106 protein-coding genes and 2 riboswitches (2 of these 108 running past the window's edge) are annotated in these 113,451 nt (G+C 61.7%); of the genes, 40 read left to right on the top strand and 66 right to left on the bottom strand.

Annotated elements, in window-relative coordinates:
- Positions 1-495, top strand: partial view of a Yip1 family protein gene (locus tag ETC27_RS02485; RefSeq protein WP_136253378.1) — the 3' portion only. 117 nt of this gene lie to the left of the window's left edge; only the last 495 of its 612 coding nucleotides appear in the window; its start codon lies off the left edge, out of view; the stop codon is at positions 493-495.
- 358 nt (positions 496-853) lie between these two features.
- Complete coding sequence (locus ETC27_RS02480; protein ID WP_136253377.1) at positions 854-1,537, top strand: CBS domain-containing protein; 684 nt, start codon at positions 854-856, stop codon at positions 1,535-1,537.
- Positions 1,538-1,621: 84 nt separating this feature from the next.
- Here the strand turns inward: ETC27_RS02480 and thiC are convergent, their stop codons facing one another.
- Positions 1,622-3,526, bottom strand: a complete 1,905-nt coding sequence (gene thiC, locus ETC27_RS02475; RefSeq protein ID WP_136253376.1) for a phosphomethylpyrimidine synthase ThiC — start codon at positions 3,524-3,526, stop codon at positions 1,622-1,624.
- 67 nt (positions 3,527-3,593) lie between these two features.
- A riboswitch (TPP riboswitch) is annotated at positions 3,594-3,735 on the bottom strand.
- Positions 3,736-3,813: 78 nt separating this feature from the next.
- Positions 3,814-4,482, bottom strand: a complete 669-nt coding sequence (tenA, locus tag ETC27_RS02470; RefSeq protein ID WP_136253375.1) for a thiaminase II — start codon at positions 4,480-4,482, stop codon at positions 3,814-3,816.
- 90 nt (positions 4,483-4,572) lie between these two features.
- Positions 4,573-4,700, bottom strand: a riboswitch (TPP riboswitch).
- Between the two features lie 89 nt (positions 4,701-4,789).
- Here tenA and ETC27_RS02465 point away from each other — a divergent pair.
- Entirely contained in the window at positions 4,790-5,878 is a 1,089-nt protein-coding gene (locus ETC27_RS02465; protein WP_240724767.1) for a glycosyltransferase family 4 protein, read from the top strand.
- Positions 5,879-5,899: 21 nt separating this feature from the next.
- On the opposite strand, the gene ETC27_RS02460 is transcribed toward ETC27_RS02465, so the two are convergent.
- The 6 genes from ETC27_RS02460 to ETC27_RS02430 all read right to left on the bottom strand — a co-directional run bounded on the left by ETC27_RS02460 (position 5,900) and on the right by ETC27_RS02430 (position 12,392).
- The gene (locus tag ETC27_RS02460) at positions 5,900-7,663 is read right to left on the bottom strand and encodes an OpgD/OpgG family glucan biosynthesis protein (protein ID WP_240724766.1); all 1,764 of its coding nucleotides are present in this window, start codon (positions 7,661-7,663) and stop codon (positions 5,900-5,902) included.
- A 138-nt stretch (positions 7,664-7,801) separates the two neighbouring features.
- Entirely contained in the window at positions 7,802-9,724 is a 1,923-nt protein-coding gene (gene mdoH / locus ETC27_RS02455) for a glucans biosynthesis glucosyltransferase MdoH (protein WP_306462155.1), read from the bottom strand.
- Between the two features lie 501 nt (positions 9,725-10,225).
- Complete coding sequence (locus tag ETC27_RS02445; protein ID WP_136253373.1) at positions 10,226-10,576, bottom strand: DUF4870 family protein; 351 nt, start codon at positions 10,574-10,576, stop codon at positions 10,226-10,228.
- 14 nt (positions 10,577-10,590) lie between these two features.
- Positions 10,591-11,520, bottom strand: a complete 930-nt coding sequence (locus tag ETC27_RS02440) for a lysophospholipid acyltransferase family protein (protein ID WP_136253372.1) — start codon at positions 11,518-11,520, stop codon at positions 10,591-10,593.
- 6 nt (positions 11,521-11,526) lie between these two features.
- On the bottom strand, positions 11,527-11,919 hold the full coding sequence (locus ETC27_RS02435; RefSeq protein WP_136253371.1) for a DUF4870 family protein: 393 nt from the start codon (positions 11,917-11,919) through the stop codon (positions 11,527-11,529).
- Between the two features lie 92 nt (positions 11,920-12,011).
- Positions 12,012-12,392: a VOC family protein gene (locus ETC27_RS02430; RefSeq protein ID WP_136253370.1), complete on the bottom strand. Its 381-nt coding sequence runs from the start codon at positions 12,390-12,392 to the stop codon at positions 12,012-12,014.
- 71 nt (positions 12,393-12,463) lie between these two features.
- Here ETC27_RS02430 and ETC27_RS02425 point away from each other — a divergent pair, with 71 nt between their 5' ends.
- Both ETC27_RS02425 and ETC27_RS02420 read left to right on the top strand, forming a co-directional pair.
- A complete protein-coding gene (locus ETC27_RS02425) occupies positions 12,464-13,114 on the top strand; it encodes a class I SAM-dependent methyltransferase (protein ID WP_136253369.1) in 651 nt (216 codons plus the stop codon).
- Between the two features lie 228 nt (positions 13,115-13,342).
- Complete coding sequence (locus tag ETC27_RS02420) at positions 13,343-14,713, top strand: MFS transporter (RefSeq protein ID WP_136253368.1); 1,371 nt, start codon at positions 13,343-13,345, stop codon at positions 14,711-14,713.
- Positions 14,714-14,881: 168 nt separating this feature from the next.
- Here ETC27_RS02420 and ETC27_RS02415 read toward each other — a convergent pair whose 3' ends face one another.
- Positions 14,882-18,055 (bottom strand): efflux RND transporter permease subunit, encoded by a 3,174-nt coding sequence (locus ETC27_RS02415; protein ID WP_136253367.1) that lies wholly within the window; start codon positions 18,053-18,055, stop codon positions 14,882-14,884.
- A gap of 24 nt (positions 18,056-18,079) precedes the next feature.
- A complete protein-coding gene (locus ETC27_RS02410; RefSeq protein WP_240724765.1) occupies positions 18,080-19,141 on the bottom strand; it encodes an efflux RND transporter periplasmic adaptor subunit in 1,062 nt (353 codons plus the stop codon).
- Positions 19,142-19,586: 445 nt separating this feature from the next.
- Between ETC27_RS02410 and ETC27_RS02405 the strand changes: the two genes are divergently transcribed.
- The 3 genes from ETC27_RS02405 to ETC27_RS02395 all read left to right on the top strand — a co-directional run bounded on the left by ETC27_RS02405 (position 19,587) and on the right by ETC27_RS02395 (position 23,276).
- Positions 19,587-21,386, top strand: a complete 1,800-nt coding sequence (locus ETC27_RS02405; RefSeq protein WP_136253366.1) for an acyl-CoA dehydrogenase — start codon at positions 19,587-19,589, stop codon at positions 21,384-21,386.
- Positions 21,387-21,544: 158 nt separating this feature from the next.
- A complete protein-coding gene (locus ETC27_RS02400) occupies positions 21,545-22,393 on the top strand; it encodes a 3-hydroxybutyryl-CoA dehydrogenase (RefSeq protein ID WP_136253365.1) in 849 nt (282 codons plus the stop codon).
- A 109-nt stretch (positions 22,394-22,502) separates the two neighbouring features.
- Entirely contained in the window at positions 22,503-23,276 is a 774-nt protein-coding gene (locus ETC27_RS02395; protein ID WP_136253364.1) for an enoyl-CoA hydratase-related protein, read from the top strand.
- Between the two features lie 84 nt (positions 23,277-23,360).
- Here the strand turns inward: ETC27_RS02395 and thpD are convergent, their stop codons facing one another.
- The 5 genes from thpD to ETC27_RS02370 form a co-directional block, all read right to left on the bottom strand.
- A complete protein-coding gene (gene thpD, locus ETC27_RS02390) occupies positions 23,361-24,311 on the bottom strand; it encodes an ectoine hydroxylase (RefSeq protein WP_168709011.1) in 951 nt (316 codons plus the stop codon).
- Between the two features lie 280 nt (positions 24,312-24,591).
- Positions 24,592-25,473, bottom strand: coding sequence for a DMT family transporter (locus tag ETC27_RS02385; protein ID WP_136253363.1), 882 nt, complete (start codon positions 25,471-25,473; stop codon positions 24,592-24,594).
- Between the two features lie 266 nt (positions 25,474-25,739).
- Positions 25,740-26,321, bottom strand: coding sequence for an SCO family protein (locus tag ETC27_RS02380; RefSeq protein ID WP_306462154.1), 582 nt, complete (start codon positions 26,319-26,321; stop codon positions 25,740-25,742).
- 18 nt (positions 26,322-26,339) lie between these two features.
- Positions 26,340-26,810 carry a copper chaperone PCu(A)C gene (locus ETC27_RS02375; RefSeq protein ID WP_136253362.1) on the bottom strand — a complete coding sequence of 157 codons (471 nt, stop codon included), beginning with the start codon at positions 26,808-26,810 and terminating at the stop codon, positions 26,340-26,342.
- A 71-nt stretch (positions 26,811-26,881) separates the two neighbouring features.
- Entirely contained in the window at positions 26,882-27,217 is a 336-nt protein-coding gene (locus tag ETC27_RS02370) for a hypothetical protein (protein ID WP_136253361.1), read from the bottom strand.
- Between the two features lie 226 nt (positions 27,218-27,443).
- Between ETC27_RS02370 and ETC27_RS02365 the strand changes: the two genes are divergently transcribed.
- Both ETC27_RS02365 and ETC27_RS02360 read left to right on the top strand, forming a co-directional pair.
- On the top strand, positions 27,444-27,785 hold the full coding sequence (locus ETC27_RS02365; protein WP_136253360.1) for a TraR/DksA family transcriptional regulator: 342 nt from the start codon (positions 27,444-27,446) through the stop codon (positions 27,783-27,785).
- Between the two features lie 212 nt (positions 27,786-27,997).
- Entirely contained in the window at positions 27,998-28,411 is a 414-nt protein-coding gene (locus ETC27_RS02360; protein WP_136253359.1) for a hypothetical protein, read from the top strand.
- A gap of 66 nt (positions 28,412-28,477) precedes the next feature.
- On the opposite strand, the gene ETC27_RS02355 is transcribed toward ETC27_RS02360, so the two are convergent.
- The 4 genes from ETC27_RS02355 to ETC27_RS02340 all read right to left on the bottom strand — a co-directional run bounded on the left by ETC27_RS02355 (position 28,478) and on the right by ETC27_RS02340 (position 31,384).
- Positions 28,478-29,563 (bottom strand): App1 family protein phosphatidate phosphatase, encoded by a 1,086-nt coding sequence (locus tag ETC27_RS02355; protein ID WP_306462153.1) that lies wholly within the window; start codon positions 29,561-29,563, stop codon positions 28,478-28,480.
- A gap of 193 nt (positions 29,564-29,756) precedes the next feature.
- Entirely contained in the window at positions 29,757-30,320 is a 564-nt protein-coding gene (locus tag ETC27_RS02350; RefSeq protein WP_136253358.1) for a type 1 glutamine amidotransferase domain-containing protein, read from the bottom strand.
- Between the two features lie 151 nt (positions 30,321-30,471).
- Complete coding sequence (locus tag ETC27_RS02345; protein WP_205742665.1) at positions 30,472-30,942, bottom strand: DMT family transporter; 471 nt, start codon at positions 30,940-30,942, stop codon at positions 30,472-30,474.
- Positions 30,943-30,952: 10 nt separating this feature from the next.
- Positions 30,953-31,384, bottom strand: coding sequence for a DMT family transporter (locus tag ETC27_RS02340; RefSeq protein WP_136253357.1), 432 nt, complete (start codon positions 31,382-31,384; stop codon positions 30,953-30,955).
- A gap of 87 nt (positions 31,385-31,471) precedes the next feature.
- Between ETC27_RS02340 and ETC27_RS02335 the strand changes: the two genes are divergently transcribed.
- Positions 31,472-32,386: a LysR family transcriptional regulator gene (locus ETC27_RS02335; protein WP_136253356.1), complete on the top strand. Its 915-nt coding sequence runs from the start codon at positions 31,472-31,474 to the stop codon at positions 32,384-32,386.
- Between the two features lie 486 nt (positions 32,387-32,872).
- Complete coding sequence (locus tag ETC27_RS02330; protein ID WP_136253355.1) at positions 32,873-33,214, top strand: zinc ribbon domain-containing protein YjdM; 342 nt, start codon at positions 32,873-32,875, stop codon at positions 33,212-33,214.
- A gap of 105 nt (positions 33,215-33,319) precedes the next feature.
- Here ETC27_RS02330 and ETC27_RS02325 read toward each other — a convergent pair whose 3' ends face one another.
- Entirely contained in the window at positions 33,320-34,318 is a 999-nt protein-coding gene (locus tag ETC27_RS02325; RefSeq protein ID WP_136253354.1) for an NADP-dependent oxidoreductase, read from the bottom strand.
- Between the two features lie 202 nt (positions 34,319-34,520).
- Between ETC27_RS02325 and ETC27_RS02320 the strand changes: the two genes are divergently transcribed.
- From ETC27_RS02320 to ETC27_RS02310, 3 genes are all read left to right on the top strand, one after another.
- Positions 34,521-35,465: a LysR family transcriptional regulator gene (locus ETC27_RS02320; protein WP_136253353.1), complete on the top strand. Its 945-nt coding sequence runs from the start codon at positions 34,521-34,523 to the stop codon at positions 35,463-35,465.
- Positions 35,466-35,621: 156 nt separating this feature from the next.
- Positions 35,622-36,419, top strand: a complete 798-nt coding sequence (locus ETC27_RS02315; protein ID WP_136253352.1) for a MotA/TolQ/ExbB proton channel family protein — start codon at positions 35,622-35,624, stop codon at positions 36,417-36,419.
- On the top strand, positions 36,412-37,260 hold the full coding sequence (locus tag ETC27_RS02310; protein WP_136253351.1) for a MotB family protein: 849 nt from the start codon (positions 36,412-36,414) through the stop codon (positions 37,258-37,260). Before ETC27_RS02315 ends, ETC27_RS02310 begins: the two co-directional genes overlap by 8 nt.
- Before the next feature lie 34 nt (positions 37,261-37,294).
- Here the strand turns inward: ETC27_RS02310 and ETC27_RS02305 are convergent, their stop codons facing one another.
- Both ETC27_RS02305 and ETC27_RS02300 read right to left on the bottom strand, forming a co-directional pair.
- Positions 37,295-37,951, bottom strand: a complete 657-nt coding sequence (locus tag ETC27_RS02305) for a 2OG-Fe(II) oxygenase (protein WP_136253350.1) — start codon at positions 37,949-37,951, stop codon at positions 37,295-37,297.
- Entirely contained in the window at positions 37,948-38,628 is a 681-nt protein-coding gene (locus ETC27_RS02300; RefSeq protein WP_136253349.1) for a CoA pyrophosphatase, read from the bottom strand. The genes ETC27_RS02305 and ETC27_RS02300 overlap by 4 nt, the downstream gene beginning before the upstream one ends.
- A gap of 84 nt (positions 38,629-38,712) precedes the next feature.
- Between ETC27_RS02300 and ETC27_RS02295 the strand changes: the two genes are divergently transcribed.
- Entirely contained in the window at positions 38,713-39,270 is a 558-nt protein-coding gene (locus ETC27_RS02295; protein ID WP_136253348.1) for an NUDIX hydrolase, read from the top strand.
- Between the two features lie 62 nt (positions 39,271-39,332).
- Here the strand turns inward: ETC27_RS02295 and ETC27_RS02290 are convergent, their stop codons facing one another.
- The 4 genes from ETC27_RS02290 to ETC27_RS02275 form a co-directional block, all read right to left on the bottom strand.
- Positions 39,333-40,139 (bottom strand): TraX family protein, encoded by an 807-nt coding sequence (locus ETC27_RS02290; protein ID WP_136253347.1) that lies wholly within the window; start codon positions 40,137-40,139, stop codon positions 39,333-39,335.
- 64 nt (positions 40,140-40,203) lie between these two features.
- On the bottom strand, positions 40,204-40,602 hold the full coding sequence (locus ETC27_RS02285) for a gamma-glutamylcyclotransferase family protein (protein ID WP_136253346.1): 399 nt from the start codon (positions 40,600-40,602) through the stop codon (positions 40,204-40,206).
- A gap of 328 nt (positions 40,603-40,930) precedes the next feature.
- Positions 40,931-41,659, bottom strand: coding sequence for a YbaY family lipoprotein (locus tag ETC27_RS02280; protein ID WP_136253345.1), 729 nt, complete (start codon positions 41,657-41,659; stop codon positions 40,931-40,933).
- Between the two features lie 218 nt (positions 41,660-41,877).
- Positions 41,878-44,175, bottom strand: coding sequence for a heavy metal translocating P-type ATPase (locus tag ETC27_RS02275; RefSeq protein ID WP_136253344.1), 2,298 nt, complete (start codon positions 44,173-44,175; stop codon positions 41,878-41,880).
- A gap of 105 nt (positions 44,176-44,280) precedes the next feature.
- Here ETC27_RS02275 and cadR point away from each other — a divergent pair, with 105 nt between their 5' ends.
- The 5 genes from cadR to ETC27_RS02250 all read left to right on the top strand — a co-directional run bounded on the left by cadR (position 44,281) and on the right by ETC27_RS02250 (position 49,092).
- A complete protein-coding gene (cadR, locus tag ETC27_RS02270) occupies positions 44,281-44,742 on the top strand; it encodes a Cd(II)/Pb(II)-responsive transcriptional regulator (protein ID WP_136253343.1) in 462 nt (153 codons plus the stop codon).
- Between the two features lie 287 nt (positions 44,743-45,029).
- Positions 45,030-46,034 carry a TRAP transporter substrate-binding protein gene (locus ETC27_RS02265; RefSeq protein ID WP_136253342.1) on the top strand — a complete coding sequence of 335 codons (1,005 nt, stop codon included), beginning with the start codon at positions 45,030-45,032 and terminating at the stop codon, positions 46,032-46,034.
- A 98-nt stretch (positions 46,035-46,132) separates the two neighbouring features.
- The gene (locus ETC27_RS02260) at positions 46,133-46,567 is read left to right on the top strand and encodes a TRAP transporter small permease (protein WP_240724764.1); all 435 of its coding nucleotides are present in this window, start codon (positions 46,133-46,135) and stop codon (positions 46,565-46,567) included.
- Complete coding sequence (locus tag ETC27_RS02255) at positions 46,564-47,850, top strand: TRAP transporter large permease (protein WP_136253340.1); 1,287 nt, start codon at positions 46,564-46,566, stop codon at positions 47,848-47,850. Before ETC27_RS02260 ends, ETC27_RS02255 begins: the two co-directional genes overlap by 4 nt.
- A gap of 198 nt (positions 47,851-48,048) precedes the next feature.
- Positions 48,049-49,092 carry a GlxA family transcriptional regulator gene (locus tag ETC27_RS02250; protein WP_136253339.1) on the top strand — a complete coding sequence of 348 codons (1,044 nt, stop codon included), beginning with the start codon at positions 48,049-48,051 and terminating at the stop codon, positions 49,090-49,092.
- Positions 49,093-49,306: 214 nt separating this feature from the next.
- Here ETC27_RS02250 and ETC27_RS02245 read toward each other — a convergent pair whose 3' ends face one another.
- The 8 genes from ETC27_RS02245 to ETC27_RS02210 form a co-directional block, all read right to left on the bottom strand.
- Positions 49,307-50,077, bottom strand: a complete 771-nt coding sequence (locus ETC27_RS02245) for a transporter substrate-binding domain-containing protein (RefSeq protein ID WP_439331784.1) — start codon at positions 50,075-50,077, stop codon at positions 49,307-49,309.
- A gap of 138 nt (positions 50,078-50,215) precedes the next feature.
- Positions 50,216-50,947 (bottom strand): ABC transporter permease, encoded by a 732-nt coding sequence (locus ETC27_RS02240; protein WP_136253338.1) that lies wholly within the window; start codon positions 50,945-50,947, stop codon positions 50,216-50,218.
- Positions 50,947-51,651 carry an ABC transporter permease gene (locus ETC27_RS02235; RefSeq protein WP_136253337.1) on the bottom strand — a complete coding sequence of 235 codons (705 nt, stop codon included), beginning with the start codon at positions 51,649-51,651 and terminating at the stop codon, positions 50,947-50,949. Before ETC27_RS02235 ends, ETC27_RS02240 begins: the two co-directional genes overlap by 1 nt.
- A 28-nt stretch (positions 51,652-51,679) precedes the next feature.
- Positions 51,680-52,450 (bottom strand): ABC transporter ATP-binding protein, encoded by a 771-nt coding sequence (locus ETC27_RS02230; RefSeq protein WP_136253336.1) that lies wholly within the window; start codon positions 52,448-52,450, stop codon positions 51,680-51,682.
- A 283-nt stretch (positions 52,451-52,733) separates the two neighbouring features.
- Positions 52,734-53,732: a succinylglutamate desuccinylase gene (locus tag ETC27_RS02225; RefSeq protein ID WP_136253335.1), complete on the bottom strand. Its 999-nt coding sequence runs from the start codon at positions 53,730-53,732 to the stop codon at positions 52,734-52,736.
- A 329-nt stretch (positions 53,733-54,061) separates the two neighbouring features.
- Positions 54,062-55,036, bottom strand: a complete 975-nt coding sequence (locus tag ETC27_RS02220) for an SMP-30/gluconolactonase/LRE family protein (protein WP_306462152.1) — start codon at positions 55,034-55,036, stop codon at positions 54,062-54,064.
- A 163-nt stretch (positions 55,037-55,199) separates the two neighbouring features.
- Entirely contained in the window at positions 55,200-55,784 is a 585-nt protein-coding gene (locus tag ETC27_RS02215; protein ID WP_136253333.1) for a lipocalin family protein, read from the bottom strand.
- A gap of 83 nt (positions 55,785-55,867) precedes the next feature.
- On the bottom strand, positions 55,868-56,944 hold the full coding sequence (locus ETC27_RS02210) for a tartrate dehydrogenase (RefSeq protein ID WP_276605683.1): 1,077 nt from the start codon (positions 56,942-56,944) through the stop codon (positions 55,868-55,870).
- A 237-nt stretch (positions 56,945-57,181) separates the two neighbouring features.
- Between ETC27_RS02210 and ETC27_RS02205 the strand changes: the two genes are divergently transcribed.
- Entirely contained in the window at positions 57,182-58,522 is a 1,341-nt protein-coding gene (locus ETC27_RS02205; RefSeq protein WP_240724763.1) for a glycosyltransferase, read from the top strand.
- Positions 58,523-58,606: 84 nt separating this feature from the next.
- Here the strand turns inward: ETC27_RS02205 and ETC27_RS02200 are convergent, their stop codons facing one another.
- Both ETC27_RS02200 and ETC27_RS02195 read right to left on the bottom strand, forming a co-directional pair.
- Positions 58,607-59,389: a TVP38/TMEM64 family protein gene (locus ETC27_RS02200; protein ID WP_136253331.1), complete on the bottom strand. Its 783-nt coding sequence runs from the start codon at positions 59,387-59,389 to the stop codon at positions 58,607-58,609.
- Between the two features lie 207 nt (positions 59,390-59,596).
- A complete protein-coding gene (locus ETC27_RS02195; protein WP_240724762.1) occupies positions 59,597-60,775 on the bottom strand; it encodes a TauD/TfdA family dioxygenase in 1,179 nt (392 codons plus the stop codon).
- A 178-nt stretch (positions 60,776-60,953) separates the two neighbouring features.
- On the opposite strand from ETC27_RS02195, the gene ETC27_RS02190 reads away from it, so the two are divergent.
- Positions 60,954-61,832: a LysR substrate-binding domain-containing protein gene (locus tag ETC27_RS02190; protein WP_136253330.1), complete on the top strand. Its 879-nt coding sequence runs from the start codon at positions 60,954-60,956 to the stop codon at positions 61,830-61,832.
- A 30-nt stretch (positions 61,833-61,862) separates the two neighbouring features.
- Here ETC27_RS02190 and ETC27_RS02185 read toward each other — a convergent pair whose 3' ends face one another.
- Positions 61,863-62,681 carry a M90 family metallopeptidase gene (locus tag ETC27_RS02185; RefSeq protein WP_136253329.1) on the bottom strand — a complete coding sequence of 273 codons (819 nt, stop codon included), beginning with the start codon at positions 62,679-62,681 and terminating at the stop codon, positions 61,863-61,865.
- A 3-nt stretch (positions 62,682-62,684) separates the two neighbouring features.
- Positions 62,685-64,256 carry a carbon-nitrogen hydrolase family protein gene (locus tag ETC27_RS02180; RefSeq protein WP_136253328.1) on the bottom strand — a complete coding sequence of 524 codons (1,572 nt, stop codon included), beginning with the start codon at positions 64,254-64,256 and terminating at the stop codon, positions 62,685-62,687.
- Between the two features lie 528 nt (positions 64,257-64,784).
- On the opposite strand from ETC27_RS02180, the gene puuE reads away from it, so the two are divergent.
- From puuE to ETC27_RS02155, 6 genes are all read left to right on the top strand, one after another.
- Positions 64,785-65,717: an allantoinase PuuE gene (gene puuE, locus ETC27_RS02175; protein WP_136253327.1), complete on the top strand. Its 933-nt coding sequence runs from the start codon at positions 64,785-64,787 to the stop codon at positions 65,715-65,717.
- A gap of 94 nt (positions 65,718-65,811) precedes the next feature.
- Complete coding sequence (locus ETC27_RS17230; RefSeq protein WP_168709010.1) at positions 65,812-65,985, top strand: hypothetical protein; 174 nt, start codon at positions 65,812-65,814, stop codon at positions 65,983-65,985.
- Complete coding sequence (locus ETC27_RS02170) at positions 65,982-66,830, top strand: bifunctional allantoicase/(S)-ureidoglycine aminohydrolase (RefSeq protein WP_136253326.1); 849 nt, start codon at positions 65,982-65,984, stop codon at positions 66,828-66,830. The genes ETC27_RS17230 and ETC27_RS02170 overlap by 4 nt, the downstream gene beginning before the upstream one ends.
- A gap of 525 nt (positions 66,831-67,355) precedes the next feature.
- Positions 67,356-69,131, top strand: a complete 1,776-nt coding sequence (gene gcl, locus ETC27_RS02165; protein WP_136253325.1) for a glyoxylate carboligase — start codon at positions 67,356-67,358, stop codon at positions 69,129-69,131.
- 186 nt (positions 69,132-69,317) lie between these two features.
- Entirely contained in the window at positions 69,318-70,094 is a 777-nt protein-coding gene (gene hyi, locus ETC27_RS02160; RefSeq protein WP_136253324.1) for a hydroxypyruvate isomerase, read from the top strand.
- A 248-nt stretch (positions 70,095-70,342) separates the two neighbouring features.
- Positions 70,343-71,230 (top strand): 2-hydroxy-3-oxopropionate reductase, encoded by an 888-nt coding sequence (locus ETC27_RS02155; RefSeq protein ID WP_136253323.1) that lies wholly within the window; start codon positions 70,343-70,345, stop codon positions 71,228-71,230.
- A gap of 165 nt (positions 71,231-71,395) precedes the next feature.
- Here ETC27_RS02155 and ETC27_RS02150 read toward each other — a convergent pair whose 3' ends face one another.
- The 3 genes from ETC27_RS02150 to ETC27_RS02140 form a co-directional block, all read right to left on the bottom strand.
- Positions 71,396-71,662: a DksA/TraR family C4-type zinc finger protein gene (locus ETC27_RS02150; protein WP_136253322.1), complete on the bottom strand. Its 267-nt coding sequence runs from the start codon at positions 71,660-71,662 to the stop codon at positions 71,396-71,398.
- Between the two features lie 184 nt (positions 71,663-71,846).
- The gene (locus tag ETC27_RS02145; protein ID WP_136253321.1) at positions 71,847-72,467 is read right to left on the bottom strand and encodes a flavin reductase family protein; all 621 of its coding nucleotides are present in this window, start codon (positions 72,465-72,467) and stop codon (positions 71,847-71,849) included.
- Between the two features lie 127 nt (positions 72,468-72,594).
- Positions 72,595-72,879: a hypothetical protein gene (locus tag ETC27_RS02140; RefSeq protein WP_136253320.1), complete on the bottom strand. Its 285-nt coding sequence runs from the start codon at positions 72,877-72,879 to the stop codon at positions 72,595-72,597.
- A gap of 235 nt (positions 72,880-73,114) precedes the next feature.
- On the opposite strand from ETC27_RS02140, the gene ETC27_RS17225 reads away from it, so the two are divergent.
- A complete protein-coding gene (locus ETC27_RS17225) occupies positions 73,115-73,288 on the top strand; it encodes a hypothetical protein (RefSeq protein WP_168709009.1) in 174 nt (57 codons plus the stop codon).
- Between the two features lie 182 nt (positions 73,289-73,470).
- On the opposite strand, the gene ETC27_RS02135 is transcribed toward ETC27_RS17225, so the two are convergent.
- The 4 genes from ETC27_RS02135 to betC form a co-directional block, all read right to left on the bottom strand.
- Positions 73,471-75,108 carry a BCCT family transporter gene (locus ETC27_RS02135; protein ID WP_168709008.1) on the bottom strand — a complete coding sequence of 546 codons (1,638 nt, stop codon included), beginning with the start codon at positions 75,106-75,108 and terminating at the stop codon, positions 73,471-73,473.
- A 225-nt stretch (positions 75,109-75,333) separates the two neighbouring features.
- Complete coding sequence (locus tag ETC27_RS02130; protein ID WP_136253319.1) at positions 75,334-76,983, bottom strand: BCCT family transporter; 1,650 nt, start codon at positions 76,981-76,983, stop codon at positions 75,334-75,336.
- A 217-nt stretch (positions 76,984-77,200) separates the two neighbouring features.
- Positions 77,201-78,844 carry a SulP family inorganic anion transporter gene (locus ETC27_RS02125; RefSeq protein ID WP_136253318.1) on the bottom strand — a complete coding sequence of 548 codons (1,644 nt, stop codon included), beginning with the start codon at positions 78,842-78,844 and terminating at the stop codon, positions 77,201-77,203.
- A gap of 5 nt (positions 78,845-78,849) precedes the next feature.
- The gene (betC, locus tag ETC27_RS02120) at positions 78,850-80,379 is read right to left on the bottom strand and encodes a choline-sulfatase (protein ID WP_136253317.1); all 1,530 of its coding nucleotides are present in this window, start codon (positions 80,377-80,379) and stop codon (positions 78,850-78,852) included.
- Between the two features lie 115 nt (positions 80,380-80,494).
- On the opposite strand from betC, the gene ETC27_RS02115 reads away from it, so the two are divergent.
- Entirely contained in the window at positions 80,495-81,391 is an 897-nt protein-coding gene (locus tag ETC27_RS02115; protein WP_136253316.1) for a LysR substrate-binding domain-containing protein, read from the top strand.
- Positions 81,392-81,491: 100 nt separating this feature from the next.
- Here the strand turns inward: ETC27_RS02115 and ETC27_RS02110 are convergent, their stop codons facing one another.
- The 5 genes from ETC27_RS02110 to ETC27_RS02090 all read right to left on the bottom strand — a co-directional run bounded on the left by ETC27_RS02110 (position 81,492) and on the right by ETC27_RS02090 (position 88,052).
- Positions 81,492-81,893: a GlcG/HbpS family heme-binding protein gene (locus ETC27_RS02110; protein ID WP_136253315.1), complete on the bottom strand. Its 402-nt coding sequence runs from the start codon at positions 81,891-81,893 to the stop codon at positions 81,492-81,494.
- Positions 81,894-81,997: 104 nt separating this feature from the next.
- Positions 81,998-83,230, bottom strand: coding sequence for a glycolate oxidase subunit GlcF (glcF, locus tag ETC27_RS02105; RefSeq protein ID WP_136253314.1), 1,233 nt, complete (start codon positions 83,228-83,230; stop codon positions 81,998-82,000).
- A 91-nt stretch (positions 83,231-83,321) separates the two neighbouring features.
- The gene (gene glcE / locus ETC27_RS02100) at positions 83,322-84,422 is read right to left on the bottom strand and encodes a glycolate oxidase subunit GlcE (RefSeq protein ID WP_136253313.1); all 1,101 of its coding nucleotides are present in this window, start codon (positions 84,420-84,422) and stop codon (positions 83,322-83,324) included.
- Between the two features lie 108 nt (positions 84,423-84,530).
- On the bottom strand, positions 84,531-86,030 hold the full coding sequence (gene glcD / locus ETC27_RS02095) for a glycolate oxidase subunit GlcD (protein WP_136253312.1): 1,500 nt from the start codon (positions 86,028-86,030) through the stop codon (positions 84,531-84,533).
- Positions 86,031-86,351: 321 nt separating this feature from the next.
- Positions 86,352-88,052, bottom strand: coding sequence for an L-lactate permease (locus ETC27_RS02090; RefSeq protein ID WP_136253311.1), 1,701 nt, complete (start codon positions 88,050-88,052; stop codon positions 86,352-86,354).
- Positions 88,053-88,325: 273 nt separating this feature from the next.
- Here ETC27_RS02090 and ETC27_RS02085 point away from each other — a divergent pair, with 273 nt between their 5' ends.
- Positions 88,326-89,048 carry a glutathione S-transferase N-terminal domain-containing protein gene (locus ETC27_RS02085; RefSeq protein WP_136253310.1) on the top strand — a complete coding sequence of 241 codons (723 nt, stop codon included), beginning with the start codon at positions 88,326-88,328 and terminating at the stop codon, positions 89,046-89,048.
- A gap of 107 nt (positions 89,049-89,155) precedes the next feature.
- Here the strand turns inward: ETC27_RS02085 and ETC27_RS02080 are convergent, their stop codons facing one another.
- From ETC27_RS02080 to ETC27_RS02070, 3 genes are read right to left on the bottom strand one after another with little or no spacing between them, the layout of a single operon-like run.
- Positions 89,156-91,210 (bottom strand): FUSC family protein, encoded by a 2,055-nt coding sequence (locus tag ETC27_RS02080; RefSeq protein WP_306462151.1) that lies wholly within the window; start codon positions 91,208-91,210, stop codon positions 89,156-89,158.
- A complete protein-coding gene (locus ETC27_RS02075; protein ID WP_136253734.1) occupies positions 91,207-92,073 on the bottom strand; it encodes an efflux RND transporter periplasmic adaptor subunit in 867 nt (288 codons plus the stop codon). Before ETC27_RS02075 ends, ETC27_RS02080 begins: the two co-directional genes overlap by 4 nt.
- Positions 92,073-92,291 (bottom strand): DUF1656 domain-containing protein, encoded by a 219-nt coding sequence (locus ETC27_RS02070; RefSeq protein ID WP_136253309.1) that lies wholly within the window; start codon positions 92,289-92,291, stop codon positions 92,073-92,075. Before ETC27_RS02070 ends, ETC27_RS02075 begins: the two co-directional genes overlap by 1 nt.
- 265 nt (positions 92,292-92,556) lie before the next feature.
- Between ETC27_RS02070 and ETC27_RS02065 the strand changes: the two genes are divergently transcribed.
- On the top strand, positions 92,557-93,777 hold the full coding sequence (locus tag ETC27_RS02065) for an ABC transporter substrate-binding protein (protein ID WP_136253308.1): 1,221 nt from the start codon (positions 92,557-92,559) through the stop codon (positions 93,775-93,777).
- Between the two features lie 325 nt (positions 93,778-94,102).
- Here the strand turns inward: ETC27_RS02065 and ETC27_RS02060 are convergent, their stop codons facing one another.
- Genes ETC27_RS02060 through ETC27_RS02045 form a run of 4 tightly spaced genes read right to left on the bottom strand, consistent with a single transcriptional unit; the run spans position 94,103 to position 97,417 of the window.
- Positions 94,103-95,047 carry a branched-chain amino acid ABC transporter permease gene (locus ETC27_RS02060; protein ID WP_205742664.1) on the bottom strand — a complete coding sequence of 315 codons (945 nt, stop codon included), beginning with the start codon at positions 95,045-95,047 and terminating at the stop codon, positions 94,103-94,105.
- Entirely contained in the window at positions 95,047-95,916 is an 870-nt protein-coding gene (locus ETC27_RS02055; RefSeq protein ID WP_136253307.1) for a branched-chain amino acid ABC transporter permease, read from the bottom strand. The genes ETC27_RS02060 and ETC27_RS02055 overlap by 1 nt, the downstream gene beginning before the upstream one ends.
- 2 nt (positions 95,917-95,918) lie before the next feature.
- Entirely contained in the window at positions 95,919-96,638 is a 720-nt protein-coding gene (locus ETC27_RS02050) for an ABC transporter ATP-binding protein (protein WP_136253306.1), read from the bottom strand.
- Positions 96,635-97,417 (bottom strand): ABC transporter ATP-binding protein, encoded by a 783-nt coding sequence (locus ETC27_RS02045; protein ID WP_136253305.1) that lies wholly within the window; start codon positions 97,415-97,417, stop codon positions 96,635-96,637. Before ETC27_RS02045 ends, ETC27_RS02050 begins: the two co-directional genes overlap by 4 nt.
- Positions 97,418-97,730: 313 nt before the next feature.
- On the opposite strand from ETC27_RS02045, the gene ETC27_RS02040 reads away from it, so the two are divergent.
- A complete protein-coding gene (locus ETC27_RS02040; protein ID WP_136253304.1) occupies positions 97,731-97,976 on the top strand; it encodes a S24/S26 family peptidase in 246 nt (81 codons plus the stop codon).
- Positions 97,977-98,126: 150 nt separating this feature from the next.
- Entirely contained in the window at positions 98,127-99,896 is a 1,770-nt protein-coding gene (locus ETC27_RS02035; RefSeq protein WP_136253303.1) for an AAA family ATPase, read from the top strand.
- A 282-nt stretch (positions 99,897-100,178) separates the two neighbouring features.
- On the opposite strand, the gene ETC27_RS02030 is transcribed toward ETC27_RS02035, so the two are convergent.
- From ETC27_RS02030 to ETC27_RS02020, 3 genes are all read right to left on the bottom strand, one after another.
- On the bottom strand, positions 100,179-100,949 hold the full coding sequence (locus ETC27_RS02030; protein WP_136253302.1) for a molybdopterin-binding protein: 771 nt from the start codon (positions 100,947-100,949) through the stop codon (positions 100,179-100,181).
- Entirely contained in the window at positions 100,942-101,853 is a 912-nt protein-coding gene (locus tag ETC27_RS02025) for a cytochrome b/b6 domain-containing protein (protein ID WP_136253301.1), read from the bottom strand. Before ETC27_RS02025 ends, ETC27_RS02030 begins: the two co-directional genes overlap by 8 nt.
- Before the next feature lie 87 nt (positions 101,854-101,940).
- A complete protein-coding gene (locus ETC27_RS02020) occupies positions 101,941-102,273 on the bottom strand; it encodes a pentapeptide MXKDX repeat protein (protein ID WP_136253300.1) in 333 nt (110 codons plus the stop codon).
- Between the two features lie 162 nt (positions 102,274-102,435).
- Between ETC27_RS02020 and ETC27_RS02015 the strand changes: the two genes are divergently transcribed.
- From ETC27_RS02015 to ETC27_RS02005, 3 genes are all read left to right on the top strand, one after another.
- The gene (locus ETC27_RS02015) at positions 102,436-103,221 is read left to right on the top strand and encodes a response regulator transcription factor (RefSeq protein WP_240724761.1); all 786 of its coding nucleotides are present in this window, start codon (positions 102,436-102,438) and stop codon (positions 103,219-103,221) included.
- Positions 103,218-104,696: a sensor histidine kinase gene (locus ETC27_RS02010; RefSeq protein WP_136253299.1), complete on the top strand. Its 1,479-nt coding sequence runs from the start codon at positions 103,218-103,220 to the stop codon at positions 104,694-104,696. The genes ETC27_RS02015 and ETC27_RS02010 overlap by 4 nt, the downstream gene beginning before the upstream one ends.
- 170 nt (positions 104,697-104,866) lie before the next feature.
- Positions 104,867-105,256, top strand: coding sequence for a phasin family protein (locus ETC27_RS02005; RefSeq protein ID WP_136253298.1), 390 nt, complete (start codon positions 104,867-104,869; stop codon positions 105,254-105,256).
- Positions 105,257-105,372: 116 nt separating this feature from the next.
- Here ETC27_RS02005 and ETC27_RS02000 read toward each other — a convergent pair whose 3' ends face one another.
- The 3 genes from ETC27_RS02000 to ETC27_RS01990 are packed head-to-tail and all read right to left on the bottom strand — an operon-like array spanning position 105,373 to position 107,289.
- Positions 105,373-105,987, bottom strand: a complete 615-nt coding sequence (locus ETC27_RS02000; RefSeq protein WP_136253297.1) for an FMN-binding negative transcriptional regulator — start codon at positions 105,985-105,987, stop codon at positions 105,373-105,375.
- Positions 105,988-106,025: 38 nt separating this feature from the next.
- On the bottom strand, positions 106,026-106,775 hold the full coding sequence (locus tag ETC27_RS01995; protein ID WP_136253296.1) for a GNAT family N-acetyltransferase: 750 nt from the start codon (positions 106,773-106,775) through the stop codon (positions 106,026-106,028).
- Between the two features lie 52 nt (positions 106,776-106,827).
- A complete protein-coding gene (locus tag ETC27_RS01990) occupies positions 106,828-107,289 on the bottom strand; it encodes a GNAT family N-acetyltransferase (protein ID WP_136253295.1) in 462 nt (153 codons plus the stop codon).
- Positions 107,290-107,388: 99 nt separating this feature from the next.
- Between ETC27_RS01990 and pdxR the strand changes: the two genes are divergently transcribed.
- Complete coding sequence (gene pdxR / locus ETC27_RS01985; protein WP_136253294.1) at positions 107,389-108,930, top strand: MocR-like pyridoxine biosynthesis transcription factor PdxR; 1,542 nt, start codon at positions 107,389-107,391, stop codon at positions 108,928-108,930.
- On the opposite strand, the gene ETC27_RS01980 is transcribed toward pdxR, so the two are convergent.
- Entirely contained in the window at positions 108,896-109,645 is a 750-nt protein-coding gene (locus ETC27_RS01980; RefSeq protein ID WP_136253293.1) for an NAD(P)H-dependent oxidoreductase, read from the bottom strand. The genes pdxR and ETC27_RS01980 overlap by 35 nt on opposite strands.
- A 90-nt stretch (positions 109,646-109,735) precedes the next feature.
- On the opposite strand from ETC27_RS01980, the gene ETC27_RS01975 reads away from it, so the two are divergent.
- The gene (locus ETC27_RS01975) at positions 109,736-110,629 is read left to right on the top strand and encodes a LysR family transcriptional regulator (RefSeq protein ID WP_136253292.1); all 894 of its coding nucleotides are present in this window, start codon (positions 109,736-109,738) and stop codon (positions 110,627-110,629) included.
- 97 nt (positions 110,630-110,726) lie between these two features.
- Here the strand turns inward: ETC27_RS01975 and ETC27_RS01970 are convergent, their stop codons facing one another.
- Entirely contained in the window at positions 110,727-112,316 is a 1,590-nt protein-coding gene (locus tag ETC27_RS01970; RefSeq protein ID WP_136253731.1) for an ABC-F family ATPase, read from the bottom strand.
- Positions 112,317-112,535: 219 nt separating this feature from the next.
- A protein-coding gene (locus ETC27_RS01965; RefSeq protein ID WP_240724760.1) for a bifunctional diguanylate cyclase/phosphodiesterase crosses the window boundary here: on the bottom strand, positions 112,536-113,451 show its 3' portion. It continues 836 nt past the right edge of the window; the window shows 916 of its 1,752 coding nt (coding positions 837-1,752); its start codon lies beyond the right edge, outside the window; its stop codon occupies positions 112,536-112,538.

Below are 113,451 nucleotides of genomic sequence, written 5' to 3'. Positions count from 1 at the left end.
ATTCCGGTCATCTGCTCCTATATTGGCACCACCCAAGTGGGGTGGGGACTAGGCGGGGAGACCCACATACAGCTGGGGTATCTGGATGCTCTGGGCGCCGGGATTGTCTTCTATCTGGTGATCCTCGCGGCGGTGTATTCGGTGGGCAAGGTGATTCGCGCCCTGGCCAAGCGTTTCACATCGACTCCCCCGAAACAGAGTGAGTGCATCGTGTTCGCTGGCTATGTGGCCACGCCGATGTTCTTGAGTGGCCTCGTGGCCATCTATCCACTTATCTGGCTGTGCCTGCTGGCCGGTATCATCGGCCTTTGCTACACCGCCTATTTGCTCTATCTGGGCATCCCGTCCTTTCTGGGCATCAGTAGCGAGGAGGGCTTCATCGTCTCAAGCTCCACGCTGGGTATCGGCGTGCTGGTGCTCGAGGCAATGCTTGGGCTAACCGTACTGCTTTGGGGCTATGGAGAGCGCATCATCTTGTCGTTGATCGGTGGGTGATAGGCTCACATCCAGATAGCGTTTGAACCTCATGGATGCAGGTTGCAGAGGTAGATGAAAAGGGCGGCCCAACAGGGTCGCCCTTTTTGTTGGCTTCAGTTCTTCTTGCGCTCTCCCGTTCTGCCTCACTGGTTTATTCGGTATAGCGGTGCCTAACCTCGCGAGTTGCCGTCCGGTACGGTGCTCAGATAAGGGCATACTGAGATAGCGGCTTGTGGCTATCCTGTGCCAGCACTAGAGTTTAGTTATGCCTTTACGGAATTAATTCGCCTCGCACTTGCATCGATGCCTGACAAGCACTCAACACGAGGCTTACCAGCGGGCTCTGTGCCATTAGCTTTCATCAGGAGGATGTGCCATGCGTGCTGTTGATGTCATGACTACCAAGGTCATCAGTGTCTCTCCCGAGACAGACGTGCAGGAAATTGTCCGCTTGCTGATGGACCACCGTATCAGTGCGGTCCCCGTCGTCGACGATGACCACTGCCTGATGGGAATGGTCAGCGAAGGGGATTTGATGGGGCGTGCCGATAGTCCGGACGACAACGCCGTGCCCTGGTGGCTGTCCCTGGTGTCGTCGGGGGCCGAAAAAGCGGCCAGCTACATCAAGACCCATGGCCACGTGGCCAAGGACATCATGAGCCACCCGGTGGTCGACGTGGAAGAAGACATCTCGGTCGCCGAGATCGCACGCCTGCTTGAGAAGCGCCATATCAAGCGGGTGCCGGTGACGCGAGACGGCAAACTCGTGGGTATCGTGAGCCGTGCCAATCTGTTGCAGGGGCTGGCCAGTACCCCGCCGGTCAGAGAGGGCACGCGCGATGATCGCAGCCTGCGTGATGCGCTCAACCAGGAGCTCGAAGAAAAGCTCAACACCGTGCGCGTCAACGTCATCGTCAAGGATGGCGTCGTCGAGTTGTGGGGCCTGGTGGCGAGTGATGAGGAAATGAAAGCGGTGCAGCTCGCCGCCGAAAGCCAGCCGGGTGTCAAACGGGTCGAGAATAATATGAGCCGCATGCCGTTAGGGTATGGTGCCTTTTAGAGGATCGCCTCTGGTGTGGCTAAAAGACTAAAAGAGAAGGCCCCGCCGAAGCGGGGCCTTCTTGCGATACGAACGAAAGCCTTACTAGACCTCGTGGTAAAGCTTGGCGCCGGCGGCCCTGAAGGCTTCGGCCTGTTCTTCCATGCCCTGCATCACGGCTTCCTGATCGCCATCTAGGCCCTTGTCCCGAGCGTAGTCGCGGACCTCCTGGCTGATCTTCATCGAGCAGAACTTGGGGCCGCACATCGAGCAGAAGTGCGCCACCTTGGCCGAGTCCTTGGGCAGGGTCTCGTCGTGGTACTCGCGGGCGGTGTCCGGGTCGAGCCCTAAGTTGAACTGATCCTCCCAGCGGAACTCGAAGCGCGCCTTGGACAGCGCGTTGTCGCGGCGCTGGGCGGCCGGGTGCCCCTTGGCGAGGTCGGCGGCATGGGCGGCGATCTTGTAGGTGATGATGCCGGTTTTGACGTCGTCCTTGTTGGGCAGGCCCAGGTGCTCCTTGGGGGTCACGTAGCAGAGCATGGCGCAGCCGTACCAGCCGATCATCGCCGCGCCGATGCCGGAGGTGATGTGATCATAACCGGGCGCGATGTCGGTGGTCAGTGGGCCGAGGGTATAGAAGGGCGCCTCATCGCACTCCTCGAGCTGCTTGTCCATGTTCTCCTTGATCAGGTGCATGGGCACATGGCCCGGCCCCTCGATCATCACCTGGACGTCGTGCCGCCAGGCGATACGGGTCAGCTCGCCGAGGGTCTCCAATTCGGCGAACTGGGCCTCGTCGTTGGCATCGGCCACCGAGCCCGGGCGCAGGCCGTCGCCCAGCGAGAAGGCGACATCGTAGCGCTTGCAGATCTCGCAGATCTCCTCGAAGTGGGTGTAGAGGAAGCTCTCCTGGTGGTGGTAGAGGCACCACTTGGCCATGATTGAGCCGCCGCGCGAGACGATGCCGGTGGTGCGCTTGGCGGTCAGCGGCACATAGCGCAGCAAGACGCCGGCGTGGATGGTGAAGTAGTCGACGCCCTGTTCGGCCTGCTCGATCAGGGTGTCGCGGAACACCTCCCAGGTCAGGTCCTCGGCGACGCCGTTGACCTTCTCCAGCGCCTGGTAGATGGGCACGGTGCCGATCGGCACCGGGGCGTTGCGGATGATCCACTCGCGGGTTTCATGGATGTTCGACCCGGTGGAGAGATCCATGATGGTGTCCGAGCCCCAGCGGATGCCCCAGGTCATCTTGTCGACCTCGTCCTCGATCGAGGAGGTGACCGCCGAGTTGCCCAGGTTGCCGTTGATCTTCACCAGGAAGTTGCGGCCGATGATCATCGGCTCGGTTTCCGGGTGGTTGATGTTGCAGGGGATGATCGCCCGGCCGGCGGCCAGCTCGTCGCGCACGAACTCGGGCGTGATTTCCTCGGGCAGGCGCGCGCCGAAACCCTGGCCGACGTGCTGGTGGCCGAGGATACGCTCGACCTCCTGCGTACCTGAGTACTGTGTAGAGAGCGCCTGGCGGCGCTGATTCTCGCGGATGGCGATGAACTCCATCTCCGGGGTGATGATGCCCTGGCGGGCATAGTGCAACTGGGTCACATTCTTGCCTGCTCTGGCCCGGCGCGGCGTGCGGGCCAAGTCGAAGCGTAGCGGGGCGAGCATCGGGTCATTGGCGCGGCGGCGGCCGTACTCGGAGGTCGGGCCATCCAGCCATTCGGTGTCATCACGTTCATCGATCCAGGCCTCGCGCAGGGCTTTCAGGCCGCGGCGCAGATCGATGGCGACGTCCGGGTCGGTATAGGGCCCGGAGGTGTCGTAGACCAGCAGCGGCGGATTGTCCTCGACACCGTCGGCGGTGGTGGTCGGCGACAGACCAATTTCGCGAAAGGGGACGCGGATGTCCGGGCGGGAGCCTTCGACATGAATCTTGCGCGAGCCGGGCAGGGGGGCGATGGCGGCCGCATCGACGCGCGCCTGCTCGTTGAGAAAGTGGCGGGTATTGCTCATCTAATGTGTTCTCCCAATAGTCTGGGGAGGACAAGCGAAGGAGGGACAGGGGCGGGCCCGAACGGCGGCCTGCATGTCGCTTGATCCCTACGCTGGTACCCTCTCGAAAGAATTAGCCAGGTCAGGTTCAACGGGATCCGTCCTGCCACGCGCCCAAGGCACCTGTTGGATGATCTCAGCCGGTATCACCGGCACCCCGTCAAGCGAGTGATGGAAGCCTAGGCTTCCGGTGGTGGGTGATACGCCCCGTTCGGCCCCACCTGACCGAACGGCGTTTGGCAGGGCGCTCAATCGCCTTGATCAAGCCCCATCTGCCAGAAGTCGATTTCAAGCCGGGTGGCCTCACTGAACACCTGGCGAAGCTCCTCGAAGCGTCGTGGGCCGACTTCCGCGAGGTGTGAATCGAGCCAGGTGATTTCGCTTGCCATCGCCTCCTGAAAGTCCGGGCCTTCGTACATGGTGATCCAGGCGTCGAAGGGGTTGGCATCACCACGAACCGTAAAGGGCTGGGCATTGAGCCAGGTGGCGATCTCGCCGTAGCCGATTAGGCAGGGTGCCAGGGCCACGTGGAGATCCAGCAGATCACCGCGCTGTCCGGTCTCGAGCACATAGCGGGTATAGGCCAGTGTCGCGCGGGCCTCGGGCAGTGTTTCCAAATCACTCTCCGAGATGCCCCATTCGCGGCAGTAGGCAATGTGGAGGTCGAGTTCCACATCGAGGATGGTCGAGAGGCCCGCTTGGGCGTGTCGCAGATCACTCAGCGTGCGGCTCTTGTAGGCCGCCAGGGCATAGGCACGGGCGAAGTGAATCAGGAACAGGTAGTCCTGCTGAAGGTAGTGGCGAAAGGCCTTTTGATCGAGGGTGGCGGCGCCGAGTCGGCGCACGAAATCGTGCTCGATATAGTGTCGCCAGTCGTTGTGACAGGCGGCAGTGAGGTCGCTGAAGCGGTAACCCATCTGGCCTCCGGTAGTGGTCACGATCCGGGGCTTGAGCCAGGCAGGTCAATCAAGGGAAGGGTGTGGCCGGAAAGGCGTGTACTAAAGGTGCGCCGGCCACCGCTTGATTCCTACGCCGGTACGAGCCGGATCAGGTTCAACGGGATCCGTCCTGTGGCGTGCTGAAGCACGTCCTTGGGCGGTCTCAGCCGGTATCACCGGCACCCCGTCAAGCGAGTGGCGACAGTCTAGCATCTTGTCGCGCCCTTGCCAGTCCCGGGTGTGCTAGCCTCGTATTTTTGACTTCAGTATTCCCTTTGAGATGAGGATGTCACGGATGATATCAGCCGCTTCCCATGTGCCCGACATGACCCTGCTGGTAGCAGGCGACCCTGACCAGCTTACCGGTAGCTACGTCTATGATGCCCGCATCGTCGAGGCACTGCGTGAGCGTGGCTGGGACATTGCCGTTGAAGGGCTGGCCGGGCGTTTCCCGATGCCTGACCAGCAGGCCACCGAAAGCCTTGAAAGCACCCTTGGCGGGCTACCGGATGGTACCCGGGTGGTGATCGATGCCACGGTCATGGCCGGTCTGCCGGAGGTAGTGGCATGCCATGGTGAGCGGCTCGACCTCACGGCGCTGATGCATCATCCACAGGCCGATGAGACAGGCCTGAGCGAAATCGAACGCATGGGCTTTCAGGCCAGCGAGACCCTGGCGCTGATGGCCATGCAGCGAGTGATCGCGACCAGCACGTTTACTGCCGAACGACTGGCCGACTTCGGCGTGCTGCCGTCGCAGATTCATGTGGTCGAGCCGGGAGTGTCGCCGGCGCCACTGGCCGCCAGCGTCACCCGCCACGAGGAAGACGCCGAGCCGGCGCGGCTGTTGTGCGTGGCGAGCCTGACGCCGCGCAAGGGGCATGAGGTGCTGATCGAGGCACTGGCCAAGGTGTCCGAGCTTGGCTGGCAGTGCGATTGTATCGGTGGGCTGGACTTAGCCCCGGAACATGCCAAGCGGGTCGAGGACATGATCGAGGAGCAGGAGCTGGGTGAGCGAGTCTGTCTGCTAGGCACTCGTTCCCCCGAGGCCCTTGCGGCCTATTACGCCGAGGCGGATCTCTTCGTGCTGCCGTCCTATTACGAGGGCTACGGCATGGTGGTGACCGAGGCGCTGGCGCATGGTCTACCGGTGATCACCACGACGGGGGGAGCGCTTGGGCACACCCTGCCCGAAGGGGCGGGGCTCGCCGTCGAGCCGGGCGATGTCCAGGCTCTCGCTACGGCGCTGCGTCGGTGGCTGGAAGAGGGCGCCCTGCGGGCTCAACTTCGTGAAGGGGCCGCCGCCGCGCGGGGGCGGCAGCAGGATTGGTCGAGCGCCGCGGCGGCCTTCGCCGCGGCGCTTGGCGAAGGCTAGAGCTGGCCACTCAAACCGCGATCAGCGGGCAGCGTCGGGGTACCAGACATAGTTCCAAGTTTCCGTCAGCGATTGGCCATGCAGCGTCAGTGACAGTCGCATGTCGGCCGGTTGATCGCCATCGGGCTGGAGACGAAAGCTCGCGCGCCAGGTCTTTCCGTCCGGCAATGGCTGTACCTGTGGCGTGAGGGTTTCGCCGCTGGAGGTCGTCAGCGCCATCTTTACGGGTTGACTGGCATCGAGGCTCGATAGCTCGCCGCCGCGGAAGTCGACGATGAAGTGACGACGGCTCCTGGGCGGTGGATTATCCTGGCCAGGCGCGCCTCCCCAGCCCTGGCGGGTGCGTACTACCCCGGCGCGCTCGAGATTCGGCGGGTAGGCGTCGAAGGTGGCGGTACGGTAGCGGTAGGTTCGCGACTCGCCGGCCTTGAGCGGCGCATCGGGTACCCAGTAGGCGATGATATTGTCGTTGGTCTCGTCCTCGGTGGGAATTTCCACCAGTTCTACGCCGCCAGGGCCCCAGTCACCGCCACGAGGCGTTACCCACTGGCTGGGGCGTCGATCATAGCGTGCCTCCATGTCCAAATAGTCGTCAAACTCGCGGTGGCGCTGTACCAGGCCGAAGCCTTGGGGTGGGTCGTCGCGCAGCGAGGAAACATGCAGCTGCGAGGGGTTGCTCAGTGGACGCCAGATCCACTCTCCCTCGGCGGTGTGCATCGACAAGCCGTTCGAGTCATGGACGCGGGTCCGGTAGTCGTCGTAGTCGTGGCGTTCAAGGCCTCCGTGCCAGAACATGCTAGTCAGCGGGGCGATGCCGAGTTTCTCTACGTCTTCACGGGCGAAGAGGCGAGCCTCGACATCCACTGTGCTGGACTCCCCGGGGGTAATGTCGAAGCGGTAGGCGCCACTGACAGAGGGGCTATCGAGCAATGCCAGCACTTGGATGTGATCATCCTCGGGTGCCGGTTTGACCAGCCAAAATTCGGTGAAAGTGGGGAACTCTTCGCCACGAGGCGAGGCGGTGTCGATGGCCAGCCCACGCGCTGAAAGGCCGTAGCCCTGGTCGCGGCCAACCAGACGGAAATACGAGGCGCCGAGGAAAACCATGAATTCGTCGCGGTATTCGCCGTGGTTGAGGGGGTAGTGAAGGCGAAAGCCTGCGTAGCCGAGATCTTCCTTTTCCTGATCCTCGCTGGACCGCTTCGCCAGCGCCTCGCCGATGGGGGCTACCTCATCGTCATAGCGGAAATATCCCTGATCGAAGGGCAGCGGTGACACCTCGATCGTTTCGCCGTCATCGTCGGGCTCGACCAGGTTCAGGTGTACCGGCCGGTCGTAGAGAAAGCCGGTATGGAAGAGCTGCACCTCGAAGAGGGACTGATCGCGCCACAATGCCTTCTCAGGACGAAAACGGATTTGCCGATAACGGTCGTAATCCAGCTCCTTCAATGCCTCCGGCAAGACGTTGTCGTGGGCCTCGTACGGAGCCTTTGACAGTTGCTCGGCACGTGAGGTGACCTTGGCATACAAGGCGTCCAGGGATGCCTTGCTGGTCTGTCCGCTGGCCGGTGGCTGACTGGGGGTGTCGTCATTGACCTTTGCGTCGACGTTGGCGTCAGAAGGTGCATCGGTCGCTGGGGATTCGGCAAAGGCCAGCGATGCAAGCCCAATAGGAGCGAGCCCCGTCCAGAGTAAAGTGGTGGTCAACAGGGTCGTCGCCAGACGTCCTGCCTGAATCGGACGAGCCGGGTTGGCTCGACCTGGCATCCCGCGTTGTCTCAGCATTCCATGGCTCCAGGCGGTTTGGTGAGAGGGGGCAGCGATGTTCGCTGCTCGGCATGGTGTTTTGCGTCGCCTTCCCGGCGAGCCGAAACGCTTGCTCGTCGGGAAGTCGCGGTGGGTGGCGTGCCATGAGACTCCATGTCAGCTCCGCGGGGCGGCGAAGGACTGTTCCGGCATTTCGCCTGGCATCTCCTGCGGGGTCGGTGCTGGCCATTCGCCAGATGCTGTCTCCGCCGGGGAGTCCTGTGCACGTAACACACGGGCTGGATCTGTCTCGCTGGGCACCAGCAGCAAGCCGGCACGGCGCAGGGTCTGGCCAAGGGTGAGACTGCTGCTGAGCCGGATCAGCGGGGCGGCCAGCATCAGGCCCAGCCACACGGGAGTCAGCCACCAGAAAAATACCGGCGTGTAATACCAGGTGATGCCTGCCCAGGCCAGCCCGGCCAGACTGCCTTGCCAAGTATGTCGCCATGCCTCACGCCACGCCACAGCGCGTCCTTCCCGAGATTGCGGGTCCCAGGCCACGGTGCGCCCGCTTAGCACGTTGATCACGAACAGGCTGTGGAACATCATCATCAGGGGCGCGATCAACATTGCGAACAGGCTTTCGAACAGCACGCTGACGGCCAGCCGCGCTCGCCCGCCGAATGCGCTGGGACGGCGGACCATTGCCAGACACATGCCTAGCACCTTGGGCATCAGCAGCATGGCCAGGGTGCCGAGCAGCAGTGGCATGATCAGGGGCGGCGGCGCAATCGGCCAGTCGGGAAACAGTTGCGCTTGGGAAGTGAAAAAATTGGGTTCGGCAATCGCGCGAACTAGCGCATCGATGGTGCTGATGACCAGGATCGTTAGCCATACCAGCGAGGAAATATAGGCAAAGGCTCCAAACAGGAAATGCAGCCGGCTCAATGGATGCAGGCCATGTCCGCCCAGCAGACGCAAGTGCTGCAGGTTGCCTTGCACCCAACGACGGTCACGCTTGGCGTAGTCCAGGATGTGGCTGGGCATTTCCTCGTAACTGCCCTCCAGGTCAGTCTGCATCTGCACCTGCCAGCCATTTCGACGCAGCAGGGCTGCTTCGACGAAATCATGGCTGAGGATGTCGCCGCCCAGTGGTGGCGCCCCAGGCAGCTCCGGCAGGCCGCAGTGGGCCATGAACGCCTCGGTGCGCAGGATGGCGTTGTGACCGAAATAGTTGGCGGCGTCGGCATGCCAGAAGCTTAGGCCGGCGGCGAGCATTGGCGAATAGAGCGAGGCGGCAAACTGGTTGGCGCGGCCGAACAGGCTGTCCTGGTGCACCGGGATGGGGACGGTCTGCAGCAGCCCCAACCGTGGGTTGGCTTCCATGGCGGCGATAAGCGCCGACACGGTGCTGCCGCTCATTACGCTGTCGGCATCCAGCACCAGCATGAAGTCGTAGCGTTTTCCCCAGCGCTCGCAGAATTCCTTGAGGTTGCCGGCCTTGCGGCCGCTATTGCTGTTTCGGTGTCGGTAGTGCAGGTGGCAGATGCCGCTCAGGCGCCCTTGCAGCGCGCCGATTTCCAGGTGCTCCTGCTCGATGATGGTGTCATCGGTGCTGTCGCTGAGCACGAAGACTTCCACTTGCCGTTGCGGTGTGTCGGCAGGCAGGTCACGGCAGGTTGCCTCCAGGCCGGTGATGACCCCGCTGATGTCCTCATTGTGAATCGGCATGACCAGCACCGTCCGTGACTGAGCGTCGCTCGGTGGCCGCGGTGGCTGGATGCGGTCTAGGGTGATCGGATCGCGGTTACACAGGGTCAGCACGAAGCCAATTACGGCACTCCAGAAGGCAATGATGATCCAGCTGAAGGTCAGGGAAAAAAGTCCCAGGATGACCAGTTCCAACGGCGTGATCCCGTCGACGTAGAGGATCTGGAACATTGCCCAAATGCCTAACGCGTCAGTGGCGAAGAACAGTCCAGCAAACAGTGCACGCCGGGTACGGCGCCACGGGGGCCTGAACTGACGGCGCTTGGCGTGAGCGGAGAGAGCTTGGGTGGGCGTGGCACCTGATGTGTTGTCTTGTAGGCTCATCGGCATACCTCGCCACGTTGCGAGAGATGTCCAGTACTTGACTGGACGTAGGTAGTCGATGGCATGTGGCTGCACAGTGGCGCTAGCTGAGCTGAAGAACGATCTGACCGGGCGTCAGGTTTCCGGGATGTATCAGCGACGCACTGGGGACGCTGTAGGGTTATCATCACTTGCTGTTGTGCTCCATTTGCCCCCGCCGGCATTCCCTGCACAATCCGGGGAGGAGACTTGAGTAAGCATCGGGACAAGTTATCGCGCTACAAGCGCTGTTCTTTTGGATGCCCAGATGACGACTGTTGATTTCTCCAAGATAGCAAGCAGCTTTTGGAAGCCGCAGGCGCGAGCGCCTAACGTATAACAGCATAGCGATGCCGCTGGTACTTGGAAACTCGGTCAGGCGGATTCGCTACGCTCATGCGAGACGTTCAGGGAACCTTGGATGGCGGTAGGCGCTGCGGGTTCCGTAGACGGGCATATTTCATCGTGACGCATCTTACTTAGGCATGCTCACCACAGCCACGTGTCGGGCTTGGCCGGTGGTTGGTCGGCGCGCGCGGCCTTGAGGCCGATCACGCAACGCACGATCAGCCACAATGCCAGCAGCGGCATGACCAGAAAACCGATGCCGATCACCCCTAGCATGAAGGCGGCAATGCTATAGAGGACACCGATCCAGAAAGTGCGGATAAGGTATCGATAGTGCTCTTGTAGCCAGGGCGAGGCATCGCTGCGGTAGACGTAGGCCATGATGGCTCCGATCAGCGTCGTCACGCTGCCGGTAATCAGGCCGGCCAGGTAGAGCACATAGATGATCTGGGTGACACGAGTGTCCTGCTCGGGCAGATAGGTTTGGCTCATGAATACTCTCGGCGTCAGTAAATGCGTGCGTGGCGAAAATTCGGGTCGCCGGCTGCTTCTTCGGGGGTCTTGCGGTAGCGTTTGTATTCCCATTGATACTGGGCGGGGTCCAGGGCGATAGCAGACTCGACGCAGGCATTGACGCCGCTGGCTGAGGTCGTCTCGTCGGCCTCATAGACTCGCTCATCGGCAGCCAGGAAGTGAATCGCAAAACCGCGCCCGGGCAGGCGCTTGGCGACGCCGGTCACTACCCGCGCCTGAGTACGGGCTACCAACTTCGGCAGCAGGGTTGCCGTGTAGGCGGGGCGGTCGTAGAAGGGCGCGAAGACACCGCTGCCCCAGTCGGGTTCCTGATCCGGCAGGATGCCCACCGCCTCGCAGCGCTTGAGTGCCTTGAGCAGGGCCGCGACGCCGCGAGGGTTGGTGGGTACCAGCTGGGCACCGCGGCGTTCGCGGCCATGGCGAATCACCGGGTCGAGGGGGGCAATTTTGGGCGGCTCGTACATGGCCGTGAAAGGGAAATGGCCCGAGAGCCAGAAATTCAGCACTTCCCAGTTGCCAAAGTGGGGGGCCAACACGATGACGCCGCGTCCCTCGGCTCTTGCATCATCGAGCAGTTCGCGGCCATGTACCTCGACGATCGACGACTCTACTCGCTCGGGATCACGCATCCAGGCAAACCCCAGTTCGAGCATGGTGGCGGTGGAATGCGTCAGGCTATCGCGGGCGAGCCGGCGGCGCTGAGTCCTGTCGGTCGCGGGATAGACGACCGACAGGTTGGACTCGGTGATATGGCGTTCGCGCTTGCTGAGCCTGTGTATCAGCGGGCCCGCATACCGTGAAAGCCGCCATAGCGTCCCGAGGCTTCGCCCGGAGAGGGTTCGCCACAGGCTGGTAACCACGGTGGCCTGGAGGCGGTCGCGGCGGGAGGTTTCATCACTCATCAGGCGTCACACCAGCCAGGTGGTGGGGTTGCTCGGTGGCCGCTGTTCCTGCAGGCCCTTGAAGCCCTTCACACAGCGAATGATCATCCATACGGCCAGGGCAATCAGCAGCGGCACGCCGATCACCACCAGTGTCAGAACTGTGGCAATAAGGCCGTAGAGCAGCCCGATCCAGAAGGTGCGAATCTGATAGCGGTAGTGCGCATCGAGCCAGTCCGGCCCCTTACCTCGGTAGACATAGGCGATGACCACGCCGATCAGCGGTGTGAAGCCACTCACCATGCCGGCCAGCAAGAGGCCGTAGACCACCATAGCCATGGTGGTATCGGGCTCCCGGGGTGTCGGGCTTGGCGTATTCTGCGGCGAGGAAGGTGTCTCGTGTGCAGGCGTCTGGGGCATGACATCGTCCTTCGGCGAAACGGTAAGGGGTAAAATCCGGGATAAAAAAGCGAGCCTTTGCAACATGATACCCGCCCAGGCAGGCGTTGCCATCACCGCCGCGGACGGTTGATCTCCAGTAGGTTGCCTTCCGGGTCACGCAGATACAGTGAGTCCACGGGTCCCTTGCTACCGTCGTATGTCACCGGACCGAGTTCCACCGGGACAGAAAGGGCGGCCAGGTGGTGCTCGACCTCTTCAAGCGGTAGACGGCTTGAGAAGGAAAGCTCCATCGCCCCAATCGTGGGGGCCGCCGCCTGGGGGGCAATCGAGTTGTCGGTTACCTGCAGGCGCAGCGTCAGGGTGCCCAGATGCAGGTCGGCATGGCTGGCATCCTGTTCCTTGGCGTCCATGCCGAGTACCCGGCTGTAGAAATCCACCGCTCGTGACAGGTCATCGACGTATATCACCAGATGATCCAAAGCTGACAGCATGCCGTTCCTCCTTGGGCCGCCAGCGCGAACAGGATAGGCTTGGCGGCGAAAATATCCATGAGCATACGACGATGACCCAGCCTCTGTCCTGTCCGCTGTGCGATGCCCCCGATGCAGTGGCCTATCATCGGGATGCGCGTCGCGATTACCTGCAGTGTCAGGTGTGCACGCTGGTCTTCGTACCGCCTCATCAACACCTTGGGGCTGATGCCGAGCGCGCGGTCTATGACCAGCACCAGAACTCGCCACGGGATGCCGGCTATCGGCGTTTCCTGTCGCGGCTGCAGGCGCCTCTCCAAGCGCAGCTGGCGGCTGGTGCCGTGGGGCTCGATGTGGGCAGCGGTCCGGGGCCAACCCTATCGGTGATGTTTGAGGAAGCGGGACACCCAATGGCGATCTACGATCCTTACTTCGCCCCCGATCCTGCGCCTCTGTCACGCAGCTATGATTTCATCACGGCAACCGAGGTGGTCGAGCATATGGCTGCGCCTGGCGTCGAGCTTACCCGTCTGGCCGGCCTGCTGCGCCCTGGCGGCTGGTTGGGGCTGATGACCAAGCGGGTTACCCGCCATGAGATCTTCGTGGACTGGCACTACACTCTCGATCCTACCCACGTGTGCTTCTTCAGCGAGGCGAGCTTTTACTGGTTGGCCGAGCGCTTCGCCATGGAAGTGATCTTCCCTGATCACGACGTCGTCCTTCTGCAGCGCTCCTGCTCCTGATGGCAGGGCCATGGGGGCGGTCAAGACCCTTGCGCGAGTCAGTAAATACTGCTTGGCGGCGAGCACGGCTCAGCGTATATTCGCCGCGCGATTGTCAATGTTGCATCGTTGGCAGGTAACGTTTCTCCTGAACAACGGCGCCGATGGCCCTTCCCTCAAGGGCCTCAGTTCGCGCCCATCCTCCGCCTGGAACGGCGGTGTTGTCTTCTCGTATATCGAGGCATGTTCATGTCCCGGCAATTGCTGTCCATGGCCCTGGCACCCCTGCTTGGGCTCTTTATTCTGTGCATTGGTAATGGCTTTCTCAGTACGCTCATCACGCTGCGCCTGGACGCGGCGGGCACCTCTGCTGTCGTGATCGGTTGGGTATCGTCGGCCTATTTTATCGGCCTGGCATTGGGTGCGCTGTTCAACGACCGCTTGCTGCTGCGTATCGGGCATATTCGCGCCTATGGCTGTTTCGCCTCGTTGGTAGCGGTCACCGTGCTTCTGCAGGGGCTGTGGCTAGACCCGGTCAGCTGGTTCGTGCTGCGCCTTATCGGTGGCTGGGCCACGGTAGGTGTCTACCTGGTCATCGAGAGCTGGCTGCTGGCAAGCGCCGACACCAAGGTGCGTGGCCGCCTGCTGGCCATGTACATGATTGCCGTCTACGCGGCCGGGGTACTCGGCCAACTGCTGCTTGGGGCGACCACGGCCATGGGCGAGGCCGCGCCCTTCATGGTGGTGGGACTGCTGGCCTCGCTATCGGTGTTGCCGATGGCGATGATTCCGCGGGTCTCGCCGCTGATAGAGCATGCCGAACCGCTGTCGCCTCTGCGCTTGATCACCCTGACGCCTACCGGCGTGATGGGCTGCTTCGGCTCGGGACTTGTGGTGGCCGCCGTCTATAGCCTGTTGCCACTCTATCTGCAGCGCAGCGGCCTTGGGGTCGCAGAGGTCGGCCAGATGATGGCGGTGGTGGTGCTTGGCGCCATGCTGCTGCAGTACCCGATCGGGCGCTGGTCGGACAAGCACGACCGCCAGTGGGTGCTGATCATCATCGGCGCCTGTACCGCCGGGCTCTCAATGGCGTTGTTGCTGGCAAGCGCGTCCTGGCTGGTGGCCGGGCTGCTGTTTCTGCTGGGGGGTGGCGTTTTCTCGCTGTACCCGGTCGCGGTTGGCCATGCCGCTGATCGGGCCCCGGCCGGGGCCCTGGTACGCATGAGTCAGGGACTGTTGCTGATCAACGCCCTCGGTTCGATGGTCAGCCCCCCGCTGATTACGCCGGTGATGGCCGTGCTCGGTGATGGTGGCCTCTTCTGGTCGATGGGAGCTGTGGGGCTTGGCCTGGCCGGCTTCTTTGTTTGGCGGCGCAGTGTGCGTCCTGCACCGCTGCCTACGGCACCTTTCGTGGCGACACAGACACAGACATTGGCGGGGGCAGAGCTTGCCGTCACTGACGATCTGGTGCAGGGCGCAGTCGAGCATGAGCACCTTGAGGATCTCTCCAAGGCGGTACCCGAAGTAGTGGTCGCTGAGCCCGTGGTTGGCCCACCGCGCGCCGATGATGCCCACATCGCCTACTACGATGATGCTGGCGAGGCATCGAGATCACCCTAGCAGGCGCCGATAAAGTGCGACTTCAGAGAGGCGATTGCGGGGTGCGGGTCGCGATCCGCTCAAGGCGCAGATCGCGACTAGGCCTGCGTTGCGCTATTGCGGGTCCATAGCGTCAACGGCTTCTCGATTGGCGAGGCCTTTGCGTGCGGGCGCAAACCGGTTTGGCGCTTACGTGGCTATTTTTCCAGTGTCTCCGCCTTTGGTTTGCCCCATGTTGTTTTTCCAGCTCAGCACGGCAACGGTTAGCGCCGGCAGGAAGGTAACGGTCACAATTGCCGTGCCAAAGAGCCCGAATAGCACGATGGCACCCACGCCGCGGTAAAGCTCGGTGCCTTCACCCGGCAGAAATACCAGCGGTGAAAGGCCGCACAGGGTGGTAAGCGTGGTCATGGCGATAGGCCGCAAGCGACTCTCCACTGCCCGTTGAACGGCCTCGCGAACGCTCATGCCCGCCGTACGCAGGTTCTCCCTCGCCTGATGAACCACCAGAATGGGATTATTGACCACCGTCCCCATCAGGATGAGAAAGCCCAGCATGGTGATCATGTCAAACGGCTGACTGATGGCATTCAAACCGATCTTTGGCAGCTGAGCGCCTACTGTATTCATCAGCCATAGCCCGACAATTCCGCCGGCGGCGCCCAGTGGAATAGTGGCAAGAATGAGAAGCGGGTAGCCCCAGTGGGCAAAAATGGCCACCAGCAGTAGGTAGACAATCGCCAGCGCAATCAAGGCATTGCCGGTGAGCGCCTGACGCGTGGCATCCAGTTGGTCGCCCGCCCCGCTCACCGTGATATTAATGTTCGCGGGTAGCTCGCCTTCATCGCCCAAGAAGTCGATCACCTCGCGCTGCATTCGCTCGATTCCAGCTTCCAATGCCACGCTGCGCGGCGGAATAACGTTGAGTGTGACACTGCGACGACCTTCCACCCGCCGCAATGTGGCGGTTCCCACCGTCTCACGAATCTCGGCCAGGGTATTGAGGGGCACGTTCCCCCCTGACGGCGTGTGAATCGGCAGGGTGGCGAGGGTATCCAGGTCAATATCGCCCGCGTCGGGTCCATAGCCGTAAAGATCGATTTTCTCATCGTCGAGATAAAAATCATCCAGATAGGCGCCGTTGGTGAGTACCGCCACGGCCAAGCCCAGGGCATCGGTATCCAGGCCGACTTCGGCGGCACGCTCCCAGTCCGGGTACACCTCAATCAGCGGCTGGCCAAGATACAACGCGGAGGGGCGCGACTGAATGCGCGGGTTATCGAAGACCGTGCGGGCGCGCTGATAGATCGTGTTGGCGGTGGTGTAAAGCTCGTCCAAATCGTTGCCGGCAATATCCAGGGTAATGCTGCGTGTGCCGCCGTCATTGCTGGAAATGATCGAGCCGCGGGCGGCAAAGGCGCGCATGTCCGGGTAAGCTTCATAGCGCTTGGTGAGCGCGTCCATCAGCGCTTCAATATGATTGGGGTCGATGGTTTCCGCAATGATGCGCAAACTTTGCGCTTCGGCCTGAATGCCCATGGTGCGGATCGGCGGCACGTCGGTGTCACCGCGCTCAAAGCGCTCGGGGTCGGCGCCTACATGGGGTTCGAGTTCCTGTTGCAGGGTTTGTGCAATCGCGTCCATGGTGGCCAGGTTGTAGCTCGCCGGGGCATTCATGCTGGCAAAGGTCTTGGCCTCTTCGCCTTCCGGCAGGTATTCCGCCGGGGGCGTCAGCCCGACAAAAATCGCGATGCCTCCCGCGATCCCCAACACAATGGCCATCAACCGCCGCGTCGCGGTGCGAATGAGTCCATCAACGATCCATGAGCAGCCGCGTACCCAGCGTGGCGATGACGTTGAGTTGCTCTCCTTGCCGCGAAAATCAATATGCGCCCCGAGGGTGGGAATCACCGTCATCGCCACCACCATCGACACAAGAATCGACGTAGAGATGGCCACGGCGATATCCGAGTAGAGCTGTCCTGCTTCCTGGACGATAAAAAAGATCGGCACAAAGACCAAAATGGTGGTCAGCGTTGAGGCAAGCACGGCGGGCCATACCTGTTTGACACCCTCTAACGCGGCTTCAAACCGCGCCAGGCCCCGGCGGCGCTGGGTCTCAATGCTTTCAAGCACCACGATGGTGTTATCAATGGTCATGCCAATGGCGAAAGCGACACCCGCCAGCGAAATCACGTTGAGCGTGCGGCCCGCCAGCAGCAGGCCTAAAAAGGCGGCAATGGTACAGATGGGGATGCCGATGACCCCCGCTACGGTGGCGCGGGCAGAGCGCAGAAACGCGTACATCACCAGGGTGGCAAATAGCGCGCCAAGGCCCAGGTTGACCCACACATTGGCGATTGACGACTCCACGTAGCGAACGTCATCGCTTGAGAGCGTCATGCGCATGCCCTGCTGAGCCAGCAGCCCTTCGTTTAGCGCGGCGACTTCGTCGAGCATGGCGCGCTTGATATCGATCACGTTGGCGCCTGGTTCTCGGCGTACCTGCACGCTGAGTACTTTGTCTCCCGTTGCGTTATACGACCGGGAACTAAGTTCGGCATAGGACCGGCGCGCCTCGGCGACATCGCTTAGCCGAATGACCGCATCACCGTCACGGCGCAAAATCAGTGCTTCAAGGCTCTCAACATCGTCGAAACGGCCCACGGTGCGTAGCAGGTAGCGTCGCTTGCCGCTCTCCAGATGGCCGCCGGAGACATCCTGATTGCGCGCCCTCAGCGCCGCTTGAATATCGCTGATGCTGAGCTCACGGGCAGCCAGCGCTTCGGGGTCGATCAGCAGCTGCATCTGCCGTTCGGCGCCCCCTGACACCGTGACTTCCGAGACACCGGCAACCCCCTCGAGGCGTGGGCGTACGTTGTCTTCCAGATAGTCGCGCATGCCCGGCATATCGAGCTGGCGCGGATTGCCTTCCAGGGGCCCGACGTCAAAGTACATGAAGGCGTTGGAGGAGAAGGAGCTGGCGACGATGCGCGGCTGGTCGACGTTGTTGGGGTAGGACGGTACCTGGCTCAGCGCGTTATTCACCCGAATCAGGGTTTCGGTGAGATCGACGCCGAACGGAAATTCCAGCTCGATTTCGGCGCTGCCACTGCTGGCACTGGACTCCATGCGCTGCAGGTTGGGCACGTTGCGCAGGAACTCCTCCTGCTCGATCAATATGTCCTTTTCAATATCCTGGGGCGTGGCACCCGGCCACTGGGTTTCGATGCTCACCACGCGGGTTTCCAGGTCGGGAATCATCTGCACGGGAATGCGCCAGATGGCGGCAATGCCGATAATCAGCAGGATGAGCGTGATCACGCTTACCAGGATTCCGTGACGAATGATGGCGGCAAACATAGCCGGGTATCGCTCCTTTCGTCGTCAGTCGTCGATCAGGGACAGGCGTTGTCCCTCTTCAAGACGTTCGTTGCCGACGACAATCACGCGGTCTCCCGCCGACAGGCCTTCATTCACGGCGACCTTTCCCTCGAAGCTGGTGCCGACCTCGACCCGCTGCTCGAATGCCTGCCAGGTGTCATCACGCTGACGGGCAAGCCAAACGCTGACACTGCCATCCGGACGGCGGATTAACGCATCCCGCGACACGTTGGGGCCGCTTTCCCCCGTGAGCTGTAAACGCCCCTCCACTGCCATGCCCGGGAGCATGTCCAGTGGTTGTTCAGGGGCCGCGCGGAGCAGAAACTGCCGTGAGCTGGCATCGAGTGGAATGCGGGCGAGGGAGCGCGCGGGGTGCCATTGATCACTGCCTTCCAGACGTACGGCTAATTGAGCGCCCTCAAAGCGCTGATAGGCAGAGAGCGGCACCGAAAAATCCAGTCTCAGCGCGGACAAGTCGACCAGGGTGAGCAGGGTATCGCCGGGGTCTATCCACTCGCCGACGTTGCTGTCGCGCTGGGTGACCATGCCGTCAAAAGGCGCACGAACCTGGTGACGCTCAAGCTGCAGCTGAGTGAGCTGGTAATCCGCTCTGCGCGCTTCCAGCGTGGCTTGGGCTGCTGCCAGTGTGCTTTCCCGCTGGCGGCGCTCGCTGGCGGGAATACTCTGCGCCGAGAGCTGCTTGGCTTCGTTGACCAAGCGCCTTGCCTCGTCGCGCTCGACTTCGGCCCGGGCCAGATCGGCGCGGGCGCGTTGGCGCTCAAGGTTAATATCGCGGGGGTCCAGGGAGAGTAGCGGTTGGCCTTGGGTAACGGTGTCGCCCATGTCAACCAATAACTCGCTGACCTGGCCCGCTTCGGCGCTTGAGAGCTGTGTGGTGCGTGGAGCGCTGACGCTGCCAGTGAGCGGCAGCACCTCTATCCGCGGCGTGTCTTCGACCACCTGTGTCTCGACACGGTTTTCCTGAGCGATAGCCATGGCCGAGAGGCTCAGTGTTAACACAATGCCTGCACCTAATCGGGTCAGGGTGGGGAATAGCGGCAGCACGGTGGCTCCTGAAGCGTACGTGTTGATAGCGAGCCTGACAGTTTTTGGCACGGCATGCCAATTATTGTATCAGGGTTGGACAAGAGTTTTTCCGAGTACAACGACGTTTGATGTGCCGGTTGCAGATGAAGCCTGATGTTGCTTCAAGTGATTCGGCCTCGGCCAATGCGTGGCTTTGATCAATAACCAAAGCCTCGAGAATACCCACGCCACTGCCGGTGGTCGGCCCGCTGCGCGCTGAGGAGTCGCCTGTCACTTAGCACGATGACGCGTCACCCTTCCCGCCGGCCATCGGGTGGACACCTGACGATAGCGGCCGTCGGGACGTGGTCACGGCGAGTGATCGTTGACGTCAACGTCAGTTGCTGCGGCTTTCGCCTAATGGTTCTGCCAAGGGCCGCTAACCTAGTATCGCGGATATCCTTTTTCCCAAGAGATACCCGCGATGACGCCTTATCACGCTCCACTGCGCGACACCCGCTTTGTGCTCGAGACACTCCTCGGTCACGCCTCTCTCGATCTGCCGGGATTCGAGGACACCGGCCCCGATCTTCTGGACGCAGTGCTGGAAGAAGCCGCTCGACTGGCCGGTGAGGTCTGGGCACCGCTCAACCTGGCCGGCGACCGTCAGGGCTGTCGTCGCCAGCCGGATGGCAGTGTGGTCGTGCCTGACGGCTTCATTGACGCCTATCAGGCCTATGTCGAAGGTGGCTGGAACGGCATCGGCGTGTCCGAGGCCCAGGGCGGGCAGGGCCTGCCCGAGGTGGCGGCGAGTGCCGTCCAAGAGATGCTGCACGGGGCCAACATGGCACTCGGCCTGTGCCCGATGCTGACCGCCGGTGCCATCGAGGCATTGGCGCATCATGGCAGCGACGCACTCAAGGCCCGTTTTCTGCCGAAGCTGATCGAAGGCAGCTGGACCGGCACCATGAACTTGACCGAGCCTCAGGCCGGTTCGGATCTTTCACAGGTGCGAACCCGGGCCATCCCGGCTGATGACGGTGATCATTACCGCCTGCACGGCCAGAAGATCTACATCACCTGGGGCGAGCACGAGGCCGCCGACAACATCATCCACCTGGTACTGGCGCGTACCCCGGATGCCCCGGAGGGCAACAAGGGCATCTCGCTGTTCCTGGTGCCCAAGTTCCTGGTTGAAGAGGACGGCACGCTGGGGGCTCGCAACGACGTCACCTGCGCCTCCATCGAGCACAAGCTCGGTATTCACGGCTCGCCCACCTGTACGCTTGCCTTCGGCGAAGGCGAGGGGGCCATCGGTTATCTGGTGGGGGAGCTCGGGCGCGGGCTCAATCACATGTTCACGATGATGAATGAGGCCCGTCACAAGGTCGGTATCCAGGGCATCGGCGTTGCCGAGCGCGCCACCCAGCAGGCATTCGCCTACGCGGCAGAGCGCCGTCAGGGCCGGGCACCCAGGTCGCGCGGTGGCGAGGCGGCCGCGATCATCGATCACTTCGATGTGCGTCGGATGCTGTTGTCGATGCGTGCGCGAACCGAAGCCTTGCGCGCCCTGGCGCTTTATTGCGCCTCGCAGATGGATCGTGCCCGTCATCACGCCGACGCCGAGATCCGTGAGCTGGCTCAGGCACGCGTTGATGTACTGATTCCGGTGGTCAAGGCCTTCTCCACGGATCAAGCCGTGGATATCGCTTCGCTAGGGGTGCAGGTGCATGGGGGCATGGGCTATGTGGAGGAGACCGGCGCCGCTCAACTGTGGCGTGATGCGCGGATTGCTCCGATTTACGAGGGCACCAACGGCATTCAGGCGCTGGATCTCGCCGGCCGAAAGCTCTCGCGCGATAACGGTGCGGCTCTTACATCGCTGCTCGATGAGATGGAAGCGACAGCCGGCCGCCTCGCCGATGCACCCGCACTCACGGATCAGGGCGCTGCGCTGGCGGCCGGTGTCGATGACCTGAGAGCCAGCATGGCGCTGGTGCTCGATGCCGGTCGTGATCCGGCTCAAGGTGCGGATGCCGTTCAGGCCTACGCGACCCCCTTCCTGTCGCTTGCCGGCCATGTGCTTTGTGCCTGGCAGATGGGGCAAGCGGCACTGGCCGCGGATGCGGCGCTCATCGCAGGCTCTGGTGATCAGGCTTTCTATCGCGCCAAAGTGGCGAGTGCCGACTTCGCCCTGCGGCACTGGCTGCCGGTGGGGCGTGCCAACCGAGCGGTAATCGAGGCGGGCATCGACAGCCTGTCGGTGGTCGGCCCCGATGACTGAGATCCTGCCTATTCGGCACTGCAGCATTCGTCATGGCAAGGTAGGCTAGAAGGGGGCGACGATGAGAGAGATTCGCCGCCCCTCTAATCGTCCCTTCTTATTCAGTGCCGCGGGCGGCAGGGAGTGCCAGTCGCGGCAGGATCACGGAGAGCCTTAGCATGAGCATTAGCCGTATCGGCGTCGTCGGCGCCGGCACCATGGGCCAGGGCATCGCCCAGGTACTGATCACCAGTCATCATCAGGTCATGCTCTATGATGTAAATGATGATGCTTTGTCCGGGGCTCGCGAAAAGATCGACAAAGGCTTGGCCCGACTGGTCGACAAGGAAAAAATGACCAGCGCAGACAGGGGGGCGGCGCTTGAATACCTCACCTTGACCACTCGCCTGGATGACCTGAGTGATCGCGAGGTGATCATCGAGGCTGCCCCGGAAGATCCTGCGCTCAAGGAGTCACTCTTCACGGATCTTAGCCGCCTGAATCACGACACCATCCTGGCCTCGAATACCTCATCGCTGTCGCTGACCCGTCTCGCGGCGGTGTGCGAGCGCCCCGAGCGGGTGGTCGGCATGCACTTCTTCAACCCGGTGCCGGTACTTGGGCTGGTCGAGGTGATTCGTGCCGAGCAGACCAGTGATGCCACCGTTGACACGATCGAGCAGCTCACCGAGGCGCTCGGCAAGACGCCGGTGGCCATCGCCGACTCTCCGGGGTTCGCCGTCAACCGCCTGCTGGTGCCGATGATCAATGAGGCCGCTTTTCTGGTCCAGGAAGGCGCTGCCAGCCCCGAAGCCATCGATGAGGCCATGCAGTTAGGTGCCGCCCATCCCATGGGGCCGCTGAAGCTCGCCGACCTGATTGGTCTGGATGTGTGCCTGGCGATCATGGAGGTGCTGCAGGAGGGCTTCGGCGATCCCAAGTATCGTCCCTGCCCGCTGCTCAAGCGGATGGTCGCGGCAGGCTATCTGGGTCGCAAGAGCGGGCGCGGCTTCCACCTCTACGACTAGGCTCTGTTTTTTTACTTGTCCATGATAACGCTAGGATCTCGTGCCAACCGGGCGCCTGCCGAGTAGAGCGCATCGGCTCTCGAGGGCGAATCCTGCTAAAGGAGGCATCATGCAAGACGCACCTGTCCATCTGGTTATCGAAAGCGGTATTGCCCGCCTGACCCTGAATCGCCCCAAGGCCCTTAACGCCCTCAACTCGGCGCTCTTCACCGAGCTTGCCAGCATCCTCGATGATCTTGAGGGTCAGGCGGATCTGCGTGCGGTACTGATTACCGGTGAGGGCGAGAAGGCCTTTGTCGCCGGTGCTGATATTGCCGAGATGCGCGACAAGACACCTGACGAGGCTCACGCCTTTGCCCGTCAGGCATTGACCACCATCAAGCGTCTAGAGCGCCTGCCGGTCCCGGTTGTAGCGCTGGTCAACGGCTTTTGCCTGGGCGGTGGCTGCGAACTGGCGTTGGCCTGCGACTGGGCGGTGGCAAGCGACAACGCGGTGTTCGGCCAGCCGGAAGTGCTGCTCGGTGTTATCCCTGGATTTGGCGGCACTCAGCGACTGCCGCGCCGTATCGGCCCGGCCATGGCGCTGGATTTGATCACCACCGGGCGCAAGATCGACGCGCATGAAGCCTTGCGTATCGGCCTGGTCAATCAGGTGATGTCCCAGACCGAGCTCGAGCAATACGCCGAGACGCTCGCTAAGCAGCTCAAGGTCAACGGTACCAAGGCCGTACGCAGTGCCAAGCAGGCCGTGCATGACGGCATGGATCAGGACCTCGACAGCGCCCTGGCATTGGAAACGAGCCTCTTTGCACTGGGCTTCGCCGGCAGCGAACAGAAGGAGGGCATGTCAGCCTTTCTCGAGAAGCGCACACCTAACTTCTGATACTCGCGGCGTGCCATGACGATAGCCGTGACGGTGGCGTCACGGTCGTTACGTGGCCTGGAGGGGGTGAGGCTCAAGATACGTTTAGTGCAGAGGGTCGACCCCTTGCCCAGCGAGTTCCGGGAAATCGTCATGCATCGTCAGCGGTTGGGTGTCGCTGCGGGTAGCGAGGAACTCGGGTCGCTGAGAGGGGGCTGCATAAGGCTCCTGAAGCGCATTATCCACGCTGTTGTAGACGAAGAACAGGTTGGAGCGTGGCCAGGGTGACATGTTCTCGTTTGACGCATGCAGCGTGTTGCATTCGAACAGCAGCAACGATCCCGCCGGCCCCTTGGGGGCCTGAATACCTCCTCGCTCAGCAAGGGTCGCTAGCGTTTGCTGATCAGGCACGCCCAGTTTCTGAGACTTGAGGGATTCTAGCCAGTTTGCCTCGGGTGTCTCGCCAACGCATGGCACGAATTGGCGATGCGACCCGGGAATGAGCATCAACGGGCCGTTGAATTCATTGTTGTCGGTTAGCATCAGCGACGCACTCACTGCCCGCATGCGAGGCATACCGTCCTCGGCGTGCCAGGTCTCGAAATCCGAATGCCAATCGAAGCCACTGCCCTGGAAGCCGTACTTGTCATTGATACGCGACTGGTGGATGTAGACCTCACTGCCCAGTAACTGCCGTACCATGCCCAGAATTCGCGGGTCGCGGGTCAAACGGTCGAAGTGCTCCGAGAGCTTGTGCATACCGAATACGGAGCGGATGGCGCCGCTATTGGGGTCTTGAATCACCTGGTCGGAACGCATGAGCGATTCGTCGTTAGCCATCTGCTTGAGCTCATCGAAGAATGGCTCGATAAGGTCCCGGGAGAAGAAGCCGTTGAACCACAGAAAGCCATCCCGCTCGAAGCGAGATAGAGCCACTTCATCCAGCGGGCCTTCCCAGCGATGCTGGTTGCGGGCATGGACGATTGGCTCCTTGCGGGAGAGAGGGTCGCGGTGTTCGGTCAGGCGAGTGGGATAAGGATCTAGACGGTCTACCACAGGAAAACCTCCTTATGATCTCAGAAACGCTACGCCATGATGCTCCTGGGGGATGAGCCGTGTTTCACTCTGTTCACTCACTGATGAGCCCACCCTGGGCAGGCATATGGCGCTAATGCTCGCCTACTATACTGCTGGTCTAAACCGCTGAGGTTCAAGTCCTGGTCGCTGGCCGCTAGGGCGATGGACCTCTTGCCAGCGATGACCTTTGTTTGGCCTTGGCCAGCCCCCAATGCCAAGCCCCCAATGCCAAGCCCCCAATGCCAAGCCCTATCCCCCCCTATGCTAACCGTTTGCTGGGCAGCCGGATCATGCGCGTGGCGATGGCGGTGCCGATTAGCGTGATGGCCATGCCGGCGATTATCTGCAGGCTGAGCACCTCATCCAGCAGCAAATAGCCCCATAGCAGCGCACTCACCGGCACGAGGAAGGTGACCGTCGAGGTTGCGGTGGCCCCGGCGCTTGACAGCAGGCCGAAGTAGAGAAGGAAGGCAAGCGTGGTACTGAGCGCTGCAAGCGCGAGCCCGTTACCCCAGGCCACGGCGCTGATCGGTGCCGACGGCCAGAGTAGAAGCCCAGGAATCAGCAGCATTAATGCCGACATGGTGGTACTGCCGGCCGCCAGTACGCGCACAGGGAGGTGCGATAGGTAGGTCTTCGAGTAGTTGGTGGCAACCCCATAACAGAAGGTGGCGCCCAGCGCCGAGAGAATGAACCAGCCATCGCCACCCAGGGCGAAATCCAGGCGGTTGGCCGAGAGCACGTAGACGCCGAAGAAGGCCAGTGCCAGGCCCAGGTACTGCTGGCGCTGCACCGGTGTGGTGAAGAACAGTGCGCCCAGCAGGGCGGTGAAGATAGGGGTTGTCGCATTGATCAGTGAGGTGAAGCCAGCTTCAAGCCGTGTGGTGGCCAGTGCCAGCAGGCAGAAGGGCAGCACATGGTTCACAAGGCCAAGCATCAGCAGGCGGCCCTTGTTCTCCCATACCAGGCGCAGATACCCCGCTCCCAACAATAGGGGGACCAGCAGAAGAGCGCCCACACCCATACGCACCAGAATCAGTGGTACTGGTCCGAATTCGGGAACCGCCACGCGCATGAAGATGAACGACATGCCCCATAGGGAGGAGAGAAGAACCAGACGCAGCGTATCGGCGGGAGACATCCAACATCCTTGTGTCGGCAGGGTGAGGCTGCAGGTTACGACCGATAGGTGGCTAACGGAAGGCCGCTTCGACCAAAGCGATGCCGGCGATGATGGGGTGTTACTGGTTGATGGGCGTCAATCGACAAGCGGACGATAGGACGTTTTACGCTCGAAAACGCTGAATTTGCAGGGCAAGCAGGCATTTGGCCGGCATCGCCAGAGAGAATCGTCAAGGCGTTGGCAGGCATCACGATGGTCGGCATTGGCGCGCCTCGCCTGGTTACTTACCCTTTTGCCATCAGGCGCTCGACATCACTCACGATAGAGGTGACCGGATCGCTGCCGCGCATGAGCAGACGTGCCTGCCCCTGCTCGTCGAAGACGAAAATACCGCTGGAGTGCGAGACCTCATAGCGGCCGTCCGGGCCTTTCTTGCCGTAGCTGTAGCTCACCCTGTAGCGGTTGGTCAGCGCATCGAGCTGTGAACTGTCGCCGGTAAGGCCGATGAACTGTGGCCCGAAAACGTCAGTGTACTGCTGTAGCCGCGCTGGGGTATCGCGCTCCGGGTCCACGGAGACGAACAACACCTGCAGATCGTCGCGTTGCGGTTCATCCAGTTTCTTGATGGCGGCTGACAGTTTGGCAAGCGAAGTAGGGCAGATATCCGGGCAGTGGGTATAGCCGAAATACAGCAGGGTGGTCTTGCCGGTGTAGGCGTCTTCTTCGACCTGCTGGCCGTTTTCGTCCGTCAGGCGCAAGTCGAGGTCGGGCATGACCTCAGAGATATCCGTAGTGTGCCAGTTCGGGTCTTCGCAACCAGTAAGCAGCACTGACAGGAGGATCGGAGAAAGCCACTTGAGCATCATGGGCATCCTGGTAGGCAATCAGTGTAGGGTCGCGGGCGACACAACCTCAAAGGTCGCGGGTAGCTGTTGGTCATCTGCAAAGTGCAGTATTACCTCCACGTCATCGCCTACGGCCAAGGGCGTTAGCCGGTTCATGAACATGAGGTGATACCCTTTTGGCGCAAATTCGAGAGTGTCTCCGGCGGCAATATCGAGTGCTGGCACCGCCTGCATGCTGGCCATGCCGTCTTTTTCCATGCTCATGTGGATCTCGGTATTCTTGAAGACATCGCTTTCGGCGCCCACCAGCGTCAGGGGTTCAGCACTCCTGTTTTGCAGGCTGAAGTAGCCGGCGCCCGGCATATCTCCCGGTAACAGGCTGAGCTTGGCATCCTTGAGCACGAGATCTTGAGCCTGTGCCATACCGCAGGACAGCAGCAGGGTCAGCAGGGCGAATAGCCACGTGCCTTTCGATGCTGGTGTTGCGTTATTCAGGAGCTTAGTGACCATCAAGATGCTCTCCGCTTGGGTGGTTTGATTGCCCTGCTTGCGCCGATACCGGCCAGCGCGACACATCGAGATCAGCATATAGCCGATAGGCCGCAGTGCGAGCGGTATTCGCTTGAGCTCACGTCCAGCGTGAGGCGCCCACGGGCGGTGTCATAGAAGAAAGAGGAAAAGCCGTCGCTGTCGGCAGTCTTGAAGGCGCCGCAGATGCCATAACCGTACTGCACTTCCTGCAGATGCTGAAGTTCGATCGCGCTGGAGGTATCGAGAGAGGCGGCCAGCGCCTGTTGGATTTCGCCGTCCACACTATCGTCGGATATGGCCTGGCCGCCAAAGATCAAGGCTGCGAGGGCAATAATGCCGATCACAGGGACGATGATCATGAGTAAAAACGGGCGGGAAAGAGTCATGAAGAGCATCTTATGGAGAACCCAGCATGCCGAGCAAGCGTTCGCTATGCGGCGGATTGTCCTACCTGATGCGCCGTTGGCTTGGCCGGTACTCAACATCCACGGTTAGCCAAGCAGACAGGTGGCGAATGTATTGATCAACAACCTGCTCCATGAAGCGCACCAGCATGACAGCTATCCTCGATAACGTTAGCGTGGTGTCCTCAGTCATCATCAGGAGGCAGCGATGAACCATCCCCAACTGAATATGGACGAGGTGCGCCAATCGCTGCTCGAACAGCGCCGGAAGCTTCTAGAGGAGGGCGAGGCTAGTGCAGATAGTCGTGATACGGTGACGCTTGATCAGACCAGCACTGGGCGATTGACGCGTATGGATGCACTGCAGACACAAGCGATGGCGCAGGCCGCTCAACGTCGTCGTGAGGCAACGATGCGCTTCATCGATCTGGCGCTCACACGCATTGACGACGAGTGTTTCGGCGAATGCATCGAATGCGGCGAGTTCATTTCACCCAAGCGGCTGGCGCTGAATTACGCCACCCTAAAATGTATTGATTGCGCCGAGTAGGCCGTAAGCGCGGTTATTGTCACGTTTCATGCCCCTTTTCCGCAGCGACATCATTTTTTGGCCTACGCGTCGTGTCGCCTGTGGCGGTGCAATAACCTGATGGCAATGATTCAATAGCGCCCTCGATGGCACCTGAAATAAGCATTTCAGTTGGCACTTTTGGGCCAATTCTTCAGGCACGCTGTCATTTTACTCCCTTCAGGACTCTTCTCATGCCAATGCCCCAGCCTTCCAAGCCCGGTGACGAGGAAACGTCACGCACCATGTTGCGCCTACTCGGTGGCTTCGCCGCGCCGGCGATCGTTTATCTGCTGGTCTGGGAAGGAGTGGCGCGCTGGGTGTTGCCCTATGTTGCCCAGAGCAGCCAGGGCGTCATGATTCACGTGTTTAGCGTGCTGATCCCTTGTCTGGGAGTGCTGGCAAGTATCGTCATCACCGGCGTGAAGGCAGGGCGCATGCTCGGTAGCGGGGTAATGGCCGTTGTGTTCCTGGCCCTGTATCTGTCTTCCGGTGTTATGTTCAGCTGGCTGCCGATCGGGCTCACTCTGGCGGGTATTGCACTGGCGTGCGGCTTGGCTCGTCTCTGCCCGACCATGAAGCCGGACCTGAGTACCGCCTTCGATTAAGACCTGCACGATTCGTACGCTCCGCCTAGCAGCTAGGTCTCTTTTCGTCCGATGTGCGGGGCGAGGTCATTGTTCATCGCGCACCGCCTCAAGCCCTTCTTCAGAGATAAACCCGTGCGTCTTCGCATGCTCGGCCATGTCTAGACTGGTGCTCGCAAGCACCAGCCGGCAGCCGGTATGGCTGACCTCGTTGGCCAACTTTTCGATGGCGATGTCGCGTTCCGGGTCGTTATCCACCTTGCGGATGTAGATCGCCAACACTCGCTCGGGATTCTCCTTGACGATCTGGGTATAGACCTCGGGGTCGTGCTGTCCGCTGTCCCCAATGAGAATGAACGGCAGATCGACGTATAGCGCCAGCATATCGCGGATGACATCCGCCTTATGATCCTCTGCCTTGCGTGGCCACGGCCGCGACAGGCGTATCCCCCATTCACGCAGAAAGAGAATGGGGCCCGCCGGTATCCGGTTCAGGTTGAAGAACATGTCGAGCATGTCATAGATACACCAGGGACCGCGCGACACATAGAGCATTGGGCGCTTGCGGTTGCCCTCAACGCCGCCATACAACGCCCGGTAGAAGGCGGCGACGCCGGGAAAGGCGGTGCGTCTATGCGCCTTTTCCATGAACAGTCGATAGAGCATCTTGAGCTTGTTGGCAACGCCTGTGTACATCACCGTGTCGTCGATATCGCTGATCACGATGAGGTCAGTATTGGCAGGGGGAATATAGACCTGGGTGTCTGTGCTGATGGCGTCTTTTTCTGATGTCACCTCGAGCGAGGCCGTGTGCCAGAGCCTGTCGGTAGGCAACGAATGGTTGATGTCGATATGGGCAAAGAAGTAGCCGTCGCGGTCAGTCTTGACGGTGGTTTGAGCGTCGCCCATGCGCATGACCACCCAGACATCGCGAACGCCATGCCGAATCACGCGGCGTAGGACATCGATTAGATCTTGAGAGGTACCCCCTTCTTTCCAACGTATGCCAGCGCCTGGCTGGCGAAAGACCCGGCCCATGACGAAAGCTTCCTTGTGCGTGCCATAACCGCGATAGGTTTGCACGATGACGCCACCTCGCCCCTTGTCGCTTTTCATCGGTCGAGTGAAGAGGCGAACCAGTTTCTTCATGAAATGCAGCAATTTAGCGATCAACAGGTGCCTCACTTGTGGTTTTATAAGCACCCGATCGTGGCGGGAACTGACGGGGTACTGGCGAGTGGGTTGGTTCGCTTGGTTCATTATGCGAAGTGCAGGGCCATCCTGCAAAAGTCGGACAGCGAAAAGCCCATCGCCGGGGCGGCGATGGGCTGGCAGACGTGAACCTGCATGCAGCGTGCGAGATCAATCAGGCGTGCTGTTGGCGATGGCGTCCTTCGGCCAGTTCTTCCAGCAGCTTTCCGTTGAAGGCATCGAGGTCCACCGGCGTGCGGCTGGTGACCAGGCCGCTATCGACCACGACCGGTTCATCCGACCAGTGGGCGCCGGCATTCTTCAGGTCTTGGGCCACCGAGGGGACGGATGTCATCCGGCGACCCTCGACGACGCCTGCATTGATCAGAATCCAGGGCGCATGGCAGATGGCGGCCACTGGCTTGCCGGCCTCGAAAAAGGCTCTGACGAAGCTGAGCGCCTGTTCGTTGAGGCGCAGGGTGTCTGGATTGAACAGACCACCTGGCAGCACCAGCCCGTGGTAGTCCGCATGATGCACGTCCTCGAGGCGTTTATCTGCTTCGTAGGTGTCGCCCCAGTCGGTTTCGGCCCAGGCACGAATGCCATTGCCGTCAGGGGTGATGACATGCACCTCCACGCCTTGGTGTTGCAGTGCCGCTCTCGGCGAAGACAGTTCTGACTCCTCGAAACCGTTGGTGGCGAGAATGGCGACGCGTTTTCCGTTCAGTTGGTGAGCCATCGTGACCTCCAGGTCGTGATGTTGCCATGAATGACGGGCCGCTAAATCACCCCGGCCCATGTATTGGCCTACACATGATCTTGGGATGGCCCGTCGCCAGTTCAAGGGAGTCCCGGTTGGTGAGCATGATCACCGCGCCGTTGGGCCCGTATCAGGCGCTGGCAGTCTGGCGCTCGCGTCGGGCGTTGCTCTGATAAATCAGGAACAGTGCCCCGGCAAGCAAGACGATGGCGGCAATGCGTGACGGGTCCAGCGGCAGGCGATCATTGTCGAGCCAGCCGAAATGATCCACCAGCAGGCTCATGATCAGCTGCCCGGAGATCACCGCCACGGTAGCGGCAGCGGTGCCCACGCGCGGTACGGCGAAAACGATGGCCAGCATGTACACCACACCAAATAACGCCCCGGTAAGCTGCCACTTGGGAACACTGAACAGGGTTGCTGAATGTGCCGGCTCGAAGAAGAACACTAATAGGAAGGTTAAGACCGCGCCGATGACGAACGTCAGCCAGGCGCTGGCCAATACGCCGACTTTGGCGCCCAGACGACCGTTGATGGAGGACTGGGCGGCCAGCACGGCGCCGCCGAGCAAAAGCAGCGGGAATACCAGTGTGAGTATCATCCTGACGTCCTTAGTAGATTAACCAGAGTGCGAGAAAAATCAGCACCAACGCCAGCAGGCGATAGCCATCGATGGCACGGCGTTCACTGCCGAGCAGGCCAAAATGGTCAATGATCAGGCTGGCGCCGATCTGCCCGCACAGGATGCCGACCATGGTCATGCCGACACCGACAATCGGCGTGGTCAGGGTCAGCACGACTACATAGATGGGGCCCAGAAGCCCGCCTGTGAGTAGCCAGCGTGGTTGCTGGAACAGCGTGGTCAGCGGCGGTCGTCCGATGAAGATCATGGCGAGCGTCAATAGCAGCCCGCCGACCAGGAAGATCGATAGGGTGGCTGATAAGTGTCCGACCTGCTCGCCCAGGGGGCCAAGCAGACCCGCCTCCACCGATAGCCCCATACCCGCGCACAGCACGAAGAGAAGCGTGGCGATTTGCTGCATTGTGTTTCCTTTGATGTGAAAAGCCGCCACAGTATTGTTGTGCTGTAATGGGTACAATTGCGGTTTATGGCAAAGGTTTATTGCGATATGAGCAACTCGGTCACCTTGATCGCGCTGCGGCTCTTCGTCCGGGTGGCCACCTCGGGAAGCTTTGCCGAGGCGGCACGCCACTTCGGCCTACCGGCATCGTCGGTCTCACGGCGGATTGCCGGCCTCGAAAAGGCCCTCGGTCAGCGTCTGCTGTACCGGCATACGCGAGCGGTTCGGCTGACCGAGGTCGGTGAGGGGTATCTCCAGCAGGTTCGCGAGGCGCTGGAGAGCCTGGACATGGCGTCCGAACAGGTCAGCGGTGCCGCGAGCCACCCGCAAGGGCTCTTACGCGTTAACGCCCCGGTGGCCTTCGGGCGTCTCCATGTGGCGCCGCTGTTGGCGAGCTTCCAGGCGCTGTATCCCGACATCGAAATCGAGCTGACATTGACCGATGCCTTCGTCGATCCGGTGCAGGAAGGGGCGGACGTCGTGATCCGCATTGGGGCGCTCGAAGATTCGAGCTTGGTGGCCCGTGAACTCGCCACCCAGCGTTTTGTGGCCTGTGCCGCGCCCGACTATCTGGCTGAGCACGGCGAGCCGCAGAGCCCAGATGATCTCATCATGCACAACTGTCTCATCTATAAGGGAACCCGCGGTGTGCAGCCTTGGTATTTCCGCGCCGCCAGCAACACGGCGTTTCGGGTCGTCGAGGCCCGTGGGAATCTTCGCAGCAACAATGCCGAGAGCCTGGTCGAGGCGGCGCTGCAGGGCCAAGGCATCGTGCTGTTTCCTACCTGGTTGCTGCAGCAGTATCTTAAGGCCGGCCGTCTGGTGCCGGTGTTGGATGACTGGGAAGCGGCCGGAGAGCCGACCCTGCAGGGCATTCATGCTATTTACCCGGAGAATCGGCTTCGATCCTCAAAGGTCAGCGCCTTCCTTGAGCACCTTGATCAGTCGCGGATCACCCATTGATTGTCGCGTGGGTCGAATTGCACGCAGACCCGCATCATTATCAGCATCATGACGGCGAGAGTGGCCCAGGCCAGCGCGAAGCTGCCCAGCTGGTCACGCAGCGTCCCGGCGAGTTCATCCAGGTATTACGCGATCAGCACGCGAACGTTGCGGGCATAGAGAGAGGTCGGGCCGTACATCAGCGTCATTATGGTCGTTTTTCTTTTGGCAGACTCTTGCTGAGTGGGTCCGGATTCATGCGTTCATTTGGCCGGCGCGGCGCCATGCCGCAGGCGGTGGATGTGGCCCTGGGTAGAGTGGCGGCGCCAAAACGGGTAGGCTTGCCGGCCTTCGGGCTTCTTGGCGCTATCGCGAAGAGGGTGCTGGATTGAGGCGCGCCCCATCTTGTTGACCAAGCGCCATTGGCCAAGTTTTATATATAAAACCCTAGTGATGCGTCTTTTCTAAGCGATATGTATTGCAGCCCCATACGACCAGGACCGAGCCATGAGTGATCTTCCCAACTGCCCATCATGCGATGCCGACTACACCTACGAAGATGGCGCCATGTTCGTATGCCCTGGCTGCGGCCATGAGTGGGCCCAGGACGTCTCGGCTGATGCCGGCGATGACTCACCGGTCTATCGTGATGCCAATGGCAATCTGCTGGAAGATGGCGACAGCGTCACGGTAATCAAGGATCTCAAGATCAAGGGCTCGTCCTCTGTGGTCAAGGTCGGCACCAAGGTCAAGAACATCCGTCTGATCGACGGCGATCACGACATCGACTGCAAGATCGATGGCATCGGCCCCATGAAGCTCAAGTCCGAGTTCGTCAAGAAGGCCTGATCCCCGGCGCTGCAGGGGGCATGTGCCAACGCCCCTATGAAAGAACCGGCCGGCCCTTTCGGGGCCGGCCGGTTGCATTTATGCCGGGCTGCCTAAGCGTGGTGGTTACAGCTTGACCAGCATCTTGCCGCGGTTGGCGCCTTCGAAGAGCTTGAGGAAGGCGTCTGGCGTGCGCTCGAGGCCTTCCTCCACGGTCTCCTCGTAGTCGACCTGGCCGCCCTCGATCTGCGGGCCGACTTCCTCGAGAAAGTCGGGATAGTGCGCCCAGTGATCGAAGACGATGAAGCCCTCCATGCGCGCACGGCGAATCAGGATCATGGCGAGATTGCTCGGCCCGGCGCTCGGGGTATCCTCGTTGTAACGCGCGATCATGCCGCAGACAGCGATGCGTGCGCCGACTTTCAAGTTGTTCAGTGCGGCTTCCAGGCATATGCCGCCGACGTTCTCGTAGTAGACGTCGAAGCCCTCCGGGCAGGCCTCATTCAAGGCCTCGGTCAGTTGGGCGGCGTTCTTGCCCTTATAGCTGACCGCTTTGACACCCTTGGACTCCAGCCAGTCGAGCTTTTCCTGAGAGCCGGCGATGCCAACGACGGTGCCGCCCTTGGCCTTGGCAAGCTGAACGGCGAGCGAGCCCACCGCGCCGGCGCCACCGCTGACCAGTACGTTGTCACCTTCCTGCATGTCGGCGATACGGTTGAGCCCGCTCCAAGCGGTCATGCCCGGCATGCCCAGTACGCCCAAATAGGCCTGGTCGGGTACGTCAAAATGGGGCAGCGGCTCAAGCTGGTTGCCCGGGAGCTGGGCGATGTCACGCCAGCCGGCCATATGCCGCACCTTGGTGCCGACCGGGAAGGCGGGATCATGAGATTCGATTATTTCACCGACTGCAGCACCTTCAAGCGGCGCATTGAGCTCGAAGGGGTCAATGTAGGTCGTCACGCCACTCATGCGACCGCGCATGTAGGGGTCGACTGAGAGCCAGAGGTTGCGCACCCGAACCTCGCCATCTGACAGTGTCGGCAGCTCGGTCTCGTGCAGTTCGAAAAGCTCCCGCGCTGGCGTGCCTTGGGGGTGGTCATTGATGGTGAAGTAACGACTTTGCATCGGGTATCTCCTTTTAAGATGGTCCTTAAGAGGTGATGAGCCTTAAGTAAACGCTTGTGCCCAGCACGGACCGTAGATGCCTCCATCCTAGAGCAATCCTTAAATATCAATCCAATGCATGTAGCTTAATTGTGATATGTGTTTAGGTGATAACACTGGCCCTTGAAGCTCGGGGCGTCGACCCCAGCCATAGAGGATACTCATGCACCTCGCAGACCTTGCCCGCCACGACCTCAATGCGCTGGTCACCCTGCATGCACTGCTTGATTCGCGCAGTGTGTCCAGAGCGGCCGAGCGGCTCAACCTGAGCCAGCCGGCCGTGTCGCGGACACTGGCCAAGTTGCGCCAGGCCTTCGATGATCCCCTGTTTGTGCGCACCCACCGCGGCTTGCGGCCCACGGCCCGGGCCGAGGAGCTGGGCCCGCCGTTGGCGAGGCTATTGCAGGAGCTGGGGGCGCTGCTGGCGCCGCCGACCTTCGACCCGGCCAGCACTAGCCGACGTTTCAGCCTGGCCAGTACCGACTATGGCATGCACGCCTTCCTGGCACCCCAATGGCAGACGCTCAAGGAAGAAGCACCGCACCTGCGCCTGGAGATCGAGAGTTACCGCGGCAATATCGAACGCCAACTCGACGAGGGTGGCCCGGAGCTTGCGATCAGCGTTCCCGGCGAGCGGGTCCCGGCGAGTGTGCATGGCCGCGAGATCGGCGCGGATCGTTTCGTCTGCGTCATGCGAAAGGGGCATCCTCTAGCCGAAAAGACGACGCTTGGCCTGGACGATTTTCTGGCGGCGGATCATCAGTTGGTCAGCATGGGCGGCGATGACCGCGGTGCGGTGGACCTGGCGCTGGAGCGTGACGGCTTGTCGCGTCGGGTAAGCCTGCGCCAGCCGCACTTCCTGGCGAGTTTTTCCACCACCCAGCACAGCGATATGCTGCTGTGCGTGCCGGGTTGCCTGGCGGCCAGCGTGATGGATCACTGGGCGCTTTCGGTGCGCTCGCTGCCCGTTGAGGTGCCGGCGTTTTCCTACTGGTTGGTCTGGCATGAGCGTCACCATGCCGATGCCGGGCATGCCTGGCTGCGCGAACGGCTCTACCACGGCCTGGCGTCGCGCCATCGAATGCTTAGCGAGCGTCTCGATCCTTGAGGGCACCTATCAGAAATCGTGTCTTCGCTTTCCTTCTTCTCCGGATGCCCGCCCCTACGGGAAACGTTGGTAAATTGCGCCTTGTACCACCGTTACAACTGCGCTTACTCTCAGAGTAACTAGATCAATAGCACTAAATAATGACAAGGAGTCACAGTGGATATTGCAACCTTGATTGGCCTGTTAGGGGCCGCCCTGATGGTCGGCTTGGCGGTCTTGCTAGGAGGGACAGCGTCGATTTTTTTCAGTCCGCTGTCGCTGTTGATCGTGTTTGGGGGCAGCCTGTGTGTGGTGTTGGCCAAGTTCAGTCTCTCGGAGTTCAAGGACGCCTTTCAGGCGGCTGGACGTGCCTTTAAATTCAAGCTGCCCACTACTGAGCAGAGCATCGACGAGCTGGTCGAATTATCCAAGCTGGCCCGGCAAAAGGGCTTGCTGGCGCTAGAAGACCAGGAAGTCAGTAGCCCTTTCTTGAAGCAGGGCCTGCAGATGCTGGCGGACGGATACGATGACGAGACGATTCAAGTGATCTTGAAGAAAGAAAGATTGCTGACCCTGGATCATAACGAGTCGGGGACGAATGTGTTTTCGGCGTTAGCAGACGTCGCTCCGGCAATGGGTATGATCGGTACTCTTATTGGCCTGGTTCAGATGCTGACGAACATGAATGACCCGAGCTCCATCGGCCCCGCCATGGCCATCGCGCTCCTTACCACCCTTTACGGCGCCATGCTGGCAACGATGGTCGCTAGCCCCATCTCAGATAAATTAGCCCTACGCATGACCCAGGAAGCGCGTATGCAGTCCCTGTGGACAGATGCGTTGCTGGCGATAAAGCACGAGCGCAACCCTCGCATAGTGGAACAGATGCTGCGCCTCTATCTGCCGCCAGCGCGGCGCAAGGGCGATAACGGCGAAGCGGATGTCGAAGGCGCTGAGGCGGCCGAGAATGGATGAGATCCCCAAGCGAAAGAAAGCCTCTGTGCCAGGATGGGTGGTGACCTTCGCCGACCTGATGTCGCTACTGATGTGCTTCTTCGTGCTGCTGCTTTCATTTGCAGAAATCGATGCCCAGCGCTTTGAGCGTTTAGCGGGCGAGCTCGCTCAGGCGTTCGGGGTGCAGCGCGACATACCAGCAAGCCAGATACCCATGGGTACGAGCCCAGTCTTACAGAACTTCTCGCCAGGCCGCCCCACCCCGACACCCACTGACAAGATTCAGCAAAGTACCACGGTGCAAGAACGCCACCTGGTGGCGGGCCAGTCGCGCGAGGGAGTCGATTCGGATCAGGTCAACCAGGTCAGGCAGGTAGCAGAAAAAGTCCAGGCTCTGCTGGAAGGCTCGGAAACACAAGAGCGCATGCTGGTTCAGACCGAGCGCCAGCGAATCGTCATTCGCATCGATGAGAAGGGCACCTTCGCCTCGGGGTCGGCGAGGGTGTTGCCCCCCTTCCGTGAGTTGCTTGCTGAGATGGCTACCGTCTTCGTTGGTCTTCCTGGCATCGTGTCTGTAGATGGGCATACCGATAGCGTGCCGGTTAGCGGAAGCCGTTACGACAGTAACTGGGGGCTTTCCGCGGCGCGTGCTTCATCAGTGGCCGGCGCCTTGCTCGAGAGCTCGTCGTTGGAGCCTGATCGCCTGATGGTGCGAGGCTTCGCCGCGACTCGGCCATTGGATACCCGAGAGACGCCCGATGCCTACGCACGCAATCGCCGAGTTGAGATCACCATCGATCTTAGCGAGCCTTCGAAAATACACCGCGAGACAGGGCTTGATAGCCTGTCTGGCGACGTCTGACTCAAGCATGACATATCTAGTAGATGAGAGAGCTTCAGCGCGCTGGGTCGACGAGGCCGTTGAGGGAGGCGTTACGGCGAAACCATCCGGCGATGCTGGCTCTGGGTAACCGGGTCGGCAATACCTCGTGGGGCACCGTGTCGGATAGAAAGCAAACGAAGGTGCCGGCTTCGGGACGGATACGCGTCAGTTCGCGCTCGGGTGTTGCCGGATCGAAGATGGCCATTTCACCGCCGCCGTCGTCTGGCCAGTCACTGTTCAAGTAGAGCACCGTCGAGATCACCCGGTTGGCGCGACCGCGAAAGCTGTCGACGTGCTTCTGATAGAAGCTGCCCGGTGGGTACTGGGCGAAATGCGCTTCGAATTCGAAGAGCCCCAGGTAGAGCTCGATGTTCAGCGCATGCTGCAGGGTTCCCATGGCAGCCAGGTACTGGCGCTGGGGCAGGCTCTCTCGGTTCAGCCAGTGGATAGCATCGCCGCGAATATCTCGCCGCAATTCGTGGGCCTCGCCGCGGCCAATGCCGGCAGCGGTCAGCGCGTCTCGCTCGGCGAGATCATTGAGTTCGCGTTGTAGAGCCAGGCATAGGGCGGGGTCGATGAGGCCCTCTGCCACGCACCAACCATGCTCGACCAGGTGATCCACAAGGCCTGTCAGGGCGGTCGTGTCGAGCAGGGGAGTATCAGACATCATGGCGTACTCAGATGACGTTCGGGCCGGTAGCATAGCTCGCCCGGCGGTCGCTCGAACAGGTTGATGGGCATCGCGAAGCCCTCCGCCAGCAGCTCTACCAGCATCATCGCCGACAGGCCCCAGATCACGTGGTCATCGTCCTGAGGCTCATCCGCCGCCCTGCGAGCGGCGGATGAGCCCGGCATCCGCTGATGGGGTACCCGATAACTCGGTACATAGTAGTCGCGGCCCTCGACCCTGATGACGTCGGTATGGGTGCGCCTGTCGTCGAGAAAATGGGACAGTGGTACCTCGAAGATGGCATCCAACTCGCCGAGTTCGGGGATGAGAGGCAGGTCGGCGGGAATCATCCCCACATAGGGAGTCACACGAAGGCCGTGCAGGGAGATGACGTCGCTGAGTCGCCCCAGCAGTTGGACGTGCTCAGGGGGCAGGGCGATTTCTTCCTCGGCCTCGCGTAGAGCGGTGGCCAACAGATCGTCATCGCCGTGTTCCCATTTGCCACCAGGAAAGGCTACCTGGCCGCCATGCTGTTTGAGATGATCAGCGCGGCGGGTGAACAGCAGCGTTGGTTCTGGGCGGTCCACGATCGGCAGCAACACGGCGGCACGCGGCAGCTTGAGCGCCAAACGTTGCGGGACATGTGCTTGCAGGCGATCGCGAAGTTTCTCTAACATGGGTCTTCCACAGGGTTTCCTTCCTTGTAACCAGCCCCCGTCAAAGCGTCAAGTGGGCATCCCACAGGCCGCGTGAGGACCGTCATGAATTTCTGCAGCCAGTGCGGGCAAAATGTCCGTTTTGCCATTCCCGAAGGTGATGATCGCCCGCGTTTCTTATGCGATGACTGCGGCACCATCCACTACCAGAATCCGCGCATTGTCGCCGGTACGCTAGCCATCAGCGGCAACAAGGTGCTCCTGTGTCGTCGTGCTATCGCCCCACGCAAGGGTTACTGGACGCTGCCGGCAGGCTTCATGGAAAACGCCGAAACCACTGTCGAGGCCGCGGCCAGGGAAACTCGCGAGGAAGCCTGTGCCGATGTCGATATTCATGACCTCTATACGATGATCAATCTGCCGCACATCGATCAGGTTTTCATGATCTTTCGCGCCGATCTGAAAGGCAGCTTCGAGGCCGGCCCCGAAAGCCTTGAGGTGGCGCTTTTCGATGAGCATGAAGTGCCCTGGGACGAGCTGGCCTTCCCGACCATTGAACGCACCCTTCAGCACTTCTTCCTCGACAGGGAGAACGCGCACTACCCGCTGCATATTAGCGACATCACTCCCGAAGACCGTGAGCGCTACTTCGGGAGTGCTTGAGGAGGCCCGGCGCCTGGCGCCGAGCCTCTCCTCACTTGATGTACCCGCCGGAAAGATTCCTCCTAGCCTGGCCAGTGCAGTAGCAGCGCGATTACCGCGAAGTGTGCGGGGTACCAGGCGAGCCACAGCCGCCGCGGCATCGGATATCGCACTCGTGATACCCAGCGCCATGCCCCGGCAGCCAGTAGCACCATGGTAAGGCTGGTCGCAACGGTGAAGGATTTGGCCATCACGGAACTGTTCATCAGGCCGGCATTGAGAAGCAGCGGAAGCGTTGCCGCCGCGCCTGCAAGGCTTGTTAAGCGGCCCGCTGATGAGCCGCCAAGCTGTGAGAAAGCCAGCATGTAAAGCGGAATCATCGCAAGGCCGAGATGGCCGTATTCGACCCAGTCGCCAAGCACCCACCATGCCAGACTCATCATGACCAGGTTTGCGATCGCAAGCCCTGTGTTCACCGATACCGGTTGACGCTGACTGGATGGGCCATCATGGCTATTCGAGTGCAGGAAAGCCAAGCCTCGAAATGGCTGCTCTTGATACAGCATGTTGCGAAGCAGGATGCCGGCGGCAAGCCCAGCGGCCAGAGTGAAGCAGATATTCAACTGGAAGCCATCACGCGGCATGGTCATGTAGGGCAGTTGGGCGACCAGCCCGATGACCAGGATGCGCTTCGCATAACGCAGCGGGTTGCGCGTATTGAAGAGGCCATGCCAGGCGACCATGGCCGAGAACAGCGGGAAGGCGATGCGACCGATTGACGAGCTGGCCCAGCCGGCATCCCAGCTATCGGGTAGCAGGTAGCGCGTGATGTGGTCCACGGTCATGGTAATCAGTGCTAGCCACTGGCCCCAGCCGGTCCAATAAGACATCTTCGCCTTTTCGGAAGGCTGGCGTCGGGCAGTGCGCTGCTCACCTGCAAGTCGACTCGGACGCTCAGGCACGATGACGCTCATCATTGAAGACTTCCATCATCTCGCTGCGTACGTCATCGACCCAGGCGCTGGGTTTCATGTAGACCCATGCGCTGTGCTGCTGACCCTCGTCGTCGCTGATCGTCAAGCGTCGGCGACGATAGCCGTCGTGTTCATTGACGCGCTCGAGGCTATCGAGGGCATCGAGGGTTTGGCTATCGACCCGGTAGAGTTCACCCGCGACGAGGTAACCCTGGCCTTTGGCTTCGACCAGTACCGGCCTGAAGTCGTCGCCATGCAGTACCAACGGGTAGGCATCACAGGTCGTGCCGTGGTCGACGAACTCGGCATTGTTCAGATGATCTGCGTGGTTCACGAACCCTAATTTCAGAGTGCCGTAGACGAACATCAGGTGGGACATGGTGGCTCCTCCTTGCGCGCGGCGGGCGTACACCAGGCGGTTCTATGGCTGCTCAATGCCTGCTCAATACGGCATCCGTCAAATACTACGCCTGTCATCTGCCTGCCCCCAACTGTAGCCTCTAAACGACAGTCAATTTGGTGCACCGACCAATCCTCCATGGCAGGCCTCGATATAGAGCCCAAAGTCAGCCTCGCGCATCATGAGCTATCTGCATGGATTGCCCAAGGGTCGCGCTGTTGACCGGCACACATCGCCTGAGCATCTACTCGGGCATTCATGTAAAGGCCCGCCCGGGGAATTCGGGGGGCCTGGTTGAAGGGGTGGCTTACTGAGCGGTGGTCGTGTCGGCTTCGCTCGTGGTGGGCTCCTGCATCTCGGTGGCCTTCTCGTCGATTTCCTCTAGGCTGGCATTCGAGGCCTCGCTTGGTGTCGTCTCGGCCTTGGCGTCCTCCTCGGGCTCAAGCATCTCTTGTTGGGCCTCCTGCAGGCTCTCGTCGCCGGAGGGGCCGCTGGTCACCGGTTCCAGAACCAGGGTGATGGGCTCCTGCTCAGCGTCGGGACCAACCTCGACGGTGTGGCGTTGCTTGGTGCTCCAGCGTAGGTTGCCATCGCCATCGTACAGGGTCGCCTGCAGGATGTAGGCGCGGCTTGCGGTTGTGGTTGCGGCTGTGGCGTCGTAGTCGAGGGCAAACTCGACGGGTTCACCGTCCTTGGGAATCACTGTGGTCTCAGTAATCACGGCGGGGTCATCCGCCTCGGCGACGTCCTTCAGGCTCACCGTCACCTCGGCCTCTTCCGGTAATGGGGTCTCGGTAGCTGAGAATTCCAGCTTGCCCTGCAGGGTCCGGCTGGCCTGCTGCTTGGTCTGGCTTGATGCTCCGTCTTGGGTGGCCTGTTCGGTCTGGCTGGACGCTCCGTCCTGGGCGGCCTGTTCGGTCTGGCTTGACGTTTCGTTCTGGGCGGCCTGCTCGGTGTCGTCCCCGCTGTCGCAGCCGGCGAGGACCAGAGTGCCCGTGAGGGCTGCCGCAATGAAAAGATGACGTTTCAGTTTCATGGTCGTTCTCCTTCGGCACGTTTCCTTGTGGAAGTGTCGGTCGTATTACCGCCGACCGCTTGTCCATGACCCTAGCAAGGCAATGCGCAGGAAGGGTGAAAACCGGTGTCGTTTGTCAGCGACGCTTCTACCGTCGTTTGTCGTTGGAGTTCAAGTAACCCACTGCCATTGTGTGGGATGCTGTGCCGAATCTTCGGTGGTTGCCCGTCTTGGACTCGTCAGTCTGAGCGATGCCCTGCACGCAGCAGGCGCAGGCCATTGGCGACCACCAGCAGGCTGGCGCCCATGTCGGCGAACACCGCCATCCACAGCGTCGCCTGACCGGTAAAAGCCAGCACCATGAAGACCGCCTTGAGGCCGAGGGCGATAGCGATGTTCTGAACCAGCACGGCCCGGGTCGCGCGTGACAGGCGCAGGAAGATAGGCAGCTTGCCCAGATCGTCATCCATCAGCGCCACATCGGCGGTCTCGATGGCCACGTCGCTGCCCGCGGCCCCCATGGCGAAGCCGATGTCCGCGCGCGCCAGTGCCGGGGCATCGTTGATGCCGTCACCGACCATGCCGGTCACGCCGCTGGTCGTGCAGGCCTCGATGGCGGCCAGCTTGTCCTCGGGCAGCAATTCGCCCCGGGCTTCGTCGATGCCGGCCTCGGCGGCGATGGCGGCGACCGCTTGTTGATTGTCACCGGACAGCATCAAGGTGCGAACCCCGAGTCGGTTCAGCGTCTGGATGGCCTTGAAACTGGTCGGTCTCACAGGGTCCTGAACCACGAAAAGTGCCAGCACGCGGGTCGCGTCACCGAGCATCACCACGCTGGCACCCTGACGCTCAAGCGCTGCTAGGCGTTCTTCGAGGGCGTCGCTTTCAAGGCCATGGCGATGCAATAGCCGCCGGTTGCCTAGCCACAGCGACGTACCTTGTTGCTCGCCTTCCACCCCCAATCCCGGCCGTTCGCGGAAGGCCTCGATATCTTCCTCCCCGGCGTCGTCTGCGAGTTCATCATGGATGGCACGGGCAACAGGGTGCGTCGAGCGTGCGGAGAGGCTTGCCGCCTGACAGGCCAGTCGTGCGCGGTCTGTATCATCGGGGTTGTCACTAAGGTCTTCCTTCAAGGCGGACCAGGTCGTCAGGCGAGGGCGACCTTGGGTGATGGTGCCGGTCTTGTCGAGTGCCAACCAAGAGAGCCGGCGGCCCTGCTCGAGAAAGCGCCCGCCCTTGATCAGGATGCCCTGGCGGGCAGCGGCGGACAGTCCACTGACGATGGTCACGGGCGTGGAAATCACCAGCGCACAGGGGCAGGCAATCACCAGCAGCACCAGGGCCCGGTAGATGCCGTCGAGCCAGGCGCCCTGGACTGAGGTGAAGCCCCCAAGGAGTGGCCAGGCCAGGGCGGTGAGCAAGGCGAGCGCCAGGACGGCGGGGGTGTAGATAGCGGCGAAACGATCAATGAAGCGTTGAGTGGGCGCACGACTGGCCTGGGCTTCTTCCACGGCGTGAATGATGCGGGCCAGGGTGGTGTCATCGGCGGGTCGGGTGGTGCGGTAGTCGAAGTCGCCATGGCAATTGATGGTGCCGGCGAAGACCGCTTCACCCGGGCTCTTGTCACGGGGCAAGCTCTCGCCGGTAATCGGTGACTCATCCAGTGTCGGTTGGCCGCGAAGGATGGCACCGTCCAGGGGCAGGCGCTCACCGGGCAGGACGCGCACCACATCACCCACGGCAACTGCCGCGGCGGATACCGTCTCCCAGTCGCCATTTGGGGCCTGACGCCGGGCGTTATCGGGCGCGGTATCCAGCAGTTCGCGGATGGCTCGCCGTGCGCGATCCAGCGAGCGGGCCTCGATGCGTTCGGCCAGGGTGAAAAGCACCATCACCATGGCCGCCTCGGACCAGTGACCGATCAGCAGGGCGCCGGTTACCGCCACGCTCATCAGGGCATTGATGTTGAGGCTGCGGTGGCGCAGCGCGACCCAGCCCTTGCGCCAGGTGGGAAGGCCGACCAGCCCGATCGCGGCCAGTGCCAGCAGCGGAGAAAGCCAAGTCGCGGCGGTTATATCGGCCCAACCGGTTAGCTCAGCCGCAAGCGCCAGGGCGGCGGCAGTCAGCAGCTTGCCCCAGCGCTGGGTAAAGGACTCGGCAGTGGTGGCTGGATCATCTTCACTGTCGTTGTCGACTCCCTCGCCATCGAGAGCCTTGGGTGTCATGCCCAGATCACGCACGCGTGTCGCCAGATCGTCGGGGTCTGCATCATGATGATGAATGCTCAGTACCCGGCCCATCAGGTCGAATTCCAGGGCGGCGACCCCGGGCGCGTCGGCCAACGCCTTGCGCAGCAGGGCTTCCTCGGTGGGGCAGTCCATTTCCTGAATACGCAGGCGCAGCGTCATGCTGCCGGGCGGTGCACTTTGGGCTTTTGTCTCGCGTTGGTGCTGCGACGACTGGGCACCGCAGCAGCCGCCAGCAGCACGAACAGGTTCATGGTGTTGACCCCGCTCGTTGACGTGATCACCGGACATCGTGAACTCCTTGAGTAATGGCTTGAGTCATGACAAGCCCTATAGTCAGTATAGGGTCAACCCTTTAGACAGACCCTTCACTCAAGACACAGGGAGAACGCGGCCATGAAAATCGGCGAACTGGCGAAGCGCAGCGGCTGCCGCGTCGTCACCATCCGCTATTACGAGCGCGAAGGACTACTGCCGGCGCCGGCGCGAAGCGCCGGAAACTACAGGCTCTACGGCGAAGCCCACGCCGAACGGTTGGCCTTCATTCGCCATTGTCGCGTGTTGGACATGACCCAGGACGAGATACGCGCACTGCTGAATTACCACGACCACCCCGAGCGGCCCTGTCAGGACGTCGACGACCTGATCGATGCGCACCTCGCTCACGTGGCGGAGCGCATTGCACAACTTCAGAGCCTCGAGCGCTCGCTTGTGGACTTGCGGGCGCGTTGTCAGGGCCAACGACCCGCCAGTGAGTGCGGCATTCTCAGGGAGCTTGCTCGACCCCTGGAGGAAGAGGCCGGGCGGGGTGCGGGGGAGAAGAGCAACCATGTGCCCGGGACGCATCCTCGACTTTGACGTTGTTCGACTTTGACGTTGTCATTGCAGCAGTCACGTCGCTTTAAACGCCACCGACCCCGACAGTGTCAGGGTCGGTGGCGTTTGGTTAGTCGTGGCGATTCACGCCTGATGGCGACGTCCGGTAAAGTCGCTCGGAAGTATGGCAAGGGGATAGAAATAGACATCACCGTGAGACAAAAGTGCACATTTTGTCGCATATGAGCCCTTTTTGTTCGTATCCAGTGCCAGTTCCGGCCTTACCTCGTGAGATGTTCTAAAGAGTTTGCCAACCAAGGAAAGCTGAAATGAAAAAAACAATACTGGTAACGAGCGTCACCCTGGCACTAATGACGTCTGCGTCTCAGGCTTGGTCAGAGGTCCGGACCCTGAAGTTTCACAGTGGGCTTGCGGAATCGCGCCCCGAGGCGGCCTCAATAAAGCGTTTCTCCGAGCTGGTCGATGAGTATTCCGACGGCCAGCTGCAGGTCGACGTCTATCATGCAGGCTCGCTTGGCCTGAAAGAGGCCGATATGCTGCGCATCATGCAACGTGGCATGGTCGACATGGCGCTGATGTACGGAGAGTATTACAACCGTGATGCCCCGGAAATGGCCTCTGTCTATGCACAAGGGGCGATCACCGATGCGGAGCAGCATCTTGAGATCTTGCCTACCTTGCGCAAGCTGTATCGCGAGGGCTATGCCGACTGGGGCATCCACACGATCGGTGGTGTCGTCGCCCCGGTGTTCGATGTGGGACTGCATTGCAAGGAGCCAGTCAACAGCCTCGAGGGTCTGCGCGATAAGAAGGTACGCGTCTGGTCGGGTCACCTCGTTGAAACCTTTGATCGCCTCGGTATCTCGGCCCAGGTGATTCCTCAGAATGATATGTATCTGGCCCTGCAGACTGGCGTTGTGGACTGTGCCTATTATCTGTCGACTGTCGCACAGACAGTTTCCCTCCAGGAAGTGACCGACTACGAAGCTTACCTCCACCCCTGGGCCGCTTCACCTTGGATGTTCGGGGTCAGTGATAGCACCTGGGAAAGCCTGGATGAGCAGCAGCAGGAGGTCTTAACCCGGGCTGGCAATGAAATTTGGCAAGAGACGCGCGATCGAGCAGTGGACCCTGAGCGCGAGGCCAAGGCACGAGAGGAACGCAAGGCCATGGGCATCACGATGCTGCCGGCGTTCTCGGACGAGGATGTGCAGACCTTCGTGGATGCCGCCTGGGAAGCCTGGCACGAGATGGCCGATGGTATTCGCTACTACGAAACCGTCACCAGTGAACTCCAGGATGATTCCCAATAAGCCATAATTGAGAGAGGCCTGTAATGAAAGTCTTGTCTACTTTGCTGGACAGACTGGTATACGGGGTATTCCTGATAGGCGTGTGTGGAGGGATTTTCATGACCGGCCTCGTGCTGGTCAGTACTCTGATGAGATATCTGGCCGGAAGCCCCATCGGGTTTTCCGATGAGCTTTCCGGCCTGCTGTTTCTCTCCCTCTCGTTCTTGTCGCTTCCCCACGTGTTGAATACCAGTCAGCACATTCGCATCGATCTTCTGGTGCGTAAGCTTTCCCACCGGCTGGCCGTGGCGGCCGATATTTTCGCCAATGCGATCTTCATCGCCTTCGCCACCACCTTCGCCTACCAGGCATGGGACTTCATGATGTTTTCCTTTCAGATCGGCTCGCGTTCCGAGATTAGCGGGGTCCTGCTTTGGCCCTGGATGGCACTGATGCCGATGTCGATGCTGCTGTGCATCTTGATCGTTGTGAGAAACGGGCTGCGTAGTCTTGCTGGCTCTGCCGATGAAACCTCCGGGGAGGGCTTGTCATGAGTTGGGCGATTCTAAGCGCAGGCTTGCTGGTGTTTCTAGGCAGCGGTGCCGTACTGGGTGCGGCGCTAGGGCTGACCGGTTTCATTCTGCTTCATTTCCAGGCCGGCGGCGCGTCGGCACTGGCGATCAACTCGGCCTGGAACCTGCTGACCGAATTCACGCTCAGTGCTGTGCCGCTGTTCATCTTTCTCGGTGACATATTGCTGGCCAGCGGCATTTCGACCCGGGTCTACAACGGTTTGACGCCACTTTTCCGGCGAATTCCCGGTCAGTTGCTGCATACCAACATTGCCGTCTGCACGCTCTTCGGTGCGGTAAGTGGTTCCAGCACCTCTACCGCGGCGGCGATCGGCTCAGTCGGCTATCCCGAGCTTAGCAAGCGTGGCTACTCCCCCAGCATGATTGTCGGTACGTTGGCTGCGGGCGGCACGCTGGGGTTGCTGATTCCGCCTAGCTTGGCGCTACTCATCTATGGGGCGACCCAGAATGTTTCGATCGGCAAGTTGTTCATAGCAGGCATGCTGCCTGGCTTGATGATTGCTACGGCATTCTTTGGCTGGATCATGGTGCGTTCGAGTTTTGGTTCTACGGTCGCACCGCCCCGCGAGGAGAAGATGGACTGGGGGGCAGTGGGGCGTGGCCTGCTAGAAGTCTGGCCCCTGCCGATCCTGATTTTCTTTGTGCTCGGCACCATCTACATGGGCATCGCAACGCCCACCGAGGCAGCCGCGCTTGGAGTGACGGCCAGTATCGTGCTTGGTTTGACCTGGGGCGATCTTGATCTGAAGAAGTTATGGGGAGCGTTCAAGCATGCGTCGATGATGTTTGGGGCTATCGCCATGATCTTGATCGGTACCGTGATTTTGTCCCAGGCGGTTAGCCTGCTCGGGATGCCCAGGGCCGCAGTCGATGCCATCGCTGGTCTGGGGCTGGATCGCTACGGCATCCTGTTGTTGATCGTGCTTGTCTATCTGCTGCTTGGTTGTTTCTTCGACGGGATATCCCTGCTGCTGATGACCCTACCCATTACCTTCCCGATGGTAACTAGCCTGGGTTTCGATCCCGTCTGGTTCGGCATCATCGTGACGCTGTTGATGGAAATCGGCATGATCACGCCACCAGTGGGGCTCAACCTGTTCGTTCTTTGCTCGATTACCCATAATCAAGTGTCGTTGCCTGAAGCTGCCTGGGCCTCGCTGCCCTATTGGGTGATTCTGTTGGGTGCCGTAGGCGTCTTCACGGCATTTCCGAATCTGATTCTTTGGCTACCCAATCTTTTATAGGCTATAGATGTACGATACTCGGCGGCGCCGCCGGGTATCGTGTTATTGGTGTCTCCGCCATCTTCGTATGCCGGTATTGGAGTAGAGTTGCCCTGTGCTTAGACGTTGCATGGCAGTTAATGCAAGAAACGCATTAAGGGTTTTTATCACCTCTAAACAATGTCCGGTTGAGATGATAATGATCGCCGGTAAAAAGCCATGGTAAAAAGTGCTCGATTTAAAAGCCTTCTGATTAGCAAGAACAGAGCCTTTATTAACGCTATAGCTAGTGAAGAACCGATAATTCGAAGAAAAAAGGTTGCCTTCATACTTTTTGAGCATTTCTCCTTGATGGCCTTTACGGGGGCTGTGGATGCTCTGGTAACGGCCAATTTAGTCAAGTCGAACATGAGATATGAGGTGTCGGTTTTCAGCGATGGCGGTCATAAGGTCCTTAGTGATATAGGAATTGAAGTCGCTGTAAATTATGCTCTGGAAGATCTAGACGAAGGAGATGTTGATTACCTCATACTCTGCGGCGGATATCGCCTCGAGATGCACTCCTCCCATTCTCTTAGAGCTAAATTAAAGGCCGCAAGCCATGCCGGGTGTCTGCTGGGTGGGTTGTGGAATGGTGCATATTTCATTGCCGAGGCCGGTTTGTTGGACGGATATGAATGTGCGTTCCACCCCGATGGGCGAAGCATGATGTCGGAGGAGTTTCCTGAGGTTGTAGTCTCTCAACGAAGCTGTGTTGTGGATCGTGATCGAGCAAGCTGTGCCGGCGCCAATAGCTCGCTGGACATGATGTTGTTGATCATCCGTCAAGACTGTGAGGGTGCCTATATCAATGCCATTGAGGAGGTCTTGAGTTGTGACAAAAGGTCAGAAGTCATCGATACGTCTGTCATAAGCATCGATCGTGACCTCAGTCTTCCTCAGGCACTCAAAGATGCGCTAGAACTAATGAATAATAATATCGATGAGCCTTTGTCGATCAAGGAGGTGGCGACTTGGATCGGGGTTTCGAGGCGTCAGTTGGAGCGCTTGTTCAACTGTTGGCTCGAAGCAACACCGTCACGGTACTATCTGGAGTTACGGCTAACACAAGCCCGACAGTTACTTCAGCATACGAATAAAAGTCTCACCTATATTGCCGTCGCGACGGGTTTCGTTAATATTTCCCACTTCAGGCGTTGCTTTAGTCGGCTGTTCGGTATATCGCCAACGCGGTTTCGTAAGGCAATCCACCTTTATGATTGAGAACAGTCACTTTAGCCATCTCTTTATAAGAATCTCGAAAGTGCAGGTGTGTAAATATGGTGTCTGATCACCAATAACGTTTTATTAAGCGAAAGTTTGCTTGAGCTGTCGCCATGCTATAGCGCTAAGATATCTCCGAGCTTAAACGTCAACGGCCCCGAGTATATCGGGGCCGTTATTCATGCGAGGCAAGACACGTGTTTGGCGCTGAGGCTTACTTCGAGCCGAAGTACTCGCCGTAGATTTCTTCGTAGGTGCCGTTGTCTTTCAAGGTGGACAGGGCTTCATTGAAGGCTTGAGCCAGGTCTTCGTCGCGCTGGCGGAAGGCGATGCCGAAGCCATCACCGAAGTATTCCTTGGGCTCGGTGATCATCTCGCCGATGACCTTGTAGTCGCCGGCATTGCTGTCGATCAGCGTGGCCTTGCCGACCGGAAAGTCGAGGAAGACGATGTCCAGACGGCCCGCGTCCATGTCCAGCACCATATCGTCGGCGGTGGCATAGCGGTTGACGTCGGCCACGTCGCCGAAGTTATCGGTAACGTAGTTGTCCTGCAAGGTGCCGCGCTGGACGCCGATGGTCATGCCTTCAAGGGTCTGCGGATAGGGCACTTCGATGGCGCTGTCGCTCGGGGCGAACCAGGCGGAGGGCGGCGTGAAGTACGGGTCGGAGAACAGCACCTGCTTGCGACGATCGTCGTTGATGGTCATGGACGACATGATGGCATCGTACTTGCGTGCCATCAGGCCGGGAATGATGCCATCCCAACCCTGCACGACCCACTCGCACTGGATACCGATTTCGGCGCACAGCGCGTTGCCAAGCTCGATGTCGAAGCCGGTCAGCTCGCCATCGGGCGTGCGGAATTCCATCGGTTCGTAGGGGACATCGACGCCGATGCGGATGTCGCGTACGTCAGCGTTGGCGCTAGTGGCGAAAAGCGTGGCGCCGATCAGGCTGATGCCGAGGATTGTCTGGATTTTCATGGAGGATATCTCCGTTATTGTAGTGAATCACCTTGTGGGTGATGTCCGCCGCCAAGATAGCGCACCCCGGGAGCGGTCGGAAGGGGAAAGCAGGAGCAATATTGCCCTGCTTTCCAACGCTTGTTTGACGCTAAGCCATTATTGCCCCGACGGTTTGAGATGCGCCAGAAGACGCTTCTCGAGATAACGGAACAGGTAGAGAATACTGAAGGTGAGGCACAGGTAGATTGCCGCCACGAACAGGAAGGCATCGAAGGGCGCGTAGAAGCGCGCATAGACGAAGCGGGCCGCCCCGGTCAGATCCATGATCGTCACCACGCTGGCGATCGCGCTGGCGTGCAGCATGAAGATCACCTCGTTGCCGTAAGCGGGCAGGGCGCGGCGGAAAGCGCTGGGCAGCACGATGCGTCGCATCATTAGCCACCAGGACATGCCGTAGGCGCGGGCTGCTTCGATCTCGCCGCGGGCAGTGGACTTGATGGCGCCCCGGAAGATCTCGGTGGTGTAGGCGGCGGTGTTCAGCGTGAAGGCGATAAGCGCCGGTACGAAGGGCTTCTCGAGGATCACCCATAGCCAGGTGTCCTGAATGCCTTCGATGAACACGACGCCGTAGTAGATCAGGTACAGCTGCACCAGCAGTGGCGTACCGCGGAACACGTAGCAGTAGAAGAAGATAGGCATCTTGATCCACTGATGTTTCGAACCTCGGCCAATGGCCAGCGGGACCGCCAGTATCAGGCCGATGATCAGCGACAGGAACACCAGCTGGACGGTGGTGGTCAGGCCTTCCCCGTAATAGGAGAGGGTCTGCAGGGTGAAGATGTCGTTGTTGGCCAGCAGCCCCTCAATCCAGGTCGTGAGTGATTCCATCAGTTGGTCTCCCCAAAGCCGACGTCATAGCGTTTCTGTAGCCGTGCGAAGCCCCATTCGGAGACGCAGGCAATCAGCAGATAGATGCCGGCAACGATCAGCATGAAGGTGAAGGGCTCGCGGGTCGCCTTGGAGGCCTCAGCGGCCACACGCACCATGTCGGATAGGCCGATCACCGATACCAGGGCGGTGGTCTTGAGCAGTACCATCCAGTTGTTCGACAGGCCTGGCAGCGCATGGCGCATCATCTGCGGGAAACGGATGCGCCGAAACACCAGCCAGTTGCTCATGCCGTAGGCGCGGCCGGCCTCGATCTGGCCGTTGTCTACCGCCATGAAGGCACCGCGGAAGGTCTCACCCATGTAGGCGCCAAAGATCAGGCCGATGGTCAGCACCCCTGCCACGAACTCGTTGACGTTGATGAAGATATCGATATCGAACTGGTAGTAGAGCCAGTCGGTGACCTGGTTGATACCAATCTGCCCGCCGAAGAACAGCAGCATCATCAACACCAGGTCCGGCACGCCTCGGATGATGGTGGTGTAGAGGGTGCCGATGCGGTGTAGCGCCCAGCTGCGCGACATCTTGGCGCTGGCGGTTAGCAACCCCAGTACCAGCGAGAGGATCAGTGACAATAGCCCCAGCTGGATGGTGATCATGGCGCCCTCGAACAGGCGCGGGCCGTAGCCATGCAGGTCGATCATGTGAGTCTCCTTGTTCCGAGGCGGCGCATCAGTGCTTGGGCGCCAGGAACTGCTTGAGGCGCTCGGACTTGGGATTGCCGAGCACTTCATCCGGCGGCCCGGCTTCTTCGACCTGCCCCTGGTGCAGGTAGATCACCTCGGTGGAGACATCACGGGCGAAAGCCATCTCGTGGGTGACCACGATCATGGTGCGGCCTTCCTTGGCGAGGTCGCGCATGACCTTGAGCACGTCACCGACCAGCTCCGGGTCAAGCGCCGAGGTCGGCTCGTCGAACAGCATCACCTCTGGGTCCATGGCCAGCGCCCGGGCAATGGCGCCGCGCTGCTGCTGGCCACCGGACATCTGGGCCGGATAATAGTCGGCGCGATCGGCGAGCCCGACGCGTTCGAGGAGTTCACGAGCATGGGCGACGGCATCCTTGCGGGATTTGCCAAGCACATGGATCGGCGCCTCGATGATGTTCTCGAGCAGCGTCATGTGCGCCCAGAGGTTGAAGCTCTGAAAGACCATCGACAGCTTGGCACGCATGTCGACGACTTGTTTCCAATCCGCCGGCTCGCGACCGTGCTTGGTCATCTTGAAGCGGATGTCCTCGCCGTGGACGATCAAATCACCTTCGTTGGGTTGCTCAAGCAGGTTCATGCAGCGCAGGAAGGTGCTCTTGCCTGAACCAGACGCACCGATCAGGGTGATGACGTCACCTTTCTCGGCCTTGAGCGACAGGCCTTTCAGCACTTCGGTGTCACCGAAGCGTTTCTTGATGTTGCGTACTTCCAGGGGAATAGGCGTAGCGGCCATGGATTCAAGCTCCAGTGCAGGGGGCCTCGTGCCGGGATGGCGGCAGGGCAGGAAGTCAGCGTGGCTGGCGCGAAAAGGGGGCGATTCTATCAGCCTGGGAACGGGCTGGCAGAAGAGATATAAGGCCTTTTGCTACGACTTTTGTCTAGGGTGTAAGAGTGGGGAGACATGGGGGTTTCCTCTAACTTGTTGTTGTAATGGATGTAATTCTATTAAACCTGTTTCATACGATTGTTTTGTCGCGCGTGAGTATTGTCACGCATAGCGCGACATCATGAAGCGTCTAGCCGCTTAAGCCGGGAGGCGTCACCTCGACGACCAGCAAGGCAGCCCGGGCGCCGATTTCGACACGAGCGTTGGGGAAGACCACCCGCTGCGGGTGTTGCCCCACGACATAATCGCCGGCCTCGGCATCACGCGCGAGACGCTCGCCGGGGGCAAATTCGCAAAAGTTCGGTGTGGCGTCGTCGAAGCAGAGAGCAAAGTCCTCGGACGCGCGCATGAGCTCATGCTCGACGCGAAAGAAGCTCATGCTCTGGGCCGGGGCTCCCGGCGGTTCATGCCCCTCGATCAGCGCTTCGAGCAGGGCGCGCATGGGGCGCAGGGCGGCCAGGTCATTCTCGCCGAAGGGCGCGACGCGACCGAGCTCCAGGGTGAATGCCTGGGCGCCGTGATAGTGGCGCGAGTAATGCGAGAAGGTCCAGCTATGGCAGTGCTGATGGAGCACCGCCTGGATGCCGGCGCGCGCCAGCCACTGCCACTGCGCGGGCTCGGTGGCCATGGACTCGGTGAAGGGCTCCACCGCGAAGCGCGGAAAGCGGCTATCGCGAATGGCGGTATGAAGGTCGTAGTGCAAGGGCGGCAGCGTCGCGTGACGGGCGAAGAAATCATCAACCGCTGCCATGAGCACGCGGGCCCGGTCGGGTTCCTCGCCAGCCGTGTCTAGGTCGCGCTCAAACAGCCGGTTCAGGTTGGTGGTGATGAAGCGCTTGCCCGCACGCATGGCAGGCGGATTGCCGATCAGGATCAGTACTGGCGCGCCCAGGCGAATCAGCCCGGCCTCGAGCCGGGAGAGTAGCTCGCCGACGAGCTCCACCGGCGCCGTCTCGTTGCCGTGTACCGCCGCCGAGAGTACGCAGGCGCGGGCGCCAGGTAGCGTCTCGTTAGGGTTAAGCTCGAGGATGCCGGGGCCGTGAAGCCGGTAGTGGCCGAAGGGCAGCCGGCCATGTTCGTGTTCTGGTGCGACATCATCGAGGAGTTGATCGAGCCAGTTATCCAACATGCCGATATCCAGGTTGGCGAGCACGGCTGTCAATGATGTGAGTATATGTGGCCGGCAAGGGCTGGCAGATGTCGACGAAATGCGCCGCGTGAAAACCCATCATGGAGACGCCTGCTTGTCTGGTTGTTGTCATGAACGGTCGTCGCAAGACGATCAATGGACCCACCTTCCGAATCCGTTGCCTTGCCGACAAGGCTAGACGTCGAGCTGATGAAAATGTCTGGTGCGATAGTGAAAAGCGGCGGTATGTCATTCGGCGGGAAGGGTAGTGAGCAACGCAGGGTAGCCGGTAGTGGCTACCCATACGTCACGGAGGGGTGAAAACGTGCTCAAGCGCCGCGGGCACCAGTATACAGCGTATAAATCGATTGGCTGGCGGTCATCAGTAGCCTATTGCGATCATCGCCGACAAAGCAGACATTGGCGCAGACTTCCGGTAGCAGTATGCGCCCGATCCGTTTGCCGTCTGGGCTGAAGACGCTGACACCGTCCACACCTTCTCCTCCAGAGGTGCCAACCCACAGGTTGCCGTCCATATCGATGGTCATGCCGTCATAGCCTTCGCTTTCACTGGACACCAGGCGGTGTGCCTTGTCGAGGCGCTTGCCACCGTCGGTGAGGGTAAAGCGGTTGATGGTGGCCGGCTGGTCGGGGTGGTGCGAGGGGGCCGTATCGGTCACATAGAGCGTCTGGCCATCCGGTGCCAGTGCGATGCCGTTGGGCTTGTAGAGCTCAGTGGTGAGTACTTTAGGTTGCTCCATCCCGTCTTCCCAGAAGTAGACGGCAGTGTCGACTTCCAGATCACGGCGATGTCCCTCGTAATCGACATGAGCCCCGTATCCTGGGTCGGTGAAGATGATTCCGCCATCTTTCAGTGTCACCAGGTCATTGGGCGCATTAAGCCGCTTGCCGTCGAATTGATCGACCAGCACGCTAAGGCTGCCATCCCATTCGTAGCGCACCACGCGAGCCGGGGAGTGTTCACAGGCGATCAGGCGCCCCTGGGCGTCAAAAGCATTGCCGTTGGAGTGGCCGACTTCGTGTCGCAGGACGCTGACCTCGCCGGTGGCTTCGTCCCAGCGCATCTGGCGGGCCCGCGGGATATCGCTGAACACTGCATAGCGCCCCACCGCATTCCAGGCCGGTCCTTCCAGCCACAATCCGCCGCTCCAGTGACGCTCGAGCGGTGAATTGAAAAGCATATAGCGGTCGAAGCGCTCGTCGAGGGATTGCCAGGCCTCGATGGGGTAACGTGCGGGCGGAGCGCCAGTCAGGCTTCCTGCCAGCAGAGATGGGGCGGTCATGGCTGCGCCGAGGGCGGCCGAGGCGGTGAGGAATTGTCGTCTTCCGAGCGTCATAAGCGAATCCTTTGCTGAATATGGGCTAGAAGCGCCAGTAGCGCCGCACTCAGCTTATGTTGGATTCAGTTATTCGTATGTTATACATTTTGCCTAAGCCGTGGATACTCTAGGCTCCCTGGCGATAGGGGGTGCAGGCATCTCCCTGCTCGACCTCGATCAAGCTATCGATGGCAAAGTCGAGCTCGGCGGCGCGCTCCACCAGTCCCTGATAAGTGTCCGGGGGAATCGTGGGGGTACGAGCCAGGATCCACAGATAGTCGCGGTTGGGGCCGGCGACCAAGGCGTGCTGGTAGTCGGGGTCGAGTTCCAGCACGTTGTACCCCCCATAGAAGGGGCCAAAGAAGCTGACCTTGAGGCGGGCCACGCTCGGCTCTTCGATGAAGTAGGCCTTGCCCTCGGCGACGTTTGGCTCGCCAGTCTCGAGGTTCACCCCTGCGTTGATCACCTTTACCCCGCCGTCATCGCGCATGGAGTAGTCGGCGGTAACGCAGTCGAGCCCTTCTTCGAAGCTGTGGTCGAGACGTGCGATCTCATACCAGCGCCCCAGGTAGCGGTCCAGATTGAAGTCGTTGACGGCCTGGGTGCCTTCCGGGATGCCGGTGCACCCGGCGAGCAGCCCCGAGGCGACGAGGGGTAGGGCGATGGCGAACTGGCGACGCGATGGCCGACGAATCAGGTCACGAAGCGGCATGGCGGCTCCTGGACGGTAGGTAAAGAACCTTCATCATAAGCGAATCATGATGTGGCGCCAGGGCCGCCGGGTGTCTTGGTGTATCAGTTAGCGGCGATCCGCGCGGCAATTGCCTGGCCAAGCGTCTGTGTCGACCCGGTACCCTTGAGGTCCGGGGTCAGCACGGTGCCATCCCCCTCGGCGAGGACAGCCTCGAAGGCGGCGACGATGGCATCGGCAGCTTCCTTGTAGCCCAGGTGTTCGAGCATCATGGCGCCGGACCAGATCTGGCCGATAGGGTTGGCGATCTGCTTGCCGGCGATATCCGGTGCACTGCCGTGCACGGGTTCGAAGAGGCTCGGGAAATTACCTTCCGGGTTGATGTTGGCCGATGGGGCCACGCCGATGGTGCCAGTGCAAGCCGGGCCCAGGTCGGAGAGGATGTCGCCGAAGAGGTTACTGGCCACCACCACATCGAACCAGTCAGGGTGCAGCACGAAGTTGGCGGTCAGGATGTCGATGTGGAACTGATCGACCTCGACCTCGGGATAGTGCTTGGCCATCGCAGCCACACGTGTATCCCACCAGGGCATGGTGATAGCGATGCCGTTGGACTTGGTCGCCGAGGTGAGTTTTTTCCTGGGACGTGTGGCGGCAAGGTCGAAGGCGTACTTGAGCACGCGATCGACGCCGGTGCGGGTCATTACCGTTTCCTGGATCACGACCTCGCGGTCGGTGCCCTCGAACATGGTGCCGCCCACGCTTGAGTACTCGCCTTCGGTGTTCTCGCGCACCACATAGAAGTCGATATCACCCGGTTCACGGCCGGCCAGCGGGCTCTCGATGCCGGGTAGCAGGCGGCAGGGGCGCAGGTTGACGTACTGATCGAACTCGCGGCGAAACTTGAGCAGTGAGCCCCACAGGGAAATGTGGTCGGGCACCTTGTCCGGCCAGCCGATGGCGCCATAGAAGATGGCATCGAACTGGGAGAGGATCGCGTGCCAATCATCCGGCAGCATTTGGCCATGCTCGAGATAGTAGTCGCAGCTGGCGAAGTCGAAGGGCTCGAGCGAGAGCTCGATGTCGAAGCGCTCGGCCGCCGCCTTGAGGGCACGCAGGCCCTCGGGCATGACTTCGGTTCCGATGCCGTCACCGGCGAGAACCGCGATGCGATGTGTCATGGTCACTCCTTTCAGGTTGTCGTGCTGCTGGCAGTCTATCCCGGGATGCTCGCCGAAGGGCGCTGACGCGACGAAGGGGCAAGGTGCATAGGTGTGAGCGGGCTTGCATGGGGTGTATGATCTCGCCGTCGTGTGACGCCTGGGTTTCCTGGCAGTATCGCCTATCTTAAGGTAGGCATGCTCTGTTGGAACCGGCGTCCGACGTAACCAGGAAACGCTGACAAGGGAGTCCATGGCGTGAATGTGCTAATGTTCACCAACACTTACTGTCCGATTGTGGGCGGGGTCAGTGAGTCTGTTCAGCGTCTGAAAACACGGCTGCAGGATGAGGGGCACCAGGTATTGGTGGTCGCTCCCAAATTAACTGGGCAGCCGGAAGATGAAGACGATGTGGTGCGTGTCGCTGCTGTCCAGCATTTCAATGGCAGTGACTTCTCGCTGCCGGTGCCAATTCCCGGTCAGCTCTACGAGGCCATTGAGGCTTTCGATCCGGACATCGTGCACTCGCACCATCCCTTCCTGCTCGGTGATACCGCAGCTCGGGCCGCGGAGACCTACGGGCTGCCACTGGTGTTCACCCATCACACCCTCTATGAGCACTACACGCACTACGTGCCCGGCGACTCGCCACGTATGCAGCGCTTTGCGGTGGCCTTGTCCACTCAGTACACACGGCTTTGCGAAGCCGTGATTGCGCCCAGCGAGAGTATTCGCGAGCTGCTCTTCGAGCGGGATGCCAACCCGAATGTGTGGGTAGTACCCAGTGGCGTTGATACTCGGCGCTTTGCACAGGGTGATGGGACTGCTCTGCGTCTCGCGCTAGGCATTCCGCAGGATGCCTATGTGGTTGGGCATGTCGGCAGGCTCGCCAAGGAAAAAAACCTGCCTTTCCTCATCGAGGCGGTGGCGAGCATGCTGGCGCGACTGCCCGGGGCCCATTGCCTGGTGGTCGGTGATGGCGACGCCCGGGAAGCGATGGAGGAGGTCGCCGAGCGATATGGTGTGGCCTCACGGTTGCACTTCAGTGGTCGCCTACAGGGACAGTCGCTGATTGATGCCTACCATGCCATGGATGTCTTCGGCTTTGCTTCGCACAGCGAAACTCAGGGAATGGTGGTCGTTGAAGCCATGGCTGCCGGTTTGCCGGTAGTGGCCATCACCGCCCCGGGGGTACGCGAGGTGCTCAAGGATGGTCACAATGGCAGGCTTTTGCCCGATGATGACCGAGATGCCATGGCCGATGCCATGGTAGAACTTGCCCGTCACGATTGCCGAGAGCCGATGGTCAAGGGCGCGCTTGCTACCGCCAAGGCCTTCGATGAAACCGCCTGCGCTCGTCGCTGCCTGGAGGTCTATCGAAGCGCGATTGCCGTGGGCGGCCCCTTCAGTCATGCCGACGATGGTACCTGGGATCGGGTGCGCAGCCGCATGGGCGCCGAGTGGTACATGCTGTGCCATCGGGGACGGATACTGCGCTCTATCCTGCAGGAGGAGTGGGAGCATGCCGAATGGCAGCCACTGATAGGACGCGGCCAGGAAGATGATGAGCCAGAGTCGAAGGAAGTAACGCCCAAGTAAAGCCAGTCGCCAGATGAGTACACGTCGCGCGGCGAGACAAGCTCACCCGTGTCACCACTGAGCCTGCCTCTCGTTGTCGGCGCCTCAAGACTTGGCTGAGTCGCCTTTTTCTTCTTGGGGCTGGGATGCTTGTGAGGAGGCTTGCTCGTCCGAGGGTGGTGGTTCGCTCGCTGGGACAGCCTGCTCTGGCAGTCGTTGTTGGCGACGCGCGGCATAGCGCTTGAGACCGACAAGCACCAGCACCCCCAAGATGATTCCTCCTAGCGCCATGGCGAGTTCGCCTTTGTTGTCGGCGGTGACCAGTTGCCCCAGCTGACTGCCTAGCAGGGTAACGCCGGCAAGTCCTGGCACGATGCCGATAATCGAGCCAATCAGATAATCACGAAAGCGCAGGTGAAAAGCACCGGCCATCATGTTGGTGAGCGTAAAGGGGGCCAGCGGCAGGAGATTGACCACCGTCATGGTACGAATGCCCCTGCCCGCCAGATAGCGTGACAGCCCCTTGAGGTGCCGTCCCCCATAGCGCATGAGTGCCTCGCGGCCGAGTCGACGTCCCACGCCGTAAGTCAGGATAGAGGCGGCCAGTGTGCCTGCCAGCGCGTAGCCGAAGCCCCACCAGGGGCCGAATAAAAGCCCGGTCACCGCGACCAACAGACTGAGCGGAAACATGATCAGAGAGGCACCTGCATAGACCGCCAAGACCAGCAGGATCGCCCACGGCGACTGCGTCCAGGCCACCGACCCTGCGGCGATGGCCTGCAAACGTGCCACGGTCAAGATGTCGTGCATGGCCAGCCATTGCCAAAGTCCCCCCATCGCCAACAGGGCGACGAGCAGCAGCAGGAGAATCAGTAGAGGGCGTGGCATGCGCGCGAGGTCCTTGGCAGGTGGTAGGCGAAATGACGCCATAGCATACGTCAATGCGCCCGGTGGCCAAAGCGGCACACTGGGCGCGGCGTATCATGCCTCACGCCATGATCCGCGAACCCCTCTTGGGCAACGTTTTTTACGTCGCGTTCCTACGGGGTGCACTCGTCGGGCATCGCGCTGTGCTGGGCGACGCTAAGAACTGAGTCAGTCGGGCCGAGACAGCACTCGCAGGCGCGATTCGATCATGTCCAGATCCAGGTAGGTGCCCTGCAGGTGGCGGCGGCCGGTGCTCGGGTCGAAGGCGCGGCGGCCATGCAGCACCCGGCGGTTGTCGAAGGCGATCATCTGGCCCGGCGCCAGGGCGAAGTCGAGCTGGTGCTGCGAGGAATGCAGCAGCTCCCAGAACCGGCGATAGGCGGCGTACCAGGCATCGATCGCGTGGGTCGGCAGGCGCAGGCTGTCGCGGATCCAGTTGTTGAAGCGCACTTCGATCAGCTGGTCGTCGTGATCCACCGACAGCACCGGTGCGCGGGTGGTGATGTCTTGCTCCTCGTCCTGGAAGCGAAAGTCGATCGGCGTCTCGCTGAGGATACGGAAGGCCTCGGGATCCTGCTGGCGAAGGGTGTCGGCCGCCGCGAAGCCGTCGGCAAAGATAGACTCGCCACCCTCGGCGTCATTCTCCAGGCAGTAGAGCAGTTGAATGTCCGGCGGCTGGCGCCAGTTGGGCAGGTCGGTGTGTAGCGCCAGGCCCATGGCGGTATAGGCGGCGTTGTTGGGGTTGGGCTTGGAGCGCACGTCGAAGCGGGCGCCGAAGTTGGTCGGACGCATCGGGCCGATGCGCTCGGCCAGGCGGCTGACCTCCTCATCGGCCAGCGGGCCCCCGTCCATCAGCACCAAGCCGTCGCGCAGCAGGGCTGTGAGCCAGGCACGCTCGCCGGAGGCGCTGCCCACGAAGTCGGCATGGCTGACGTGGGTGGGGGCAAAGTCGGTTGCCCAGGGGCGGCGTGCCGGGATGACCGGCGCCGGCTCCTGGCCTGGGCGGCGCTGATGGAGCCAGCCGGCGTCGAAGGTGCTTACGTGGCCGTCTTGCCAGTTAAGGATCAGATTGCCGTCATGAAGCTTCGCCTCGGGGGCGGTGGTGATCGGTGCGAGGGGCACATAGAGGCGCTCCCGGGTGATGGCGTGGCGACAGGCCACGCAGGCGCAGTTGTCGCGCAGCCACATCAGCGGAAAGTGCGCCTGGGCGCCATCGGCCCAGCTGAGGGTGGCACGGGCGCCGCTGGCCAGCACATCGGTCAGCGCCGGGGCATCGGAATAGGCGGACAGCTCGCCCATGGCGATGACGGGGCGGGTGTCGGGAGCGGAAAGCGTGGTGGCGTTCATGCAGCACTCCTGTTGGCTGAGGGCCAGGTGAAGACAAGATGGCGTCCATGTTCACGTTTGTATCGGTATTAGACAAACGATTAATATGGCCCCAATGCCCAAGCTGAGCTTATCACCAAGTTTTTCATCGGGCGTCGTGACGGCGTCGGGATGAGGGAGACGTCATGAAGGAGTCGTCATGAAGAGCCTGCCCCCGCTGACCTGGCTGCAGGCCTTCGAGGCCGCCGCTCGCACCATGAGTTTCACGGCGGCCGGTCAGGAGCTGGGGGTGACCCAGGCGGCTATCAGCCAGCGCATCCGGCTGCTCGAGGATCGCCTAGGCCAGAAGCTGTTCTTGCGCCATCCGCGCAGCCTGAGCCTGACGCCGGCGGGTCAGGCCTGGCTACCCAGCGTGCTGGAGGCCTTCTCGCGGCTGGCGGAAGGCACGGCCGAGGTATTCGGCCCGAGCCCGGATGCGCCGATAACCCTGCGCACCACGCCGCTGATCCAGCAGACCTGGCTGGCGTCACGGCTGCTGGCCTTTCATCACGCGTATCCGGCGGTGACGGTCCGCCTGGTCAGCGCCATCTGGCCGGAGGACTTCGGACCGGAAGGCGCTGATCTCGAGCTCCGTTACGGCGCGGGGGATTGGGCGGACATGGAGACGCTCTCGCTCGGCGATGAGGCGATGGTGCCGGTCTGCTCGCCCCAGGTGGCCGCCCGCCTCGTGGCACCGGAGGATCTGGCCGGGGAGACCCTGCTTCACGCGGCGGGATTTGCGGTGGGCTGGCCCGCCTGGCTGGAGCGGGCTGGTATCGCCGGGATCGAGGACGGCTGTCCGGCGATGATCTGCGATACCCAGGCCATGACGCTGACGCTCGCCGCCGCTGGCGGTGGGGTGGCGCTCACCCATCGCCGGCTGGTCGAGGGTCGCGACGACCTGGTGCAGCCCTTTTCGCTGTCGGTGGAAAGCGCTGAGCGCTTCTGGTTGGTGCGTCCCGCCAACCGTCAGCCGAGGTACGCGGCCGAAGAACTCTGGGCCTGGCTCGCCGAGGGGCTGGGGCGTCATGATGCCTGATGGCGGCTCGCCGTCGCCCGTCCATGGTGCTCAGCCGCGTGTCGAGGCCTCTTCGCGGGGCGGCAGGCGCGTCAGCGGGTCCTGCTGGAAATAGCGGGATAGCAACGCGTACAGGGCTGGGTAGGCCTCATCGAGTTGGTCCGGGGCACTGAAGAAGTATTCACAGCAGACCGCGAAACATTCCCCCGGATGGCTTGCTGCATAGTCGTCGATGGGGGTGTCCTCGCTGCGAGCGAGGCGCGCCTGCAGGTCATCCCATACGGCGGTGAAGACCCGATGCCACTCATTGGCGGCTATGTCCCGCGGTAGCGGCGGGAAGCCGTCGACATCCAGCGAGTTGCCCATGTCGAGCTTGTGGGCGAGTTCGTGGATCAGCACGTTGAAGCCCGAGAACCCGCCGCTTTCCATCAGATCGGGATAGGCCACCACCACCGGGCCCTGGAAGGAGGTCTCGCCGGCGCGCTCATCGGCGTACTGATGCATGACCCCGGCCTCATCCATTTCCTCGACGCGGCGCTCGAAGGCCTCGGGCAGAATCAGGATCTCATGCACATTGGCGAAGGCCTCATGATGCTCGGCGTCCGACCAGCCCAGGGTCAGCAAACAGGCCTGAGCGGCCAGTGCCAGGCGAGCCGGTTCGTCGAAAGGCGTATTGGCCAGGGCGGGGTGCAGCGAGAGCCGCTTGGCATGCACGAAGCACCAGGCACGCTGCCCCAGGTGCTCGGCGTCTGCATCGCTTAATGCCGAAAGCAGTGGCAAGCGAGCCCGGGCCTCGGCCCAGGTCTCAGTGGGGAAGGGGTGGCGGGCGGCGAACCGGGCGGCCCGCCAGCGCCGCCAGTGTTCGAGCATGGCTCAGCTGTCGTCCTGACGAGAGCCAGACTTCCAGGACCAGTCGCGCCAGCGCAGGTCGAACAGATCCTGTCGGCGATCCTTGAGGTTGGTGACCGAGCCTTCGTTGCGCACCACCGTCAGCCGGGTCAGATCCAGATCCGAGAACATGATCATCTCGGTGTTGGGGGTGGTCTCCGCCAGCACCGCGTCATGGGGGAAGGCGAAGTCCGAGGGCGAGAATACCGAGGACTGGGCGTACTGGATCTCCATGTTCTCGATGGAAGGCACGTTGCCGACGCTGCCGCACAGCACGACGTAGCACTCGTTCTCGATGGCGCGGGCCTGGGAGCAGTGACGCACCCGCAGGTAGCCATTCTTGGTGTCGGTCCAGAAGGGCACGAACAGGATGTCCATTTCCTGATCGGCCAGCAGCCGCGAGAGTTCCGGGAACTCGACGTCGTAGCAGATCAGGATGCCGATCCGGCCGGCATCGGTATCGAAGACCCGCAGATCGTCGCCGCCCTCAATGATCCAGTCTCGGCGCTCCTGGGGCGTGATATGCAACTTGGCCTGGGCCTCGATATCGCCGTCGCGGTGAAAGAGGTAGGACATGTTGTAGAGGTGGCCATCGTCGCGCTCTTCAATCATCGAGCCGGCGACGATGTTGATGTTGTACGACACCGCCATGCGCGACAGCTCGCTCTTGAAGCGCTCGGTGAAGCCGGCCAGGAAACGGATGGCGGCGATCTGGTCCTGCTGGGCGGCGCGGTCCTGCAGGCCCATCAGCGGGGCGTTGAAGAGCTCCGGAAAGACGGCGAAGTCGCTTTGATAATCCGACAGCGCGTCGACGAAGTACTCGGCCTGCTGAAGCACCGCCTCCACCGAGGAGAATTCGCGCATCTGCCACTGTACCGCGCCCACCCGTACCTGGGTCTTGCGGGTCTCGAGCACTGATTCGGCGGGCTCGAAGAGGATATTGTTCCACTCGAGCAGGGTCGCGTAGCCCTGGGACTTCTCGTCCTCCGGCAGGTACTTGGTCAAGAGGCGCTTGACCTGGAAGTCGTTGGCCAGCTGGAAGGAAAGGATCGGGTCGTGAATTTCCTTGCGCGAGACCTGGTCCAGATACTCGGCCGGGGTCATTTCATCGGAGTACTGGTGATAGTTGGGAATCCGTCCGCCGGCAAGAATGGCGCGCATGTTCATGGACTTGCAAAGGTCCTTGCGGGCTTCGTAGAGGCGCCGACCGAGCCGGTAGCCGCGGTAGGCCGGGTCGATCAGCACATCCAGGCCGTACATGGCATCGCCTTCCGGAACGTTGAGGATGATCTCCCGCTGATCCATCAGGTCGTCATAGCGATGCGGGTTGGAAAATTCCTCGTAATCGACCCGTGCGGTCAGCGCCACACCGACCAGGGTCTGGTCATCTTCGATCACGATCTGGCCGTCGGGAAACTCGTCGATCAGACGGTCGATGGTACGTTGCGGCCAGGAGCCGCCTATGTCGTGGTACACCCGGTCCATCAATGTCTTGAGCTGAGGATAGTCGTCCGGAGTGAGATTGCGAAGTGTCAGGTGCAGGTCTTCGAGGGACATGTATGCCGGGGCTCCCGCCAAGTGAGATCGTTGCAGTCTACCATGGGGTCGAGCGACAAATGATGCAACGCTGCGGCCAAACATGCCCGGGCTAGGTCGTTGGCATCAGCCGCCTGCAACCCCCAGGCTTGGAGCAATGAATGATGCTCGCTCCTCGCCGCGGGTCCAGCGTGAGCGTGCCACTGAAAAACCACTGTATGGCGCAGCGGTTCCCGTATGTCGTCTACGAGCAGCGGCCAGGAGTGATAATGTTTGTATACAAAATAGGCGCATATGAGACTCGCGATGCGCTTGCAATACTCAAGCGCATCACCAACATTGTCCTGTTCGGTGCTACCCTGTATGCAAATCCCGAACGGTAAGTCACGGCGGTCCACGACACCTTGAAGCTACCCGGCATTAGCGAGCTGGGGGCGCGCCCTTGAATACATCCTGAGCACCATCTATCCTTTTTTGTATACAGTTTATGTCGCTTGTATAGGGCCACGATTCCGCTGAGCGCTCACAGAACAAGAAGGATGCATTGCCATGACCTCACCGACTCATACGGATTACCCCCGCGACCTGATTGGCTACGGCGCCACCCCTCCTCAGGCCAACTGGCCCGGCAAGGCGCGTATTGCCGTGCAGTTCGTGCTCAATTATGAGGAGGGCGGTGAGAACAATGTGTTGCACGGTGACGAAGGCTCCGAGCAGTTCCTCTCCGAGATCATCGGTGCGCCTTCCTTCCCCGACCGTCATTTAAGTATGGAGTCTATCTACGAGTATGGTTCGCGGGCGGGGGTGTGGCGGATCCTGCGCGAGTTCGAGCGCCGCGGCTTGCCGCTGACCGTGTTTGGTGTGGCCATGGCGCTTGAGCGTAATCCCGAGGTCGCCCAGGCCTTCAAGGAGCTCGGCCACGAGGTTGCCTGCCACGGCTATCGCTGGATTCATTACCAGAATGTGCCCGAAGATATCGAACGGGAGCATATGCGCCGTGCCATCGAGATATTTCAGTCGTTGTACGGCGAAAAACCCCAGGGGTGGTACACCGGCCGCGACAGCCCCAATACCCGGCGCCTGGTGCTCGACGAGGGCAGCTTCCTCTACGACAGCGACTATTACGGTGACGATCTGCCGTTTTGGGCCCGCGAGAAGGACAGTCAGGGCCGGGAGCATAGCCATCTGGTGGTGCCCTATACCCTGGATAGCAACGACATGCGTTTCGCTGCCCCCCAGGGCTTCAACACCGCCGACCACTTCTTCACCTACCTGCGTGACGCCTTCGATGTTCTCTATGCTGAGGGCGAGGACACGCCGAAGATGCTCTCGGTGGGTATGCACTGCCGGCTGCTCGGTCGCCCCGGTCGTTTCCGGGCGCTGCAGCGTTTCCTCGATCATATCGAGGCCCACGACCGTGTTTGGGTGACCCGCCGCGTGGACATCGCACGGCACTGGGCCGAACACCATCCGGCGACCTGAGCGCGTCGTAATCAGTGCGCCGTCATCAGCGTATCGTCACGAGCGCTCGGGGGAACTGCTTGCACAAGCCGTCCTGACTTTGGCAGGCGCTGACATGCGAGAGCTCAAGATTCTCTTCCTCAGTCGGTGCTGGCGCGCAGGCGAGTGCCGGGTGATCGATCGCGCTGGAGAGGGCAACAACGGCGACGAGCATTCCAATGATATCCGCGTGACCCGGCCCGAAAGCGTGGCCGTCACGACTCACTACAGCCAAGAGGCAACCCCATGAGCCAGCGACAGTCCCCTCATCAATACTATGCCCCCCAGGGCGGCCACCCGAGCCAGAAGGTAATGACCACCGACCGGGCCATGTTCACCGAGGCCTTCGCGGTCATCCCCAAGGGCGTGTATCGCGACATCGTCGCCAGCAAGCTGCCTCATTGGGAGAACACTCGCCTGTGGGTGCTGTCGCGCCCGCTATCCGGCTTCGCCGAGACCTTCTCCCAGTACATCATGGAGGTCTCGTCTGGTGGCGGTAGCGAGCGGCCCGAGACCGATCCGGGCGCCGAGGGCGTGCTCTTTGTGGTGGATGGCGAGATGAAGCTGACGCTGGCGGGCGAGAAGCACCACATGGTGCCGGGGGGCTATGCTTTCATCCCGCCAGGAACCGACTGGCAGCTGCGCAATGAGGCTGACGCGCCGGTGCGCTTTCACTGGATTCGCAAGGCCTATGAGTTCGTTGACGGTATCGAGGCGCCCGAGCCCTTCGTCACCAACGAGAACGACATCGAGCCCGCGGTAATGCCGGACTGCAACGAGGTGTGGGCGACCACCCGCTTCGTCGATCAGGACGACATGCGCCACGACATGCATGTCAATATCGTCAGCTTTCAGCCGGGTGGCGTGATTCCCTTCGATGAGACTCACGTCATGGAGCACGGTCTCTATGTGCTCGAGGGCAAGGCGGTTTACCACCTCAACCAGCAATGGGTCGAGGTCGAAGCCGGCGACTACATGTGGCTACGCGCCTTCTGCCCGCAGGCCTGCTATGCGGGCGGACCCGGCCCCTTCCGCTATCTGCTTTACAAGGATGTCAATCGGCACATGGCGCTGCCCTACAGCAAGCGCTCCTGATCGGCTCAAGAACGGAATCGATATCCCTCGACACCCGCCTTTCGGCGGGTGTCGTCGTTTTTGGCGTCTGAGCAGGCGGATCAGACTGAACCAACGCTTGCTCAGGCGACGTGATGGCCTGGGTGATCGATTCTTGGCCGGTCAACAAATACCGTGCGTGTGGACTATCGCACTTCCTTAGCACCTCACGGCTGGTGCCTCGAATGCGTGATCCACTACAGAATGGCCAGCAGGTGCGTCTAGCCGCAATCGAGGAGGTGATGCCGCAAAGGATTAAGTTCTTTTGTATACAATAATTTATTCTATAAGCTTCTACTGGGATGCGTTTTTTCAGTAATGGTGCAGTGATATCAGTGAGAAAAATGAGACATAGTTTGAGTATAAATAATTGAATATCAATGGAATTCCTCGCTTAAGATATTTTGTGGAAATTTTTTCCATAAAAATTGGACGCCATGAGGAGGCCGAACTAACCTCTGTATACAAAGAGTGATTAGAATAAAAACTGCCCGAGGAGAAATCGCCATGGCTCGCATGACCGCCGCAGAAGCCGCCGTTCACGTGCTCAGGAAGGAAGGTATCGAGGTCGCCTTTGGACTGCCCGGTGCCGCCATCAACCCCTTCTACGCCGCCATGCGCAAGGTCGGCGGCGTCGATCACATCCTGGCACGCCATGTCGAAGGCGCCTCGCACATGGCCGAGGGCTATACCCGCACTAAGGCCGGCAACATCGGGGTGTGCATCGGTACCTCCGGGCCGGCCGGCACCGACATGATCACCGGCCTCTACTCGGCCTCGGCGGATTCCATCCCGATCCTGTGCATCACGGGGCAGGCGCCGGTCAGCAAGCTGCACAAGGAAGACTTCCAGGCAGTGGACATCCAGGCCATCGCCGGCCCGGTCACCAAGTGGGCCATCACCGTGCGGGAGCCGGCTCAGGTGCCGCGGGCCTTCCAGCAGGCCTTCCAGATCATGCGCAGCTCACGGCCGGGTCCTGTGTTGCTCGACCTGCCGATCGACGTGCAGATGACCGAGATCGAGTTCGACCCGGACACCTACGAGCCGCTGCCGGCCTACAAGCCCAGTGCCAGCCGCGGCCAGATCGAGAAGGCTCTGGGCATGCTCAACGAGGCCGACAAGCCGTTGCTGGTGGCCGGGGGCGGTATCATCAACGCCGACGCCAGCGATCTGCTCACCGAGTTTGCCGAGCTCACCGGCGTGCCGGTCATCCCGACCCTGATGGGCTGGGGCACCATCCCGGACGATCACCAACTGATGGCGGGCATGGTCGGCCTGCAGACCTCGCATCGCTATGGCAACGCGACCCTGCTCGAGTCCGACTTCGTGATGGGCATCGGCAACCGCTGGGCCAATCGTCACACCGGGACGCTGGATAGTTACACCAAGGGTCGCACGTTCGTCCACGTGGACATCGAGCCGACCCAGATCGGCCGCATCTTCGGCCCGGACTACGGCATCGTCTCCGACGCCAAGGCGGCGCTCGAGCTGTTCGTCACGGTGGCCCGCGAGTGGCAGGCCGCGGGCAAGCTCAAGGATCGCCGCGCCTGGGCCGAGGAGTGCCAGGAACGCAAGCGGACCTTGCTGCGCAAGACGCACTTCGACGACGTGCCGGTCAAGCCGCAGCGCGTCTACGAGGAGATGAACAAGGCGTTCGGCAGGAACACCCGCTACATCAGCACCATCGGCCTGTCGCAGATCGCCGGCGCCCAGTTCCTGCACGTCTACAAGCCGCGCCATTGGATCAACTGTGGCCAGGCGGGCCCGTTGGGCTGGACCATCCCGGCGGCCCTGGGCGTGCGGCGCGCCGATCCGGACGCCGAGATCGTCGCGCTGTCCGGCGACTATGATTTTCAGTTCATGATCGAGGAGCTGGCGGTGGGCGCCCAGTTCAACCTGCCCTACCTCCACGTGCTAGTGAACAACTCCTACCTGGGGCTGATTCGCCAGGCCCAGCGCGGCTTCGAGATGGACTACCAGGTGCAGCTGTCGTTCGAGAACATCAACTGTCCGGAGATCAACGGCTATGGGGTGGACCACGTCTCGGTGGTCGAGGGCCTGGGCTGCAAGGCGATCCGCGTCACCGAGCCCGACCAGATCGCTCCGGCCTTTGCTGAAGCTCGTGAGCTGATGCGCGAGCACCGCGTGCCGGTGGTGGTCGAGGTGATCCTCGAGCGGGTGACCAACATCTCCATGGGCACCGACCTGGCCGGCATCAACGAATTTGAGGAACTGGCTGAGAACGTCGCCGATGCGCCGAGCTCGATCGCGGCACTCACCTGATGCACAGACAAGGCGCGAGGAGGGGGCCGGGGCAGGTCGAAGCGGAGGTCTTTTGCCATGGAGGGCAAAAGTAGCGCCCTGGGAAGGGGCTACAGCGCCTCCGCGCAGGCCTACCCGCGGATCAGCCCCGCCTGAGCACCGAGACGTCACCGTAATAGCCCTGCCAACGACTCAAAGGAGAACACTATGGCCAAGTTCGCCGCCAATCTCAGCATGCTGTTTACCGAGGTCGACTTCCTCGACCGCTTCCAGGCCGCCGCCGCGGCCGGCTTCAAGGGGGTCGAATACCTCTTCCCATACGATTTCGAGGCCGCCGAGATCAAGCGGCGCCTCGACGACAATGGCCTGACCCAGGTGCTGTTCAACCTGCCGGCCGGCGACTGGGGGGGCGGCGAGCGTGGCATTGCTTGCCACCCGGATCGCGTCGAGGAGTTTCGCGAAGGCGTCGAGCGTGCCATCGAGTACGCCCGGGTGCTCGGCAACACGCAGGTCAACTGCCTGGCCGGCATCCAGCCCGAGGGGGTCAGCGATCACCAGGCCCGCCAGACCCTGGTCGACAACCTGCGCTTCGCCGCCGACAAGCTCGAGGCCGCCGGCATCCTGCTGATCGCCGAGCCGATCAACACCCGCGACATCCCGGGCTTCTTCCTCAACCGCACCACGCAGGCCCTGGCGCTCTTCGACGAGGTGGGAAGCCGAAACCTGAAGCTGCAGTACGACATCTATCACATGCAGATCATGGAAGGGGACCTGGCCCCGACCATCGAGAAGCACCTCGATCGCATCGCCCACGTGCAGCTGGCCGACAACCCGGGCCGCCATGAGCCGGGCACAGGCGAGATCAACTATCCCTTCCTGTTCGCCCACCTCGATCGCCTGGGCTATGCGGGCTGGATCGGCTGCGAGTACAAGCCCCAGGCGGGGACCCGGGAAGGGCTAGGCTGGCTGGACGCCGTGCGCTAAAACGGCGCTCACTAGGTCTTTTTCGTGCGGCACCGCAAGACATCGATGACTGAAGACAATATGAGCTCATTTCCAGGCGTCTAGCGATGAGGGCGCCGGGGACAAGGCGTAGCGAGGGTCCTTTGCCATGGATGGCAAAGGTAGCGCCCAGGGAAGGGTTTATAGCGCCCTCGCGAAGGCTTGTCGCCGGGCAGCCCCGTCACCAGCCTGGTTGTGAAAAGGGCTCGTAATCCGCAAGGAGAGATATCATGAGCAAGATCGGTTTTATCGGGCTGGGCATCATGGGCCGTCCCATGGCAGGCCACCTGCTGGACGCCGGCCACACGCTTTCCACCGTCAAGCGCGGCACGCTGGACGAGACTTTGGCTTCCAAGGGCATGCAGGAGCTCGCCGATCCCAAGGCGGTCGCCGAGGCCTCCGAGGTGATCATCACCATCGTTCCTGATACCCCCGACGTCGAGCAGGTGCTGTTCGGCGAGGGCGGTATCATCGAGGGCCTCAAGCCGGGCACCTTGGTGATCGACATGAGCTCCATCGCCCCGCTGGCCACCCAGGAATTCGCCAAGCGCATCACCGAGGCCGGGGGCGAGTACGTCGATGCGCCGGTCTCCGGCGGCGAGGGCGGGGCCATCAATGCGGCCCTGACCATCATGGTCGGCGCCACCCCGAAAGGCTTCGAGCGCGCCCAGCCGCTACTCGAGCTCATGGGCAAGACCATCACCCATATCGGCGACCAGGGCGCCGGCCAGACCTGCAAGGTGGCCAACCAGATCGTCGTCGCGCTGACCATCGAGGCGGTCTCCGAGGGCCTGCTGTTTGCTTCAAGGGCCGGTGCCGACGTGGCCAAGGTCCGCGAGTCGCTGCTCGGTGGCCTGGCTCAGTCGAAGATCCTCGACGTGCATGGCGAGCGCATGATCAATCGCACCTTCGATCCTGGCTTCAAGATCAAACTGCATCAGAAGGACCTCAACCTGGCATTGGAAGGCGCGCGCAGCCTTGACCTTGCGCTGCCCGGCACCGCCAATGCCCAGCAGTTGTTCCAGGCCTGCGCCGCCCACGGCGGAGCCGACTGGGACCATTCCGGCATCGTCCGTGCCCTGGAGGCGCTCGCCGGCCATGAGGTCGGCAGCCGCTGAGTCCGTCCCGCCGGCCATCCGCGATGGCCGGCGAGGGCAGGGGAGGTGACTGTTCGCTGGGAGCAGGCGTCAAATCGTCACCTGCCGAATTCGAAACATCCCTGTAAAGCTTCGTCGGTCGTCTGAATGTTGTGGGCGAACATGAAAGCAACCAAGGCAGGAAGCCTAACGCAGCTGGCTGTCCTTACTGCCGCGTCGGTTGTAGCCGCTGACGGACGAGCGCTGCTTGTCGCGCTCGCTCTGACACTTGATGCACAGGCGTACGCCCTTCACGGCCTCGCGTCGTGCCTGCGGGATCTCTGCTTCGCATTCTTCGCAGTATTCCAGGCTTTCCCCCCGGGGCAACTCGCTTCGCGCCCGTTCGAGGGCATCTTCTATCGTGCTGTCGATCTGCTCCTGCACGGCACCATCTTTTGACCATCCTCCTGCCATGTCGTCCTCCTGGGCGCGTTTCGCACCGCTCATCCACTTAGTTCTACTCTGCTTTTCCAGCGCATTCTCGCCATTCTTTAAGTCTGGTTCATCGGCGGGCGGCTAGCCATGCGTCAGCACGGCGCGCACAGGCGAGGATACGACAGCAAACAGCTGCCTCATCAAGATGGCCGGGTGGTTGACGCTAGCCGGGGCGATGCATCTCGAAGTGCTGCTCAGGGGTGATCTCGAAGTAGTCCGCAGGACCGCCACCGCGCAAGATGGGGCCGGCGGCGGCGGTTTGATAGACACCGTCCTTCAACAGGGTCTGGTCGATATGGACACCGACCACCTCGCCCAGCACCAGCCAGGTATTGACCGCATCACCGGCGGCTGAGGTGAGCTGCAAGACCTGGCTCAGACGGCACTCGAAGACGACCCGCGCCTCGGCGACATGGGGCACGTTAACGATCTGCGAGGGAGCGGGGGTTAGGCCGGAAAGGCTGAATTCGTTTATTTCTGCATCTACCGCCGCGCAGCTTTGATTCATCGGCTCGGCCAATTCGCGGGTCGAGAGCTGCCAGCAGAACTCACCGGTTTCCTCGATGTTCCGCACGCTGTCCTTGTAGCCGACGCTTGCGAACCCGATGATCGGCGGCGTGTAGTTGAACGCATTGAAAAAGCTGTAGGGCGCCAGGTTGAGGGTGCCTGCTGCGCTCTGCGAGGAAATCCAACCGATGGGGCGTGGCCCTATGATGGAATTGAAGGGATTGTGGGGGAGACCGTGGCCGTCATCAGGGCGATAGAAATGCACGTTATCGGGCATGAAGCTTCTCCGGGGGTGGCATGTGCACTGAGCAACGGGTTGTCAGTATGCCGTTGACGAGAATGGCTGGCAAAACGAAAAACCCCGGCATGGCCGGGGTTTGAGTCATCAACGGAGACGCTGAGTATCAGGTTTCATTAGCGGAATCCACACCGCTATCTTCAGCAACTTCGCCTTCTTCAAGGTTCGCGTCGCTGTCTTGCTCAATCTCATTGGCACTGTTGACGCCGCTCTCTTCGGCGACTGCGCCCTCATCTAGTTCGGCGCTGTCCTGAGACATTTCGCTGACTTCATTGCTGGAATCGACACCAGTCGGATCTGCCATCGCTTCTTCGTGGTGCTCGGCCAAGGCTGCGCCGGACACCATCATCATGAGGGTTAAAGCTGAAGCAGTGGTCGCTATACGTTTCATGGTGTAGCTCTCTTCTTCCGGTGAATAGTACTTCAAGCATTTATGTGTCATGTACGAATGCTGTACAAAAACGTAACGAATAAACCAATAGCATGCAAGTATTTTGCCCATGATCAATTTTTAATCGTCTATTCAAGCGCCTCAACTGGCACGTTTCTGCCATCTAATTAAGACTGTCACAGTGGACATAAGTTTCGTCGCCGGGCAGTCAAGCGTTAAGCGCGAGGGGGCGGTGATGAAGGGTGCATGGAGCAAGGGCATCTGGACCATCGGCGGAGCCATGCTGCTGGGAATTGGCGTGGCGCTGTTCTTCAAGGAGCACGCCGGGCTGGCGTCTCTGGGCGCATTGATGACGGGCCTGGGAGCCGGCCTGTTGCTAACGGATATAAAATCTGGCGAGGGCGACTGAGCCGAATCCTTGGTTAGCCGGTTTTTCTTGGCGCGCCTTGATGCTGGAGACGGGGAAATGGCCCCGAGGTAAAGGGCCCGGCAGGATGTCGCTTCATAACGGCAGTGGCTTCCCTCTGGAGCGCCGAGCCTGTCGGTCGTCAGGTATCCAGAGGGAAGCGGACGGGATGATCCCGTAGCGTGCTAGGAGTGGAGGCGTAGTTCGCTATTCAAGGCCTTGACGATGGTGTAGCACATCACCAGCATCACGACGGAGAACGGAATCGCCGTTGCGGTCACGCCGGCCTGCAGTGCCGAGAGCCCGCCGCCTAGCAACAGCACGATGGCGATCAGGCCTTCCACCGTGGCCCAGAACATGCGCTGGGGGCGGGGTGCGTCGATCTTGCCGCCGGCGGTGATGGTGTCGATTACCAGCGAGCCGGAGTCCGACGAGGTAATGAAGAAGATCAGCGCCAGGATGATGCCCAGGGTCGATGTCAGGCTAGACAGCGGCAGCTCGTTAAGCATGCCGAACAGCGACAACTCGGGGCTGTAGTTGTCGATCACGTATTCCTTGACCAGGCTGCCGGCCGGGTTGGAGTAGAGTTGTTCGAGGGCCGTGGCTCCGAACACGCCCATCCACAGGAAGATGCACATACTCGGGATCAGCAGCACGCAGATCACGAATTCACGCACCGTACGGCCGCGTGAGACACGGGCGATGAACATGCCGACGAACGGTGCCCAACTGATCCACCAGGCCCAGTAGAAGATGGTCCAGGACTGGCGGAAGGCATCGTCATCGCGGCCGAAGGGCGCCGACAGCGGCATGAACTTGGTGACATAGGTCTCTAGCCCGTTCCAGAAACCGGCGAGCGCCGCCAGGGTCGGGCCGGCGAACAGCACGAACAGGAAGAACAGCACAGCCATCAGCATGTTGAGCTCGGAGAGCCGCTTCACGCCGCCGTCCAGGCCGCGCCATACCGAGATCAGAGCCGCCCCGGTGACCCCCACGATGACAGCGACCTGGGTGAAGTCGTTGACCTCCAGCCCGAAGACGAAATTCAACCCTGCATTGGCTTGCTGTGCGCCGAGGCCAAGCGAGGTGGCCAGGCCGAACAGGGTGGAGAACACCGCCAAGATGTCGATAATGTGGCCCCACCAGCCCCAGACGCGGTCGCCCAGAATCGGGAAGAAGGCAGAGCGAATGGAGAAGGGCAGGCCCTTGTTGTAGGTGAAGATCGACAGCGCCAGCGCCATGACCACGTAGACGGCCCAGCCGTGGATGCCCCAGTGCAGGTAGGTGCCGGCCAGGCCCAAGCCCGTGGCGTCGGCGATAGCGGCTGGATTCAGGGTGCCGTCGGCGCCGAAGGGCGAGGGTACGTTCAGCGGAGAGGAGACGTTGGCGTGGTAGACCGGCTCAAGCACGCCGAAGAATAGCAGGCCGATACCGATGCCGGCCGCGAACAGCATCGCGAACCAGGACAGGTAGCCGTATTCCGGTTTGGCATCGGGACCGCCCAGGCGGACCTTGCCGTAGGGCAGCACGGCCAGCGCTATGCTGAAGACGATGAAGAAATCCACCACGATCATGAAATAGCTGTCGAGGGTGCCGGTGGAGAAGCTGACGATGGACTGGAAGATGCCGGCGGCCCGGTCGGGGAACACCAGAGTGAGGATGATGAAGACGACCGAGGACAGCGCCGAGATGGCGAAGACGCGGTTATGGATGTCGAAACCGAAGGGCCCCAGGCTGCCCTCGATATTGTCCTGGCCGACGGTATAGTCCGTCTGCATGTCGGTCGCCCCCGGTGGTGACGCCGGTTCTTGTGAGTTGCTCATGAAAGACTGCTCCTTTCAAAAGGGAAACGAAAGAACCGATAGAGTCTCTCACAAGTCGGCTGTCGAATGTGAAGGGGGAGGTGTCGAGAGGGGGCGGACTGCCTGTGTCGGAAGGCTGGCCTCATGGCGTCGATATGGGAACCGGACGCAACCGTCCTCCTGGAACCTTGACCACGTATGGGCATGGGACCAGGAGGCGGAAACCTTAGAGGAAGCGCAGTAGGATCAGGGGAGGCGACGCAGTTCGCCGTTCAGCGCCTTGATGATGCAATAGCACATCGCAAGCATCAGGATGGAGAACGGAATCGCCGTCGCGGTTACCCCGGCCTGGAGGGCCGAGAGACCGCCACCGATCAGCAGCACGATGGCGATAAGGCCCTCCACCGTGGCCCAGAACATGCGCTGGGGGCGGGGTGCGTCGATCTTGCCACCGGCGGTGATGGTATCGATGACTAGCGAGCCGGAATCCGATGAGGTGACGAAGAAGACCAGCGCCAGGACGATGCCGAGGGTCGACATCAGGCTCGTCAACGGCAGTTCATTCAGCATGCCGAACAGTGCCAGTTCCGGTTGGTAGCTGTCGATCACGTAGTCCTTGACCAGGCTGCCGGCGGGGTCGGCATAGAGCTGCTCGAGGGCAATGCTGCCGAACACGCCCATCCAGATGAAGATGAACAGGCTGGGCACCAGCAGCACACAGATCACGAATTCGCGAACGGTGCGACCGCGTGATACCCGGGCGACGAACATGCCGACGAACGGGGCCCAGCTGACCCACCAGGCCCAGTAGAAGACCGACCAGGACTGGCGATAGGCATCGTCGTCACGACCGAAGGGCGCCGAGAGGGGGATGAATTCCGTCACGTAGCTCGTAAGCCCCGACCAGAGCCCGGTAATCCCCACCAGGGTCGGGCCGGCGAACACCACGAACAGGAAGAACAGCACGGCCGCGATCATGTTCCACTCGGAGAGCTTCTTCACGCCGCCGTCCAGGCCGCGCCACACCGAGATCAGGGCCACCGCGGTGACCGCCACGATGACGATGACCTGGGTGGTGACGTTGACCTCGAGGCCGAAGACGAAATTCATCCCCGCGTTGGCCTGCTGCGCCCCGAGCCCGAGCGCCGTGGCCAGGCCGAACAGGGTGGAGAATACCGCCAGGATGTCGATCACATGACCCCACCAGCCCCAGACGCGATCGCCGAGGATCGGGAAGAAGACCGAGCGGATGGAGAAGGGCAGCCCCTTGTTGAAGGAAAAGAGCGCCAAGGCCAGCGCCATGACGGCATAGACCGCCCAGCCATGCAGGCCCCAGTGAAGGAAGGTGCCGGCCAGGCCCATGGCGGTGGCCTCGGCGATGGCCTCTGGGTTCAGCGCTCCATCGGCACCGAAGGGTGAGGGGGTGCCCAGCGGCGAGGAGACATTGGCATGGTAGACCGGTTCCAGCACGCTGAAGAACAGCAGGGCGATGCCGATACCGGCGGTGAACAGCATCGCGAACCAGGAGAGGTAGCTGTGTTCGGGCCGCGCATCGGGGCCCCCAAGCCGGACCTTGCCGAAGGGAAGCACGACCAGTGCCAGACAGAACAGGATGAAGAAATCCACCAGGATCATGAAGTACCAGTCCAGGGTGCCGGTGGAAAAGGCCACAACCGACTGGAAGAGGTTGCCTGCCCGCTCCGGGAACAGCAGGGTGAGAACGATGAAGAGAACCGAGGCGATCGCCGAGACAACGAAGACCCGGTTATGGACATCGAAGTCGAAGGGGCCGAGACGGCCTTCGATATTGTCCTGGCCGACGGTGTAATCGGTCTGCATGTCGTCGGTTGCCAACGACGCTGTCGTAGGAGGTACCGGTTCGTTAGGAAGACTCATGGGTGCTTCTCCTTATTGTTAGGGGTAGGACAGTCGGGTGTTTCCTCATGCAACGCTCATCATGTTGCGCGGGTGCCGGCCTCTTCCGGTCTGGAAGCCTCCTCGGTGGCGTTGCTGAAGGCGCCGGCATCGTCTATCTGCGAGTGGGGAGTGAGCGCCGGGCTTTCCTCGTTGCATGAAGTCAGGGGTCAACGGTCGTCGTGTCATTCAATGCCTCCTACAGCGTAATGACGTGGTCATGGGCCGGGGTGTCTTGGTGGATGCCTGCGCGTGTCAGGCGGGTCGCGACATCGGGCTTGGGCCAGGCCAGATAGAGCCGTCCGCCCTGCGCCCGGCAGCGGCGAGCCTGTCGTTGCAGCAGGTGGATACCGCTGAGATCGATGAAGTTGATCCCCGCGGCAAGAATCACCAGATTCGGCTGGGCGGTTTTTTCGAGCCGTTGCGCCACCGACTCGCAGGCCCCGAAGAACAGCGATCCATCGATCCTGATGACTTCACACTCCGGTGCCGTCAGGGCCTCCTGGAGGCCGAGGGGGGCATTGATCAGCTCACTTGCCACCACCGGCGGACGGGTGGTGCGACGCAGGTAGAGCGTCAGCGAGGCCAGCACGCCGAAGTAGATGGCAAACTCCAGAGCCAGCATCAGGGTAGAAGCGAAGGTGATCAGCAGGACGGCGGTTTCCGACCGGCTGGTCGCGAAGGCTTCCCGAATGCTGTGCCGATCCACCAGATTGACGGCCACCAGCAGCAGCAGGGCGCCCATGGCGGGCATCGGCACGTGCTCGAGCAGCGGTGCCGCCAACAGCACGATCGGCACCAGCATGATGGCCGATAGCAGCGCGGCGAGTGGCGAGCCGGCCCCGGCACTGGCATTGATGCCCGAGCGGGTGAAGGAGCCCGATGAGATGTAGCTCGAGAAGAAGGCACCGGCGAGGTTCGACAACCCCTGGCCGATGAACTCCTGATTGGCATCCACGCGCTCTCCGTGGCGCGCCGCGAAGGCCCGCGATATCGCCGCTGCCTCGACCAGCCCGAGCAGACCCAGGGCGACGGCGCCGGGGGTCAGCATCTGCACGGTCTCAAGCGACAGGTCCGGCATTGAGAGCGGCGGCAGGCCGCTGGGCATCGCCATGATCCGGGGGATCTGGTCACCGCCGGGGTCGAGGATGGCGGCGAGCAGCGAGGCGCCCGCCAGCGCCACCAGCATGCCAGGCCAGCGGGGCGCCCAGCGGCGAATGGCCAGGCACAGGCAAAGGGTGAGCGCGGCGACCAGCAGGGCCTCGGGGTGCACGTGGTCGAGGTGTGCCAGCAGCGCTGGCCAGAGCGCGAGGAAGCCGCTGCTGTCCAGCGACGACAACCCCAGCACATAGGGCAGTTGACTGGTGGCGATGATCACTGCCGCCCCGGCGGTGAAACCGGTGACCACGGAGTGGGACACCAGGTCGACCAGCACACCGAGCCGCGTGACCCCCAACGCCAGCTGAAAGACGCCGACCAGAAAGGTCAGGGTCAGGGCGAGCGAGAGGAAGTCGGCTTCCCCACCCTCTACCATCGGCTGCAGGGTGGCGAACAGCGCGATCGATAGCGCGGCCGTGGGGCCGCTGACCATCTGCTTCGATGAGCCGAACAAGGCGGCCAGTGCCGCGGGTACGATCGCCGTGTACAGACCGTACTGGGGCGGCAGGCCGGCGAGCATGGCATAGGCCACGCCCTGCGGCACCACCAGGACGGCACCGGTCAGGCCTGCCATGGCATCGCGGCGCACCGTCTCGGGGGAGTGGTGACACAGCCAGCTCATGAAGGGCAGCCAGCGTCGCTGGCTACCCTGGCTCGCCTGCGATTCGCGACCGAGCGATGGCATGGGCATTACCGGTCGTCGGTCACATGCGGGAAGCGTGACCGCGCCTCGAGATCATCCAGATCGATGGTGTTGCGCATGTACTGGACGCTGGCATCGAAGAACGGCTGGTGATCCCAGGGGGTCACCTTGCCCTTCATGTTGGCGCGGGCGACCAGCTTGCGACGGCGCTGGCTGTCGAGCACGTCCTGATGCAGCCGCTCGAGATCCCAGCGGCTCGCGATCTCGTCACGGAACTGCTTGCACCGGTCTTGGTGCTCGGGAGCCTCGGCGAGGTTGGTCAGCTCCTGCGGATCGGCCTCGAGGTCGAACAGCTGGTCCGGGTCCGGGGTGGAGTGGACGAACTTGTAGCGGCCGCGACGAATCATCAGCAGCGGGGCGATGGCGCCTTCGCCGCAGTATTCGCCGATTACCTCGTCATGGCCGCCCGTACCGGTCAGGTGCGGGTTCAGGCTGCGGCCATCGACGGGCACCGCGTACTGCGGGGCCTGGCCGTCGTTGCCCCATTCGGCGAAGGTCGGCAGCAAGTCCATGGTGGAGACGGACTCCTTGACGCGGCCGGGGCTGAAGCGTCCCGGGGCATGCACGATCATCGGCACGCGGGCGGAGCCTTCGAACCAGCTCATCTTGTACCACAGGCCACGCTCACCGAGCATGTCGCCGTGGTCGCCGGAGAAGACTATGATGGTGTCCTCTTCCAGGCCGCTTTCCTTGAGGGCCTTCAGCACCTTGCCGAGCTGGTCATCGACGTAGCTGATGGCGCCATAGTAGGCGTGACGCGCGTTGCGGATCTGCTCGTCGTCGATGGTGTCCTCGTCGCACTGATAGACCTGACGCAGGCGCTTGGAGTGCGGATCCATCAGATCCCGGGAGTAGGGCACCTTGGGCAGATCGATCTCGTCGTGATCGTAACGGTCCCAGTATTCCTGCGGAATGGTGTAGGGGTCGTGGGGGTGGGTCAGCGAGACCGTCAGACAGAAGGGACGCTCCTGATCGCTGCGCGCATAGTCATAGATGAAGCGCTGGGCGCGGAAGGTCACTTCGTCATCGAAGTCGAGCTGGTTGGATCGCACGCAGGGCCCTGCCTGGGTGACCGAGGACATGTTGTGGTAGTAGCTCGGGCGCTCTTCGAAGTTCTCCCAGTCGACGAACCAGCCGAAGTCGGCCGGGTAGATGTCAGAGGTCAGGCGCTCCTCGAAGCCGTGCAGCTGGTCCGGGCCGCAGAAGTGCATCTTGCCGGTCAACGCCGTCAGGTAGCCGGCGTCGCGCAGGTAGTGCGCGTAGGTCGGGGTGTCGGCGGCGAGCTCGGCGGCGTTGTCGAAGCCGCCGATGCGCGAGGGCAACTGGCCGGCCATCAGAGTGAAACGCGACGGGGCACACAGCGGGCTGTTGCAGTAGGCCGAATCGAACACCACGCCCTCTTCCGCCAGGCGCGCCAGGTTCGGTGTCTTGGTGACCTCGTGGCCATAGAACGACAGCGATGGTGCAGCCATCTGGTCGGCCATGAGGAAGAGAATATTGGGCTTCTTATTGGACATGGGGACGTGTCTCCCGAGGGGTGCAGGGGATTGCTTGCGGTCGGGTGACAGTCTCTATGCTAATCTCATACCCTGTAAACTCGCTAATTTTTTATGGGTGGGATTAGTTCAGCTAATGTTATTAACCAGCAAGCGGATATCGCCCAATGGGCTGCGGGTCTTCGAATCGGCGGCCCGACACCTGAGTTTCACCGCCGCCGCCAAGGAGCTTCGTTCCACCCAGTCGGCCGTCAGCCAGCAGGTGCGGGCCCTCGAGGAAGAACTCGGCCTCCAGCTCTTCGATCGCATCTATCGTGGGGTCCGCCTGACCGAGCCGGGCCAGGCGCTGTGTGAGGCCGTGCAGGCCGGGTTCGCGACCATCGAAGGCACCATCGATCGTCTGCAGCAGCGTCACCGCAACCCGCGCCTCGCCCTCCTCACCGATTTTTCCTTGGCCTCGTATTGGCTGCTGCCGCGCCTGCCGGCCTTTCGTCAGCGACACCCGCACATCGACGTGCGGATCATGACCAATCAGGGCGTCTTCGACTGGCGGGAGCAGGAGGTCGATATCGCCATCGTGTTCGCCGACCAGCGTGGGCTCGAGGGGATACCGCGGCTGCTCGACGAGGAGGTCTTTCCGGTGTGCAGTCCCGGTTTTCTGGACGCGTACGGGCCGATCGATGACCTGGCGCGCCTCGGTGAGGTGCCGCTGCTGACCCTGACCGCCGACCAGGGCCAGAAATGGTTGGACTGGCCCGGGTATTTCGAGCGCATGGGGGGGCAGGCGCACCAGGCGCCCTCGGAGCTGATCTTCAACAACTATCCGCTGCTGTTACAGGCGGCGATCGCCGGCCAGGGCGTGGGGCTGGGGTGGCGGGGCGTGGTCGAGGACCAGCTCGAGCGCGGCATGCTGGTGGGGCTTGAGTCGCTCAGCCTGAGCACCGACAACGGCTATGGGGTGATCGATGTCCATGCGGAGGATCAAAGCCCGGCCAAGCAGGCCTTCCTGGATTGGATCCTGTCCTGCCACTGAGCGATCGAGGCGCGGGGGCTGGCGCTTGGCATAAAAAACCCCCGCTTGACCTGTCGGCGGCGGGGGCAAAGGGAGAATCGGTAGGCCCGGCGGAGGGGGCTTAGCTCAGGGCGGCGATGCCGGCCCTGGCGATCTGTACGTCCTGATCCGGTTTGACGCCGGACACGCCGACGGTGCCGGCGACGCGACCGTCGTTGAACACCGGCACGCCGCCGGAGAGGGTGGCGGTCAAGGGGGCGGACAGGAAGGCGGTGCGGCCGTTGTTGATCATGTCCTCGAAGGCCTGGGTCTCCTTGCCGCCCAGCGCCGAGCTGCGGGCTTTCTCTGAGGCCACGGTCGGCGTCATCGGCGCCGCGCCATCCAGGCGGCGCAGGGCCAGCAGGTGTCCACCATCATCGGCGACGGCGATTGACACGGCCCAGCCATTGGCCTCCGCTTCCTGCTGGGCGGCGTCGAGGATCAGGTTGGCGTCTGACAGGGTCAGCACGGATTTGGTCTGCATGGAGTGCTCCTATGGGGTGTGGAATGGGGAGGTGAACGGCGCAAGCCTGGTAGTAGGGCTGGCGTCAGCAAGAATCACACGGTGAGGCTTCTTTATATGACGCATCATGTCAGCGCCTCATCGACGATTTCGATCCAGTGGCGAACCGGCGTGCGGCCGGCACCGGCCAGGTGGGTCTGACAGCCAATGTTCGCGGTGACGATCATTTCCGGGTCGCCCGCCTCCAGCGCATCGAGCTTGTTGTCACGAAGCTGGGTGGCCAGTTCTGGCTGAGTGATCGAATAGGTGCCTGCCGAGCCGCAGCAAAGATGTCCATCTTGAACCGTGGTGAGCGAGAAGCCCAGCCTGGAGAGCACGCCCTCGACGCTGCCCGCAAGCTTCTGGGCGTGCTGCAGGGTGCAGGGGCAGTGGAAGGCCAGCCGCTTCTTGTCCTGAATGCTCAGGTTGTCCAGGTCCTCGTTGGCCAGCAGCTCGCCAAGATCCTTGGCCAGAGCGCTGACGCGGGCGGCTTTCTCGGCATAGGCCGGGTCGTCGGCCAGCGCCTCAGCGTACTCCTTGACCATGGCCCCACAGCCGCTGGCGGTCTGCACAATGGCCTCGCAGCCGGCCTCCAGGTGTGGCCACCAGGCATCGATATTGGCGCGCATGCGTTCTCGGCCGGCGTCCTGAGCATTCAGGTGGAAATCGATGGCGCCACAGCAGCCCGCCTCGGGTGCCGGGGTCAGCCCGATGCCGAGCTTGTCCAGCACCCGGGCGGTGGCGGCATTGGTATTGGGCGAGAGGCCCGGTTGCACGCAGCCCTCGAGAATCAGCATCTGGCGCGAATGGTGTTGGCCATCCGGGCGCGTGCCGGCATCGACTGGCGTCGGCGGCATCTTGCTCCTGAGTCGGCCCGGCACCAGTGGTTTGAAGGTGGTACCCAGCGCGAGCAGGGCCTTGAAACGAGCGGGGTCGACCAGCGCCTTGCGTAGCCCGAAGCGCAGGGCGCGCTCCGGCAGGCCCCTCGGCACCCGGCGCTCGATTTCGGCACGACCGATGTCGAGCAGCTTATGGTATTCGACGCCGGAGGGGCAGGTCGTCTCGCAGTTGCGACAGGTCAGGCAGCGATCCAGGTGTAGCCGGGTCTCCTCGGTGACCTGGTCGTCGTCATCGCGGCTCTCCAACAGTTCCTTCATCAGATAGATGCGACCACGAGGCCCATCGCGCTCGTCGCCGAGCAGCTGATAGGTCGGGCAGGTGGCGTTGCAAAAGCCGCAGTGCACGCAACTGCGCAATACCCGGTCGGCCTCACGAATATGCGGCTTCTGGAGATCATCTTGGCTGAAATGAGTCTGCATCGGGCTCTCTCTTCGGGCTCTCTCTTCGGGCTATCTCATCAGGCGTTCCGGTTGTGCTGCTTTCCGGGAGCCGTTCGAGCTGTTACCGAGCTCAGAAGTCGCCGTAGAGGCGGCCGGGGTTAAAGATCCCGTTCGGGTCGAGTTCGGCCTTGAGGCGACGGTGATATTTAGCGATGACCGGGGCTAGCGGCATGAAAGGCTCTGCCGCACCTTGGAGGCGGCCCTGTGCGTCTCTGGCCCCAAGGCAGGTGGCATGACCATCGTAGCGGCTGGCGGCGGCGCGCACCTCCTCGGCAGTGGCGTCGCTCTTCAGCCAGCGCTGGGCGCCGCCCCAATCGAAGAGCGTGTCGCCTTCAAGTGAAAGCGGCGGGGTATGGTTGGGCAATGAGAGCCGCCAGAGTGGCCGGGAGTCGCCTGCGAAGAAGGGCAGGCGCATGTCTCGCAGCGCCTGCCAGAAGCCGTCCTTGAGCTCGTCGCCGCCGAGACGCTCGCGGGTCGCGGTCACCGAGCTTGCGCCACCTTCCAGGCGTAGGTGCAAGGCGCCTTGCAGGTAGGCGGCGGCGGTAATCGGCAGCGGCTGGCGACCCCATTCGGTGAGCCGATCCAGGGCTTTTTCCAGCGGCATGTCCAGGTGCAGGCTGGCGCTGGCGGCGGGCTTGGGAAGCACCTTCATCGACACTTCACTGACGACGCCGAGGGTGCCCTGGGCACCGACCATCAGGCGCGAGAGGTCGTAGCCGGCGACGTTCTTCATCACCTCGCCGCCAAAGCGCAGTTCGCGGCCGGCGCGATCGATCACGCGGGTGCCGAGCACGAAGTCGCGTACCGCGCCAGACCAGGGGCGGCGCGGGCCCGATAGCCCGCTGGCGACCATACCGCCGACAGTGCTGGCTTCACCGAAGCGAGGCGGTTCGCAGCCGAGCATCTGGCCCTCTGCATCAAGTGCCGCCTCGAGTTCCTCAAGCGGCGTGCCGGCACGTACCGAGACAATCAGCTCGACCGGATCGTAATGGGTGATACCGCGGTGGTTGGCCAGTGACAGCGGCGTGCCTTCCACCGTCCGGCCATAAAAGCTCCGGGTGTCGCCCCCGACGATTCTCAGCGGCGAGCCAGCGGCGTCAGCCTGGCGGATCTGTTCGCCGAGTTCTGCGCTCGCGTCCTGATCGCGCGGTGATGTGTATTGCTCAGGCATGATGAATCCTTATACGTCTCGCCAGCGCCGCGGCGGTAGCCTCTGGCCTCCTCGGCTGCCTTGATCCGAACCGGGGAAGCGCTCGACTAAAACCGCGGAAGCTCTCGATTAAAACCGCGGAAGCTCTGGATGCGACAACTCGTTGTTGTGCACATGCATGGCACCGAACTCGGCACAGCGCTGCAGGGTTGGGATGTTCTTGCCCGGATTGAGTAGCCGGTGCTCGTCGAAGGCCGCCTTGACCGCATGGAATGCCGTAATCTCATCGGGTTGGAACTGGGCGCACATCTGATTGATCTTTTCGCGGCCGACGCCGTGTTCGCCAGTGATGCTGCCACCGGCCTCGACGCAGAGTTCGAGAATCCTGCCGCCGACGTCTTCGGCAAGCTCAAGCTCGCCGGGCTGGTTGGCATCGAACAGAATCAGCGGGTGCATATTGCCGTCGCCGGCATGGAAAACGTTGGCGACACGCAGCCCCGATTCCTCGGAGAGCCGGGCGATGCCCTTGAGCACGCCGGGCAGCTCGCGGCGCGGAATGGTGCCGTCCATGCAGTAGTAGTCAGGGGACATGCGGCCGACCGCGGGGAAGGCGTTCTTGCGTCCGGCCCAGAAGCGGGCGCGCTCGGCTTCGTCCCGGGCCTGCTGGATATCCGTGGCGCCGGCGGCTTCCAGCACGCGGCGCACCGTCTCGCAATCATCGGCCACGTCGGCCTCCACGCCGTCGAGCTCGCAGAGCAGGATGGCTTCGGCCTCGACCGGGTAGCCGGCCTTGACGAAGTCCTCGGCGGCGCGGATGGCGAGCTTGTCCATCATCTCCAGCCCGCCGGGGATGATGCCCGCGGCGATGATCTCGCCCACCGCACGGCCGGCCTTCTCGACGTCGTCGAAGCTTGCCATCAATACCTTAGCGGTCTCGGGCTTGGGCAGCAGCTTGACGGTAATCTCTGTGATCACGCCGAGCATGCCTTCGCTGCCGGTGAATAACGCCAGCAGGTCGAAACCCGGTGCGTCGAAGGCCTCTGCGCCCAGCGTCATGCGCTCGCCTTCGATGGTGATGACCTCGACCTTGAGCACGTTGTGCACGGTGAGCCCGTATTTCAGGCAATGCACGCCGCCGGCGTTTTCGGCGACGTTGCCGCCGATCGAGCAGGCGATCTGCGAAGACGGGTCGGGCGCGTAATAGAGGCCATGGGGTGCTGCGGCCTCGGAGATCGCCAGGTTGCGTACGCCGGGCTGCACGCGTGCGACGCGCGCCTCAGGATCGACCTCGAGGATGCGCTTAAAGCGCGACATCACCAGCAGCACGCCCTGCTCTAGTGGTAGGGCGCCGCCAGAAAGGCCGGTGCCGGCGCCGCGAGTGACCACCGGCACACCCAGCGCATGGCAGCGACGCATCAGCGTCTCGACCTGGTCGAGGGTCTCAGGCAGTGCCACCAGCATCGGCAACACCTGGTACACCGATAGACCGTCACACTCGAATGGGCGCAGATCTTCCTCGTGGTGTAGCAGCGTCAGGTCTGGAATGGCCTGGCTCAGATCGGCGAGCACGTCGGCCTTATCCTGAGGCGCGATGGTGCCGTCGAGATGTTCATCGTAGAGGATGTTCATGGTTATGCCTCTAAGGGGCGTGGACATGCGCCACGGCAAGAACGATATCTCCAATCTGCGCAATCAATCGACGCCTGTAAAGGCTCTTGGGTCGCTGGTATGACCAATGTATAAGACGCGGTGGAAATATTTTCCAAATTTAGATCGTATGTTGCGAGAGCGCCAGGATGGCAAGCGAGAGAATGTGTAAGAGCGCGTGTGAGAGGGTGTTTGAGGGTGTGTGAGGGTGTGTGAGGGTGTGTGAGGGTGTGTCGAGATGGGACAAAGAGCCCGATGCCCGCGGGGTGCGAGCATCGGGCTTGTTAGGCCGGGTATCGGGCGTTAGCCAAGCGTCAGCAGGCCGTCACTGATACCGAGGCCATAGAAGGCGAACAGGCCCATCAGTCCCGCCGCGATCACGTAATAAAGCGTCGGCAGGATCGTCTTGCGAAGGGTAACGCCTTCGCGGCCAAGCAGGCCGACGGTTGCTGAGGCGGCGACCACGTTGTGAATGGCGATCATGTTGCCGGCAGCGGCGCCGACCGCTTGCAGGGCCACCATCATGGCGGTGGAGAGTCCCAGTTGCTGGGCGATGTTGAACTGAAAGTCCGACAGCATCAGGTTCGAGACCGTATTGGAGCCGGCGATGAAGGCGCCCAATGCGCCCACTGTCGGTGCGAAGAGTGGGTAGATGTCGCCCACACTGTCGGCGACCAGCTGGGCCATGGCCACTGGCATGGACGCCAGGTCGGCGGTATTGACGCCGGAGTTGATCAGGATGCGCACCATGGGAATGGTGAACAGCAGCACAAAGCCAGCGCCCAGCAGTGTCTTGGAGGATTCATGGAAGGCGGCCTTGATCTCGGCGGTGCGCATGCGATGCAGGACAATGGTGACCAGCACCACGGCGAGCAAAATGCCGCCGGGCAGATACAGAGGCTGAATGCTGCCGGATACGCCCGCCTCGCCAAGGATATTGCTCCAGGACAGGCTGAACGAGGTCAGTGCATCTTTGAGCGGAGCGACGGTGCGCGAAGCGACAAGGAAGATGGCCAGCAGCACATAGGGTACCCAGCCCATGAAAGCCGACATCGGGGCCTTGCCGGTGACGTCATCGAGCTTGATGTCGAGCTTGCCGAGCCAATGATCCGGCCAGGCGTTCGAGGCCGGAAAGTCCCAGGTGTCCTTGGGGATCAGGAAGCCGCGGCGCGCCGCTGGCACGACGATGGCGAGGCCTACCATGGCACCGATCATCGAGGGGAACTCCGGACCCAGCAGAACGCCGGCCAGCATGTAGGGCACCGAGAAGCTGGCGCCGGCAAATAGTGCAAAGGGCGCGATTGACAGGCCTTCCTTCCAGGAACGGTTGGTACCGAAGAAGCGCACCATCATCATTACCATCAGAAGCGGCATCAGCAGGCCTACGATGCCGTGAATGATGGCCACCTCCGAGGTGATCAGACGAAAATATTCGAGCCAGGTGCCACCGCCGGCGGTCAGCTGTTCGGTGATGCCGATCTTATCCAGCCCGCCACTGACACCCACCACAATCGGCGTACCCACGGCGCCGAAGGACACCGGTGTGGACTGGATCATCATGCCGACCATTACCGCGGCGAGCGCCGGGAAACCGAGTGCCACCATCAAGGGGGCGGCCACGGCAGCAGGGGTACCGAAGCCCGAGGCCCCCTCGATGAAGCAGCCGAACAGCCAGGCGACGATGATCGCCTGAACCCGACGATCCGGGCTGATGCCCGAGAAGCCGTTGCGGATCGCGGTGATGCCGCCGGAATGCTTAAGGGTATTGAGCAGCAGGATTGCCCCGAAGATGATCCACAGGATCGCGACTGTCAGCATCAGTCCCTGCAGGGTTGAGGCCAGCACTCGGCTAGCGGTCATGTCCCAAGCCAACAGGCCGATGGCGGCAGTGACCACATACACGATGGGCATGGCCCTGCGGGCTGGCATGCGAAGCCCTATCAGCAGCACGCCCGCCAGCAATAGTGGCGTGAAGGCAAGCAGGGCGAGTAGGGTTTGACTCATGAGGCAGCAATCCTTTTTATCGTTGCGAGGAAGGGAGATGCCGAAGACGCGGGGAGTGGACTTTGGCAGCCGGTACGAGTGGCTGCACGATAAGGCTGGATAATGCGTTTTACCATCCTTGGGAAATTGGTAATACCAATAGTGATTCGGTCGAAGATCAAGTGTATCTTTTTGAAAGATAGGGGGTTGGTGCCTTCATTTCCCCTTTTTAAGCCGTAATCGAGCTTGTAACAGGTGAAAATATTTAGACTAATGGACAAGTGAGGAGACCACATGAGTCGAGTGCTCTACGAACTGTGCGGGATCAATGACACGCTGCTTTTTTCGCCTTTCTGTTGGCGGGCGCGCTATGCCCTTGCGCACAAGGGCATAGACGCAGAGACCCGGCCCTGGCGCTTTACCGAGAAAGACGCCATCGCCTTCTCGGGCCAAGGGCAGGTGCCGGTGTTAGTCGATGGTGACGAGGTGGTCAGCGACAGCTTCGAGATCATGCGCTATCTGGACCGGACCTATCCCGAACACTATCCCGAACAATCCCTGCTCGGCAGCCCGGAGGCCGAAGCGAGGGCGCGCTTCTTCAAGCACTATGCCGAGCGCTCATTGGCCCCCGGCATGATGCGCACCATCATCATGGATCTCTACAACGCCATTCACCCCGATGACCGGGAGTACTTTCGTACCACCCGAGAGAAACGTTTCGGCCGCACCCTCGAGGAGATGCATTCGCCGGCCAAGGGGCTGAGTATGCTCGATCAGGCCCTGGCTCCATTACGAGGACGCCTGGAGGAGAGCGACTTCATGGATGGCGAAGCCCCCGGTGCTTCGGACTATCTGTTGTTCGGTAACTTCATGTGGGCGCGCACGGTGTCCTCGGCCGATTTGGTATCCAATGCCGATCCGGTCTATGGCTGGATAGAGCGAATGCTGGACGCGCACGGTGGCCTTGGCCGCAATGCCATGCGCATCGTCGATATTGAAGGCGCCTACGAGCGATAAAGGGGCCGCGGGATCAACGAGCCTGCTGAGGGCATTCATCGGGCCAGCATGAAAAGGTCCCACTCGATAGAGCGGGACCTTTTACTTATGCCGCGGCCATGAGCAGATCAACGGATTCCGGCTTGTGGACGCTCGGTAATAACCTCGGCCATCGCCTCGGCCTGAAGCTCTAGGGTCAGGGCCAGTCGTTCGACCAACCCTTCGAGGAGAACGTGCCAGTCCTTGGGGATGCCGCCGTGGGTGGCGAGAGCGTCATCCAGTGCCCGGCTCGCCACGCGAATGCCCTGCGGTGCTCCCCCTCGGGCGCTTGTCTCGAAGGCTGCGGCGAGCACCGCCAGCAGCTCATGCAGGGCCTTGCGAACGGGGGGCGCGGTATCGTCTAGGCGATGCCGCAACCGCAGGCAGGACCGGCCGAGGTCGAGACCATTGAGGCCGATCATGAACAGGTGTCGTTGCTCCTCGGGCAGCATGGTGTCGTGGTGGCCCAGCTGCAGCAGGCGATCCGCCATGCGGCCGCTGAAGGCGGCTTCTGCCTCGTGCAGCGGTGGCGTGGCGAGGCCGCGCAGATCCCGGCTGATGGCGCGCACCAGGCGGCGGCGCTGGAGGGTGGCGCCGAGCCCGGGGATCAGTCGAAATGCCATCACGACCACGCTCAGGCCGACGATCACGGCGAGGGCGCGGTTGGCGAAGCTGTCGAAGGAGAAATCCATGCCGTTGCCGGGCATGATCAGCAGGATATTGAAGATGGTGAAGGCCAGGCAGTAGCCCATCAACTGTGGCTTGGCGGCCCCCAGCAAGCCCAGGAACAGCGGCGTGAACAGCAGCATGGAAAGCATCGGAAAGCCGTTGGCCTGGGAGAGCAGCACATGACCGAACAGGAAGGCGCTGGGCAGGGCGAAAAGCATCCCCTTGAAGAACATCATGCAGATCGTGACCGGGTTATCGCGGCTGGCGAAGAAGGTCGAGAACAGGGTGCCCAGCAGCATCGCCACCTGACCGTTGGACCAGTGCGTCTGCAGCCAGAAGATGGCCAGGCAGGAAAACACCAGCCCGGCGCGGCAAGCGTTGAGCAGCGCTGCCAGGTGATCCCGATGCCAGGACAGCGCGCCGGCACGCAGGCGCTTGCGGCCCGGGTGTGCGATGGCTTCGCGGGCATCGAGCATGATCATGGCGCTGCCGAGCACCTCGCGCAGGCCCAGCAGCAGGCGGCGTTGCAAGGGCACGAGCTCGGCCTCCGGGTAGGCGTGAGCCTGGTGGCGTAGTGCCTGCAGGCGCTCACGGGCCGCCGGCACGCCGCTCACCTCAGCGGCATCGTAAAAGGCCTGGGCGCTGTCGCTGGCGAGTCGCTTCAATGGTGGCTCGATGTGACTGTCCTGCGTCAGTAGCAGCTGGTGCAGGGCGCGCAGGGTGGCGAAGAAGCGCAGCGTGCGTCTTGTCAGCAGGTGGGTGGCGCGGACGCGGCCGGCGCCGTCGGGCCCTTCGTAGCGCGCCGATTGGCTGTCGACTTCCAGCGTCGTCAACGGCTCGAGACTCTGAGTTAGCGATTGCTGCATGGCATCAGCATCATCGCTGGCCTCCAGCCGCTGAGCGGCGTGGGTGAAGGCCTGGTTGACGACACTATCGGCCTGGCGCGCCAGGTGCTCCTTGACTGGCGTGGGCCATAACAGGGCATTGACCAGGGTCGCACATAGCGCGCCCAGGCCGAGCTCCGTGAGCCTGGCGACGGCAATATCGAAAACGCCACCGGGCTGGCTGTGTCCGATGACCACCACCAGCATCGCGGTGACGGCGGCCATGATGCAGCCGTAGGAAAAGTTATTGCGCAGCAGCGAGCTCGAGTAGGCGCACAGCATCAGCCACAGCGTTAGGGTGATCAGTGCCGGGACCCGGGCTTGAGCAAACAGCGCCATGATGACGATTCCTGCCAGGGCGCCGACCAGGGTGCCGCCGATCTGGCACAGGCCTTTCTCGATCACCATGCCGCTCATTGGCCGGATCTGCAGGAAGGCTGCCGAAATCAACGCCCAGTAGGGGCGGTCGAGATCAAATAGCAGTGCCACATAGAGCGCCAGCACCATGGCGAGTGTGGCCTTGGTGGCAAACTTGAGGGCAGAGCGAGACGGCGTCAGGTAGGCCTCGATCCAGGGCGACAGGGCACTCAAGGCGTTGTCGGCTCGAGAACCCGCACGGTGGCGGTCATGCCGGCACTGAGCAGGGTGCCGTCGGGGATGTCATCAAGCTCAATGCGCACCGGAATGCGCTGTGCCAGCCGCACCCAGTTAAAGGTTGGCTCGACCTTGGGCAGCAGTTGATCGTTGGATGAAGTATTGCTGTCGGCGATGCCGCGACCTATGCCGGCGACGTGGCCTTCGAGTCGGGTGTCGCCGCTCATCAGGGTGACCCGGGCAGGGTCGCCGATGGCGATGCCCGGCATTTTGGTTTCCTCGAAATAGCCGGTCACGTAGTAGGAATCGGCCTTCACTAACGCCATGACCGGATTGCCGGTATTGACGTAGTTGCCTTCACTGAGCCTGAGATTCAGGACGTGGCCCGCGGCTGGCGCGGTCACCGTGGTGCGCGCGAGATCGAGTTGCGCGCTTTCAAGCTCGGCCCTCGCCTGGTCGAGGGAGGCCTTGGCACTTTGGGTTTCAAGGCGAGCGAGGTCCCGATCTTCGTCGCTTATCGCTCGGTTGCTGAGACGGTTGCGGCGGTTCTCCTCATGTTGCTTGGACTCCCACTGCGCCTTCTTCCGTGCGACGGCTGCCTTGGCCTGCTCGACGGCCGTTGCATAGCGCTGGCGGTTGATCTGAAAGAGGACATCGCCCTTGTCCACCGACTGAGTATCCTCGATGGACAGCTTGCTCACCCAGCCAGAAACGTCCGGTGCGATGGTGATCACATCGGCCCGTACCCGCCCGTCGCGGGTCCAGGGCGTATAGAGATAGTAATGCCAGAGCCAGGCACCCGCGGCCAGGGCCAGGGCCACGATCACGAGCGTGGTCAGCATGCGAAGCAGTTTACGCATCATGATGATCCGATAGCAGAAGAAGAAAGAAAGGCGATGGCCGCGGTAATGATCACGAATAGGGCCGCGTCGAACCAGGCTTCGTACCAGAATACCCTGGAGCCCACCAGACGATGCAGCAGGGTGCGAACCAGCAGTGCGCCGAGAAAGCCCAGCAGGGCGTATAGCAACAATGGGCTTACGTAGATACCGCCGAGGGCGATTTCCTTGAGGTCCATGCTGTCTCCCTTTGGTGGGCTGGCTTGCATTGATGTGCAAGCGCCATATATTAGCACGCTATCTAAATAGTGGCATGTTACTACGCTGAGCACTGTACCCGAAAAGGGCTCTGGTACCGTTGACAGGATTGCTCTCAGACATTTTGTTTAATGTTTAGGCTGCGCTTATGCTGCAGAGCATGGGTCGTCATCAAGCCAAGTGTCGCGCCCACCGTCGGACTGTCAATAATGAACAATCAAAGGCCAGTAAAAGGAGACGTAAACCATGATCGTCAAGAAACCATTGATTGGTGCTATTTCCGCCATGGCGATGGCGACCAGCCTAGCAGCCACTGCTGAACCTCTGAATGTTGGGGTACTGGTACCGTTGACCGGCGATCTGCAAAGCTATGGCGAACCGTCGCTGCGCTCGGCAGAGCTTGCGGTCAAGGAAATCAATGCCGCTGGTGGCGTGATGGGCGAGCCCATGGAAATCAGCGCCGGTGATACCCAGACCTCTCCGCAGCCCGGGGTGGCGGCCGCTCAGAAACTGGTCAACGTACAGGGCGTGCATGCCATCTTCGGTGCATTGTCTAGCGGCGTGACCATCCCGGTGGCACAGAGCGTATCCAAGTCCGAGCAGGTGCTGCAGATCTCCAACGCTTCTACCTCGCCGGTGATCACTTCCCTCGACGACGACGACTTCCTCTTCCGCACGGTGCCCTCGGATGCCTTCCAGGGTGTGGCGCTCTCCGAAATCACGGCCGCCAAGGGCTATGAAACCGTCAGTGTCATCTACGTCAACAACGATTATGGCAAGGGCCTGACCGATGCCTTCAGCGAGGCCTTCGAGGCCCAGGGCGGCAGCGTGGCGGCAAGTGTTGCCTATGAGCAGGGCCAGGCTGCCTATCGCGGTGAGCTTCAGCAGGCTGATACCGGCGGCACCGAGGCACTGGTGCTGATCGGTTATCCGGAAAACGGTGAAACCATCCTGCGTCAGGCCCTCGAGGGTGGTTTCTTCCGTGACTTCGTGTTCACCGATGGCATGAAGGCACCTGAGCTGATCGACAACCTTGGCGCTCAGGCATTGGAGGGCGCCATCGGCACCGTGCCTCAGGCTCGCGGTGATTCACCGGGTGCTCAGCACTTCGCCAGCGCCTATGACGGCGAGTATGGTGAAGTACCGCCCAAGCCCTATCTGGATACCGCCTACGATGCCCTTTACGTGATCGCGCTGGCCGCCGAGCAGGCTGGCTCCACCGACCGCGTGGCGATCCGTGACAGCGTGCGGGCAGTCGCCAACCCGCCGGGCGTCAAGGTTGGGCCGGGCGAGTTTGCCAAGGCGGCAGAGCTGATCGCCGCTGGTGAAGACATCGACTATGAGGGTGCTTCAGGCTCGGTGAACTTCGACAGCAACGGTGATGTGCCGGGTACCTTCGGCGAGTGGATGTTCAAGGATGGCGAGATCATGACCAACCGCATTTTCGAGCCCACCATGCCCGAGTGATGCTCCGCTCGCTGAGCTAGCTGCAGGCTAGCGACAAGACATCGCCCCGGCCACGTGCCGGGGCGTTTTTTTGCCGGTTACCTATCCGCGGCCGCCAGGAGAGTCTGCTAGGCGAGGCAGATAGGGAAGGTAGATAGGCGAGGTGGATAGGGGAGATAGATAGGGGAGATAGATAGACGAGGCCGACAGACGGGTGAGCGGGGCGGTGCGCTGGGAAAACCCCGGCTCGATAAGCGAGCAGCCCTGACAAAAGCCCAAACAAAAACCCCGGCGCAAAGGGCCGGGGTCGTGTGAAGCGGGAGCGCGCCCGCCTGTCTCGAGAAGATTACTTCTTGCGGGCGATCAGCTTGGGTGGCTTTTCGGGCAGGATGCCCTGCGGCCGAGTCACCAGAATGACCTGTAGCAGCACGCCAATCAGCAGCACCCTCAGGGCCGCGGCCTGGGTAGCGTACTCGGTGGGCAGCAGGTCAGTGGTGAGCTCGGTCAGGGTCCAGACGCCCCACACCACGACGGCGCCCAGGATGGCCCCGCGGTTATTGCCGCTGCCGCCGGCGATCAGCATCACCCATACCAGGAAAGTGCCATAGAGCGGCATGAAAGCCTCGGGGCTCAGGAAGCCGAAGAAGTGGGCATAGAGGCCGCCCCCCAGGCCCATGATGGCCGCACCTAGCACGAAGGCCTGCAGGCGGAAGCGGGCGATCGACTTGCCGGCTGCAGCGGTGGCCGGTTCGTTCTCGCGAATGGCCCGCAGCACCCGACCCCAGGGCGAGGCATAGGCGCGCTCAAGCAGGAAGTAGACCAGCACCACGAAGGCCACCACCACCAACAGATAGCCGAAGGGCGTATCCAGCGGGGTGCCGGCAAAGGGGCGCTCGATACCGGCGATGCCACGGACGCCGTTGGTCAACCAGTCCTCATTCTTGATGAACAGGCGGATCATCTCGGCGATGCCGATGGTCGCGATGGCCAGGTAATCGGTGCGCAACTTGGCGGTGATGCGACCTATCACCAGGCCGATCAGCGCCGAGGCAAGTGTCGCACCCACCAGGCCGACCGCAAATGGCATGCCCAGCCCGCCAAGATAGGCAGGGCTCTCCGGGGTAGTCAGGATAGCGCTGGTGTAGGCACCCACGGCGAAGAAGCCGGCGATACCGATATTGAACTGACCGGTGAAGCCCCATTGGGTGTTGAGGCCCATGGCCAGCACCGCATAGATGCCGGCAAAGGTCAGAAACGAGACGAGGTACGCGAACAGACTGGCGAGTTCCATCACAGTGTCCCCTTGAAGATGCCCTGAGGCCTGAAGATCAGCATTATCACCATGATGGCGAAGGCCACGGCCGGCTTGTAGGCGGCGGAGATGAACAGCGTCGACATCTCCATCGAGATACCGATGATCATGCCACCGACGATGGCCCCATAAGGCCGCCCGATGCCGCCGAGGATGGCAGCCGCGAACACCGGCAATAGCGTCGTCCAGCCCATTACCGGGTGCAGGCGGGTGTCGATGCCGAGGAACACCCCGGCGGCCGCCGCCAGCGCCCCACCGATGATCCAGGTGACGATGATCACCCGTTCGGCAGGAATGCCGCTGACCAGCGCCAGGTCCATGTTGTCGGACATGGCGCGCATCGCCTTGCCCATCCGGGTGCGGGTCAGGAACAGGTGCACGCCGGCCACCAGACCCAGCGAGATCAGCACGATCCAGACGTGATCCGGCTTGATGCGCAGGCCACCGAGCACATCGAGGCGCCAGGGGAACTGGATACCGCTGGCATAGGTCTGGTTCTCCGAGCCCCAGATCAACTGGATCAGGCTGCGCAGGATCAGCGCCATGCCGAAGGAAGAAATCAGCAGAATGACCGGTTGGGTTCTTCGGATGCGCCGGTAGAGCAGTTGGTCGATGACGACCGCGACCACGGCCATGCCGATCATCGCGGCCGGCAGGGCGAACCAGGGGCTTAGCCCCATCACGGCAATGAAGGTCAGGCCGATATAGGCACCAAGCGTCATGAAGTCGCCGTGGGCGAAGTGCGCGAAGCGCAGGATGCCGAAGATCATCGACACCCCGATGGCGCCCATGCTCAGCACGCTGCCCAGCACCATGCCGTAGATCAGGATCTGTATGATGTCATTCATGGCTAGCCCCCCAGGAACATTTCAGCGACTTCCGGGTTGGCCAGCAGATTGGGCCCGGTGTCCTCATGGCGATTGGCGCCGGTGGCAAGCACATAGCCGCGGCTGGCGATGGCCAGCGCCTGCTTGGCATTCTGCTCGACCATCAACACGCCGATGCCCTGGGCGTTGATCTCCTTGATGCGCTCGAAGGTCTCGTCGATCAGCTTCGGTGACAGGCCCGCAGTTGGCTCATCGAGCATCAACAGCTTAGGGTCGATCATCAGTGCACGCCCCATGGCGACCAGCTGGCGCTCGCCCCCGGACATCAGCCCGGCAGGCTGGCGCCGGCGCTCGGCAAGCTTGGGAAAGAGTTCATAGATCATGTCCATGCGTGGCTTGAGGTCCCCGCTCATCAGGTAGCCGCCCATCTCGAGGTTTTCCTGCACGGTAAGCGAGGGGAAGACGTTCTTCTCCTGGGGCACATAGGCAACGCCCCGGCGTACCATCTGTTCGGGTTTGGCGTTGGTGATGTCCTCCCCCTGAAACAGCACCTGTCCCGTGCGGATCTTTACCAGGCCGAAGATCGCCTTCATGGCGGTGGACTTGCCGGCGCCATTGGGGCCGACGATGACCACGATTTCGTCGGCACTGGCTTTGAGGTTGGTGCCCTTGAGGATATCGGCACCGCCGTAGCCGCCGTAGATGTCGCTGGCATCCAGCAGAGTGGTGGTTTCGCTGCTCATGCGTCTTCCCCCATCTTGCCGCTAGCGCCACCGCCCAGGTAGGCCTCGCGGACCTCTGCATTCTGGCGGATTTCATCCATTGGGCCGGAGGCGATCAGCTCGCCGTTGGCCATCACGTGCACCGGGTCGCAGAGTTGCGAGATCAGGTCCATATCGTGCTCGATCAGGCAGAAGGTATAGCCGCGCTCGGTGTTGAGACGACGGATCGCCTCGCGAATCTTGCCGAGCAGGGTGCGGTTGACGCCGGCGCCGGGCTCATCCAGCAGCACCATCTTGGCGTCGGTCATCATGGTGCGACCAAGATCCAGAAGCTTCTTCTGGCCCCCCGAGAGGTTGCCGGCTAGCTCGTCGGCGACATGGGAGATTTCCAGGAAGTCGAGCACTTCGTCGACTCGCTCGAGGACCTTGGTATCTTCCTTGCGAACTCGGCCCCAGCGTAGCCAGCTGTTGAAGAGGTTTTCACCGCTCTGTTCAGGGGGGACCACCATCAGGTTCTCGCGAACGGTCATCTGCGAGAACTCATGGGGAATCTGGAAGGTGCGCACCAGCCCCCGGTGGAAGAGTTCGTGAGTAGGCAGGCCGGTGATGTCCTGGCCATCGAGCACGATGCGGCCGCTGGTAGGCGGGAAGAGGCCGGCGACGATGTTGAACAGGGTGCTCTTGCCGGCGCCGTTGGGGCCGATCAAGCCAGTGATGCTGCCCTGGGCAACCTCGAAGGACACATCCTTCACCGCCTGCAAGCCGCCGAAGGACTTGGAGACGTTTTCGATTCGGATCAAGGTGGGAGCTCCTGCCTTGAGATTGTTCTTGAAATTATGATGGAGCGGGCAGCACTCGCCCGATGGCAAGACAGTATCGCCGCCTTCAAAGCGCATCAAGGCGATAAAAAGACGGGGTTTAAACGCTTGTCTCAATGTACATGGCGGAAAAGGGCCGTTTCGCCGGCGCTCGCTACATCGGGATCCCCCCGAGGCGGAGCGAAGGCTGCCTGTTACGAGAGAGCACAATTAGAGATGCAGGCGACCGGTCCCGTGCATAGGGCTGGTAAGGTGACAATCGGAACTGGCAGGGAAAAACATACGGGCGAACTACTTGGGCCCGGTGTGTCTCGGCATCGACCACCCGGCGTTGGCGGGATACGACCCGACGCGATTCAAGCCGGCCTGCTACCTGGGGGAGGTAATTAAGGACGCCGGCGTGGGCGGTCCGCTGATGGAAGACGACCTGCTGGTGGTCGACGAGCAGAAACTCGCCCAGCACGATGACTTGGTAATCGTGGAGGTAGAAGGCGAGCAGCGGTTGTTCAGCAGCTACCGGACCTGCGTGGCGTGGTGGTGAGCCAGGCGCGTGAGTATGGGGGGAAATGGTTGGTCCCTCTTTTCTAAAAAGGGTAGCGTGTCAGAACTTTGAGCACAGGTTTTTGAGTATAGCTGTTATATGAGTTTTTCAGATATGAATGGTTTGTTGTGAAGAAAGGGAGGGGGTGTTGTGAGCAAAAGGAATTTTTTAGAAGGTGTTGTTTTTTCTAACTACAAGGGCGTGGGGAAAAGTGTTCAGTATTTGAGTGGATTCTCTGATATTAATTTTATAATTGGAGAAAATAATTCGGGGAAGTCTTGTGTTCTGCATTTTATATTCAATCAGTCTGAAGGTTTGCTGAGATGCTTTAGGAAACAGAATGTAACGCATGCTCTTTCCAAAGTTGAAGATCTAGATATCCATGTTGGTGCTTCAGCATCTCAAGTTGTTAGAGGAGTGGGAGTGCCCGCGTCTGACGTGGCAGGTGCTTCAAAAAGTGCATTGCCGAAAAAGTTAAGAGAGATGCGAGAAAAAATATATTGCGATATTATCGATGCCATAGTTGATGCTATAAGCCTTGATGGTATGGTTTGGTTTTCATATGATAATAAAAAACAAAGTCTTGGTTTTCTTTTTGATCCAGACAATAACAAACTTGCGCAAGACTTTGATCCCAGGTTTTGGTTGGAGTTGTGGAGTGGCGTCGTTAGTAAGACAGGAGGAGATACGTTGCGGCACCATATTCCTGAAACAATAAGTTGGGTTGTTGGGAATATTGAGAAGGATGTAAAGGAAGTCTATTTTATACCTGCTGTTAGAGAAATTACGCCCAATGGGTACGATGAGAATGTTTGGAACGGGAGTGGGCTTATAGAAAAGCTTGCACGCCTACAGAACCCAGGTGTTCAAGAAAGAGGGGAGAGGGATAAGTTTGACAAGATTAATCATTTCTTAGCATCAGTAACTCATTGCGAAGGGGCAAAGATAGAGATTCCGTACGAGCGGGACTGCGTTCTTGTTCATATGAACGAAAAGGTTCTTCCATTGGAATCTCTAGGTACGGGCATCCATGAAGTGATTATGCTAGCTTCGTTTTGTACCTTAGTAGATGAGCAGATAGTCTGTATTGAAGAACCCGAGATACATTTGCACCCTGTTTTACAAAGGAGGTTGATTGGATATATAAAAAAACAAACCACCAATCAGTATTTTATTGCCACCCACTCGCCTAGCTTCATAGATGATAGAGGTGCATCAGTTTATAGGTCTTATTTGGGTGATGATAATGCAACAAAGGTCGTGAAGGTTTTTTCTGATCGTGGGAAAGCCAAGGCAATTTTTGATCTTGGTTATCGTCCGTCAGATCTTTTGCAGTCTAATTTCATTATTTGGGTGGAAGGGCCTTCAGATAGAGTTTATATAAAGCATTGGATATCCTTGGTGAACGAGGAGTTAGTAGAGGGTGTGCACTATTCAGTCATGTTCTATGGCGGGCGATTGTTAAGTCACTTGACTGCAAGTGATGAGCTTGACTTTGTCGGGGGTGATGACTCCCTTATTGAGATTGTTAAGATAAATAGAAATGCTTGTGTGTTAATGGATAGTGATAAAAGAAAGGCCGAGGATGATATAAATTCAACAAAGAAAAGGATAGTTAAAGAGCTTGGTGAAGTTGGAGGGGTGGCATGGGTTACGAAGGGGAGAGAGATTGAGAATTACATAGATAAGGGTGTGATGACAGCGTCCTTGAAAGAAGTTTATAAGGGCTTTGGGTCAAGGAAGCGCATAGGGGAGTTTCAGCATGTGCTTCCATTTAATAATAGCTCGGGTAAGAGTGTAGAGAATGTTGATAAGGTTAAGGTCGCTAAATCAGCTGTGGGGGTGGGTGCCGGTCTAGATGTTCTTGATTTGCGGGATCGAGTTCAAGAGTTAGTCAAAGCTATAGAAGCTGTGAACTAAACTTTGATTTTACATGCTTTTTAGCTCCATCTGGAGCTCGGATGTGAATGCGCTATCGCTGATGTCGTGGCTGACCTCGGTGATCAGCCAGGTCATCGCGTCGACCTCACGCTTTCAACCGCTGATGAGCATCGGGCTCTCGGGCTAGAACTTGGGGCGGCAGTCGGCGAGATCTAAGTAAAGGACGAGCCGCCGCGATGTAGGCGCAGGCATTCGCTCTGCGCGGCGGCGAAAGCGTAGGCCTTAGTGGCTTAAGTGGGGCAGCTCGACGCCGAACGTGCCCTAGATCCCCGCCCACCAGTTATAGCCGCGATCCTCCCAATAGCCACCGCGGCCGCGGCCGATATTCGCGAAGCTCTCGACCAGTTCGATGCGCATGATGTACTTGGCCATCTTGTAGCCGAGCTGGCGTTCGGCGCGCAGTCGCAGCGGGGCGCCGTTGGCGATGGGCAGGTCGGCGTCGTTGAGGGCGTAGGCTAGCTGCGTCTGCGGATGATAGGCCTCGAGCATGTCCAGGCTCTCGTAATAGGCGTCGCCGCCGCGGTAGCGGTCGGCGCAGTGGAAGACGACGAAGCGCGCCTGGTCGCTAACCCCGACCCGATCCAGCAGGTCGCCGAGCACTACACCTTTCCACTGGCCGATGCAGCTCCAGCCCTCGACGCAGTCGTGGCGGGTGATCTGGGTGCGCGCCGGCATGGTCTTGAGCTCGTCCAGAGAGAAAGCCTGGGGCCGCTCGACTAGGCCGCCGATCTCGAGCCGCCAATCGCGAAAGCCGTTCTCGGCCAACTTGCGGTAGGCCGCTTCGTCGGGATTGGTGGTGCCGTTGGCACGAAAGGTGGAGGCGATATCGGCGGACGTGTACTCCCGGGCCAGCGACTGGCGCGAGGCCAGCAGGCGCTGCGCTTGCTGGGTCAGGGCGCTGCTGGTCTCGAACAGCTTGCCCATGGCGTCGCTGCGCGTCAGCGCGTCGCAGCCGGCGAGCAGGGTCGCGCCACCGGCCAGCAGGGAGCGAGTCAGGAAACGGCGGCGGCCGCTATCGGTTGGTTTAGTCATCGCGGGGCTCCTGCTGCGGGGGCAGCGCCGAGGAAGGGGCATGGGGTTGCGCAGGGGATAGCTCAGGGTGAAGCGCATAGCGTCCAGTGATCATCGAGCGCAGGTTGTTGAACACGCCGGAGACCAGCACCAGGGCGAGATGCACGAGGAAGAAGGCCAGCAGGCCGATGGCGCAGATGAAATGCAGGGTGCGCGCACTCTGACGACCACCGAAGACGTCCAGTAGCCAGGGCCAAGCGGCATCCATGGTCGGCGACATGGTCAGGCCGGTGAGCACCACCAGCGGCAGCAGGCCCAGCAGCACCAGCAGGTAGGTGAGCTTCTGCAGCAGGTTATAGTGACGGGCCTCTTCGCCGTGGTGAAAGCGTAGCCGGACATGGTCGCGGATCGTCTCGCCGAGATGGCGCCATTCGTCACGGCGGGGAAGAAGGCGTCGCTTAAGCTGCCCGCTGAACACCAGATAGAGCAGGTAGGCGGTGAGCATCGGCGCGAAGATCCAGCCGGCCAGGAAGTGCCACTGGCGCCCCTTGGCGAGCCAGCGGGGGCCGGGCAGGGTGGCCCAGGCGGGAAAGGCGCGACGCTCCAGGTCGTCGGACGGGCCGGAGATCCCCAGCACGCCGGTGGTATCGAAGCGGTAGCCGCCGATGCGGGTGATGCCTTGCCAGGCGCCGCTTGCGTCACGCTCGGCGCCGATCGACAGCGCCGGGCTGTCGAAGTGAGAATCCTTGCCCCAGTAGAGCGCGGGGTGGGCATTGAAGATCTGCAGGCCACTCATCAGCAGGATGATCAGGCAGGCGAAATTCACCCAGTGCCAGAGGCGGGTGAAGGCGCTATGCCGTTTGATGAGCGTCGGGGCCCCGTCTGGGCGGTCCGGATCCGGCCGAGCCTTGCCGAAGAGTGGCATGGGACACCCTCCTTGAAGTGGAGATCGAGGAAAACGCCGACCGGTGGGCATGGCGCCGGCACCGGTCGGCCAGACAAGTGGCGAGCATCACATCTTGTCGTCTTCCTCCATCATCTCGTCCTCGCCCATGGCGTCATGGTCCATGCTGTCCTCGCCCATGGCGTCATGCTCCATGCTGTCCTCGCCCATGGCGTCATGCTCCATGCTGTCCTCGCCCATGGCGTCATGCTCCATGCTGTCTCCTTCCATGGCGTCATGATCCATGCTGTTTTCGCCGGACATGGCATCGTGCTCCATGCTTTCGCCTTCCTGCATGCCCTCTTCATGGTGCTCGGCCAGGGCGGTCGTCGGCAGCAGCAGGGCGGTGCCCAGCAGGGCGGCGAACAGCACGGTCTTGGGGTGTTGCGATAGCTTGATCATCGTGAACCTCCAATCTTGTATGAGCGACCGACGATCATCTCGCCGGCCCTTATCAAGCTAGTTGGCGGGTGCTGGCAATTCATCACGAAATCATCACGTGACGATGAGGCGGTGTGACGTTTTCGTGATGCACGGCTCGTCCGGCGCCTCTAGAGTAGGGACATGAAAAGCCAGGAGTCAGGCGCGATGGCCTACCGGATCCTCTGTGTCGAGGACAACCCCGAGATCGGCAAACTGCTCAGCGAACAACTCATCAATGCGGGGCATGCCTGCGACTGGGTCACCGATGGCGAGGCGGCGCTAACCGCGCTCTACAGAGACACGACGGGGCCGCGCTACGATCTGGTGATGCTCGACCTGATGCTGCCGCGGATGGACGGTCTCGAGGTGTGTCGTCGCCTGCGGCGCCGCGATAGCCTGACCCCGGTGCTGATGGTCACCGCCAAGGCGGCGACGCGCGATGTGGTGGAGGGCCTCGAGATCGGCGCCGACGACTACGTCACCAAGCCGTTCCAGCTACCGATCCTGCTGGCCCGGGTGCAGGCGTTGCTGCGACGCGGCCAGCAGCGGGCGAGCGGCGATGACGACATCGGCGGTACCCCGCCGCTGGTGTGCGGCCCGCTGGTCATCGATACCGACCAGCATCGGGTCGAGCTCGATGGCGAGCCGGTGCAGCTCACCGGTAAGGAGTTCGCGCTGCTATCGCTGTTCGCCCGCCACCCGGGGCATAGCTTTTGCCGCGGCGAGTTGCTTGACCGCGTCTGGGGCGAGGAATTCAACGGTTATGACCACACCGTGAATACCCATATCAATCGCCTGCGCAACAAGATCGAGGCCGATCCGGCCCGGCCGCGTTTCATCGAGACGGTCTGGGGCGTGGGCTATCGCTTCACCTCGCGGTGTGATGCGGCGTCGCCCGATGCCGGCGTGGGAGGGGAAAGCCCATGAGGGAGCTACTGAGGCGCGGCGCGCGCCTGGGCCGTAGCCTCTATGCGCGGATTGCGCTGGGTTACCTGATCAGTCTGTTGCTGCTGTCGGTGGCCGCGGCCTGGATCGCCATCAGCCAGTTCAACCAGCTCGGTCGCGAGCTCCAGCAGCGTCAGGAGATTCACCTCGCCGACAACCTGGCCCAGGTCATGCGCCCGGCGCTACGGCAGGGGGCCGACAGCGAGGCCGCGCATGACATGGCCCGGCATATCGCCTCGATCAACCCCTCGTTGGCGCTGTATGTGCTCGACGATCGAGGGCGGGTGGTTGCGGACTACGCCGAGCCGGCCTGTCATCAGGAGCATCGGGTCTCGCCCCAGGCATTAGAGACCCTGCTCGGCGAGGATCCGATGCTGCCGGTGCTGGCGGTCTCTCCTTGCGGGGGCGAGCCTGGCGTGTTCTCGGTGGCGCGTATCAGCTATGGCCCGACGGGCGAGCCCGGCTATCTTTACGCCGATCTCACCAACGCCGGCCAGGCCTCGATGTTCGCCATGCTGCGCACCAGCTCCATTACTCGTACGCTGGTGGCCGCGGGCCTGATAGCGCTGCTGGTCTCCGGGATCTTCGGCCTGGTGTGGTTCGCGCTGCTGACCCGGCGTTTCACCCGCCTGACGACGGCAGTGCAGCGCCTCGCCGGCGGGGATTACAGCCAGCGCATCGAGGCGCCCAGTGATGACGAGCTGGGCCGCCTGGCGCGTGCCTTCAACGATATGGCCGGGACCATCGAGGCGCAGCTGGCGGCGATGCGCGAGACCGACCGCCAACGACGCGAGCTGATCGCCAACCTGACCCATGACTTTCGTACCCCGCTGACCTCCCTGCGAGGCTATACCGAACAGCTCCTGTCCGCCCCACAAGGCTCGGAGGAAGAGCGTCGCCAGGCGCTTTGCTCGATCCTCGACAATGCCGACCGACTGACCCGGCTGGCCCAGCAGCTGTCGACGCTGGCGAGGCTCGACGCTTACGACAAGCCCTTGCAGCGCGAGCCCTTCTCGCTGCCCGAGCTGGCTCATGACATCGCCGGCAAGTTCCGGCATCAGGCGGGCCAGGCCGAGGTCGCCCTGAGCGTGGCCTGCGACCCCGCGCTGCCTTGGGTCGACGCCGACCTGGGGCTGATCGACCGGGTATTATGCAACCTGATCGACAACGCACTGAATGCCACGCCAGCCGGCGGCTGGGTGCGGCTCGATGCCGAGGCGCGAGACGATGGCGTGCGGCTATCGGTCGTCGACAGCGGCGTTGGCATCGCCGCCGAGGAACTGCCGGTGATCACTCAGCGCTTCTACCGCACCCGTGACAGCATCGCCAAGGGCGAGGGGTCGGGGCTGGGTCTGTCGATCGTGCGCGAGATCTGCGAGCGGCACGGTACCCGGATCGAGGTCGACAGTCGTCAGGGGGAGGGCACGCGGGTGAGCCTGGTGCTGCCCTTCGCCTGATGTCGGCGGGCTTCATTACTCTGTCATGAGTGTCTGGCGAACTGGGTAGGGTCGCCCGTCGCCCCGAGATGAAAAATCCATGTTGCACTGCAACAACTGCTTTGCTATGTTGCATTGCAAGAGGGGCAGGAAGCCCCTCCTTTTGAAACCGTTCGCTAATGAGGTGAACCATGAGCAATACCAATTTCGATCAAGTCACTCAGCAGTTTGAATCCATGTTCTTCGGCCCGGCACGCGCCTACGCCGCCATGAGCATCGACTACACCGAAAAGCTGATGGCCGCCCAGTTCGATGCTGCCAAGGCCTATAGCGATCTTGGCCTCAACCAAGCGCGCGCTGCCTTGAACGTCAAGGATGCCGAAGGCCTGCGCAGCTATGTCGAAGGCCAGCAGAAAGTCGCTAAGGACGTTGGCGAGCGCGTCAAGGCCGATGCCGAGAAGGTTGTGGCCATGAATCAGGAAGTCGCCCAGCAGGCGCAGAAACTGACCGAAGAGAGCGTCTCCAGCGCTTCCAAGGCGGCAAGCTCCGCCACCTCGGCCAGCAAGCCGGCGTCCAAGTAACGCGATTGGGTCGATGATCGGCGGGGCGTTTCCCTGCCGATAAGCAAGATGAAGATATACGCCGCTACCCCTTGGGGTGGCGGCGTTTTGCGTTTAGCACGACGCTGGTGCCAGAGTCATTGCGCCCCTGTGCCCAGCGCCTGGTCGTGCATGTAGCGCAGGAGCGCCTTAGCCTCGGGAGCGGCGCTGTCGCCAAGCCCGGCCGCCACCCCGGCCTGGTCGGCGGCGCTGCGCTGCTGACCAAGTTTTGCCTTGCCCTGGAGCGAGGCGATGGGCACCCGGAAACCGACGATGCCGGCCAGCAGCCGGTCACGGAAGGCGTCATCCAGCATCACCTTGTCGTCGACAAGGCCGGGTTCGAAGTGAGCCAGGCTGCGCTCGATCAGCGCGGCGGTGGCGGCCCCGTCGAGTCGCTCGAAGCGCCCTTCGGCGTGCACGGCGGCGTAGTTCCAGGTCGGCACGGCTGGGCGAGTGGCGTACCAGCTGGGCGACACATAGGCATGTGGGCCGCTGAAGATCGCCAGTACTCGACGACCCTCCAGCGCCTGCCAGTGCGGGTTGGCTCGGGCGAGGTGGCCGTAGAGGGTGCCGAACTCGCCTTCGTCTCGGTTCAGCAGCAACGGCAGGTGGGTTGCCTGCAGGTCGTCGCCGATCAGCACACCGAAGGGCTGCGTCTCGATCAAGGCCTGGGCCTGGGGCGTGGTCATTCGCAGCGCGGGGGGGACGTACATCGAGCGTCTCCTCGTCGTGATGGGACTTAGCCGTGTCGTTAGCTGGCCGCCAGCGCCGCCTCGGTCAGCTCGCCGAGGGGGCGGCGCTGGCGGCCGCAGGCATCGAAGTTGTCGGGGGCGAGCCAGCGCGCGAAGGCACGCTCCAGCGCCGGCCAGTCGCCGTCGAGCACCGAAAACCAGGCCGTGTCGCGGTTGCGGCCCTGCACCACCCGGTGCTGGCGGAAGACCCCCTCGAAGCGAAAGCCCAGCCGTTCGGCGGCGCGCCGCGACGGCGCATTGAGGGCATCACACTTCCATTCGTAGCGCCGATAGCCCAGGGCGAAGGCGTGGCCCATCATCAGCACCATAGCCTCGGTAGCGGCAGCGGTGCGCGCGAGGCGTGGCGAGAAGTTCAGGTGGCCGACCTCAATGCTGCCGTGCTCGGGCACGATATTCAGGTAGGCGGCGATGCCCTGCGCCTGGCCGCAGGCGGCGTCGACGATGGCGTAGAAACGCGGATCGGCGCTTGCCGCCTGCTCGGCCAGCCAGGCGTGACAGCCGGGGCGGTCGTCGAAGGGCCGCCCGCCCAGATAGGTCCAGCGCGCCGCCGGGGCATCGTTCGGCTGGGACTCAGGGGGCGCATCGGGAGATTGCCAGGCCGTGAACAAGTCGTTGGCGTGGCGGTCGGCATCGAGGGGCTCGACGCGAACCCTCTGGCCTGTCAGCGCGACGGGTCTGGGCCTTTTGGCACCCTGCCAGCCCGGCACGGGCCGGCCCACCGGCTGGTTATAGGCATTGGTGGTCGTCATACGTTGCCCCTCTCTTTAAGTGCCATCTCCAGGTGCCATATTAAGTGCCATCTCAGCGAGCCGTGCTGGTCGGGAGGGAGAGGCTGTAGTGATCGAAGGCGTCGTCGCGGCGCCAGCCCATTGATGCGTAGAGCGCCTTGGCGCTGTGGTTCTCCACCTGGGTTTGCAGTCGTAGCTGTGCGATACCGTGAGACTCGGCCAGTTCGCGGGCGGCGTTCATCAGGGCCTTGGCGACACCCTGGCGGCGCGCCTCGGGCGTCACGTAAATATCGCCGAGGATCCAGCGTGGGGCCAATTGCACCGTCGACAGGGTCGGGTAGAGCTGCACGAAGCCCCGCAGCGTGCCGTCGGGGCCGGCCTCCACCAGTAGATACGAGTCGCCGAGCGCCAGGCGGCGCGACGCGAAGTCGGTGGCGGCGGCGAGGTCAGCCGCCTTGCCGTAGAAGCGACGGTAGCCGTCGAGCAGCTCACCAAGGGCAGAAAGGTCATCGTGGGTCGCGGGGCGCACGGGCATAGCGATTCTCCTCAGCTTGAGGGTTGAGGTTGAGGGGTGACCGAATGCCAGTCTGGGGGCATAGTGGTTCCAGAATAAGAACCGGTTTTGAGGGAAATCATGGAACCGCTTTCATCGCAGGCTGCGCTGGACTGGGTTATCGACGCCCTCGCCATGGAGCTCACCGACCCCGCATCGGGGCCGCTCAGCCGGCGGCTCTATCTTGGGCTGCGCGAGCGCATTCAGGCGGGACGGCTGGCCCCGGGGAGTCGACTGCCGTCCTCCCGGCGCCTGGCCCGTGAGCTATGCCTAGGGCGCAATACCGTGCTGGCCGCTCTCGAGCAGTTGGTCGCCGAGGGCTTCCTGGAGACTCGCCCTGGTGCTGGGACCTTCGTTGCCGATCTGCCCCGGCTGGCCGGGGCGTCACTGGAATCAGGCACCCCATCAGAGCAGGCATCGATGCCCGCCAGTGCGGCCCCGAAGACAAGGGAGGTCTCGCTGTCGTCGCGGGGCACGCGGCTGCTTGGTTACAGCCCCGGTCCGAACGCGCGTCCCGGCGTCTTCACGCCCGGATTGCCGGCGCTGGATCGCTTCCCCCAGGCGCTATGGCAGCGGCTGATGAGGCGGCATCTGCATCGGGCGCCCACCGAATGGCTGGGCTATCAGGCCCAGGGTGGCGTGCCGGCGCTGCGCGAGGCGCTGTGTGACTATCTGCGGCTATCGCGCTCGGTGCGCTGTCGCCCGGAGCAGATCCTCATCGTCCAGGGTGCCCAGCAGGGGTTCGAGCTGATCGCGCGTCTGCTCACCGACCCCGGCGACCGGGCCTGGGTCGAGGAACCCGGCTACGGCGGCGCCAAGGCCTGCTTCGAGGCAGCCGGACTCGAGCTGCACGCGGTGCCGGTGGATGACGAGGGCCTGCGGGTGGTGGCGGATCTGCCCGCGCCGCGGCTGATCCAGGTCACGCCCTCGCATCAGTATCCCAGCGGGGTGACCATGACCCTGGGGCGGCGCCTGGCCCTGCTCGAGGCCGCCGAGCGGCATGGGGCCTGGATCGTCGAGGACGACTACGACAGCGAGTTTCGCTATGGCCAGCGGCCCATTGCCGCGCTCCAGGGCCTCGACGACGGCGGGCGGGTGCTCTATGTCGGCACCTTCAGCAAGGTGCTCTACCCGGGACTGCGGCTTGGCTATGTGGTGCTGCCCGAGGCGCTGGTGGACCCGTGTCGGCGGGCCAACGCCCGGCTCCATCGCGAGGGCCAGTACGTGGTGCAATCGGCGCTAGCCGAGTTCATCGCCGCTGGTCACTTCTCCCGCCATGTGCGGCGCATGCGCGACTGCTACCGTGAGCGCCAGGCCCGCCTGCGCGATGCCTTGGCGCCGGCGGTCAGTGCGGGGCTTAAGCTGTCGGAGGGGCAGGCCGGTATGCACCTGGTGGCCTGGCTCGATGATCACACCACCGAGGCGGCGCTGGTCGCCCGCGGGATTGAGCACGACATCGGGCTGTCGCCGCTGTCGACGTATTATCTGACGCCCCCCGGCCGCCCCGGTCTGGTGCTGGGCTACGCCGGGGCGAGCGAGGAAGAGATCGCTCGGGCTGGCGGCTGGCTGTGCCAGGAGTGGCTGGCCCTCAGGGCCGCCAGCGAGCCGGATGCTCGGGTTTGAGCACGCCGTCGTCGTCCCAGTCATTCCAGCCCGAGAACGCCAGTGGCTCCTCCTGGTCGAGTGCCTGCAGCCGGTTTGCCCAGCGCGCCTTGTCGGCTTCCAGTTGTTCCCGAAAGCGAGCCTCGGACTGGTAGCTGAGCCCGCCGCCCTGGATGCCGTAGCTGAGTTGGGGCGGCAGCACCTCGAGGCCAACGTAGTAGAGCGAGCAGTGGATGGGCCACATCAGCGTGGCTATGTCCCCGCCGCGGCCATCTCGCGAGAAAGCGGGCGCCGGGGAGCCGGTGGTCACCGAACACAGCACGCGCTTGCCGCGCAGCACGCCTCGATCATAGCGGCGGCTGCCGCTGTAGAGGCCGCCATAGACGAAGACACGATCGAACCAGCCCTTGAGCATCGCGGGTTGCGCATGCCACCACAGCGGGAATTGCAGGATTACCAGATCCGCCCGCTCGAGGCGGGCGATCTCGCCTTGCACGTCCTCGGGCAGGCCGCCGGATTCGACGGCATGGCGCTGCTCATCGAGAGGGGCGAAGTAGTTGCCATCACGCCGCGCGCGAAAGTGCGTGGGGCGTTCCACCGGATCGAAGCCCTCGGCGTAGAGGTCGGCGACCTCTACCCGGTGGCCGAGCCCTTCCAGAGTCTCGACGGCGATGTTGGTGAGGGCGGCATTGAAGGAGCGGGGCTCGGGGTGGCAGTGGACGATCAGTACCTGCATGACGTGTCTCCTGGGTGTCGTGAGGGGCAGGATCAGGCTAGTCTTTGCGCTGATGAAAGAATATTCCCCAAACACGGCAGTGGACTTTGCATGAATGAACAATCGATGCACTGGGAGGACCTGCGGGTCGTGCTGGCAATCAGCGAGGCCGGCTCGCTGTCGGGGGCAGCGCGCCGGCTGGGCCTGAGTCACGCCACGGTGTTTCGCCGCCTGGATGGCATCGAGCGGCGTCTGGGCGTGAGCCTCTTCGTGCGTGCCCGCCGCGGCTATACGCCGACCCCGGCCGGTGACGACATGGCGGCGACCGCCAAGCGCATCGAGGACGAGGTACTGGGGGCGGAGCGTCGCCTGATAGGACGTGACCTGGGCCTGTCGGGGACCCTGCGGGTGACCACCACCGACACCCTACTGATGGGGCTGCTGTCGCCGATCTTCGCCGACTTTCGTCGCCGGCATCCGCAGATCGTGCTGGAGGTCGCCGTCTCCAATCAGCTCTATAGCCTGACCCGGCGCGACGCCGATGTGGCGGTGCGCCCCTCCTCGACGCCGCCGGAGATGCTGGTCGGGCGGCGCATCGGGCAGATCGCCCAGGCCGTGTATGGCGCGCGCGACCGCCATGCCGAAGGGTGTATTGGGGCGGACCTGACCGATCTGGATTGGGTGGGACCGGATGCCCAGCTGGGCTATCCGGCGTTGGAGGCCTGGATGGAGAGCCAGTCGGTGGCGGCGCGTTGCCGCTATCGGCTCGACAGCATGCTGGGCATGCTCGGCGCGGTTCGCGAAGGGGCGGGAGTCGCGGTGCTGCCCTGCTATCTCGCCGATGCCGACCCGCGGCTGGTGAGGCTCGGTGAGCCGGTACCGCTGCTGGCCACCGACCTGTGGCTGTTGACGCATCCCGACCTGCGACGCGTGGCCCGGATTCGTGCCTTGCTGGATTTCATCGCCGAGGCGGTCAGGGAGCGGGAGGCCCTGTTGCGCGGGTAAGGCTAGTGCGCCTGGCCGGCGGCTAGCGCCCTAGTTTTGCCCGCCGTCCTGCGGCCCGGACAAGATGCCGGGCGCCCGTGAGATCTGGGCCTGCTCCTCAGCCGTAGACCCCCTGACTCTTCAGGTAGTCGTCGTAGCTGCCGCTGAAGTCGACGATCCGCTCACCGCTCATGTCGAGGATGCGGGTAGCAAGCGAAGACACGAACTCGCGGTCGTGGCTGACGAACACCAGGGTGCCCGGGTAGTGCTCCAGGGCCAGGTTGAGGGCCTCGATGGATTCCATGTCCAGGTGGTTGGTGGGCTCGTCCATCAGCAGCACATTGGGCTTCTGCAAGGCCAGCTTGCCGAACAGCATGCGACCCTGCTCGCCACCGGAGATCACCTTCACCGACTTGCCGATCTCGTCGTTGGAGAACAGCATGCGGCCAAGGGCCCCGCGGATCATCTGCTCGCCGCCGTCGGTCCACTGGGCCATCCACTCATAGAGGGTGGCCGGGTTGGCGAAGTCGTCGGCGTGATCCTGGGCGAAGTAGCCAAGCTCGGCGCTGTCGGTCCATTTGACTTCGCCTTCGTCCGGCGCCAGGTGGCCGCTCAAACAGCGCAGCAGGGTGGTCTTGCCGACCCCATTGGGGCCGATGATCGCCACGCGCTCGCCGGCCTCGATCTGCATGCCCAGGTTCTTGAACAGCGGGCCTTCGTCGAAGCCCTTGGCCAGCGATTCGACCTGCACCGCACCGCGGTGGATCTTCTTGTTCTGCTCAAAACGGATGAAGGGGCTAACGCGGCTCGAAGGCTTGACCTCCTCGAGCTGGATCTTGTCGATCTTGCGCTGGCGCGAGGTCGCCTGCTTGGCCTTGGAGGCGTTGGCCGAGAAGCGGCTGACGAAGGCCTGTAGGTCGGCGATCTCGGCCTTCTTCTTGGCATTATCGGCGTGCAGGCGTTCGCGAGCTTGCGTCGCCGCGGTCATGTAGTCGTCGTAGTTACCCGGGAACAGCTGGATCTCGCCGTAGTCGAGGTCGGCCATATGGGTGCAGACGCTGTTGAGGAAGTGGCGATCGTGGGAAATGATCACCATGGTGCTGCTGCGCGCGGTGAGCACGCCCTCGAGCCAGCGGATAGTGTTGATATCCAGATGGTTGGTGGGCTCGTCGAGCAGCAGCACATCGGGGTCGGCGAAGAGCGCCTGGGCCAGCAGCACACGAAGCTTCCAACCCGGCGAGACGGCACTCATCGGGCCGAAGTGTTGAGCCTCGGGAATGCCGAGCCCCAGCAGCAGCTCGCCGGCACGGGCCTCGGCGGTGTAGCCGTCGAGCTCGGCGAAGCGGGTCTCGAGATCGGCCACGCGCATGCCGTCCTCTTCGCTCATCTCCGGATTCGAGTAGATACGCTCGCGCTCGTCGGCGACCTCCCAAAGCTCGGTGTTGCCCATGATCACGGTGTCGATCACCCGGTGGTCTTCATAGGCGAACTGGTCCTGGCGCAGTTTGCCCAGGCGGGTGCCGGAATCGAGCATTACCTGCCCGCCGGACGGCTCGAGATCGCCACCGAGAATCTTCATGAAGGTCGACTTGCCGCAGCCGTTGGCGCCGATCAGTCCATAACGATTGCCGTTATTGAACTTGATCGAGACATCCTCGAACAGGGGCTTGGCCCCGAACTGCATGGTGATATTGGCGGTGGAGATCAAAAGGCGGTCCAATCGAAAGGGCTCAGCGTGGCCGAGCAAGTGGCAAAAGAGTGGGTGCGTATTGTACCGGTTCACGCCCGCTTCTTCACAATCGATTCACTGCCTGATTGCGATCTTCCCGCCGAGCGCTGAGCGTGCCAAGCAGGATCTCACTCGGCTTGGTGACATGAAGAGGCGTTGACGTGGTGGGATAGTGTTGCCGCTCCACGAAATGAAACGTCAGTGGCACCGGCGCTCGATCAGCAGGTAATTACCAGGCGTGCGTTTGGCATGTCGTTTGAGCTCGCAGAGTCTGTCGGAGATGGCCACGGGGCTCTTGAAGTGCTGTGGGTCAACCGGCAGCGCGGCGATGCTTAAACTGATAAAGGGAAAGAAGCGTTGCTGACCCTGACGATCTTTGCTTGTCAGTCCGCCGGCCTGTCGATCAGTGGGCCGGTAGAAGCTTGGTGTCATCGCCTCGAAACGCTCCAGCACCTGCTGGCAATGGTTTGCCCAGTCGTCGCCGCTCAGCAGCAGCATGAAATCGTCACCGCCGATATGACCCACGAAGTGGCCGTGTTCTCGCAAGGTGTCCTGCAGCAAGGTCGCCACGGCAATGATAACCTCGTCGCCATGGGCATAGCCGTAGCCATCGTTATACGCTTTGAACTGATCCAGATCGCAGTACGCCGCGACGAAGTCACGTCCATCGTTCAGTCGTGTCGCCAGGGCGTCATTGATCAGGGCGTTGCCGGGGAGACCGGTCAAGGGATTGGCGTGGCGGGCCAGGCGTACCTGATAGGCCGTAATTTCACGCAGCAGGTCGATAATATTGCCCATCCCCTGGTATACACCGGCATCGTCGACGATCACGAAGTCTTCATGGCGCTCGCCTTCTGTCTCGGTGATCCATTGGCTCAATTGTTCCAATGGCGTATTGAGGCGGGCCAGGACCATGTGCTTCTCGCTCAGCTCGTCCAAGGTGCTTTTGGCATAAAGCGAGTGACCGAAGGGGTTGGCAAAGAGTGTCAGAAAGGTATTGCGACGAATGATGCCCAGCGGTCGGCCCTGGCTGACCAGGGCCACGCAGCGAAGACTGGGGTCATGCTTGAAGCGATCAAGCAGCACCTGCAGCTTGGCCTTGGCATCGATTGCC

It is taken from the genome of Onishia niordana (genome assembly GCF_004798965.1).
Classification (GTDB): Bacteria; Pseudomonadota; Gammaproteobacteria; order Pseudomonadales; family Halomonadaceae; genus Onishia; species Onishia niordana.
Note: the sequence above shows the minus strand (reverse complement) of the source record. Positions and strands in the feature narration are given on the sequence as shown.

Bases quoted from the DNA above. Each gene is read 5' to 3' on its own strand.
- ETC27_RS02020 (WP_136253300.1), bottom strand. From the start codon at position 102,273: ATGATCAAGCTATCGCAACACCCCAAGACCGTGCTGTTCGCCGCCCTG.
- ETC27_RS02130 (WP_136253319.1), bottom strand. From the start codon at position 76,983: ATGAGTCTTCCTAACGAACCGGTACCTCCTACGACAGCGTCGTTGGCA.
- ETC27_RS01995 (WP_136253296.1), bottom strand. From the start codon at position 106,775: ATGACGACCACCAATGCCTATAACCAGCCGGTGGGCCGGCCCGTGCCG.
- ETC27_RS02305 (WP_136253350.1), bottom strand. From the start codon at position 37,951: ATGATGTCTGATACTCCCCTGCTCGACACGACCGCCCTGACAGGCCTT.
- ETC27_RS02190 (WP_136253330.1), top strand. From the start codon at position 60,954: ATGAAGAGCCTGCCCCCGCTGACCTGGCTGCAGGCCTTCGAGGCCGCC.
- ETC27_RS02015 (WP_240724761.1), top strand. From the start codon at position 102,436: ATGAAAAGCCAGGAGTCAGGCGCGATGGCCTACCGGATCCTCTGTGTC.
- ETC27_RS02210 (WP_276605683.1), bottom strand. From the start codon at position 56,944: ATGACACATCGCATCGCGGTTCTCGCCGGTGACGGCATCGGAACCGAA.
- ETC27_RS02150 (WP_136253322.1), bottom strand. From the start codon at position 71,662: ATGGCAGGAGGATGGTCAAAAGATGGTGCCGTGCAGGAGCAGATCGAC.
- ETC27_RS02250 (WP_136253339.1), top strand. From the start codon at position 48,049: ATGGTAAAAAGTGCTCGATTTAAAAGCCTTCTGATTAGCAAGAACAGA.
- ETC27_RS02110 (WP_136253315.1), bottom strand. From the start codon at position 81,893: ATGCAGACCAAATCCGTGCTGACCCTGTCAGACGCCAACCTGATCCTC.
- ETC27_RS02025 (WP_136253301.1), bottom strand. From the start codon at position 101,853: ATGCCACTCTTCGGCAAGGCTCGGCCGGATCCGGACCGCCCAGACGGG.
- ETC27_RS02075 (WP_136253734.1), bottom strand. From the start codon at position 92,073: ATGCGTAAACTGCTTCGCATGCTGACCACGCTCGTGATCGTGGCCCTG.
- ETC27_RS02295 (WP_136253348.1), top strand. From the start codon at position 38,713: ATGAATTTCTGCAGCCAGTGCGGGCAAAATGTCCGTTTTGCCATTCCC.
- ETC27_RS02285 (WP_136253346.1), bottom strand. From the start codon at position 40,602: ATGTCCCACCTGATGTTCGTCTACGGCACTCTGAAATTAGGGTTCGTG.
- ETC27_RS02200 (WP_136253331.1), bottom strand. From the start codon at position 59,389: ATGCCACGCCCTCTACTGATTCTCCTGCTGCTGCTCGTCGCCCTGTTG.
- ETC27_RS01990 (WP_136253295.1), bottom strand. From the start codon at position 107,289: ATGCCCGTGCGCCCCGCGACCCACGATGACCTTTCTGCCCTTGGTGAG.
- ETC27_RS02055 (WP_136253307.1), bottom strand. From the start codon at position 95,916: ATGAATGACATCATACAGATCCTGATCTACGGCATGGTGCTGGGCAGC.
- ETC27_RS02405 (WP_136253366.1), top strand. From the start codon at position 19,587: ATGACGCCTTATCACGCTCCACTGCGCGACACCCGCTTTGTGCTCGAG.
- pdxR (WP_136253294.1), top strand. From the start codon at position 107,389: ATGGAACCGCTTTCATCGCAGGCTGCGCTGGACTGGGTTATCGACGCC.
- ETC27_RS02440 (WP_136253372.1), bottom strand. From the start codon at position 11,520: ATGAGTGATGAAACCTCCCGCCGCGACCGCCTCCAGGCCACCGTGGTT.
- ETC27_RS02260 (WP_240724764.1), top strand. From the start codon at position 46,133: ATGACCGGCCTCGTGCTGGTCAGTACTCTGATGAGATATCTGGCCGGA.
- ETC27_RS02465 (WP_240724767.1), top strand. From the start codon at position 4,790: ATGTCACGGATGATATCAGCCGCTTCCCATGTGCCCGACATGACCCTG.
- ETC27_RS02180 (WP_136253328.1), bottom strand. From the start codon at position 64,256: ATGTCCCTCGAAGACCTGCACCTGACACTTCGCAATCTCACTCCGGAC.
- ETC27_RS02240 (WP_136253338.1), bottom strand. From the start codon at position 50,947: ATGGAATCACTCACGACCTGGATTGAGGGGCTGCTGGCCAACAACGAC.
- ETC27_RS02090 (WP_136253311.1), bottom strand. From the start codon at position 88,052: ATGAGTCAAACCCTACTCGCCCTGCTTGCCTTCACGCCACTATTGCTG.
- ETC27_RS02370 (WP_136253361.1), bottom strand. From the start codon at position 27,217: ATGACTCTTTCCCGCCCGTTTTTACTCATGATCATCGTCCCTGTGATC.
- ETC27_RS02375 (WP_136253362.1), bottom strand. From the start codon at position 26,810: ATGGTCACTAAGCTCCTGAATAACGCAACACCAGCATCGAAAGGCACG.
- ETC27_RS02215 (WP_136253333.1), bottom strand. From the start codon at position 55,784: ATGCCGCTTCGTGACCTGATTCGTCGGCCATCGCGTCGCCAGTTCGCC.
- ETC27_RS17230 (WP_168709010.1), top strand. From the start codon at position 65,812: ATGCGAGAGCTCAAGATTCTCTTCCTCAGTCGGTGCTGGCGCGCAGGC.
- ETC27_RS02395 (WP_136253364.1), top strand. From the start codon at position 22,503: ATGCAAGACGCACCTGTCCATCTGGTTATCGAAAGCGGTATTGCCCGC.
- ETC27_RS02070 (WP_136253309.1), bottom strand. From the start codon at position 92,291: ATGGACCTCAAGGAAATCGCCCTCGGCGGTATCTACGTAAGCCCATTG.
- ETC27_RS02050 (WP_136253306.1), bottom strand. From the start codon at position 96,638: ATGAGCAGCGAAACCACCACTCTGCTGGATGCCAGCGACATCTACGGC.
- ETC27_RS02340 (WP_136253357.1), bottom strand. From the start codon at position 31,384: ATGCAGCAAATCGCCACGCTTCTCTTCGTGCTGTGCGCGGGTATGGGG.
- ETC27_RS02365 (WP_136253360.1), top strand. From the start codon at position 27,444: ATGAACCATCCCCAACTGAATATGGACGAGGTGCGCCAATCGCTGCTC.
- ETC27_RS02300 (WP_136253349.1), bottom strand. From the start codon at position 38,628: ATGTTAGAGAAACTTCGCGATCGCCTGCAAGCACATGTCCCGCAACGT.
- ETC27_RS02220 (WP_306462152.1), bottom strand. From the start codon at position 55,036: ATGACCGCCCCATCTCTGCTGGCAGGAAGCCTGACTGGCGCTCCGCCC.
- ETC27_RS02060 (WP_205742664.1), bottom strand. From the start codon at position 95,047: ATGGAACTCGCCAGTCTGTTCGCGTACCTCGTCTCGTTTCTGACCTTT.
- ETC27_RS02005 (WP_136253298.1), top strand. From the start codon at position 104,867: ATGAGCAATACCAATTTCGATCAAGTCACTCAGCAGTTTGAATCCATG.
- ETC27_RS02170 (WP_136253326.1), top strand. From the start codon at position 65,982: ATGAGCCAGCGACAGTCCCCTCATCAATACTATGCCCCCCAGGGCGGC.
- ETC27_RS02320 (WP_136253353.1), top strand. From the start codon at position 34,521: ATGCACCTCGCAGACCTTGCCCGCCACGACCTCAATGCGCTGGTCACC.
- ETC27_RS02115 (WP_136253316.1), top strand. From the start codon at position 80,495: ATGTTATTAACCAGCAAGCGGATATCGCCCAATGGGCTGCGGGTCTTC.
- glcE (WP_136253313.1), bottom strand. From the start codon at position 84,422: ATGCCTGAGCAATACACATCACCGCGCGATCAGGACGCGAGCGCAGAA.
- puuE (WP_136253327.1), top strand. From the start codon at position 64,785: ATGACCTCACCGACTCATACGGATTACCCCCGCGACCTGATTGGCTAC.
- ETC27_RS02480 (WP_136253377.1), top strand. From the start codon at position 854: ATGCGTGCTGTTGATGTCATGACTACCAAGGTCATCAGTGTCTCTCCC.
- thiC (WP_136253376.1), bottom strand. From the start codon at position 3,526: ATGAGCAATACCCGCCACTTTCTCAACGAGCAGGCGCGCGTCGATGCG.
- ETC27_RS02010 (WP_136253299.1), top strand. From the start codon at position 103,218: ATGAGGGAGCTACTGAGGCGCGGCGCGCGCCTGGGCCGTAGCCTCTAT.
- ETC27_RS02385 (WP_136253363.1), bottom strand. From the start codon at position 25,473: ATGTCTCCCGCCGATACGCTGCGTCTGGTTCTTCTCTCCTCCCTATGG.
- ETC27_RS02290 (WP_136253347.1), bottom strand. From the start codon at position 40,139: ATGTCTTATTGGACCGGCTGGGGCCAGTGGCTAGCACTGATTACCATG.
- gcl (WP_136253325.1), top strand. From the start codon at position 67,356: ATGGCTCGCATGACCGCCGCAGAAGCCGCCGTTCACGTGCTCAGGAAG.
- mdoH (WP_306462155.1), bottom strand. From the start codon at position 9,724: ATGCCGATGAGCCTACAAGACAACACATCAGGTGCCACGCCCACCCAA.
- ETC27_RS01980 (WP_136253293.1), bottom strand. From the start codon at position 109,645: ATGCAGGTACTGATCGTCCACTGCCACCCCGAGCCCCGCTCCTTCAAT.
- ETC27_RS02460 (WP_240724766.1), bottom strand. From the start codon at position 7,663: ATGCTGAGACAACGCGGGATGCCAGGTCGAGCCAACCCGGCTCGTCCG.
- ETC27_RS02245 (WP_439331784.1), bottom strand. From the start codon at position 50,077: ATGAAAATCCAGACAATCCTCGGCATCAGCCTGATCGGCGCCACGCTT.
- ETC27_RS02280 (WP_136253345.1), bottom strand. From the start codon at position 41,659: ATGAAACTGAAACGTCATCTTTTCATTGCGGCAGCCCTCACGGGCACT.
- ETC27_RS02415 (WP_136253367.1), bottom strand. From the start codon at position 18,055: ATGTTTGCCGCCATCATTCGTCACGGAATCCTGGTAAGCGTGATCACG.
- glcD (WP_136253312.1), bottom strand. From the start codon at position 86,030: ATGAACATCCTCTACGATGAACATCTCGACGGCACCATCGCGCCTCAG.
- ETC27_RS02155 (WP_136253323.1), top strand. From the start codon at position 70,343: ATGAGCAAGATCGGTTTTATCGGGCTGGGCATCATGGGCCGTCCCATG.
- ETC27_RS02345 (WP_205742665.1), bottom strand. From the start codon at position 30,942: ATGATACTCACACTGGTATTCCCGCTGCTTTTGCTCGGCGGCGCCGTG.
- ETC27_RS02330 (WP_136253355.1), top strand. From the start codon at position 32,873: ATGAGTGATCTTCCCAACTGCCCATCATGCGATGCCGACTACACCTAC.
- ETC27_RS02255 (WP_136253340.1), top strand. From the start codon at position 46,564: ATGAGTTGGGCGATTCTAAGCGCAGGCTTGCTGGTGTTTCTAGGCAGC.
- ETC27_RS02430 (WP_136253370.1), bottom strand. From the start codon at position 12,392: ATGCTGTCAGCTTTGGATCATCTGGTGATATACGTCGATGACCTGTCA.
- ETC27_RS02435 (WP_136253371.1), bottom strand. From the start codon at position 11,919: ATGCCCCAGACGCCTGCACACGAGACACCTTCCTCGCCGCAGAATACG.
- ETC27_RS02145 (WP_136253321.1), bottom strand. From the start codon at position 72,467: ATGCCCGATAACGTGCATTTCTATCGCCCTGATGACGGCCACGGTCTC.
- ETC27_RS02000 (WP_136253297.1), bottom strand. From the start codon at position 105,987: ATGTACGTCCCCCCCGCGCTGCGAATGACCACGCCCCAGGCCCAGGCC.
- ETC27_RS02380 (WP_306462154.1), bottom strand. From the start codon at position 26,321: ATGATGCTCAAGTGGCTTTCTCCGATCCTCCTGTCAGTGCTGCTTACT.
- ETC27_RS02225 (WP_136253335.1), bottom strand. From the start codon at position 53,732: ATGTTGGATAACTGGCTCGATCAACTCCTCGATGATGTCGCACCAGAA.
- ETC27_RS02140 (WP_136253320.1), bottom strand. From the start codon at position 72,879: ATGAAACGTATAGCGACCACTGCTTCAGCTTTAACCCTCATGATGATG.
- ETC27_RS02195 (WP_240724762.1), bottom strand. From the start codon at position 60,775: ATGAACGCCACCACGCTTTCCGCTCCCGACACCCGCCCCGTCATCGCC.
- ETC27_RS02185 (WP_136253329.1), bottom strand. From the start codon at position 62,681: ATGCTCGAACACTGGCGGCGCTGGCGGGCCGCCCGGTTCGCCGCCCGC.
- hyi (WP_136253324.1), top strand. From the start codon at position 69,318: ATGGCCAAGTTCGCCGCCAATCTCAGCATGCTGTTTACCGAGGTCGAC.
- glcF (WP_136253314.1), bottom strand. From the start codon at position 83,230: ATGCAGACTCATTTCAGCCAAGATGATCTCCAGAAGCCGCATATTCGT.
- ETC27_RS02065 (WP_136253308.1), top strand. From the start codon at position 92,557: ATGATCGTCAAGAAACCATTGATTGGTGCTATTTCCGCCATGGCGATG.
- ETC27_RS02420 (WP_136253368.1), top strand. From the start codon at position 13,343: ATGTCCCGGCAATTGCTGTCCATGGCCCTGGCACCCCTGCTTGGGCTC.
- ETC27_RS02425 (WP_136253369.1), top strand. From the start codon at position 12,464: ATGACCCAGCCTCTGTCCTGTCCGCTGTGCGATGCCCCCGATGCAGTG.
- ETC27_RS02445 (WP_136253373.1), bottom strand. From the start codon at position 10,576: ATGAGCCAAACCTATCTGCCCGAGCAGGACACTCGTGTCACCCAGATC.
- ETC27_RS02335 (WP_136253356.1), top strand. From the start codon at position 31,472: ATGAGCAACTCGGTCACCTTGATCGCGCTGCGGCTCTTCGTCCGGGTG.
- ETC27_RS02235 (WP_136253337.1), bottom strand. From the start codon at position 51,651: ATGATCGACCTGCATGGCTACGGCCCGCGCCTGTTCGAGGGCGCCATG.
- ETC27_RS02125 (WP_136253318.1), bottom strand. From the start codon at position 78,844: ATGCCATCGCTCGGTCGCGAATCGCAGGCGAGCCAGGGTAGCCAGCGA.
- ETC27_RS02085 (WP_136253310.1), top strand. From the start codon at position 88,326: ATGAGTCGAGTGCTCTACGAACTGTGCGGGATCAATGACACGCTGCTT.
- tenA (WP_136253375.1), bottom strand. From the start codon at position 4,482: ATGGGTTACCGCTTCAGCGACCTCACTGCCGCCTGTCACAACGACTGG.
- ETC27_RS02325 (WP_136253354.1), bottom strand. From the start codon at position 34,318: ATGCAAAGTCGTTACTTCACCATCAATGACCACCCCCAAGGCACGCCA.
- betC (WP_136253317.1), bottom strand. From the start codon at position 80,379: ATGTCCAATAAGAAGCCCAATATTCTCTTCCTCATGGCCGACCAGATG.
- ETC27_RS02275 (WP_136253344.1), bottom strand. From the start codon at position 44,175: ATGTCCGGTGATCACGTCAACGAGCGGGGTCAACACCATGAACCTGTT.
- ETC27_RS02350 (WP_136253358.1), bottom strand. From the start codon at position 30,320: ATGGCTCACCAACTGAACGGAAAACGCGTCGCCATTCTCGCCACCAAC.
- ETC27_RS02135 (WP_168709008.1), bottom strand. From the start codon at position 75,108: ATGAGCAACTCACAAGAACCGGCGTCACCACCGGGGGCGACCGACATG.
- ETC27_RS02230 (WP_136253336.1), bottom strand. From the start codon at position 52,450: ATGGCCGCTACGCCTATTCCCCTGGAAGTACGCAACATCAAGAAACGC.
- ETC27_RS02400 (WP_136253365.1), top strand. From the start codon at position 21,545: ATGAGCATTAGCCGTATCGGCGTCGTCGGCGCCGGCACCATGGGCCAG.
- ETC27_RS02360 (WP_136253359.1), top strand. From the start codon at position 27,998: ATGCCAATGCCCCAGCCTTCCAAGCCCGGTGACGAGGAAACGTCACGC.
- ETC27_RS02310 (WP_136253351.1), top strand. From the start codon at position 36,412: ATGGATGAGATCCCCAAGCGAAAGAAAGCCTCTGTGCCAGGATGGGTG.
- ETC27_RS02030 (WP_136253302.1), bottom strand. From the start codon at position 100,949: ATGACTAAACCAACCGATAGCGGCCGCCGCCGTTTCCTGACTCGCTCC.
- ETC27_RS02265 (WP_136253342.1), top strand. From the start codon at position 45,030: ATGAAAAAAACAATACTGGTAACGAGCGTCACCCTGGCACTAATGACG.
- cadR (WP_136253343.1), top strand. From the start codon at position 44,281: ATGAAAATCGGCGAACTGGCGAAGCGCAGCGGCTGCCGCGTCGTCACC.
- ETC27_RS17225 (WP_168709009.1), top strand. From the start codon at position 73,115: ATGAAGGGTGCATGGAGCAAGGGCATCTGGACCATCGGCGGAGCCATG.
- ETC27_RS01975 (WP_136253292.1), top strand. From the start codon at position 109,736: ATGAATGAACAATCGATGCACTGGGAGGACCTGCGGGTCGTGCTGGCA.